Annotated in this window: 111 protein-coding genes, 1 tRNA gene and 1 riboswitch (2 of these 113 only partly in view); of the genes, 39 read left to right on the plus strand and 73 right to left on the minus strand. The window is 69.0% G+C overall.

Annotation, left to right across the window (positions count from 1 at the left end):
* From ACGFYN_RS14035 to ACGFYN_RS14050, 4 genes are all read left to right on the plus strand, one after another.
* On the plus strand, positions 1 to 130 hold the 3' end of the coding sequence (locus tag ACGFYN_RS14035; RefSeq protein WP_393866057.1) for a fumarate hydratase. It extends 1,538 nt beyond the left edge of the window; only the last 130 of its 1,668 coding nucleotides appear in the window; its start codon lies beyond the left edge, outside the window; its stop codon occupies positions 128 to 130.
* A gap of 78 nt (positions 131 to 208) precedes the next feature.
* Positions 209 to 1,594, plus strand: coding sequence for a class II fumarate hydratase (locus ACGFYN_RS14040; protein ID WP_393866058.1), 1,386 nt, complete (start codon positions 209 to 211; stop codon positions 1,592 to 1,594).
* Between the two features lie 72 nt (positions 1,595 to 1,666).
* Positions 1,667 to 2,362 (plus strand): DUF402 domain-containing protein, encoded by a 696-nt coding sequence (locus tag ACGFYN_RS14045; RefSeq protein ID WP_393866059.1) that lies wholly within the window; start codon positions 1,667 to 1,669, stop codon positions 2,360 to 2,362.
* A gap of 364 nt (positions 2,363 to 2,726) precedes the next feature.
* Positions 2,727 to 4,823, plus strand: a complete 2,097-nt coding sequence (locus ACGFYN_RS14050) for a SpoIIE family protein phosphatase (RefSeq protein WP_393866060.1) — start codon at positions 2,727 to 2,729, stop codon at positions 4,821 to 4,823.
* A 60-nt stretch (positions 4,824 to 4,883) separates the two neighbouring features.
* On the opposite strand, the gene ACGFYN_RS14055 is transcribed toward ACGFYN_RS14050, so the two are convergent.
* Positions 4,884 to 7,262, minus strand: a complete 2,379-nt coding sequence (locus ACGFYN_RS14055) for a transglycosylase domain-containing protein (RefSeq protein ID WP_393866061.1) — start codon at positions 7,260 to 7,262, stop codon at positions 4,884 to 4,886.
* Positions 7,263 to 7,518: 256 nt separating this feature from the next.
* Here ACGFYN_RS14055 and ACGFYN_RS14060 point away from each other — a divergent pair, with 256 nt between their 5' ends.
* From ACGFYN_RS14060 to ACGFYN_RS14080, 5 genes are all read left to right on the plus strand, one after another.
* Positions 7,519 to 8,436 carry an SPFH domain-containing protein gene (locus ACGFYN_RS14060; protein ID WP_393866062.1) on the plus strand — a complete coding sequence of 306 codons (918 nt, stop codon included), beginning with the start codon at positions 7,519 to 7,521 and terminating at the stop codon, positions 8,434 to 8,436.
* Positions 8,436 to 8,675: a hypothetical protein gene (locus ACGFYN_RS14065; protein ID WP_393866063.1), complete on the plus strand. Its 240-nt coding sequence runs from the start codon at positions 8,436 to 8,438 to the stop codon at positions 8,673 to 8,675. Before ACGFYN_RS14060 ends, ACGFYN_RS14065 begins: the two co-directional genes overlap by 1 nt.
* Before the next feature lie 116 nt (positions 8,676 to 8,791).
* Positions 8,792 to 9,316, plus strand: coding sequence for a PadR family transcriptional regulator (locus ACGFYN_RS14070; protein ID WP_393866064.1), 525 nt, complete (start codon positions 8,792 to 8,794; stop codon positions 9,314 to 9,316).
* The gene (locus ACGFYN_RS14075) at positions 9,313 to 10,002 is read left to right on the plus strand and encodes an ABC transporter ATP-binding protein (RefSeq protein WP_393866065.1); all 690 of its coding nucleotides are present in this window, start codon (positions 9,313 to 9,315) and stop codon (positions 10,000 to 10,002) included. The genes ACGFYN_RS14070 and ACGFYN_RS14075 overlap by 4 nt, the downstream gene beginning before the upstream one ends.
* A 53-nt stretch (positions 10,003 to 10,055) precedes the next feature.
* The gene (locus ACGFYN_RS14080; protein WP_393866066.1) at positions 10,056 to 12,374 is read left to right on the plus strand and encodes an FtsX-like permease family protein; all 2,319 of its coding nucleotides are present in this window, start codon (positions 10,056 to 10,058) and stop codon (positions 12,372 to 12,374) included.
* 48 nt (positions 12,375 to 12,422) lie between these two features.
* Here ACGFYN_RS14080 and ACGFYN_RS14085 read toward each other — a convergent pair whose 3' ends face one another.
* The 7 genes from ACGFYN_RS14085 to ACGFYN_RS14115 all read right to left on the minus strand — a co-directional run bounded on the left by ACGFYN_RS14085 (position 12,423) and on the right by ACGFYN_RS14115 (position 19,411).
* Positions 12,423 to 12,851: a hypothetical protein gene (locus ACGFYN_RS14085; protein ID WP_393866067.1), complete on the minus strand. Its 429-nt coding sequence runs from the start codon at positions 12,849 to 12,851 to the stop codon at positions 12,423 to 12,425.
* A 4-nt stretch (positions 12,852 to 12,855) separates the two neighbouring features.
* Positions 12,856 to 13,242 (minus strand): roadblock/LC7 domain-containing protein, encoded by a 387-nt coding sequence (locus tag ACGFYN_RS14090; RefSeq protein WP_384250816.1) that lies wholly within the window; start codon positions 13,240 to 13,242, stop codon positions 12,856 to 12,858.
* Between the two features lie 54 nt (positions 13,243 to 13,296).
* On the minus strand, positions 13,297 to 14,121 hold the full coding sequence (locus tag ACGFYN_RS14095; protein ID WP_393866068.1) for a MarR family transcriptional regulator: 825 nt from the start codon (positions 14,119 to 14,121) through the stop codon (positions 13,297 to 13,299).
* 177 nt (positions 14,122 to 14,298) lie between these two features.
* Positions 14,299 to 15,702, minus strand: a complete 1,404-nt coding sequence (locus ACGFYN_RS14100; protein WP_393866069.1) for an AI-2E family transporter — start codon at positions 15,700 to 15,702, stop codon at positions 14,299 to 14,301.
* Positions 15,703 to 15,841: 139 nt separating this feature from the next.
* A complete protein-coding gene (locus ACGFYN_RS14105) occupies positions 15,842 to 16,552 on the minus strand; it encodes a transglycosylase SLT domain-containing protein (RefSeq protein ID WP_393866070.1) in 711 nt (236 codons plus the stop codon).
* Between the two features lie 412 nt (positions 16,553 to 16,964).
* Positions 16,965 to 18,290, minus strand: a complete 1,326-nt coding sequence (locus ACGFYN_RS14110) for a PhoH family protein (protein WP_393866071.1) — start codon at positions 18,288 to 18,290, stop codon at positions 16,965 to 16,967.
* Between the two features lie 347 nt (positions 18,291 to 18,637).
* On the minus strand, positions 18,638 to 19,411 hold the full coding sequence (locus ACGFYN_RS14115; protein WP_393866072.1) for an isoprenyl transferase: 774 nt from the start codon (positions 19,409 to 19,411) through the stop codon (positions 18,638 to 18,640).
* 769 nt (positions 19,412 to 20,180) lie between these two features.
* Between ACGFYN_RS14115 and ACGFYN_RS14120 the strand changes: the two genes are divergently transcribed.
* Positions 20,181 to 21,344, plus strand: a complete 1,164-nt coding sequence (locus ACGFYN_RS14120; RefSeq protein ID WP_393866073.1) for a winged helix DNA-binding domain-containing protein — start codon at positions 20,181 to 20,183, stop codon at positions 21,342 to 21,344.
* On the opposite strand, the gene ACGFYN_RS14125 is transcribed toward ACGFYN_RS14120, so the two are convergent.
* The 4 genes from ACGFYN_RS14125 to ACGFYN_RS14140 form a co-directional block, all read right to left on the minus strand.
* Positions 21,327 to 22,130: a methyltransferase domain-containing protein gene (locus ACGFYN_RS14125; protein ID WP_393866074.1), complete on the minus strand. Its 804-nt coding sequence runs from the start codon at positions 22,128 to 22,130 to the stop codon at positions 21,327 to 21,329. The two genes, ACGFYN_RS14120 and ACGFYN_RS14125, sit on opposite strands and share 18 nt — an antisense overlap.
* 75 nt (positions 22,131 to 22,205) lie before the next feature.
* Positions 22,206 to 23,081, minus strand: a complete 876-nt coding sequence (locus tag ACGFYN_RS14130) for an LLM class flavin-dependent oxidoreductase (protein ID WP_393866075.1) — start codon at positions 23,079 to 23,081, stop codon at positions 22,206 to 22,208.
* A gap of 42 nt (positions 23,082 to 23,123) precedes the next feature.
* Positions 23,124 to 23,702, minus strand: a complete 579-nt coding sequence (locus ACGFYN_RS14135) for a dihydrofolate reductase family protein (protein WP_393866076.1) — start codon at positions 23,700 to 23,702, stop codon at positions 23,124 to 23,126.
* Between the two features lie 80 nt (positions 23,703 to 23,782).
* The gene (locus ACGFYN_RS14140) at positions 23,783 to 24,535 is read right to left on the minus strand and encodes a prepilin peptidase (protein WP_393866077.1); all 753 of its coding nucleotides are present in this window, start codon (positions 24,533 to 24,535) and stop codon (positions 23,783 to 23,785) included.
* 152 nt (positions 24,536 to 24,687) lie between these two features.
* On the opposite strand from ACGFYN_RS14140, the gene ACGFYN_RS14145 reads away from it, so the two are divergent.
* Positions 24,688 to 25,062: a DUF192 domain-containing protein gene (locus ACGFYN_RS14145; RefSeq protein WP_393866078.1), complete on the plus strand. Its 375-nt coding sequence runs from the start codon at positions 24,688 to 24,690 to the stop codon at positions 25,060 to 25,062.
* 98 nt (positions 25,063 to 25,160) lie between these two features.
* Here the strand turns inward: ACGFYN_RS14145 and ACGFYN_RS14150 are convergent, their stop codons facing one another.
* The 24 genes from ACGFYN_RS14150 to ACGFYN_RS14265 form a co-directional block, all read right to left on the minus strand.
* Entirely contained in the window at positions 25,161 to 25,655 is a 495-nt protein-coding gene (locus ACGFYN_RS14150) for a hypothetical protein (RefSeq protein WP_393866079.1), read from the minus strand.
* A gap of 47 nt (positions 25,656 to 25,702) precedes the next feature.
* Positions 25,703 to 27,613 (minus strand): hypothetical protein, encoded by a 1,911-nt coding sequence (locus ACGFYN_RS14155; RefSeq protein ID WP_393866080.1) that lies wholly within the window; start codon positions 27,611 to 27,613, stop codon positions 25,703 to 25,705.
* A gap of 196 nt (positions 27,614 to 27,809) precedes the next feature.
* Positions 27,810 to 28,034: a hypothetical protein gene (locus tag ACGFYN_RS14160; RefSeq protein ID WP_393866081.1), complete on the minus strand. Its 225-nt coding sequence runs from the start codon at positions 28,032 to 28,034 to the stop codon at positions 27,810 to 27,812.
* Between the two features lie 684 nt (positions 28,035 to 28,718).
* The gene (locus ACGFYN_RS14165) at positions 28,719 to 29,426 is read right to left on the minus strand and encodes a hypothetical protein (protein ID WP_393866082.1); all 708 of its coding nucleotides are present in this window, start codon (positions 29,424 to 29,426) and stop codon (positions 28,719 to 28,721) included.
* 22 nt (positions 29,427 to 29,448) lie between these two features.
* The gene (locus tag ACGFYN_RS14170) at positions 29,449 to 30,063 is read right to left on the minus strand and encodes a hypothetical protein (RefSeq protein WP_393866083.1); all 615 of its coding nucleotides are present in this window, start codon (positions 30,061 to 30,063) and stop codon (positions 29,449 to 29,451) included.
* Positions 30,064 to 30,183: 120 nt separating this feature from the next.
* Positions 30,184 to 31,539, minus strand: coding sequence for a putative T7SS-secreted protein (locus ACGFYN_RS14175; RefSeq protein ID WP_393866084.1), 1,356 nt, complete (start codon positions 31,537 to 31,539; stop codon positions 30,184 to 30,186).
* Positions 31,536 to 31,853: a hypothetical protein gene (locus tag ACGFYN_RS14180; protein WP_393866085.1), complete on the minus strand. Its 318-nt coding sequence runs from the start codon at positions 31,851 to 31,853 to the stop codon at positions 31,536 to 31,538. Before ACGFYN_RS14180 ends, ACGFYN_RS14175 begins: the two co-directional genes overlap by 4 nt.
* Positions 31,854 to 31,973: 120 nt before the next feature.
* Positions 31,974 to 32,999, minus strand: a complete 1,026-nt coding sequence (locus tag ACGFYN_RS14185) for a hypothetical protein (RefSeq protein ID WP_393866086.1) — start codon at positions 32,997 to 32,999, stop codon at positions 31,974 to 31,976.
* 5 nt (positions 33,000 to 33,004) lie between these two features.
* Positions 33,005 to 33,664 (minus strand): hypothetical protein, encoded by a 660-nt coding sequence (locus ACGFYN_RS14190; RefSeq protein WP_393866087.1) that lies wholly within the window; start codon positions 33,662 to 33,664, stop codon positions 33,005 to 33,007.
* A 501-nt stretch (positions 33,665 to 34,165) separates the two neighbouring features.
* Positions 34,166 to 34,336 (minus strand): hypothetical protein, encoded by a 171-nt coding sequence (locus ACGFYN_RS14195; RefSeq protein ID WP_393866088.1) that lies wholly within the window; start codon positions 34,334 to 34,336, stop codon positions 34,166 to 34,168.
* A 987-nt stretch (positions 34,337 to 35,323) separates the two neighbouring features.
* Positions 35,324 to 35,971, minus strand: coding sequence for an OmpA family protein (locus ACGFYN_RS14200; RefSeq protein WP_393866089.1), 648 nt, complete (start codon positions 35,969 to 35,971; stop codon positions 35,324 to 35,326).
* An 8-nt stretch (positions 35,972 to 35,979) separates the two neighbouring features.
* Positions 35,980 to 36,561 (minus strand): hypothetical protein, encoded by a 582-nt coding sequence (locus ACGFYN_RS14205; protein ID WP_393866090.1) that lies wholly within the window; start codon positions 36,559 to 36,561, stop codon positions 35,980 to 35,982.
* 34 nt (positions 36,562 to 36,595) lie between these two features.
* Positions 36,596 to 37,204, minus strand: a complete 609-nt coding sequence (locus ACGFYN_RS14210; protein WP_393866091.1) for a pilus assembly protein TadG-related protein — start codon at positions 37,202 to 37,204, stop codon at positions 36,596 to 36,598.
* Positions 37,204 to 37,437 carry a hypothetical protein gene (locus ACGFYN_RS14215; RefSeq protein ID WP_384250892.1) on the minus strand — a complete coding sequence of 78 codons (234 nt, stop codon included), beginning with the start codon at positions 37,435 to 37,437 and terminating at the stop codon, positions 37,204 to 37,206. The genes ACGFYN_RS14210 and ACGFYN_RS14215 overlap by 1 nt, the downstream gene beginning before the upstream one ends.
* A gap of 253 nt (positions 37,438 to 37,690) precedes the next feature.
* On the minus strand, positions 37,691 to 38,644 hold the full coding sequence (locus tag ACGFYN_RS14220; RefSeq protein WP_393866092.1) for a response regulator: 954 nt from the start codon (positions 38,642 to 38,644) through the stop codon (positions 37,691 to 37,693).
* A gap of 56 nt (positions 38,645 to 38,700) precedes the next feature.
* Entirely contained in the window at positions 38,701 to 40,290 is a 1,590-nt protein-coding gene (locus tag ACGFYN_RS14225) for a sensor histidine kinase (protein ID WP_393866093.1), read from the minus strand.
* A gap of 6 nt (positions 40,291 to 40,296) precedes the next feature.
* The gene (locus ACGFYN_RS14230; protein ID WP_393866094.1) at positions 40,297 to 41,184 is read right to left on the minus strand and encodes a DUF5936 domain-containing protein; all 888 of its coding nucleotides are present in this window, start codon (positions 41,182 to 41,184) and stop codon (positions 40,297 to 40,299) included.
* Between the two features lie 31 nt (positions 41,185 to 41,215).
* The gene (locus ACGFYN_RS14235) at positions 41,216 to 42,160 is read right to left on the minus strand and encodes a type II secretion system F family protein (RefSeq protein WP_393866095.1); all 945 of its coding nucleotides are present in this window, start codon (positions 42,158 to 42,160) and stop codon (positions 41,216 to 41,218) included.
* A 1-nt stretch (position 42,161) separates the two neighbouring features.
* Complete coding sequence (locus ACGFYN_RS14240; RefSeq protein ID WP_393866096.1) at positions 42,162 to 43,499, minus strand: CpaF family protein; 1,338 nt, start codon at positions 43,497 to 43,499, stop codon at positions 42,162 to 42,164.
* Between the two features lie 18 nt (positions 43,500 to 43,517).
* Positions 43,518 to 43,874, minus strand: a complete 357-nt coding sequence (locus ACGFYN_RS14245) for a TadE/TadG family type IV pilus assembly protein (RefSeq protein ID WP_393866097.1) — start codon at positions 43,872 to 43,874, stop codon at positions 43,518 to 43,520.
* A 1-nt stretch (position 43,875) separates the two neighbouring features.
* Positions 43,876 to 44,274, minus strand: a complete 399-nt coding sequence (locus ACGFYN_RS14250) for a pilus assembly protein (RefSeq protein ID WP_393866098.1) — start codon at positions 44,272 to 44,274, stop codon at positions 43,876 to 43,878.
* A 5-nt stretch (positions 44,275 to 44,279) separates the two neighbouring features.
* Positions 44,280 to 45,527 carry a CpaE family protein gene (locus tag ACGFYN_RS14255; RefSeq protein WP_393866099.1) on the minus strand — a complete coding sequence of 416 codons (1,248 nt, stop codon included), beginning with the start codon at positions 45,525 to 45,527 and terminating at the stop codon, positions 44,280 to 44,282.
* A 6-nt stretch (positions 45,528 to 45,533) separates the two neighbouring features.
* Complete coding sequence (gene cpaB, locus ACGFYN_RS14260; protein WP_393866100.1) at positions 45,534 to 46,241, minus strand: Flp pilus assembly protein CpaB; 708 nt, start codon at positions 46,239 to 46,241, stop codon at positions 45,534 to 45,536.
* Between the two features lie 76 nt (positions 46,242 to 46,317).
* Positions 46,318 to 47,127 (minus strand): hypothetical protein, encoded by an 810-nt coding sequence (locus tag ACGFYN_RS14265; RefSeq protein ID WP_393866263.1) that lies wholly within the window; start codon positions 47,125 to 47,127, stop codon positions 46,318 to 46,320.
* A gap of 379 nt (positions 47,128 to 47,506) precedes the next feature.
* On the opposite strand from ACGFYN_RS14265, the gene ACGFYN_RS14270 reads away from it, so the two are divergent.
* From ACGFYN_RS14270 to ACGFYN_RS14290, 5 genes are all read left to right on the plus strand, one after another.
* Positions 47,507 to 49,024: a hypothetical protein gene (locus ACGFYN_RS14270; RefSeq protein WP_393866101.1), complete on the plus strand. Its 1,518-nt coding sequence runs from the start codon at positions 47,507 to 47,509 to the stop codon at positions 49,022 to 49,024.
* Between the two features lie 20 nt (positions 49,025 to 49,044).
* A complete protein-coding gene (locus tag ACGFYN_RS14275) occupies positions 49,045 to 49,608 on the plus strand; it encodes a hypothetical protein (RefSeq protein WP_393866102.1) in 564 nt (187 codons plus the stop codon).
* 2 nt (positions 49,609 to 49,610) lie between these two features.
* A complete protein-coding gene (locus tag ACGFYN_RS14280) occupies positions 49,611 to 50,045 on the plus strand; it encodes a DUF3592 domain-containing protein (protein WP_393866103.1) in 435 nt (144 codons plus the stop codon).
* Positions 50,042 to 50,437 (plus strand): hypothetical protein, encoded by a 396-nt coding sequence (locus tag ACGFYN_RS14285; protein WP_393866104.1) that lies wholly within the window; start codon positions 50,042 to 50,044, stop codon positions 50,435 to 50,437. Before ACGFYN_RS14280 ends, ACGFYN_RS14285 begins: the two co-directional genes overlap by 4 nt.
* A 98-nt stretch (positions 50,438 to 50,535) precedes the next feature.
* On the plus strand, positions 50,536 to 52,227 hold the full coding sequence (locus ACGFYN_RS14290; RefSeq protein ID WP_393866105.1) for a chitinase: 1,692 nt from the start codon (positions 50,536 to 50,538) through the stop codon (positions 52,225 to 52,227).
* 77 nt (positions 52,228 to 52,304) lie between these two features.
* On the opposite strand, the gene ACGFYN_RS14295 is transcribed toward ACGFYN_RS14290, so the two are convergent.
* From ACGFYN_RS14295 to ACGFYN_RS14315, 5 genes are all read right to left on the minus strand, one after another.
* Positions 52,305 to 52,715, minus strand: coding sequence for an Imm50 family immunity protein (locus ACGFYN_RS14295; protein WP_393866106.1), 411 nt, complete (start codon positions 52,713 to 52,715; stop codon positions 52,305 to 52,307).
* Positions 52,705 to 53,202 (minus strand): Imm50 family immunity protein, encoded by a 498-nt coding sequence (locus tag ACGFYN_RS14300; protein ID WP_393866107.1) that lies wholly within the window; start codon positions 53,200 to 53,202, stop codon positions 52,705 to 52,707. Before ACGFYN_RS14300 ends, ACGFYN_RS14295 begins: the two co-directional genes overlap by 11 nt.
* Positions 53,192 to 57,565: a DUF6531 domain-containing protein gene (locus ACGFYN_RS14305; RefSeq protein WP_393866108.1), complete on the minus strand. Its 4,374-nt coding sequence runs from the start codon at positions 57,563 to 57,565 to the stop codon at positions 53,192 to 53,194. The genes ACGFYN_RS14300 and ACGFYN_RS14305 overlap by 11 nt, the downstream gene beginning before the upstream one ends.
* Before the next feature lie 11 nt (positions 57,566 to 57,576).
* The gene (locus ACGFYN_RS14310) at positions 57,577 to 57,888 is read right to left on the minus strand and encodes a hypothetical protein (RefSeq protein ID WP_393866109.1); all 312 of its coding nucleotides are present in this window, start codon (positions 57,886 to 57,888) and stop codon (positions 57,577 to 57,579) included.
* Positions 57,889 to 58,040: 152 nt separating this feature from the next.
* Entirely contained in the window at positions 58,041 to 58,826 is a 786-nt protein-coding gene (locus ACGFYN_RS14315; RefSeq protein ID WP_393866110.1) for a class E sortase, read from the minus strand.
* A gap of 285 nt (positions 58,827 to 59,111) precedes the next feature.
* On the opposite strand from ACGFYN_RS14315, the gene ACGFYN_RS14320 reads away from it, so the two are divergent.
* The 4 genes from ACGFYN_RS14320 (at position 59,112) to ACGFYN_RS14335 (ending at position 66,318) form a co-directional block, all read left to right on the plus strand.
* Positions 59,112 to 60,584, plus strand: a complete 1,473-nt coding sequence (locus ACGFYN_RS14320) for a beta-1,6-galactanase (RefSeq protein WP_393866111.1) — start codon at positions 59,112 to 59,114, stop codon at positions 60,582 to 60,584.
* A gap of 100 nt (positions 60,585 to 60,684) precedes the next feature.
* Positions 60,685 to 61,890, plus strand: a complete 1,206-nt coding sequence (locus ACGFYN_RS14325) for an MFS transporter (RefSeq protein WP_393866264.1) — start codon at positions 60,685 to 60,687, stop codon at positions 61,888 to 61,890.
* 48 nt (positions 61,891 to 61,938) lie between these two features.
* Complete coding sequence (locus ACGFYN_RS14330; protein ID WP_393866112.1) at positions 61,939 to 62,949, plus strand: hypothetical protein; 1,011 nt, start codon at positions 61,939 to 61,941, stop codon at positions 62,947 to 62,949.
* Positions 62,950 to 63,171: 222 nt separating this feature from the next.
* Positions 63,172 to 66,318: a DUF3427 domain-containing protein gene (locus tag ACGFYN_RS14335; protein WP_393866113.1), complete on the plus strand. Its 3,147-nt coding sequence runs from the start codon at positions 63,172 to 63,174 to the stop codon at positions 66,316 to 66,318.
* Here ACGFYN_RS14335 and ACGFYN_RS14340 read toward each other — a convergent pair.
* Positions 66,263 to 66,865, minus strand: coding sequence for an ATP-binding protein (locus tag ACGFYN_RS14340; RefSeq protein WP_393866265.1), 603 nt, complete (start codon positions 66,863 to 66,865; stop codon positions 66,263 to 66,265). The genes ACGFYN_RS14335 and ACGFYN_RS14340 overlap by 56 nt on opposite strands.
* Before the next feature lie 98 nt (positions 66,866 to 66,963).
* On the opposite strand from ACGFYN_RS14340, the gene ACGFYN_RS14345 reads away from it, so the two are divergent.
* From ACGFYN_RS14345 to ACGFYN_RS14355, 3 genes are all read left to right on the plus strand, one after another.
* Positions 66,964 to 67,776 carry a helix-turn-helix domain-containing protein gene (locus ACGFYN_RS14345; RefSeq protein WP_393866266.1) on the plus strand — a complete coding sequence of 271 codons (813 nt, stop codon included), beginning with the start codon at positions 66,964 to 66,966 and terminating at the stop codon, positions 67,774 to 67,776.
* Positions 67,776 to 67,988 carry a DUF397 domain-containing protein gene (locus ACGFYN_RS14350; RefSeq protein ID WP_393866114.1) on the plus strand — a complete coding sequence of 71 codons (213 nt, stop codon included), beginning with the start codon at positions 67,776 to 67,778 and terminating at the stop codon, positions 67,986 to 67,988. The genes ACGFYN_RS14345 and ACGFYN_RS14350 overlap by 1 nt, the downstream gene beginning before the upstream one ends.
* A gap of 138 nt (positions 67,989 to 68,126) precedes the next feature.
* On the plus strand, positions 68,127 to 68,546 hold the full coding sequence (locus tag ACGFYN_RS14355) for a pyridoxamine 5'-phosphate oxidase family protein (RefSeq protein ID WP_393866115.1): 420 nt from the start codon (positions 68,127 to 68,129) through the stop codon (positions 68,544 to 68,546).
* A 31-nt stretch (positions 68,547 to 68,577) separates the two neighbouring features.
* Here ACGFYN_RS14355 and ACGFYN_RS14360 read toward each other — a convergent pair whose 3' ends face one another.
* Both ACGFYN_RS14360 and ACGFYN_RS14365 read right to left on the minus strand, forming a co-directional pair.
* Positions 68,578 to 69,180: a nitroreductase family protein gene (locus tag ACGFYN_RS14360; protein ID WP_393866116.1), complete on the minus strand. Its 603-nt coding sequence runs from the start codon at positions 69,178 to 69,180 to the stop codon at positions 68,578 to 68,580.
* Between the two features lie 27 nt (positions 69,181 to 69,207).
* Positions 69,208 to 69,474 carry a hypothetical protein gene (locus tag ACGFYN_RS14365; protein WP_393866117.1) on the minus strand — a complete coding sequence of 89 codons (267 nt, stop codon included), beginning with the start codon at positions 69,472 to 69,474 and terminating at the stop codon, positions 69,208 to 69,210.
* 461 nt (positions 69,475 to 69,935) lie between these two features.
* Here ACGFYN_RS14365 and ACGFYN_RS14370 point away from each other — a divergent pair, with 461 nt between their 5' ends.
* A complete protein-coding gene (locus ACGFYN_RS14370) occupies positions 69,936 to 70,466 on the plus strand; it encodes a GNAT family N-acetyltransferase (protein ID WP_393866118.1) in 531 nt (176 codons plus the stop codon).
* Here the strand turns inward: ACGFYN_RS14370 and ACGFYN_RS14375 are convergent.
* The 3 genes from ACGFYN_RS14375 to ACGFYN_RS14385 form a co-directional block, all read right to left on the minus strand.
* Entirely contained in the window at positions 70,429 to 71,109 is a 681-nt protein-coding gene (locus tag ACGFYN_RS14375; protein ID WP_393866119.1) for a contact-dependent growth inhibition system immunity protein, read from the minus strand. The two genes, ACGFYN_RS14370 and ACGFYN_RS14375, sit on opposite strands and share 38 nt — an antisense overlap.
* Before the next feature lie 20 nt (positions 71,110 to 71,129).
* On the minus strand, positions 71,130 to 73,253 hold the full coding sequence (locus ACGFYN_RS14380) for an RNase A-like domain-containing protein (RefSeq protein WP_393866120.1): 2,124 nt from the start codon (positions 73,251 to 73,253) through the stop codon (positions 71,130 to 71,132).
* Between the two features lie 164 nt (positions 73,254 to 73,417).
* Positions 73,418 to 73,843 (minus strand): MarR family winged helix-turn-helix transcriptional regulator, encoded by a 426-nt coding sequence (locus ACGFYN_RS14385; RefSeq protein WP_393866121.1) that lies wholly within the window; start codon positions 73,841 to 73,843, stop codon positions 73,418 to 73,420.
* 62 nt (positions 73,844 to 73,905) lie between these two features.
* Between ACGFYN_RS14385 and ACGFYN_RS14390 the strand changes: the two genes are divergently transcribed.
* Both ACGFYN_RS14390 and ACGFYN_RS14395 read left to right on the plus strand, forming a co-directional pair.
* The gene (locus ACGFYN_RS14390) at positions 73,906 to 74,715 is read left to right on the plus strand and encodes an alpha/beta fold hydrolase (RefSeq protein ID WP_393866122.1); all 810 of its coding nucleotides are present in this window, start codon (positions 73,906 to 73,908) and stop codon (positions 74,713 to 74,715) included.
* 78 nt (positions 74,716 to 74,793) lie between these two features.
* Positions 74,794 to 75,096, plus strand: coding sequence for a hypothetical protein (locus ACGFYN_RS14395; protein ID WP_393866123.1), 303 nt, complete (start codon positions 74,794 to 74,796; stop codon positions 75,094 to 75,096).
* 449 nt (positions 75,097 to 75,545) lie between these two features.
* Here ACGFYN_RS14395 and ACGFYN_RS14400 read toward each other — a convergent pair whose 3' ends face one another.
* Both ACGFYN_RS14400 and ACGFYN_RS14405 read right to left on the minus strand, forming a co-directional pair.
* Complete coding sequence (locus ACGFYN_RS14400; RefSeq protein ID WP_393866124.1) at positions 75,546 to 77,057, minus strand: MFS transporter; 1,512 nt, start codon at positions 77,055 to 77,057, stop codon at positions 75,546 to 75,548.
* Between the two features lie 54 nt (positions 77,058 to 77,111).
* On the minus strand, positions 77,112 to 78,512 hold the full coding sequence (locus ACGFYN_RS14405; RefSeq protein ID WP_393866125.1) for a DUF445 domain-containing protein: 1,401 nt from the start codon (positions 78,510 to 78,512) through the stop codon (positions 77,112 to 77,114).
* Between the two features lie 187 nt (positions 78,513 to 78,699).
* Here ACGFYN_RS14405 and ACGFYN_RS14410 point away from each other — a divergent pair, with 187 nt between their 5' ends.
* Positions 78,700 to 80,034: an SGNH/GDSL hydrolase family protein gene (locus tag ACGFYN_RS14410; protein ID WP_393866126.1), complete on the plus strand. Its 1,335-nt coding sequence runs from the start codon at positions 78,700 to 78,702 to the stop codon at positions 80,032 to 80,034.
* A 16-nt stretch (positions 80,035 to 80,050) separates the two neighbouring features.
* On the opposite strand, the gene ACGFYN_RS14415 is transcribed toward ACGFYN_RS14410, so the two are convergent.
* Genes ACGFYN_RS14415 through ACGFYN_RS14430 form a run of 4 tightly spaced genes read right to left on the minus strand, consistent with a single transcriptional unit; the run spans position 80,051 to position 83,554 of the window.
* Positions 80,051 to 80,914, minus strand: coding sequence for a DUF1707 domain-containing protein (locus ACGFYN_RS14415; protein ID WP_393866127.1), 864 nt, complete (start codon positions 80,912 to 80,914; stop codon positions 80,051 to 80,053).
* Between the two features lie 33 nt (positions 80,915 to 80,947).
* Complete coding sequence (locus ACGFYN_RS14420) at positions 80,948 to 81,937, minus strand: ATP-binding cassette domain-containing protein (RefSeq protein ID WP_393866128.1); 990 nt, start codon at positions 81,935 to 81,937, stop codon at positions 80,948 to 80,950.
* Positions 81,938 to 81,939: 2 nt separating this feature from the next.
* The gene (locus ACGFYN_RS14425) at positions 81,940 to 82,761 is read right to left on the minus strand and encodes an ABC transporter permease (RefSeq protein ID WP_393866129.1); all 822 of its coding nucleotides are present in this window, start codon (positions 82,759 to 82,761) and stop codon (positions 81,940 to 81,942) included.
* Positions 82,754 to 83,554, minus strand: a complete 801-nt coding sequence (locus ACGFYN_RS14430; RefSeq protein WP_393866267.1) for an ABC transporter permease — start codon at positions 83,552 to 83,554, stop codon at positions 82,754 to 82,756. The genes ACGFYN_RS14425 and ACGFYN_RS14430 overlap by 8 nt, the downstream gene beginning before the upstream one ends.
* 204 nt (positions 83,555 to 83,758) lie before the next feature.
* On the opposite strand from ACGFYN_RS14430, the gene ACGFYN_RS14435 reads away from it, so the two are divergent.
* A complete protein-coding gene (locus ACGFYN_RS14435) occupies positions 83,759 to 86,170 on the plus strand; it encodes a transglycosylase domain-containing protein (RefSeq protein ID WP_393866130.1) in 2,412 nt (803 codons plus the stop codon).
* 25 nt (positions 86,171 to 86,195) lie between these two features.
* Here the strand turns inward: ACGFYN_RS14435 and ACGFYN_RS14440 are convergent, their stop codons facing one another.
* The 3 genes from ACGFYN_RS14440 to ACGFYN_RS14450 form a co-directional block, all read right to left on the minus strand.
* A complete protein-coding gene (locus ACGFYN_RS14440; RefSeq protein WP_393866131.1) occupies positions 86,196 to 86,516 on the minus strand; it encodes a DMT family transporter in 321 nt (106 codons plus the stop codon).
* 34 nt (positions 86,517 to 86,550) lie between these two features.
* Positions 86,551 to 86,625: riboswitch (guanidine-III (ykkC-III) riboswitch) on the minus strand.
* A 56-nt stretch (positions 86,626 to 86,681) separates the two neighbouring features.
* Positions 86,682 to 86,984: a co-chaperone GroES gene (locus ACGFYN_RS14445; protein WP_278191605.1), complete on the minus strand. Its 303-nt coding sequence runs from the start codon at positions 86,982 to 86,984 to the stop codon at positions 86,682 to 86,684.
* 77 nt (positions 86,985 to 87,061) lie between these two features.
* Positions 87,062 to 87,391 (minus strand): DUF3618 domain-containing protein, encoded by a 330-nt coding sequence (locus ACGFYN_RS14450; RefSeq protein ID WP_393866132.1) that lies wholly within the window; start codon positions 87,389 to 87,391, stop codon positions 87,062 to 87,064.
* Between the two features lie 104 nt (positions 87,392 to 87,495).
* Between ACGFYN_RS14450 and bcp the strand changes: the two genes are divergently transcribed.
* The 3 genes from bcp (at position 87,496) to ACGFYN_RS14465 (ending at position 89,266) form a co-directional block, all read left to right on the plus strand.
* Positions 87,496 to 87,963 carry a thioredoxin-dependent thiol peroxidase gene (gene bcp / locus ACGFYN_RS14455; RefSeq protein ID WP_393866133.1) on the plus strand — a complete coding sequence of 156 codons (468 nt, stop codon included), beginning with the start codon at positions 87,496 to 87,498 and terminating at the stop codon, positions 87,961 to 87,963.
* 141 nt (positions 87,964 to 88,104) lie between these two features.
* On the plus strand, positions 88,105 to 89,127 hold the full coding sequence (locus ACGFYN_RS14460) for an HNH endonuclease (RefSeq protein WP_393866134.1): 1,023 nt from the start codon (positions 88,105 to 88,107) through the stop codon (positions 89,125 to 89,127).
* Positions 89,128 to 89,181: 54 nt separating this feature from the next.
* Positions 89,182 to 89,266: transfer RNA gene (locus ACGFYN_RS14465), tRNA-Leu, on the plus strand.
* A 46-nt stretch (positions 89,267 to 89,312) separates the two neighbouring features.
* On the opposite strand, the gene rdgB is transcribed toward ACGFYN_RS14465, so the two are convergent.
* The 4 genes from rdgB to ACGFYN_RS14485 form a co-directional block, all read right to left on the minus strand.
* Positions 89,313 to 89,915, minus strand: coding sequence for an RdgB/HAM1 family non-canonical purine NTP pyrophosphatase (rdgB, locus tag ACGFYN_RS14470; protein ID WP_393866135.1), 603 nt, complete (start codon positions 89,913 to 89,915; stop codon positions 89,313 to 89,315).
* A 64-nt stretch (positions 89,916 to 89,979) separates the two neighbouring features.
* Positions 89,980 to 90,378, minus strand: coding sequence for a hypothetical protein (locus ACGFYN_RS14475; RefSeq protein WP_393866136.1), 399 nt, complete (start codon positions 90,376 to 90,378; stop codon positions 89,980 to 89,982).
* Between the two features lie 145 nt (positions 90,379 to 90,523).
* Entirely contained in the window at positions 90,524 to 91,261 is a 738-nt protein-coding gene (gene rph / locus ACGFYN_RS14480; protein ID WP_393866137.1) for a ribonuclease PH, read from the minus strand.
* 95 nt (positions 91,262 to 91,356) lie between these two features.
* Complete coding sequence (locus ACGFYN_RS14485; protein ID WP_393866138.1) at positions 91,357 to 91,590, minus strand: glucose PTS transporter subunit EIIB; 234 nt, start codon at positions 91,588 to 91,590, stop codon at positions 91,357 to 91,359.
* 125 nt (positions 91,591 to 91,715) lie between these two features.
* Between ACGFYN_RS14485 and ACGFYN_RS14490 the strand changes: the two genes are divergently transcribed.
* Both ACGFYN_RS14490 and ACGFYN_RS14495 read left to right on the plus strand, forming a co-directional pair.
* Positions 91,716 to 93,005, plus strand: coding sequence for a PTS transporter subunit EIIC (locus ACGFYN_RS14490; RefSeq protein ID WP_393866139.1), 1,290 nt, complete (start codon positions 91,716 to 91,718; stop codon positions 93,003 to 93,005).
* A gap of 166 nt (positions 93,006 to 93,171) precedes the next feature.
* Positions 93,172 to 94,422 (plus strand): PTS transporter subunit EIIC, encoded by a 1,251-nt coding sequence (locus tag ACGFYN_RS14495; RefSeq protein ID WP_393866140.1) that lies wholly within the window; start codon positions 93,172 to 93,174, stop codon positions 94,420 to 94,422.
* Positions 94,423 to 94,491: 69 nt separating this feature from the next.
* Here the strand turns inward: ACGFYN_RS14495 and ACGFYN_RS14500 are convergent, their stop codons facing one another.
* Positions 94,492 to 95,244: an MBL fold metallo-hydrolase gene (locus ACGFYN_RS14500; RefSeq protein ID WP_393866141.1), complete on the minus strand. Its 753-nt coding sequence runs from the start codon at positions 95,242 to 95,244 to the stop codon at positions 94,492 to 94,494.
* Positions 95,245 to 95,478: 234 nt separating this feature from the next.
* Between ACGFYN_RS14500 and ACGFYN_RS14505 the strand changes: the two genes are divergently transcribed.
* Entirely contained in the window at positions 95,479 to 95,931 is a 453-nt protein-coding gene (locus ACGFYN_RS14505) for a type II toxin-antitoxin system PemK/MazF family toxin (protein WP_393866142.1), read from the plus strand.
* A gap of 28 nt (positions 95,932 to 95,959) precedes the next feature.
* Here ACGFYN_RS14505 and ACGFYN_RS14510 read toward each other — a convergent pair whose 3' ends face one another.
* The 7 genes from ACGFYN_RS14510 to clpS all read right to left on the minus strand — a co-directional run bounded on the left by ACGFYN_RS14510 (position 95,960) and on the right by clpS (position 100,776).
* Positions 95,960 to 96,910 carry a PLP-dependent cysteine synthase family protein gene (locus ACGFYN_RS14510; RefSeq protein ID WP_393866143.1) on the minus strand — a complete coding sequence of 317 codons (951 nt, stop codon included), beginning with the start codon at positions 96,908 to 96,910 and terminating at the stop codon, positions 95,960 to 95,962.
* Between the two features lie 6 nt (positions 96,911 to 96,916).
* Complete coding sequence (locus ACGFYN_RS14515) at positions 96,917 to 97,195, minus strand: MoaD/ThiS family protein (RefSeq protein WP_393866144.1); 279 nt, start codon at positions 97,193 to 97,195, stop codon at positions 96,917 to 96,919.
* 111 nt (positions 97,196 to 97,306) lie between these two features.
* Complete coding sequence (locus ACGFYN_RS14520) at positions 97,307 to 97,402, minus strand: putative leader peptide (RefSeq protein ID WP_312025360.1); 96 nt, start codon at positions 97,400 to 97,402, stop codon at positions 97,307 to 97,309.
* A gap of 79 nt (positions 97,403 to 97,481) precedes the next feature.
* Entirely contained in the window at positions 97,482 to 97,904 is a 423-nt protein-coding gene (locus ACGFYN_RS14525) for a Mov34/MPN/PAD-1 family protein (RefSeq protein ID WP_393866145.1), read from the minus strand.
* Positions 97,905 to 98,048: 144 nt separating this feature from the next.
* On the minus strand, positions 98,049 to 99,482 hold the full coding sequence (locus ACGFYN_RS14530; RefSeq protein WP_393866146.1) for an amino acid permease: 1,434 nt from the start codon (positions 99,480 to 99,482) through the stop codon (positions 98,049 to 98,051).
* Between the two features lie 358 nt (positions 99,483 to 99,840).
* The gene (locus tag ACGFYN_RS14535) at positions 99,841 to 100,446 is read right to left on the minus strand and encodes a DUF2017 domain-containing protein (RefSeq protein WP_393866147.1); all 606 of its coding nucleotides are present in this window, start codon (positions 100,444 to 100,446) and stop codon (positions 99,841 to 99,843) included.
* 12 nt (positions 100,447 to 100,458) lie between these two features.
* The gene (gene clpS / locus ACGFYN_RS14540; RefSeq protein ID WP_393866148.1) at positions 100,459 to 100,776 is read right to left on the minus strand and encodes an ATP-dependent Clp protease adapter ClpS; all 318 of its coding nucleotides are present in this window, start codon (positions 100,774 to 100,776) and stop codon (positions 100,459 to 100,461) included.
* Positions 100,777 to 100,834: 58 nt separating this feature from the next.
* Between clpS and ACGFYN_RS14545 the strand changes: the two genes are divergently transcribed.
* Both ACGFYN_RS14545 and ACGFYN_RS14550 read left to right on the plus strand, forming a co-directional pair.
* Entirely contained in the window at positions 100,835 to 102,181 is a 1,347-nt protein-coding gene (locus tag ACGFYN_RS14545) for a nicotinate phosphoribosyltransferase (protein WP_393866149.1), read from the plus strand.
* Between the two features lie 109 nt (positions 102,182 to 102,290).
* Complete coding sequence (locus ACGFYN_RS14550; RefSeq protein ID WP_393866150.1) at positions 102,291 to 102,881, plus strand: isochorismatase family protein; 591 nt, start codon at positions 102,291 to 102,293, stop codon at positions 102,879 to 102,881.
* 11 nt (positions 102,882 to 102,892) lie between these two features.
* Here ACGFYN_RS14550 and ACGFYN_RS14555 read toward each other — a convergent pair whose 3' ends face one another.
* Positions 102,893 to 103,237, minus strand: a complete 345-nt coding sequence (locus tag ACGFYN_RS14555) for a hypothetical protein (RefSeq protein WP_393866151.1) — start codon at positions 103,235 to 103,237, stop codon at positions 102,893 to 102,895.
* 122 nt (positions 103,238 to 103,359) lie between these two features.
* The gene (locus tag ACGFYN_RS14560; protein WP_393866152.1) at positions 103,360 to 105,714 is read right to left on the minus strand and encodes an immune inhibitor A domain-containing protein; all 2,355 of its coding nucleotides are present in this window, start codon (positions 105,712 to 105,714) and stop codon (positions 103,360 to 103,362) included.
* A 333-nt stretch (positions 105,715 to 106,047) separates the two neighbouring features.
* Between ACGFYN_RS14560 and ACGFYN_RS14565 the strand changes: the two genes are divergently transcribed.
* On the plus strand, positions 106,048 to 106,323 hold the full coding sequence (locus tag ACGFYN_RS14565) for a hypothetical protein (RefSeq protein ID WP_393866153.1): 276 nt from the start codon (positions 106,048 to 106,050) through the stop codon (positions 106,321 to 106,323).
* 45 nt (positions 106,324 to 106,368) lie between these two features.
* Here ACGFYN_RS14565 and ACGFYN_RS14570 read toward each other — a convergent pair whose 3' ends face one another.
* Positions 106,369 to 107,070: an RDD family protein gene (locus ACGFYN_RS14570; RefSeq protein ID WP_393866154.1), complete on the minus strand. Its 702-nt coding sequence runs from the start codon at positions 107,068 to 107,070 to the stop codon at positions 106,369 to 106,371.
* Positions 107,071 to 107,159: 89 nt separating this feature from the next.
* Entirely contained in the window at positions 107,160 to 108,665 is a 1,506-nt protein-coding gene (locus tag ACGFYN_RS14575) for an RDD family protein (protein ID WP_393866155.1), read from the minus strand.
* A 242-nt stretch (positions 108,666 to 108,907) separates the two neighbouring features.
* On the opposite strand from ACGFYN_RS14575, the gene ACGFYN_RS14580 reads away from it, so the two are divergent.
* Entirely contained in the window at positions 108,908 to 109,321 is a 414-nt protein-coding gene (locus ACGFYN_RS14580) for an SsgA family sporulation/cell division regulator (protein WP_393866156.1), read from the plus strand.
* A gap of 16 nt (positions 109,322 to 109,337) precedes the next feature.
* Here the strand turns inward: ACGFYN_RS14580 and ACGFYN_RS14585 are convergent, their stop codons facing one another.
* The gene (locus ACGFYN_RS14585; protein WP_393866157.1) at positions 109,338 to 110,753 is read right to left on the minus strand and encodes an FAD-binding oxidoreductase; all 1,416 of its coding nucleotides are present in this window, start codon (positions 110,751 to 110,753) and stop codon (positions 109,338 to 109,340) included.
* Between the two features lie 92 nt (positions 110,754 to 110,845).
* Between ACGFYN_RS14585 and ACGFYN_RS14590 the strand changes: the two genes are divergently transcribed.
* Positions 110,846 to 111,056, plus strand: partial view of a tetratricopeptide repeat protein gene (locus ACGFYN_RS14590; protein WP_393866158.1) — the start only. 1,250 nt of this gene lie beyond the right edge of the window; only the first 211 of its 1,461 coding nucleotides appear in the window; its start codon is at positions 110,846 to 110,848; its stop codon lies off the right edge, out of view.

Below are 111,056 nucleotides of genomic sequence, written 5' to 3' on the forward strand. Positions count from 1 at the left end.
CTGGAAGATCGAGGTCGAGGACTTCCCGGCGTTCATCGTGGTCGACGACAAGGGGAACGACTTCTTCCAGGACCCGGCGCCCGCGCCGACGTTCACGTCGATCCCGGTGCGGGGTCCCGGGCTCGCGTAGGCCTGCCGGAGCTTGCGCCGATCCCGCGGTCGGCGCAAGCTCCGGAACATCCGGGGGCGGCCGATCGCTGTACGGGGTATGAGCGAATACCGCATCGAGCACGACTCCATGGGTGAGGTCCGGGTTCCGGCGGACGCCAAGTGGCGGGCCCAGACCCAGCGTGCCGTCGAGAACTTCCCGATCTCCGGGCAGCACATCGAACGGGCCCACATCGAGGCGCTGGCGCGGATCAAGGGTGCCGCCGCCAAGGTGAACGCGCGGCTGGGGGTGCTCGACAAGGACGTCGCCGAGGCGATCCAGGAGGCGGCCGCGGAGGTCGCCCGCGGGGACTGGGACGAGCAGTTCCCGATCGACGTATTCCAGACGGGTTCCGGGACCTCGTCCAACATGAACACCAACGAGGTACTCGCCACGCTCGCCACCGAGCGGCTCGGCAGGGACGTCCATCCCAACGACCACGTCAACGCCTCGCAGTCGTCCAACGACGTCTTCCCCTCCTCCATCCACATCGCCGCCACCGGCGCAGTCACCCGCGACCTGATCCCGGCCCTTGAGCACCTCGCCGGCGCCCTGGAGCGCAAGTCCGAGGAGTTCGCCGACGTCGTGAAGTCGGGGCGGACGCATCTGATGGACGCAACGCCCGTGACGCTGGGACAGGAGTTCGGCGGGTACGCGGCCCAGGTGCGGTACGGCGTCGAGCGGCTGTACGCCTCGCTCCCCCGGCTCGCCGAGCTGCCGCTCGGCGGCACCGCCGTGGGCACCGGCATCAACACCCCGCCCGGGTTCTCCGCCGCCGTCATCGAGGAGGTCGCCCGGGTCACCGGCCTGCCGCTGACCGAGGCCCGCGACCACTTCGAGGCGCAGGGCGCGCGGGACGGCATCGTCGAGACCAGCGGGCAGCTCAGGACGGTCGCCGTAGGACTGACCAAGATCGCCAACGATCTGCGGTGGATGTCGTCCGGGCCGCGGACCGGGCTCGCCGAGATCAACCTGCCGGATCTGCAGCCCGGTTCGTCGATCATGCCCGGCAAGGTCAACCCGGTGATCCCCGAGGCCGTGCTCATGGTCGCCGCCCAGGTCGTCGGGAACGACGCGACCGTGGCCACCGCGGGCGCCGCCGGAAACTTCGAGCTCAACGTGATGCTGCCGGTCATCGCCAAGAACGTCCTGGAGTCGGTCCGGCTGCTCGCGAACGTCTCCCGGCTGCTCGCCGACCGGACGGTGGACGGGATCACCGCGAACCGGGAGCGGGCGCGCGAGTACGCGGAGTCGTCGCCCTCCGTGGTCACCCCGCTCAACAAGTACATCGGCTACGAGGAGGCCGCGAAGGTCGCCAAGAAGGCGCTCGCCGAGCGGAAGACCATCCGCCAGGTCGTCCTGGAGAGCGGGTACGTGGACCGCGGCGACCTCACGGAACAGCAGCTCGACGAGGCACTGGATGTCCTGCGGATGACGCATCCGTGACGTTTCCCCGCTGCGGCGCGAACCGTGACGCGCGCCGCAGCGTCGTATGCCTGTGGCACCTAATATCTGTTCATGGCAGAGGGTGGAGCGGTGAGAGCGGACCTGGCAGCAGCCGGCAGGACGAGCTTCTGGGCCCCCGGGACACAGATCCTGTGGCGGTACCGGGAGAACGGCGGCGCGCGCTTCCACATCGCCCGCCCCGTCACCGTCGCCCGCGACGACGCCGACCTGCTCGCCGTCTGGCTGGCACCGGGCACCGAGTGCGTGCGGCCGGTGCTCGCGGACGGCACACCCGTGCACGTCGAGCCGCTCGAGACGCGTTACACCAGGCCCCGCACCGTCCAGTTCGACCGCTGGTTCGGCACGGGCGTGCTGAAGCTGGCCCGGCCCGGCGAGCCCTGGTCGGTCTGGCTGTTCTGGGAGCCGGGCTGGCTGTTCAAGAACTGGTACGTCAACCTTGAGGAGCCGCTGGCGCGTTGGGGCGGCGGGGTCGACTCCGAGGATCATTTCCTCGACATCTCCGTGCACCCGGACCGCAGTTGGCACTGGCGCGACGAGGACGAGTTCGCGCAGGCCCAGCGGGACGGCCTGATGGACGCCGCCGTCGCCGAGCAGGTGCGGGAGGCGGGACGCTCCGCGGTGGAGGTGATCCGCGCCTGGGGCCCGCCGTTCAGCGACGGCTGGCAGCACTGGCGCCCGGATCCGTCGTGGGCGGTACCGTCTTTGCCAAAGGACTGGGACCGTACGCCCGCGCACGTGTCCACATGAGACCCTTGATGCGCCCCCGGTCCGCAACCGTAGGATCGTCCTCCACATGAATTCAGGGCCCGGTGCGCAGCACCGTCGTCGAGGGGCGGTGGTCGGGTGGCGGGTGGGCGCGCAGTAGCAACTCCCGGAGCATGCGCTGGGCTTGACCGATCGTCACCGAGGGGCGGCAGGACGTGAGCGAGGGGTACGAGGGCAACATCCGCGGGGCGCGCCCCGCGAGCCGCAGTCGGTCTGCCCGCGGCACAGGAACAGCCTCTGACCACGCGGGAATTCCGTTCCAGGGACACGTATTCCGGGTATCGGCATTCCTGCGGGACGAACTGCGCACTCCAGGCGCAGCCCCGGACGGACGGATTCGACACGCGTGACGGAGCACCCCATGTCCTTCGAGCGCCCACAGCCGGGCGCCGACCCCGCGGCGGACCCCCGCGGGGCGCTCCTGCACACCCCGGCGCCGGTCTCCCCCGCGGCCGCCTTACCGGCACAGGCCCGCACCGGGGAGACTCCGTCGCCGCCGGGCACGGCCACGCCGTGCGGCAAGGGAAAGGAACCGGCCTCGCCTCCCTCCGACACCAGCGGCCCCGAGCACTCGCAGCCCGCCGCCGTCGAACCTGGAACCCATCGCCCGCGCCCCGCGCCCGAGGCCGTCCCGGAGCAGCCCGGCGCCGAGCCGGGCCGTGCCCAGGACGGCGGTGGTCAGGAACGCCGTACCGGACAGGGGCTGACACCCGGACGTCCCACGCCGATGCGGCGGGACGGCGACCGGCTGCGCTTCGTGGGCGCCGCGACGCGGCGGATCGCCCGCGGCATCGACCTCGACGAGATCGTCATGGGGCTGTGCCGGGCGACCGTGCCGACCTTCTCCGACGCGATCCTCGTCTATCTGCGCGACCCGCTGCCCGTCGGCGACGAGCGGCCCACCGGTCCGCTCCTGCTGCGCCTCAGGCGTACCGACCGGATCCCGGCGGAGCGCGACACCGACGGCGGTTTCTCGCCGGCGCTGCAGCCCGAGCCCCCGGAGATGACGGGGCTCGACGCGGTCGGCTCCGAGATCTGCGAGGTCCGGCCGGGCAGCGCGCTCGCCGAGGTGCTGCGCGGGGTGCGCCCCGTCTTCACGGACGCGCCCGCCGCCCGCGCCGCCCTGCCCGAACTCCTCGGTGACACGGGCGAGTTCCTGGTGCCCGGCGGCCAGCGCGCGATCCTCGCCCCGCTGCGCGGCCGGCGCCGCGTGATCGGCGCGGCGCTCTTCCTGCGCCGTCCGGAGCGCATCCCCTTCGAGGCCGACGACCTCCTGGTCGCCGCCCAGCTCGCCACGCACAGCGCGCTCGGCATCGACAAGGCGGTGCTCTACGGCCGCGAGGCGTACATCGCCGACGAGCTCCAGCGCACCATGCTCCCGGAGACGCTGCCCCGGCCCACCGGCGTGCGCCTCGCCTCCCGCTATCTGCCCGCCGCCGAGACCGCGCGCGTGGGCGGCGACTGGTACGACGCCATCCCGCTGCCGGGCAGCCGCGTGGCCCTCGTCGTCGGCGACGTCATGGGGCACTCCATGACCTCCGCCGCGATCATGGGCCAGCTGCGCACGACGGCGCAGACCCTGGCCGGACTCGACCTGCCCCCGCAGGAGGTCCTGCACCACCTCGACGAACAGGCGCAGCGCCTCGGCACCGACCGCATGGCGACCTGCCTCTACGCCGTCTACGACCCGGTCTCGCACCGCATCACCATCGCCAACGCCGGCCATCCACCGCCGGTCCTGCTGCACCTGGGCGGTCGCGCCGAGGTGCTGCGGGTGCCGCCGGGGGCGCCGATCGGCGTGGGCGGTGTCGACTTCGAGGCCGTGGAGCTGGACGCGCCCGCCGGGGCGACCCTGCTGCTCTACACCGACGGGCTCGTGGAGTCGCGCCTGCGGGACGTGTGGACCGGCATAGAGCAGCTGCGCGAGAAGCTCGCCGCCACCGCGCAGCTGACCGGTCCCGACCATCCGCCGCCCCTCGAGGCCCTGTGCGACGAGGTGCTCGACATGCTCGGCCCCGGCGACCGGGACGACGACATCGCGCTGCTGGCCGCCCGCTTCGACGGGATCGCGCCCAGCGACGTGGCGTACTGGTTCCTGGAGCCCGAGGACGCCGCTCCCGGCCGGGCCCGCAGGCTCGCCCGGCGCGCGCTGTCCCGCTGGGGCATGGAGGACCTCAGCGACTCCGTGGAGCTGCTCGTCAGCGAGGTCGTGACGAACGCCGTGCGCTACGCGTCCCGTCCGGTCACGCTGCGGCTGCTGCGCACCGACGTGCTGCGCTGCGAGGTCGGCGACGACGTGCCGCAGCTTCCGCGGCTGCGGCAGGCGCGCGCGACCGACGAGGGCGGCCGCGGGCTGTACCTGGTGAACAAGCTGGCCCGGCGGTGGGGGGCGACGCGGCTGAGCACCGGGAAGGTGGTCTGGTTCGAGCTGAACCGGATCTAGGAGTCGTACACGCGAAAAGGGCGCCCGGCGCGATGCCGGGCGCCCTTTCCTGTACGGCCCCTACTGCTGCTGCCGGTTGTTCGGATCCAGCGGGTTCTCGACGCCGCCGGTCGTCGGCGACCCGCTCGGGGTCTGCGTCGGCGTCTGGGTGGGCGTCTGCGTCGGTGTCTGGGTCGGCGTCTGGCTCGGCGACTGCGACGGGGACTGCGACGTCGGGGGCTCGCTCGTGGGCGTCTTGGACGGCGTCCCGCTCGGCGACCGGGTGGGCGTCGGCGTGTACGTCGGCTGGACCGCCGCGCCCTGCGTGGTGTCCAGGTCGAACTTCAGGCCCGTGGCGGAGACACCGAAGGTGTACGCCGCCCAGATCTGCGCCGGGAAGCCACCGCCGTTGACACGGTCGAAGCCGCCCGCGTGGTACATCGAGACCTGGGCGCCGTTCTTCTTCGACTCGCCGAACAGGCCGACCGAGGTGACCAGGTCGGGCGTGTAGCCGGTGAACCAGGCCGAGCGGTTCTCGTCGGACGTACCGGTCTTGCCTGCGACCTTGCGGCCGTCGCGCTGTCCGTTGTCCCGCACCGACACCTTGGCCGTACCGTCGTCGACCACGCCCGTCAGCACCGAGGTGACCGTGTCGGCGGCCTCGCGGCTGACGACCTGATCGCCGATCGGCTTCGGCAGGGTGACCTGGTGCCGGCTGTTCTCGACCGACTTGAGGATGGTCGGCGTGACCTTCCTGCCGTGGTTGTCGAGCGTCGCGTAGACCCCGGCCATCTGCAGCGGGCTCGCGCCCATGGTGCCGAGGGTCTGCGCGGGCACCGCCTTGAGGTCGCCGGTGTCCATGCCGAGGGAGCTGCCGACCTTGAGCACCTTGTCCATGCCGACGTCGACGCCCATCTGCGCGAAGACGGAGTTGACGGACTTGTTCATCGCCGTCTGGACGTTGATGTCGCCGTAGTCCGCGTCGTCCTCGTTCTGGGGCGCGAAGCCGACCTTGGTGCCGTGGTCCACGACCGGGCGCTTGCTGGTGCCGTCGTAGATGGTGTTCGCGGCGATCGCCTGGCCGGTCTGCGTCTTGGCGTCCTCGTCCAGGGCCGCGGCGAGGATCACCGGCTTGAAGGTCGAGGCGGGCTGGTAGTCCGTGCGCGTCGCGTTGTTGCGGAAGTGCTTGTAGTAGTCCTGGCCGCCGTACATCGCGACGACCGCGCCGTTCTTCGGGTTCACGGAGACGGCGCCGGCCTGGACGTCGGCGTCGACCGTGCGCTTCTTCGCGTCGAGCTTGCTGGTCAGCTGCGACTTGGCGGCCTTCTCCAGCGCCGTCTGCTTCTTCTTGTCGATGTTCAGCGTGATGGTCCAGCCGCCGGCCTTGACCAGGTTCTCCGCGTCGTTGATGTTGTCGGCGGTGCCCTGCGCGACGAGCTGCTTGGCGAGCTGGTTGTTGGCCGCGTCCACCAGGTAGCCGGTCTGGCCGCCCATGCCCGGCGCCGCCTTGGGCGCCTCGGGGGTCGGGAACTTCATGTCCGCGCGCTCGGCCTTGTCCAGCCAGCCCTCCTCGACCATGTTGTCGAGGACGTAGTTCCAGCGGGCCTTCACCAGCTTCCGGCCGGTGTCGGTGGCGATCGCCCAGTCGTACTGGTTCGGCGCCTGCAGCAGGGCGGCGAGATAGGCGCCCTGACTGACCGAGAGCTTCTGGGCGTCCTCGCGGTAGTAGGCCTGCGCGGCGGCCTGGATGCCGTAGGCGCCGCGGCCGTAGTAGCTGGTGTTGATGTAGCCGGCGAGGATGTAGTCCTTGGACTTCGTGCGGTCCAGCTTCAGCGAGATGACCAGTTCCTTCAGCTTGCGCGAGACGGTCTGGTTCTGCGTCAGGTAGTAGTTCTTGACGTACTGCTGGGTGATGGTCGAACCGCCCTGCGCGCCCTTGCCGGACAGGGTGTTGAGCAGACCGCGCGCGGTGCCCCTGAGGTCGACGCCGTTGTCCTTGTAGAAGGACTTGTTCTCGGCGGCGACGAAGGTGCGCTGGACGTCCTTGGGCACCTTGGCCAGGTCCACGATCTCGCGGTTGCGCTGGCCGTCGCGGGTCATCAGCGAGCCGTCGCTGTACTTGTAGACGTTGCTCTGGAGCGTGGCGTCGGCGTTGCCCTTGGGTATCCCGATCATCATGTACAGCGCGATGAACGCGCCCATGCCGAGCAGGCACAGCCCGAATATGGTCCCGACGATCTTCTTCCAGGTGAACATCCGGCGTATGAAGCTCCGGCCGTCCTTGCCCGCCTTGCCCTTGGACCGGCCCCGGCCCTGAGCCGCCCGGCGGGCCGCGGCCCGGCCTCCGACGACCGTGACGGGCTCCTGGGCCGACGAGGCCGTGGTCGCCGTGGAAGAGCGCGTGGGCGCCGCGCGGCGGCCACCGCGCTGTCGCGCTCGTCTGTCTTCCGCTCGTCCCATTGGTCCGATCCGCTCCGCTTCGTTCATGTGTGCTCACACGTCACACAGGTTCGCCGCTCAAGTCAGCTCAAGAAGCTAACACCGTGACATGTGACGAAGGTCCGTCGATCCGGCCTTTTGCGGACGTGAGAATCAGCACCCGCCGCAAAGGAACCGACGGCCGGGAGGGGCGGAGGGTTGCCCCGCGGGGGTAAAGTGTTATCACTTAGCTATACGGGCGCTTACACTCAAGGGCGCCACGAGAACGGGGGCCCTCATGTCCGCACAAGACTCCACACCCGCCGCCGACGTCCCGGAGATGCCCGCACCGCGGGTGCGGGAGTTCGCCGCGCACAGCATCGGCGGCGCACTCGCGCTGCTGCTCGGACTGCTGGGCGTGCTGGTGGCCATCGCCCTGTTCGCGGCGGCCTCGGCCAGTCCCGGCTTCGCCGTCGGCGGCGTCTTCGTCCTGATCGCAGCGCTCATATCGCTGCGCGGGCTCAACACCGTGGCGCCGGGCGAGGCCCGGGTGGTCCAGCTCTTCGGGCGCTACCGGGGCACGATCCGCCAGGACGGACTGCGCTGGGTGAACCCCTTCACCTCGCGCACCAAGATCTCCACCCGCGTCCGCAACCACGAGACCGCCGTCCTCAAGGTCAACGACGCCTACGGCAACCCGATCGAGCTCGCCGCGGTGGTCGTCTGGAAGGTGCGGGACACCGCGCAGGCGACGTTCGAGGTGGACAACTACCTCGAGTTCGTGGCCACGCAGACGGAGGCCGCGGTCCGGCACATCGCCATCGAGTACCCCTACGACGCCCACGACGAGGGCGGGCTCTCGCTGCGCGGCAACGCCGAGGAGATCACCGAGAAGCTCGCCGTCGAGCTGCACGCGCGCGTGGAGGCGGCCGGCGTGCAGATCATCGAGTCGCGGTTCACGCATCTCGCGTACGCTCCCGAGATCGCCTCGGCGATGCTCCAGCGCCAGCAGGCCGGAGCGGTCGTGGCGGCCCGGCGGCAGATCGTGGACGGAGCGGTGGGCATGGTCGAGGCGGCCCTCGCACGGATCACCGAGCAGGACATCGTGGAGCTGGACAACGAGCGCAAGGCGGCGATGGTGTCCAACCTGATGGTGGTGCTGTGCGGGGACCGGGCGCCGCAGCCCGTCCTCAACACCGGGACCCTCTACCAGTAATGGCAGCTTCCGAGGGCCCCTCGCCCGAGCGCCGGCCGCAGCAGCGCAAGCAGGTGCTGCTGCGGCTGGATCCCTCGGTGTACGAGGCGCTGGCACGGTGGGCCGGGGACGAGCTCCGGTCCGCCAACGCCCAGATCGAGTTCCTGCTGCGCCGGGCGCTGGCCGAGGCGGGACGGCTGCCCGGGGAGGCGCGGCCGATCCCGCGGCGCGGGCGGCCGCCCACCGGTCCGGGGACCTGAGAACCCTGTGACAGAGCTGTGACAATGGGCCCCCACCTGCGGGGCCGTACACCCCGCCATGATCTACACACTCCGCGTATACATCAGGCGTATACACCGTGTGTAGAGTGCTCGGCATGTCCATCGGTCACACCCTTCTAGGGCTCCTGGAGTCCGGGCCCCGCCACGGCTACGACCTCAAGCGGGCCTTCGACGAGAAGTTCGGTCACGACCGGCCGCTGCACTACGGCCAGGTCTACTCGACGATGTCCCGCCTGCTGAAGAACGGGCTCGTGGAGGTCGACGGTATCGAGGCGGGCGGCGGGCCCGAGCGCAAGCGGTACGCGATCACCGACGCCGGGATCACCGACGTGGAGCGCTGGCTCGCGACGCCGGAGGCGCCCGAGCCGTATCTGCAGTCCACGCTCTACACCAAGGTCGTCCTCGCGCTGCTCACCCACCGCGACGCGTCCGACATCCTCGACACCCAGCGCTCGGAGCACCTGCGGATGATGCGCATCCTCACCGACCGCAAGCGCAAGGGCGACCTGGCCGACCAGCTCGTCTGCGACCACGCCCTGTTCCACCTCGAGGCCGACCTGCGCTGGCTGGAACTGACCGCCGCGCGTCTCGACAAGCTCGCGGAGGTGGTGGCCAAGTGACCGCGCCCCCCGGTTCCCTGCTCGCGGCCGAGAATCTGCACAAGACGTACGGGCCGACCACCGCGCTGGACGGCGCGGAGTTCTCCATCCACCCCGGCGAGGTCGTCGCCGTCATGGGGCCCTCCGGGTCCGGCAAGTCGACGCTGCTGCACTGCCTGGCCGGAATCGTCACGCCCGACGCGGGCTCGATCACCTACAACGGCCGTGAGATGGCGACCATGAGCGACGCCGCGCGCAGTGCGCTGCGGCGCTCCGAGTTCGGCTTCGTGTTCCAGTTCGGCCAGCTCGTACCGGAGTTGACCTGCGTCGAGAACGTCGCCCTGCCGCTCCGGCTGAACGGCACCTCCCGCAAGGAGGCCGAGCGGACCGCCCTGACCTGGATGGAGCGGCTCGAGGTCGACGACCTCGGCAAGAAGCGTCCCGGTGAGGTCTCCGGCGGTCAGGGGCAGCGCGTCGCCGTCGCCCGGGCCCTGGTCACCAACCCGCGGGTGCTGTTCGCGGACGAGCCGACCGGCGCGCTCGACTCGCTCAACGGCGAGCGCGTGATGGACCTGCTCACCGACGCCGCCCGGTCCACCAACGCCGCCGTCGTCCTCGTCACGCACGAGGCCCGGGTGGCCGCGTACTCGGACCGCGAGATCGTCGTACGCGACGGCAAGTCCCGGGACATGGAGCGCGCGGTATGAGTGCGCGCAGGGGGAGCCTCCCGCTCGAGCGAGAGCGCGGCCGGGAGTGGGGGATGGCCAGAGATCTGGCCATGGGCGTTCGGTTCGCCTTCGCCGGCGGACGCGAGGGCTGGACCCGGGCCGTGCTGACCGCCGTCGGCGTCGGGCTCGGGGTGGCGCTGCTGCTGCTGACGACCGCCATTCCGAGCGCGCTGTCCCAGCGGGACAAGCGGGGCAGCGCCCGGGACGACTTCACCTACAGCGGGAAGGTGCTGCCGAAGGCGGACGACACCCTGATCGTCGCCTCCACCGACACGACCTTCCACGGCGCGGACGTGCGCGGCCGGCTCCTCCAGCAGGAGGGGGCGAAGGCGCCGCTGCCGCCGGGCGTCGTGAAGTTCCCGGCGAAGGGCGAGATGATCGTCTCGCCCGCGCTGAAGAAGCTGCTCGCGTCCGGCTCCGGCAAGCTGCTGCACGACCGCATCCCCTACCGCGCCGTGGGCACCATCGCCGACCGGGGACTGGTCGGGCCCGGCGAACTCGCCTACTACGCGGGCGCCTTGGGCCTGGAGCACCATCTGGCCGGCGGCAGCATCGAGCGCATCCATTACTTCGGGCCCTCCCCCGGGCACCAGCAGGACGGCCTGGACCCGATCCTGATCCTGCTCGTCACGATCATCTTCGTGGTGCTGCTGCTGCCCGTCGGAGTGTTCATCGCCGCGGCCGTCCGCTTCGGCGGCGAGCGCCGCGACCGCCGGCTCGCGGCGCTGCGGCTGGTCGGCGCCGACGGCCGGATGGCCCGCCGGATCGCGGGCGGTGAGGCCCTCGCCGGGGCGCTGCTCGGGCTCGTCCTCGGCACCGTCTTCTTCCTCACCGGACGTCAGCTGGCGGCCACGCTGGAGGTGCGGGACATCAGCGTCTTCCCGAGCGACCTCAACCCGTCGCCGGCGCTGGTCCTGGTCGTGGCCGTCGCGGTGCCCGCCGCGGCCGTCCTGGTCACGCTGTTCGCGCTGCGCGGGGTCGTGATCGAGCCACTCGGCGTGGTCCGTACGGCGAAGCCGCCGCGGCGCCGGCTGTGGTGGCGGCTGCTGCTGCCGCTGGCCGGGCTCGCGCTGCTGTACCCGATGATCGGCCAGGGCAACGACAACGGGAACTTCAACCAGTGGATGGTGATCGGCGGCACCGTGCTGCTGCTGGTCGGCGTCACCGCGCTGCTTCCGTGGATCGTCGAGGCCGTGGTGGCCCGGCTGAACTCCGGTCCGGTCTCCTGGCAACTGGCGGTTCGCAGACTCCAGTTGAGCAGCGGCTCGGCCGCCCGCATGGTCAACGGCATCGCGGTCGCGGTGGCCGGGGCGGTCGCCCTGCAGATGCTGTTCGCCGGGGTCGAGCACGACTACACGAAGTGGACGAAGAACGACCTCGACCGGGCGCAGATGGAGATCTCCGTGCGCGGTGACGTCCCGCTGTCCGAGGTGGACCACAAGCTCGCCGCGACCGAGGGGGTGCGCCGGGTGACGGCGCTCTCGCTCGGCTCGGTCGGCGACGGGCCGAAGGATCCGGACAACGAGCTGGAGGTGGCCGTCGGCAGCTGCGCGCAGCTGGCCGAGGTGGCCCGGCTGACGTCCTGCCGCAACGGCGACATCTTCCGCATCGTCGGCGACCAGTACGGCGGCGACACCAAGAAGCTGATCGCGCCGGGCCGCACCCTGTACTTCGACCCTGCGTACAGCGGGTCGAGCAGTCACACGGCGGCCTGGAAGGTGCCCTCCGGGGTGAAGACCGCGGCACAGCGCGAGGACCCCACGGGCTACGAGCGCGGCGGACTGCTCATCACCTCCGGCGCGCTGCCCGCGGCCGCGACGGCCGGCCTGAGCCAGAAGGTGTACCTCTCGCTCGACCGGTCGGTGGCGGACGCCGACGAGTACGCGCGCAACACCGCTGCCCGGCTGGATCCGCTGGCGGACGTGTTCACTCTGGCGTCCAGCAAGCAGTCGCTGCAGTTCCGGTCCATCCGCACCGGGCTGTTCGTGGGCGCCACCTGCGTCCTGGTGCTGATCGGCGCGAGTCTGCTGGTGTCGCAGCTGGAGCAGTTGCGCGAGCGCAAGAAGCTGCTGTCGTCGCTGGTGGCCTTCGGCACCCGGCGCCGCACGCTGAGCCTGTCGGTGCTGTGGCAGACGGCGATTCCGATCGCGCTGGGCCTGCTGCTCGCGTCGGTCGTCGGCCTGACGCTGGGCGTCGTACTGCTGAAGATGACCGGCGACACGGTGAGCGTGGACTGGGCGAGCGTGCTGTCGATGACGGGCATCGGCGCCGCGGTCGTCCTGGCCGTGACACTGCTCAGCCTGCCGCCGCTGCTGCGGCTGATGCGGCCGGACGGGCTGCGCACCGAGTGAGCCCTTCGTGCAGGCCCCTCCCCGCATCGGGGAGGGGCCTGCCGTCCGTCACAAGCTGTACTCCTTCACCACGCGCCGTACTTGGGCGAACAGCATGCCCACGTTGACCGACTTGCGGCAGACGACGACGGCGACGACGTCCTGCTGCTCATTCATGCGCACGAACAGGTGCGTGAGGTTCTCACTGTTGACCAGGATCTCCTGGAAGAAGTGGTTGTCGCTCTGGACTCCGCGCCGCTCCTTGAAGACGTCCTCGATCATCACCACCGTGCGCCCCTGGAACAGGTCGAGGGTCGCGCCCGCCAGCAGGTCCAGGACCTCGGGCGGATGGTTGTCGATGGTCTCGTAGGAGAGCAGCATGCCCGTGGACATGTCCACGACGCCCGAGGCGACGCATTCCGGGGCGTCGGTGCGGAGTGCCTTGACCAGGCCCATCACCTGGTCCGAGAAACCGGTGGTCATACGCTTCGTCGCCATCCCTTCAGACTCCTTCTGCCGTCTTGTGCCTGAGGATCGAACCGATGCGATCCAGTGCGGGTGCGGTCGCCCTGTGCAGCCGGTCGACGTCCATGCCCTCGTCGCCCAGGACGACCATCAGCGCGGTGTCACCGACGGCGTAGAACGCGGCACAGCCGTGGCTGCCGTACGTCACCGTCTGGCGCAGCGCGCCGCGTGAGGTCGCCTGCGCGGTACGGCGGGCGAGCCCGAGACCTGCCGCGGCGAGCGCGGCGAGGCCCTCCGGGTCGATCGTGTCGGCGGTGTCGGCCGCGATCAGCAGTCCGTCCGCCGCCGCGACCGCGGTATCGGTGATACCGGTCACCTGTTCCCGCAGGCCGCGCATCTCCAGCGCGAGGGCTTCGTGGTCCATGTGCTCAACTCCCGTATTTCTTTTCACAGTTCGGTACGTGTCTGGTCTGTTCGGTCACTTGGGGGATCCGTTTCGGAGGCGGAAGAAGCCGTTCGGTCCACGACGGGGGAGCGTGACCGGCGCCTGGGGTTGTGGCGGCGGTGGTGCGGGGGGCGGCGGGGTACGGCCGTGGATGCCCTCGGGCGGCACGCGGACCGCGATGGGCACGGGCTCCGGCGGGCACCGCAGGAGGCCCTCGGTGAGCATGCGGGAGACCTCGACCGTGACCGTGTAGACGCCGCGGCCGGTGCGGAAGGCGAGGTCGCGGGAGGTGCGGCGGCCGTCGGCGTGGTCGAGCAGGTCGCTGCGGAGTTCGCTCAGCGGGGCGGTGGAGTCCGGTACGGGGAGCGGCCGTTCACGGTCGGGGTGCACGGGGTGCGGCAGCCCGGCCAGGGCGGTCAGCTTGCGGGCAGCGTCCTGCAGCAGGCGCGCGCAGGGCTCTCCCACGGCCACCGGGGCGGGCGGTTCCACGCCGGCGTCCACGCGTTCGCAGCCCTCCACGCGGCCCGCGAGGATCGCGAACACCGCGTCCTGGAGCGCCATCGCGCACACCACCGCGAGCTGGGCGGCGCCGGCGTACCCGCGGGCGACCAGCCCGGCGGCCGGCCAGCGGGCGCCCCCGCACTCGCGCACCAGCGCGGCCCACTGCTCGCCGTCCACCCGCCCGGACCGCAGCAGCAGCGCCTCGGGCCCCGGCGAGCCGGGCGACTCGGCGGCGACGATGAGTCCGTGCCGCAGATGCAGCACGCCGCCGGGCGCCCCGGACACGCGCAGGGCACCGGTCCATCCCTCGCGCCCGCAGGCAGCGAGAGCCCGTGCCAGCAGGTCGTGGCCCGACATGACACCCCCCTGTCGCGTACCGCTGAGGGGGGAATGTGTATCAGGCCGAACGCATATTCAGGCCGGAGATTTCCGACCTGTCTCCAGGTGACGGAAGTTGCCCCCGGAGCCGGTTCAATTGGCTTTGTTCGGCGTGCATTTGATCGAACGGCGAACGCATTTCAGATGCCGCGGACGTCAGGAGACGGTGCCCTCGGCGCCGTCCTCGGGAGCCGCTTTTCCGGCCCCCGCGCCGGCCGGGACGACCTCGTCCTCGATCTCCTCGGGGGCGTCCGGCCGGGGCTGTTCGTCGCCGCCGGGGATGTGTTCCGCGGAGTACGCCCGCAGATACGCCACGACCGTGTTCGACACCGCCACCAGCGGCACGGCCACCACCGCACCGCCGATCCCCGCCACCATGCCGCCGGCGGCGACCGACAGGACCACCGCGAGCGGATGGACCCGTACCGCGCGCCCGAGGATGAACGGCTGGAGGATGTGGCCCTCGATCTGCTGGACCGCGAGCACCACGGCGAGCGTCATCACGGCCGTGAACACGCCCTGGGTGACGAGCGCGACGACCACCGCCAGCGCTCCGGAGGCCACCGCGCCGACGAGCGGGATGAAGGAGAACAGGAAGATGAAGACGGCCAGCGGGACGGCCATGGGCACGTCCAGGAAGAAGATGCCCAGGCCGATGAAGATGGCGTCGATCAGGGCGACGAGCACCGTGCCGCGCACGTACGCGGTCAGCGTGCGCCAGGCCCGCGGTCCCGCGCCCGCGATGGCTGGACGCGCCGCCGAGGGCACCAGCTTCAGCGTCCACTCCCAGATACGCCGCCCGTCGTAGAGCAGGAAGAGGGTCGAGAAGAACGTCAGCAGGATGCCGGTCAGCGCCTCCACCACGACCTGCACGCCCTCGAGGCCCGCGGAGGTGATCTGGTCGGTGTTCGCGCCGACCGCGTCCCGCAGGTTCTTGGCGATCTGGTTGATCTGCTTGTCGGTGACGTGGAAGGGGCTCTTCAGCAGCCAGTTGCGCAGGTCGTCGATGCCGCTCTGGATCTGGCTGGAGAGGTTGTCGATGTTCTCCATGACCTGCCAGGTCACGAACCACCCGATCAGGCCCATGACGACGAAGCCGAGGATCGCCGTCAGCGCCGTGGCGGGGCCGCGCGGAACGCCGTGCCGCTTCAGGCGGGCCACGGTCGGCTGGAGCAGGGCCGTGATGAGCAGGGCGACGACGAAGGCGAGGACGACGAGTTGTACGGCGCTGATGACCCGCATCAGCACCCAGACCGTGCCGGCGAGCACGAGCAGCCGCCAGCCGGCCTCCGCCGCGACCCGCACGCCCCACGGCACGGCCTGCGCCGGTTCGGGACGGACCGGACGGGCGGGGGGCGGAGCCGGCACGTCGGCCGTGCGGTCCGGGGCCGGCTTCGTCCCGTTCTTGCGTGCGGAAGACCGTGCGGAAAACCGTGCGGAAGACGGGGTGTCGTCGTCGGTCGACTCCCGTTCGACCTCGGCGCGGCGTTCGTCCAAACGCTCACTCACCTCGGTCAGGCCGGCGCCGATCCGGCCGAGCCACCCTGGAACTCGCGACATGATCCGTCCTCTTCCCCCGTCTGTCCCCACCACTCCCCCCTGGAGTCGTTGCGTCCGACCGTACATGGCGAAAGCCCCTCCCCCTATGACGGGGAGGGGCTGCGCAAGGTTGAGAGACGGGGCCGCCGGCCCCGGCGGCTCAGTACCAGTGGTTGGCCGACCAGAACGACCAGGCGTCGCACGGGCTGCCGTACCGGCTGTTCATGTAGTTCAGGCCCCACTTGATCTGCGTGGCCGGGTTCGTCTGCCAGTCGGCGCCGACGGACGAGTACTTGGAGGCGGGCAGGGCCTGGAAGAGGCCGTACGCGCCGGAGGAGGCGTTGACCGCGTGGTAGTTCCAGCTGGACTCGTGGTCCACGATGTTGCTGAAGCACTGGAACTGTCCGCTCGGCACCATCTGCCGCGCCATCGACTGGATGTCGGCGACGGAGTACGAGCTCTGGACGGGGAAGTCGGCCGAGGTGGCCTTGCTCCGGCTGGCCGCGGCCTTCGCCGCGGCGCGCTCCTTGGCCTCCTTGGCAGCCTTCTCCGCCGCGTCCTTCTTGGCGATGGCGGTGTCGGCGGCAGCCTTGCGGGCCGCCTCCTCGGCGTCCTTCTTGGCGCTGGCGTCGGCCTGGATCGCCTGGGCGTCGGCCTGCTGCGTCAGGGAGGCGGTCTGCACCTGGGCCTGCTGGCCCGTGGGTATGTCCGCCAGGAGCGTCGCGTCGGATGCCGTCGCCTCGGCGTCGTTGGGCTGGGCCGTGCTGCCCGAGGCAACTCCGACAACGCTTCCGACGGCGGTGACCGCGGTGGCCGAAGCCACTGCGAATCCCCGGACCGAAATCCGGCTCACTCGGTTTCCTTCCAGCATCGCCCGCTTCGGTGACCCTGGCGGACGCAATCGTGCCCCCTGACTCTGGCCTCCCAACTGCGGGGTCACGGGAGGCACGGGCCCGGTGGGCAACTCCTGCGAGAGGAGAGCCGCGTGGTGCGCGGGCGGCATACGACGACGCTGTGGAGTTAGCTGTGGTGCTTCTGTGGTGCCGTACCGCTGGGGGTACAGATGTGTCGTATGCGGGGCCTGACAGGAGTGAGACTCTGCCGTAACCGGACGTCGGGTGGCAATTCTGAGTTGCGTGTGAAAGCTCACATCCCGTTTGGCCCCTGGGATTTCGAGAAACAGCAACACGCGAAGGCGCCGCCCGGCTAGGCTCTCGGCCTTTGCTGGACGGCGCCAACTGACGCGTAACCGGCCCCAATTGGGCCGACGTCGGTGAGACCGGCTAGATCTGCCCGTCTTCGAGCATTTCGGTCACAAGGGCCGCGATCTGGGACCTCTCGGACCTCGTCAGCGTGACATGCGCGAAGAGCGGATGCCCCTTCAACTTCTCCACGACGGCGACGACTCCGTCGTAGCGGCCCACACGCAGATTGTCCCGCTGTGCCACGTCATGGGTGAGAACCACCCGTGAATTGGCGCCGATCCGGGACAGAACGGTCAGCAGGACATTCCGTTCCAGCGACTGGGCCTCGTCCACGATCACGAAGGCGTCGTGCAGCGAGCGCCCGCGGATGTGGGTGAGCGGAAGGACCTCCAGCATGCCGCGCGCGGTGACCTCTTCGATGACCTCGCGGCTGGTGACCGCGGACAGCGTGTCGAAGACCGCCTGCGCCCAGGGGCTCATCTTCTCGGCCTCGGAGCCGGGCAGATAACCGAGTTCCTGGCCGCCGACCGCGTACAGCGGGCGGAAGACCATCACCTTCTGGTGCTGGCGCCGCTCCAGGACGGCCTCCAGCCCCGCGCACAGCGCGAGCGCCGACTTGCCGGTGCCGGCCCGGCCGCCCATGGACACGATCCCGACGTCCGGGTCGAGGAGCAGATCCAGCGCGATCCGCTGCTCCGCGCTGCGGCCCTTGATGCCGAAGGCCTCCCGATCGCCGCGCACCAGACGGATGTTGCCCTCGGGCGTGACCCGGCCGAGGGCCTTGCCGCGCTCCGACTGGATCGTCAGGCCCGTGTGCACGGGGAGGTCGGACACCTCGGGCACATGGACGTGCCCTTCCTCGAAGAGGATGTCCACCTGCTCGCCGGGCAGGGTCACTTCGGACATTCCGGTCCAGCCGGAGGAGTCCGTGATGGCCAGTTCCGCGCGGTACTCCTCGGCGAGGAGACCGACGGACGAGGCCTTGATCCTGAGCGGCAGGTCCTTCGAGACGACGGTGACGTCGAATCCCTCGGCCTGCAGATTGCGGGCGACCGCGAGGATGCGGGAGTCGTTGTCCCCCAGGCGGTAGCCGCTCGGCAGCACGCTGGGGTCCGAGTGATTGAGCTCGACACGGACGGTCCCGCCCAGTTCCCCGATGGGGATGGGGGCGTCGAGGCGGCCATGCTTCACCCGGAACTCGTCGAGCAGGCGCAGGGCCTGCCGGGCGAAGTAACCGAGTTCGGGATGGTGCCGCTTCGCCTCCAGCTCCGTGACCACGACGATGGGGAGCACGACCTCGTGCTCGTCGAAGCGGCTCAGAGCGTTCGGGTCGGCCAGCAGGACGCTGGTGTCGAGAACATAGGTGCGCCGGTCTGGCTTGTGGCGCTTTGTGCTGGTCACCACGGAAGGACGTACCCCCTCGGATGAGGTCGGGGAGCGACGGAGTGGAGCTGGGCCGGTCGACGGCCGCCATGCACGGGCCGAAAACCGGCCCTCCGCCTTTTCGTCCGTGCTGTGACCGCACGATCGGGCTGGTGCAAAGGGCCTCCCGGGCGGACGGCCCCGTGCCGTCCGCTGAGATCCGACACCCGTGGTTCGGGCGTCGACCTGCTTGGCTTATGCCCTCGAACAAGCGTCACCATGCCGACATGTATGGCGGCGCGCTGGTGAACTCCTTGTTACTTCCGCCCCAAATGGGGTGGTCCCGGCCCACTCGGAGGCCGCCGATGCCAGTCGTGGCAAGGGTTTTGTCAGCCGCCGTAACGCCGGTGTCGCGCCGCGTAGTCACGCATGGCGCGCAGGAAGTCGACCTTGCGGAAGGCCGGCCAGAAGACCTCGCAGAAGTAGTACTCGGAGTGCGCGGTCTGCCAGAGCATGAATCCGGACAGGCGCTGCTCGCCGCTGGTGCGGATCACCAGGTCGGGGTCGGGCTGGGCGCCGGTGTAGAGGTGCCGCCCGATCATGTCGACGTCGACGGCCTCGGCGAGGTCCTCCATCGAGGTGCCCTTGTCCTGGGCGTCGAGGAGCATGGAGCGCACCGCGTCGGCGATCTCCTGCCGGCCGCCGTAGCCGATCGCCACGTTGACCATTATCCCGTCGATGTGGGCGGTGGTCTCCTCCGCCTCCTTCAGGGCGGTCTGCATCTGCGAGGGCAGCAGGTCGGGGGTGCCGACGTGGTGCACGCGCCAGCGGCCGTCCGCCGCGAGGGTCTTCACGACGTCCTCGATGATCCCGAGAAGCGGGCCGAGCTCGTCCTGCGGACGGTCGAAGTTGTCCGTCGACAGCAGCCAGAGGGTGACGACCTCGACGTCCGTCTCGCTGCACCAGCCGAGGAACTCCTCGATCTTCTCGGCGCCCGCCCGGTGACCGTGCACGGTGGTGGAACCCGAGGCCTTCGCCCAGCGACGGTTGCCGTCCATGATGACGCCGATGTGCTTGGGCACCTGAGCGTGGTCCAGGTGGCCCTCCACCCGGCGCGCATACAGCCTGACGAGCAGGCCGCGCAGCTTGTCGCGCAGGTTCACGTGTTGTTCAGCCCCTCCGTGCAGATGCGGTCCCCGCGGCTCGCAGCCTACCCCTGCGGGGCTTGGGCGTGGGATTCGGGGGGCCGGGGTGGGGAGTTGGGGCCGGGGGTTCGTGGGCGGTCACATCCGTCGGCGGGTGCGGGTCCGCGGGTGGCTTGTCGCGCAGTTCCCCGCGCCCCTCAAAAGCAGCTCGCCGGGGCCCTGAAAGCAGTTGGCCGCGGCCCTGGAAAGCGGTTCGTCGCGGCCCCTGAGCACGCGAAAACGGGCCGGTCCGTGGGGGGGAGACGGACCGGCCCGAGGGGGGGTTTCCACCATAACCCTTCGTGAGGGCGGGTGGGTGCATCGGCGTGGCACAACTACTCTCCGGAATCGAACGGCGACGCGCCGGTGGCCGCCGCGCGGCCGTCTTATGGCTGGTTCATGGCCGGATGACGGCTGATTCCCAGTTCGGTCGGCGGGCGTGGCGCTGTCCCCCGGGCGGGTGAACCGGGCCGCGGATCCGGACTTGACGCAGAAAAAGGCACCGCGCAGCCCCCTCCACTGCGCGGTGCCGCCGCGCAGCTTTGCTCACGCGAATTACCTGTCCTTTAACTTACGTGACGCTTAGGGCAGAGGCGAGCCAACCTTGATAACGATGTGAAAACCCGGCCAGACCTGTGAATGTGCGGGTGCTACCTGCCCTCGATGCCGCAAATGTCCGGCCTGGTGAGTACAGAGGGGCTCGGTATATAGGACAAAATCTGACCTCCATCCGGCCTACCGTCGACTCATGACCCTGACGATCACATGGGACGAAGCGAGCGCGCGGCGGCTGGAGCGGCAGTTCCTGGCCATGCCCGCGGAAAGCGGCACTCCGGTCGCCGACGTCGTAGGCACGATGCTCGGCGCGCATGCGCAGGTGCTGTCCGCGGCGGAGGTGTCGGTGGGGGTACGGACCGCGGACGGGACGCGGGCCGGGGTGCGCGCCGCACTCTGGGGCGGCTCCTCGCCGGCGTCGCTGGTGAAGATGCACGGGCCGCGCGGGACCGTGCATCTGCTGCCCACGCGTGAACTGCCGCTGTGGTGCTCTGCCTTGCCCGCGGTGCCGTACGGGCCGGGGCCGTTCGCGCCGGACGTGCGAGTCACCGAGGAGCAGGCGCGGCAGATCGTGGCGGCGATCGGGGACGCGCTGGAGGGGGTGTGCCTGACCGTCGACGAGCTGAGCGAGGAGGTCGTCGCCCGCACCGGCTCCTGGGCCGGTGACCGCGTGATGCCCGCCTTCCAGGACCTGTGGCCACGCTGGCGGCAGGTGATGCACCGGGCCGGCCAGTCCGGCGCCCTCTGCTCCGGCCCCAACCGCGGCCGCAAGGTCACCTACACCCGCCCGCCCCGCTTCACTCCGCTGCCGCCCGACGAGGCGGTGCGCGAGCTCGCACTGCGCTATCTGCGGTCCTACGGCCCCGCCACGCCGCAGAACTTCGGCAAGTGGCTGGCGGCGCCGACCGGTTGGGCCACCGCGCTGTTCCGGCAGCTGGCCGGGGCGGGGGAGATCGAGGAGGTCGCGTTCGAGGGGGCGACGGGGTGCTGGGTCGTGGCCGGTGACACGGAGTTCCCCGAGGACCGTGTCCGCGGGGTCCGTCTGCTGCCGTACTTCGACGCCTACGCCATCGCCGCGCAGCCCCGGGAGACCCTGTTCCCGGGCCCCGCCCACCAGCGGGCGCTGGCCGGCGGGCAGGCCGGCAACTTCCCGGTGCTGCTGGTGGACGGCGTGGTGGCGGGGGTGTGGCACCAGCGCCGCCGCGGCCGCCGTACGACCGTCACGGTGGAGCCGCTCGGGCGGCTCACGGCGCAGCAGGAGAGGGAGCTCTTCGAGCAGGTGGAGCGGGTGGGCGAAGTGCTGGAGGCGCAGCCGGAGTTGGTGATCGGAGAGGTGACGTCAGGGGCGCACGCCTAGGGGGTGCGGCTTGCGGGCCTCGACGAGGTGGCGGGTGCTGTGGGCTACGAAGGGGCCCTCGGTCTCGAGCCGGTCGTGCAGGTCACGGAGCCGGTCCTCGTAGGCGTCGGCCGTGAAGTCCGGGACCATCCAGATCACCTTGCGCAGGAAGTGGACGACGGCGGCGATGTCGTGGAACTCGATGCGGAGCCGTTCGGCGCGCAGGGTGACGATCTCCAGGCCGGCGGCCTCGGCACCGGCGCGTTCGTGGTCGGGGTGGCGGGCGGCGCTCTGCTCGGCCGGGAGCGGGCCGAGGAAGTGCTCGACGAGCTCGAACACGCTGCGGGGGCCCACGTGCTGGGCGAAGTACGTGCCGCCGGGCTCCAGGACACGGATGATCTCCGGCCAGTTCGGGGTCACCGGGTGGCGGCTGGCGACCAGGTCGAAGGCGCCGTCCGCGAAGGGCAGCGCCGCGTCCTCGGGCGCGGCGACGACCACGGTGCCGCGGGGGCGGAGCAGGGCCGTGGCCTTGGCGACGTTCGGCGGCCAGCCCTCGGTCGCGGCGGTGAGCGCCGGGGCCTTGGCGGCCCGGCCGAGCGCGAAGTCCAGGACCTCTCCCCCGCCCGTCTGGACGTCCAGCGCGGCGGTGGCCTCGGCGAGCCGCCCGGCCAGGGAGACGGCGTACCCCCACGACGGCCGCTGTTCCGTGGCCCGGCCCTCGAACCAGCTGAAGTCCCAGCCTTCGGTGGGCACGGCGACGCCCTCGGCCACGAGGTCCTCGAAGCTACGGGGCTGGTTCTGGGGCATCGGGTCTTCGGTCCTGTCAGAAAGGTCGGAAAGGGCGGTCGGACTACTGCGCCGCCGGGCCGGCCGCCGGGCGGGTCAGGGGACGAGCGGCCGGACCTCTTTCGCCACGAAGCGCACGAAACCCTCCGGGTCGGGCTCGTCGCCCGTCGGCTGGAGGATCACCGTGTCGGCGCCGGCCTCGGCGAGACGCTGTACGGCCTTGGCGACGGTGCCGGCGTCCCCCGCGACCCCGAGGTCGGGGGCGGGTTCGAGCCCTTCGCCGGCCTGTTCGGCGCGGAGCCGGGCGACGGCGTCCGGTCCGGTGGTGGCGAGCAGGTAGACCACGACCTCGTGCGGGTCGGCGGTCCGCCCGGCCGACTCCCGCCCCTCGTCAATGAGTTGGCGGGCCTTGCGTACGCCGTCCACCGTGGTGGACGCGGTGAGGACGGTGCCGTCGGCCGCCTCGCCGGACAGCCGCAGCGAACGCGGCCCGGTGGCCCCGGCGAAGACGGGCACGGGAGCGGACGGCGGCCAGTCGAGGCCGACGTCGTCGAGGCGGACGTAGCGTCCGGCGGTGGTCACCCGCTCGCCGCTCAGCAGGGTGCGCAGGGCGAGGAGGTGCTCCCGCAGCAGGGTCAGCGGGGACTCGGCGCGCGCGCCCACCTGCCCCATCCATGCCTGTACGCCATGTCCGACGCCGACGATCGCGCGCCCGGGGAACATCCGGTGCAGGGTGGCGGTCTCCATGGCGGTCACGGCGACGTTCCGCAGCGGCACGGGCAGCAGGCCGACGCCGATCCGCACCCGCTCGGTCCAGGCCAGGGCGGCCGCGGCGGCCGAGATCCCGCCCTCCAGGAAGCAGTCCTCCCACAGCCAGAGCTCTTCGAGTCCGGCTTCGTCGGCGGCGCGGGCGACGGCGCGCAGTCGCTCGGGGGGCAGTTGGGGGCGGAACACGGCACCGAGTCCAGTCATGCGTTCTTTCCTACCCGCGCCCGAACCGACCGGACAACTGCTTTACGAGGCGGCGCCGACGGTGTTCGGCACGTAGTGCAGGTACTCGACGCCGTTGCCGAAGGTGCGGCTCTCGGCGAGCCGGAGGGACGCGTCGATGTCGGCCTCCGGGAAGAGCCGCGTGCCGTGGCCGACGAGGACCGGATGGACGTAGATCCGGTACTCGTCGACGAGTCCGAGCCGCAGGAACTCGGCGGCGATCCCGGCCCCGCCGAGCCCGAGGTCCCCGTACGACCGCTCCTTGAGCGCCCTGACCTCCTCGGGGACGACGCTCCGCACGACGGTCGCGTTCCAGTCCGCCCGCTCCAGGGTCCGCGAGTACACGACCTTCGGGATGGTCCGCCAGATCCCGGCGAACGCTGCGCCCACGGCGGAGATGTTCGGGTCCGCGTCCGCGGTGGGCCAGTAGCCGGCCATCAGCTCGTAGGTGCGGCGGCCGCTCAGCAGCGCGCCGTAGCGTCTGATGACGTCGTTGAAGTGCTGGTGGATCTCCTCGTCGACGGAGTGCCAGCTGATGTCGTGGTCGGGGCCCTCGACGAAGCCGTCGAGGGAGATGTTCATCATCAGCACGATCTTCGACATCGGTCACCCAGCAGTCGTCCGTCCGAATCGGTCGCCGCACACCGTATCCACAGGTGGGACCGGTGCCGCGGTCCGGGCGGTCAGCTCGCCGCGAACGCCCCCAGCAGCAGTCCCGTGAGCGCCCCGCCCATCATGAACGGCCCCAGCGGGATCGCCGACTTGCGGCCCGCCCGGCGCAGCACGACCATCCCGAGGCCGTACACCGCGCCGTAGAGCAGGCCCATGAAGGCACCTACGAGGAGGGTCCCCCAGCCGTACCAGCCGAGGGCCGCGCCCAGCGCGAGGGCCAGCTTCACATCGCCGAAGCCCATGCCGGAGGGGTTGATGAGGAAGAGGACGAGATAGGCGCCGCCCAGGGCCAGGCCGCCGAGCAGGGACGTGGGCCAGGAGCCGGTGCCGGCCGGAAGGAGCGCGGCGACGCCGAGCAGGACGGCGGTCGCGGCGGCCAGCGGCAGGGTCAGCACGTCGGGGAGGCGGTGGACCCGGTGGTCGATGAGCGTCAGCAGGACCGCCACGGGCGTGAGCAGGACCCAGACCGCCGTCTCCGGGTGCAGGCCGCCGGCCGCGGCGAGCCCGGCGCAGACGAGTGCGGTCACCGTGGAGACGGCGAACGTGCTCGGGCCGTACGTCCCGCACGGGCCGGCGCGCTCCACCGTCGCGCAGTCGGCCCGGCCCACCCAGCCGCCGTACGCACCCGTGATCGGGTGCCCGGCGGGGCAGTTCGCGCTCCAGGGCTCGCCCGCCTCGACCGACAAACGGTGCGCCGCGCGGGGCAGCGCGAGGCCCGCCCCCGCTCCCCACAGAGCGGCCACGACGATCAGGAGTACGCCCACGGCGGGACCCTACGGCGGCCGGGTCGGGTTCGGCATGGGTCCGTGGGCCCATGTAGGGCCCAGTGCTGTGCGGATACGTTCGGGTTCTCGCAGTTCTTCTGTGCACAGGGTTCTCCTGCGGACAGACGGCGACAACGGGAGGGGGCCTCGGCATGGGGCGGCGTTGGCAGGACGGACGGAGCACGCTGGTGGTGCGGGGTGACGGTGAACTCGGCGCGGAACCGGTGCCGTTGGAGATCGCCACGTCCTACCGGGCCCGTACGAAAGGCTTGTTGGGCCGGGACTCGGTCGAGGGAGCGATCCTGCTCTCCCCCGCCAACAGCATCCACACCTTCCGTATGCGCATCCCCATCGACGTCGCCTATCTCGACCGCGACCTCATCGTCATCGCCGTACGCACGATGAAGCCCTGGCGCCTGGGCCTGCCACGGCCCCGCTCCCGGCACGTACTGGAGGCGGAGGCCGGGGCGATGGCGGGGTGGGGGCTGCGGGCTGGAGTGCGGGTGGAGGTGACGGGCGGGGTGTGACGTGGCGAGCAGGTGCCGGCGGGGCTGCCGACCGGTCGCCGCCAGTTGCCCTTCTCCCCGCCAGTTGCCCTTCTCCCCGCCAGTTGCCCTTCTCCCCGCTAGTTGTCCTTCTCCCAGCGCCGCATGTCCTCCGCGTTGCCGATCCTGATGCCGAAGGCCCAGGTCGGGTCGAAGAACAGCCAGTAACGGGACTCGAGTTCGAGGGCCAGGCACTTGAGGACACCCCCGGCCGGATCGGACCCGCCGTCCGTGAACGGGCGGACGGTGGTGCAGCGCAGCCGCGACCAGCCGTCCCCGAAGAGCTGCTCCCCCCAGGAGGCGTGGGCGACCTCGTCGTCCGTCTCCTCCTCCACGGTCTCGAAGAACTCGATCCCGCCGAGCGAGACGGACTCCACGAGCCGCACCGCCAACTGGTCGTACTGCCCTACCGATTCGAGCCGCAGCACCCCCTCGTCGAGCACCACGTGCACGACGAGCGGCTGCGGCCGGAACACGGGCACGGGCACCTCGTCCCGGTCGATGAGACCGGGGACGAGGACGTCGGTCACCTGGCGTTGCCGCAGGACGTCCTCGATGCGGTTCCAAGGGGTCACTGCCTGCTCCCGTCCTTCGGCCTCGGTCGCTCCGATTGGACCACGGGTCACCCGGCCTTCTTGGTGATTTCGATCGAGGTGTCCAGCCCCTCGCCCGACTTCAGCGCGGTCCAGAACTCGCCGTTCTCGCGCAGCACGATGGTCACGCCGTTGCCCCGGTAGATGAGGCCCTCCGGCTCGCCCTTCTTCAGCGTGCCCTTGCCGACCAGCTTGAACGTGCCGTTCTTGATGTTGGCCTCGATGTCCTGGAGGAACCGCGGCCCGTCCTCCTTGAGCTTCTTGTACTTCGTGCCGAGCGCGTCCTCGACCAGCTTCTTGTGGCGCAGGAAGTGGTCCTTGAACTTCTTCGGGTCGCCCTGCCGGACGGTCGGCTTCTTGGCCGCCTCGGCCTCTTCCTTGGTCATGCGGCCGGCCGCGCCGTCGGCGTCGTCGGCCTGCTTGCGGGCCTCCTCGGCCTCCTTCTTGGCGTCCTCGTCGCAGCCGTCCTCGGCGAGGACGAGGTACGGGGAGCCGCCGGCGGCAAGGACGGTGGTGCCGGTGCCGGAGGAGCCGGTGAAGGCGTTCCCGTCGGCGGGGGCGGTGCCGTCGTAGGGGATACGGCGGCTCGGTGCGGAGATGGTGCAGCCGGACTGCCGGGCCTTCTTCTCCGCCTCCTCGGCGGCGTCGTCGGCCTCCTTGGCCGCCTTCTCCGCGCCGGCCACGTCACCGGCCTTGGCCGCCTTCTTGGCGTCCTCCGCCGCCTTGGCGGCCTTCTCCGCGAGCGTGCCCAGCTTGCCGAGTTTGCCGAGCACGCCGACCTTCTCCACGACCTTTCCGACGTCGTAGCCCGGGATGAAGAGCGAGCCGATGTTCCAGACGACGGTCGTGACGGCACGGGTCTTGTTGCCGCTGTTCCACTGGTCGGCGACGTCCTTGCCGATGAACATGTCGTAGAGGACCGTGCCGCCCGTCTTCAGCGACGCGCCGCCCCAGTCGGTGATCGCGCCCAGGTAGTCGCCCTTGGACCACTTGTCGGCGGCGCCCTTGGAGTTCTCCACCCAGTTGTGGCCGAGCTGCTTGCCGTAGTCCCCGAGGCCCTTGAACGTGTCGAGGGGGTGCCGGACCATGTCGTAGATCCCGGTCACGTCGCCCCAGACGCCGTCGACGAAGAGGCCCTGGCCGACCTGCTTGACCTGGTTGCCGGCACAGCCGAAGAAGGCGCCGACGCCGGAGAAGCAGCCGTCGTCCTTCTTGTCGTCTTTCTTGTCGTCCTTCTTGTCATCCGGCTTGTCCGCCTTGTCAGCCGGCTTCTGGGCTCCGGGAGCGGCGGTCTTTTGGCCGGGGTCGGTCGTGCCGTCCCCGTTCCCGTTCCCATTCCCCGCAGTGACGTCCGTGTCGCCGCCCGACGGGGCCGGGCAGGCCATGCCGGTGACCTTGCAGACCTGGGCCTGGATGCCGCCGGAGATCTGCGTACCGAGCCCGGTGACCAGCAGTGCCGTGACGATCGCGGCGACGATCGCGACGAGACCCGCGTACTCGATCGCGGTCTGTCCCTCGTCCCGGCGCCAGCGGATCATGCGGGCCAGGGAGAAGGGACGGCGCTCGGCGCGGTCCAGTCCGGGGACGTCGTACCAGCGACGGCTCTCCGAGCGGAGCAGGAAGCAGAGGATGAGGATCGGCAGGACGAGCTGCGTCCCGCCGCGGGCCGATCCCGCGACGAGGTTGGCCGCGCCGCTCAGGATCAGCCACACCTGTACGGCGATCAGGCCGCGCCAGACCCCGAAGCCGCCTTCCCAGCTCCGCCGGGCCAGCCACCAGCCCAGGGTGCCGGGGGCGGCCCCGTAGACGAGAAGCGCGAGTACGCCACCGCCGAGGGCGCCGGCCGACGTCGCCGTGAACAGCAGGCCGAGGCCGCCGACGATCGTCATGCCGAACAGGACGTGGGCGAGGACCAGCGCGGACGCGAGCGGCGTGGGCATGTCCCGGCGCCTGCCGTGCCCTCCCGGCCACACGGCCCCGGACTCCGGCACTCCCCCGATCGACGCCATGACCGCCCCCCCCTCGACTGACTACTCGGCCGAGGTTAGGAACAGGCGGTCTGCCCGAGATGGGCCCGTGGACCCAAATCCACGCCCAAAGGACCGAAGGGTTACGGCAATCCGCCGGTGGAGTCGGTCACGGCAGCGACGCAGCGACGGCAGCGAACAGGACCACCGGCTCCTCCTTGTCCTCGTGGCCGACGCTCGCGGCGATGACGCGGTCGCCGGCGCGCCAGTGGAGGAGGTCGCCGAACCAGCCCTGCCGGACGAGTTCGCGGAGGAGGGGCGGGAGGCCGTCGTCCGTCGTCCGTCGTCCGTCGTCGAGGATCTTGCCGCCCGAGTTCACGGTGGCGCCGCCCATGCGGTGAGGGCGTCCCAGTGATGCCCCTCGGACCACTTCTTTCCTGCATCCCGAACATCCTGCGACCACTGGTCGGCTACGGCCGCTTTGGAACCTGCACTCGTTCGTCAGTGCCCGGTGCGGGCCTAGAGGCGGCAATGGGCCCCTTGTACCGCGTCACCCGGAAGGGTCGTGCGCCACCTGGCTCGGAAACCACCGCACCGACCCCAGGAGGTCCTGCACACCACAAATGAGGGAGCTGCGGGCTCACGTATCGCTTGAAGGGAGTGGCCGTCAGCACGGTGCCGTGGCCACGGATTCGCAGGACGGCCGGAACGCGGGCCTCCCGTCCCGATGAAGACTCGTAGTCCTTGAGCCGCCACCCGTGCGAGGCCGAGCTCACGACCTCGCACTCCACCAGGCGCCAGGAATGTGTACTCATCGCGCGGTGCATGCGCAGGGCCGTCACAAGTGCCCAGACATTGAGGGGCACCAAGATCGGCACGAGGACGACAATCCTGACGGTCATGGAGATGAACCGGTCATCGCCACCAGCTGCTCGTAGCAGGGGGATGAGGACGAGCGCGGGCCAGACCGCGAAGAGGAGAATCATCTGACGGATGATTCGGCGCCGTATCGCCCGGCCGGTGGGCGAGTGGTTGATCGCTGGCTGCGAGGCCCAGGGAAGTTGTGGAGAAGTCATGGTTATAGGCGTTCTCCCTTCTTTCCTCGTTCCTGTTCATCCGCGCCAGGGGAAAACGGATCCTCGAAGCTAACCATGTCTGCGACTTGCCTGAGGATGTCTCGATACTGCTCACGGTGGGCCACGGCCGCCGTGCTGAGCGTCAGAACGGCCAAGCGGTCACCGTCCGGGTGTGGAAGGTTGGCATAAATCTGAAGCAGCGGCTGACGAGGCAGGCCTGATTCGGCCGTTGGGGTGCGGACTGTCTCGCTGAACGTGGCAGGGCCACACGCGAGTTCGGCGTACTCGATGTTCGTGTGACCCCGGTCCGTCGCAATAGCCCGGGCAGCGTTGACCCCTCGCGGCGCCCACGCCGTGGCCACCCACCCGACGGTGAACAAGGAGAGCAACACGCCACCGTCACCATCACCCGTGTCATCGCAGTGCAGTCCGAGAGAACAGTGGACCGTGCCCGCCACGCGCAGGACGTGCACCATTCGTTGGGCATCTGCGAGGTTCGCCATGAAGCTCTGGCGGGACTGTTCGTCCGGTGCAGCGGCGAGGACGGGAGCGAGGGCCTCGCGTAGCTTCTCGGCGTCAGGGGACGTCGGCGGCTCAATAAGAGCTTCAAGAGGCAGGGTTGTGAAGCCTGCGGGAGTCACGAACCAGATGCCGTCGCCCGGTTCTGTGACGCTCGGATGAATGACCAGATTCGGTGGAGGTGTGGTCATGTTCGGTGGCTCACGCCCTTCGTTATGCGCGAGGCTGAGGAGTACTGTCGAGATTCTGGGCGCCGGCGCGACGGGCACGTTCTATGTCAGCAACTCCTGCGCCCCAGTTCTCAGGGACACAGCGGCGGTCGAAGACCGGACGCTGAAAGAGCAAGTGGAATCGCCTTGGCCTTTCGCCATTGCGATCGGAGGCGGCTACAACGGCCAGGAAGCGCGGATCGCCCGCGAACCACAGGGGTTCGATCTGCCGTCTACGGTGAGGCTTCGTACGGGGGCCGTCAAGGCGCTTCAACCACCAGTAAGAACGCTGATGCTTGATGAACACCAGGGGAATCTTCTCCCCGGAATTAGTGGGGTTCGGGAACTCGAACCACATTCCGTCGTCCCGAGCTTCCGGATGCTTACCGAGTCCACTGGGGACCCCTTCGAGGAGCTGCCAAGGATATTCCTGCAGGACGCGCCGCATTCGGAAAGCGCCAGGAAAATAGGTTAGCTGAACAAAGAACCGGTACAGGGAGTACAGGATGAACGGCAGAAAGACGAATACGAACGCCTGAGATGTGTACACCACCATCACATAGAACAGGCCTGGGTACGCAGCAGTCCACGCGATCTGCCCGAGCACGTTCATCGTCATGTGCCTCACCCAGGCAGAACGGGTGGGTTCGTGGTTCCAGGCTGTGGGGAGATCTGAAGACCGCATGGGGCACGCTTCCTTGTCCGATGTATGGATGGCAGGGATAGTGGGGTGATCCTGCTACTGGAAGAGGCGTCGGACCAAGTCAGTGGTCTCAGCGACATCGATCGGCCCTAGGAACATGCCGTCGGCGGACGTGGCGACATTGCCGACGGTGTCGTTGTCCAATGCGTCTACGAGGCTGGCGGACAACCCGTACGTCGCCGTGGAGAACCCAGCCCAAGGGGCACTGGCTTCGGCGAACTTGACTGCCGGGGCCAGTTTGGGAGCCTTGACAACAACCCATTCGGTGAACGGATTGTTGAGGTCGGTGAAGGCTTTGGCGGCCTCCATCGTCTTGCCCCCTGCCGCCGACAAACGCTCACCCAGAGTCAACGCTTCGCCGGCTGCCCCTGCGCCCCGAAGCGCGGCGGGCGCACCTTTCATCACGGCCCCGATGCCCGGCAGCACTCCGAGGGAGTCCGCTGTCAAGCCGATCATATTGCTCCAGAAGTCGGAGTCGAGCTCGCCTTTGGTGAAGCCATCCTTGATCGATGCCCAAACCTCCGGCTTCATTGTCAGCCTGGTACCGACAGCGGCCGCACTCAATACGGCAGCAGATAGCAGCAGCACTGCCGCCGCGGTCCCACCAGTGGCCACGAAGAGAGCCACAATGCCGATTGCAGCAGCTGTCCAGCTGAGGATGTCGGGCAGATTGTCGGTGATCCAGTCGAGGGCTTCATCGAAGAACCCCGGCTCGTGCGGTGCTAGTTTCTGGGTTGCATCACTGATCTTGCGCGCCCGGTATCGAGCCCTTTCTTCGTGTTCTTCGGCAAGCTTCTTCGCCTGGCCGATGATTTTATCGAGCTTGGCCTGCGCTTCCTCCACAGCCGTGTTTGCGTGGGTCAAGGCCTTGTGTGCATCGTCGTGACGTGAACCCTTCTTGTCCAGATCAGGGCTATTCTTCGCCTTGCTCGCACGACCTCTCGCCGCGTTCAGTACGTCCTGTGCGTCTTTTGCGTCCCGTTCCAGTCGCTTGGCTCGGCGCTGAAACTCATCGAGTTCACCTTCCCAACGATCGAGTTGCCGGGCAGCCTTGCGGATGGAATGCGCGGCGTTCTTCAGGTTGAGCGGCAATGGGCCGCCATCGAGCTGCTCCCGGAAGGCTACGGCCGCGTCGCCCTTCCAATAGCTGCCGTCCAGCAGCTTGGTCACCAAACTGTGGGAATCCTCCAGGACCTTGGCACAGTTCGCGAGCTTGACATACAGGTCGTGGACGGCGTCGGTGCTGCCCGGAGCAGGATTGAATCCCAGGTTCGGATATTCGTGATGCGAGACACCAGGATGCGACTTCAACCCTTGAGGCTTGTCGAGGTCCGCGCGAGCCCGCGAGTCGAGAAGTCCGTCCGGCTGCTCGAGCCCAGGAGTGTAAGTCACTTTGAGCCTCCCCCCTTGCCGTCGTTGGCGTTCTTCAGGGCTTCCTCCAGGGCCTTGTCCACCTCTTTGTAACTGTCCCTGCTCTTCCCGATGATGTCCGCAAGCTCCTCGGTCTGCTCGCCGATCTGCCCGGTGCCATACTTCCAGTCCTCCTGAAAGCTCTCACACGCGGAATCCAGATCATCCGTGCCAAGCCCTCTGACGGTGGCATCACTCAGCGCCTTGCGCAGTCCTTTCAACGAACTGCTCGACTTCTTCAGCAACTTCATGAAATGCGCAAGCTCATCGTGATCAACGGCCAGCCGTTCCGCCACGCGCTTCTTCCCTCTCCCCCTGCGGTGGCCAGGAGTTGATTAATCCTGGCCTTCCGCTTCTGATACACCTCCACCCGCCAGCCACCTCAGCAGGGAGGGTGCCCAAACTCCGTGACCGCGTCAGCGATTGACGGCCTGGATCTCCTTCACCGTCACGTCCTGGGTGTACGTGGACAGGCCGTCGGGCAGGACCGGTTGCTGGGGTGCTCCGTCGGGATCGGCGGAGTCGGTCCAGGTCACCTTCCAGGTGATCGACGCCTTGAACGGGTAGATGCCAGTGCCGGACGAGCGGCGGTAGGTGATATTGCAGGCCGCGTCGCTGCTGTCGACGGTGTAGCCGCTCTTCGCCTTGACCAGGTCGTACGAGCAGGTTTGCGGGTCGGCGTCAGCAGTGCCGGCCTCGACCTTGAGGGCGACGGGCGTCGCGACCGTGGTGGCCGCCATCTGGACGCCCTTGTAGTTGATGCTGGCCGTCGTCCAGACCCGGTCGAAGTCGCTCTTGAGCTTGACCTGTGTGCCGAGATTGACGATGAGCCGGTCTGCGCGCGGGCTGAGCTCAATGGGTGGGGTAGGCAACTTGGTCGAGTTGTAAGCGAGTTCGGAGAGGATTTCCGGGGTGAGTTGATGGGGTTCCGGCTTCGGCTGGGCCGGAGGAACCCAGATCTCCCAGTTGTCCGTCGTGACTGGACAGGCCTCGCTGTAATCGTCGTTCCGGAACTTCACCTGCCACCACAGGCCCTTGTCGCCCTTGTGGTAATCCTCGTCGGCCCGCTTCTTGGCGTAACTCGCCGCAGGTTCCAGCGCACCCCTGTACGAGGACTTGATGAACTCCTCGTACTCCTTCGACGTGTACATCGGTTCGTACCAGCAAACCGGGGGCTTCCAGTCTGCGTTCGAGGAGGTGGCGGTCGCGGTGGGGGTGGACGAGCCGGGCTTCTTCTGGTTGATGACGATGTGGGCGCCGATGGTCCCGTTGGCGGAGTCGGCGCCCGACCCGGCACCCGAGGAAGTGCCGGTCTGCCCGGTTTGTGTGGTCCCCCCATCGCCGTCGAACTTGGGGTCACCCGCATAGGCCGGGAATCCCGTGCCCAGCGCAGCGACAAGGCTTGTGACCGCGAGTGCTTCGAGGACCCGACGGGTATGCATTCCCCTCATCCCTGCACGCACGACGGGTCCGCCTTCTTCCAGCTCTGCTGCACCACCTGCCAGTCGCCGCGAGTATCTTTCGCTACCTGGAACGTGTTCAGGATGAAGTCCTTGTCACTCGGCTTGGTGCGCAGCTCCTTGCCCGTCTTGATCTCCTTGCCGTACGCCTTGCGCTGGTCTTCGCAGTAGCGGCCGGCCGCCGACTTGTTGTTCGCGACGTCTGTGACCTCAAAGTCGTAGAACCGATAGTCACCCGTGATGGTGAGGCCGTCCTTCTTGACCTTCGCGACACGATTCCCCCAGTAGGTGAGGGCGGGCACCGCGAAGTAGCGATTCATGTTGACGGTCCGGCCGTTGCCCTTGGCGAATGCTTCGAGGTTGGACTGAGCCGAGTAGGCCAAGTCCCGCAGAATCGCGTCTTTCGTCGCGTCCCCGGTCGGCTGCCGCTCGACGGTCACCTTGATGTCCGACGGCAAGGCGAAGTTCGGTGCATTCTTCCCGGCAGAGGCGGAGACGGAAGGCGACGGGGAACTCGATCTGCCCGTGTCCGCCCCCTTGATCTTGTCCGAGGACGAGCCGTCACCTCCCCCCGAGCCGCAGGCGGTCAACAGCAGGGCCGCGGAAGCGGTGAGCACGGCCGTCGCAAGCCGGGCGGGGCGGTTCACTTTGGGACTCCCGTTGAGGTGGGGGTTAGCTCAAGCGAACCAACGCTATCCGTGGGGCACATGCGGACACCAGCCGGGACCCGGCCAAGATCAAGTCAGCTGGCCATGATTTGAATCGAATTGAGCGTGAACGCCCTGCACACCATGTGATCACCTGCGCTGCGTCGAGTGATCGACTGCACAGCCGTCGGCCAGGGTGCACGACCCTGCGAGGCGGACCTGCCTGTCAGTGCTGCGCTTCGCAACTCCAGGAGAATCTCGCGTGATCGCTGCAGCTCTCTGCTCCAGCGAAATCCACGCAGCAGCCAGCGAACTGTCGGCCGCGGTTGGCCGTGACGGAAACGGCGAGGACTCGGCTCGCCATGACCGAGGACATCGAGCGCGGACCGAGTACCTTGATGCCCTCAACGGCGTCATGAGGTCGGTCTCGGCAACCGAAGCCACCAAGACGTTGACGCAGGGGCCGGTGAGCATCTGCGCCGCCCCAAGTCCGCCATGAGGTCAACCGGGTGACTCCGCATCCTCTGACCGGTCCCGGCGCGAAGCACTGGCCTCTCTCATCCTGCGGCGCATCGCCGCGAACTCCTCGTCCGTCACGTAATGCCCGAACCGCTCGGCGAGCAGGGCACGGGTACGGTCGGCCCGTGCCCTGATCTGTTCCAGGGTCAGCATCTGGGCAGCGGTCTCCTGCTTCCGGAACTCACCCCGCTTCCCGTCGCCGGCTGGGCGGTGGCAAGGGCAGCCGCAGCGGTGCATCAGCAGCAGGCGCGTGCTGTATGGCAGTGCTACGTTCCGCAGTTGGCGGCATGCGCCGTGCACCAACTCGTACCCAGGCCGCTGCGCAGGGGCGCACTCCGCCGACAGCGCCCCTGCGTCCACCGCGCCGTACGCCTTCACCGTTCACGTTCGACGTGAGCAGTCATGTCCTGCGTATCCGATGGCGGAAACTGCGTGGCGCACGTCGCGCAGGCATACACGGTGAAACCCGGCCCCGAGTTCTGGTGCACCACGCACACCGCGACCGGGGTTTCGGTGGTCACATGACAGCGCACGCACATCCGTACCGGCGATCGTTTCCCCGCCCCCATCTGCCGCCACCGACCCCGCGGGGGCCAGGAAAACCACCGTTGGGCGTGGGAATTTTCCCTCCGGTGATCATCTCCGGCGTGATCGGCTTACCCGGATCCTCGGGCGATCCTTTGTAGATCTCGGCTCCACTCTCCCCGCGCGGCCCCGACGGCCCATAGCTGGTCACCACCTGCCCTGACCGGGTCCTTGCCCAGACCGCCCCAGGTTCTGGCTCCACCTTTCCAAGTACGGCGGGCCAGCCAGCAGCCGACCACGCCGGGCGAGGCCGCGTACACCACCTGCGCGAGCAGCCTGCCGTCCACCGCGTCCAGCGACGCCGCTGTTAAGAGGAGCCCCAGGCCGCCGAGCACTGTGAACACCAAAAGCGTGTGCAGGAGCGCCAAGGCGACTGCGAGCGATCGGGGCATGTCCTGGCGCCCACCGTCTTCCGACGGCTGAGAACGGCCGAACTCAGGGCCCGCCATTAGGCGTGGACAGGTCACTCTTTTGATGGCGGTACGACCCGCCGATGGACGGGCCCGCCCCCGTCGGCGCTGACGTGGGGCGAGCCCGGAACGCTCAAGTGATGGATCAGCTCCCGCCCCGCGGGAACGTGACCTCCACCCGCCTGTTCTTCTTGCGGCCCGCCTCCGTGGAGTTGTCGGCGATGGGGTACTGCTCGCCGTAGCCGCGTACCTCGAAGGTGATGTTCGGGTCGTTGAGTTGCTGGTCCAGGACGTCCTGGACGGCGTTGGCGCGTTGCCTGGAGAGGACGTCGCCGTGGGCGGAGGAGCCGAGGTTGTCGGTGAAGCCGAAGACGCGGACCTTGGTCGCCTTCTGGTTCTTGACCTCGTCGGCGATCGTCGCGATGCGGGACTTCGCCTCGCCGCTCAGCTTCGCGCTGTCCTTGCCGAAGAGGACCTCGGCCTGGAGGGCGAACGTGACGTCGGTGTTGGTGTCTTCGCGGCGTTCGTCACCGCTCTGGTCCTCTACGACGGACTTGATGTCCAGGACTTTCGGAGAGGCCAGAGTCGCGCCCTCCGGGAGCTTCAGGTCAGGGTCGTTGGGATCGACCTTGACGGGAGCGGAGGCGGAGGCCTCGGTGCCCGGCGGGGCGCTCGGGCTTTCGTCGGCGTGGGCCGTCACCGCGCCGTAGAGATTCGCGGCGACCATGACGGAGGCGGCCGTGAGAGCGAGGGCAAGGCGCGGCGGCGCCTTGCGGGTGTAGGAACGGTTCATGGCCGGCCTCACCCGGAGATCTTGATCGAGCCGCTGGAGAACGTCGGTACCTGGAGATCGACCTCGGACGTGCTCGCCGGCGGCGCGGGGAACTGCATGAAGACCGGAAGCGTCTGGCCCGCCTCGAGGTTCCCGAGGCCGGTCGTGGTGAGCGGGCGGCCCTCCGTGTCGCGCAGCACGTAGTACCGCTTCTTGCCCTGGGAGTCGACGAGCGTGGCGCCACCGAGCGAAGGACCGTGCGCGATCACCTCGGTCTCGTCACCGCTGGTCTGGGGCGGGATGACGACCGACTTGGCGCCGTCGTTCTTCACCACCCCGTTCACCGTGACGAATCCGCCCGAATCCCTTTCGGCGGAGGTGATTTGGAGAAGCAGGCCGTCCGTGCCCTTCAGCTCGGCAAGAGGAGTCTCCGACTTCCCTTCCTGCGAACTCGGTTTGGATCCACCGTTCTTGGAGGCCGACGCCGATGTGTCGGGCTTTTTGTCGTCACCTCCCCCGCCGCCGCAGCCGGCCACCCCGAGGGCCAGTCCGGCCGCAACGGTCATCGCGACCATCCCCCTACGGGCCTTCGTAGTGAACCGAATGCTCATGACTCTGTTTCCTTCTCCACTCGTCGTTCGCCTGTCAGTCGGCCAGATGGACGTCGAAGAGGTCTTCGGGTCCGGGCAGATCGGTGAGGTGCTTCGGGTCCAGATCCCAGTCCCTGTCCTTGCAGGACAGCCGCGGCAGCACGTCGGCACCGGCATTCGCCGCCGGCAGCTGGAACGTACAGAGAGGTTCGATCACCGCAGTGGCGTGTGCATGGGCGTAGCGGGTCTCCGTGCCAGGGACGATGGACTCGCCGACGGGCTTGTCGGCTTTCACGTACACCGTGTAGCTCAAGGGCAACGGGACTGGCTGACAGCCCCCGGCGGCCATGTCCACCGGCGCGTCGTTCTGCGACGCCAGTTGGAACGCACGCCAGCAGCCGTTGAGCTGCGCCTCGTTGCCGTTGAAGATGCCCTGCCACTTGGTCGGGTCGAGTACGTTCTTCACCCACAACCCGGCAAGGTCGTCCCTGGTCTCCTGAGCCGCCGCGAGTGCCGCCGCGTCGGCGGCCGTCTGGGCACCGTTCCGATTCGCCGCGGCCTGGCCGACCGCGAAGTAGGCGAACGCAAGGAAGAGCAGGCCCCCCACCACCGTGATGTAGATGGGGAAGGCCTGCCCTGCATCGCCGTACCGGCGAGGTCGCATCAAGGAGCGACCTTGGCGATCTGCGCCTGAATCTTGCCGAGAATCGTCTGACCGAGGTTGGTGCCCGTGATCGCCAGGACGATCGCCACGACCACCGCGATGATGCCCAGGTACTCGACCGCCGTCTGCCCCTTGTCGCCGGCGCGGCGCTGCACTGCCTCGACCGTCGTGTTCTTCCAGCCGTTCACACGAACCTTGGTCGCAACGGCGGTCTTCAGCATCAGGTCGCTCATGGTGTTCCCCTCCGGGTTCGGCCGGCCGTGGACCGGCCGACTCCTGCGTCTCTGTGCCTTTCGCGTAACCGGCTTCCTCCTTGCCGGTGCCGCTTTCGACACGAGAAACGTACGGCGGAACACCCCGCCCACCAGAGGGTCCCAGGGCCCAATCAAGGGCCCAAAGAGAGGCCCAGTCGATGCTTTGGGACGGCATGCCGACGGCATGGGCCTGCGGGCCCTGCTTCACGATCCCCCGTACCGTCACCCCAGGTCACCCCACCCCTCGGCCCGAACCGGGCGCCGTGCCGAGCCACTTGGCGGCTGCTTCCGAGCGGCTGGTGCTGTGGAGTTTGGCGAAGATGCGGTTGATGTGGTTCTTGACCGTCTTCTCGCTGATGAAGCAGGTGGCGGCGATCTGCTGGTTGTTCATGCCGGACGCGATGTGGTCCATGATCTCCGCCTCCCTCGTGCTCAGTTGGAACCGTGACCTGTCCGGAGCGGCCGGGCGGCCACTCGACCATCCAGACGACGACTGTCCCACATCTGGTTGCAGTTGCGAAAGGTTTTCCGCAGGAACACCGGGAGCAGATGGCGGATACGTGTCGAAGTAGCCTGGTGGAGAGGTGATTTCGGCGTGGAGATACGGAGCCCTCGCCGATGCATTCTCGTATGCAGTCGCATCGGCCTGGCCCAGTCCCTCGGGGAGGGGCATGCCGCCGGCGGGGCTCTGGCCCTGGCGTAGTTGCGCCAGCAGCGCTCCCGCTGCCGTCGGCGTGAAGTGGGCCCGGCCTTCCTTGATGTCCCTTATCGCCGCGACCAGTTGGTCGGCCGTGAACTCGCCGTGCACCAGGTAGCCGCCGGCGCCTCGGCGCAGGGCCTCCTGGACGATCTCCGACTCCCTGCTGTACGTGAGCATCACGACCGGGGCGATGTGCACGAGGTACGGGAGTGCCGAGATGCCGTCCACGCCCGGCATGCGGACGTCCAGGAGGACCACGTCGGGGCGGTGCTGAAGGGCGGCTTCGTACGCCTGGCGGCCGTCTGCCGCCTCCGCCGCGACCGTGATGTCGGAGCGACCGGAGAGCAGGGCCGTGAGGCCCGCGCGGACCACCGGATTGTCGTCCGCCACCACGACCTTGAGCGGAGGGGGTGGGGGGAACGCTTCGAACGGGCTCTTGGGCGGCGGCTCCTGGGAGCCGGGACGGGGACTCGTCGGGTCCGGCATGGGGAGGTGGCCTCCTCTCCTCTGAAAGGGTTCGTGGGGGGACGGATACGGCGTGCTCATGCGGGTGAGGGCGACGGCGCCGCCGTCAGGGCCGCCAGCGGGAGTTCCAGTCGGACCTCCGTGCCCTTGGGGTGGCCACCGCGGCCGATACGGATGCGGGCGCCGACCGACGCGGCACGCTCGACCATGCCGACCAGGCCGAAGTGGCCTCCGCGGCGCAGTTGTTCAAGGGTCGTGCCGGAGGGCAGACCGCGGCCGTCGTCGTACACGCTGATGCGGAGCAGGTCTCCGTGGACGCCCGCGCTGACGTCCACACGCGTCGGGCCGGCATGGCGGTGGGCGTTCTCCATCGCTTCCGAGGCGATCGTGAGCAGCTGGCGTGCCACGGCCGGTGGCACGGGCGGGACGGCATGCTCGCCGGTGGGCCGGTACGCCGCCGGGAGACAGGTGCGGGTGCTGAAGTCCCGGGTGCGGGCGGCCAGTTCGACGAGCACGTCCGTGGCATGCTCAGGGTCCGACTCGCGGCGCAGGTCGGCCAGGAGTTCACGGGACTCGGCCGCTGCCCTGCGGGCCGAGCGGGCGACCAGTTCGGCCTGTTGCTTGACGAGTTTCGCGTCCATGTGGGGGGCGCCCGCGGACCCGGCAAGACCGTCCGCGGCAAGCGCCACGCCGTGCAGGGTCTTGGCCACCGAGTCGTGCATCTCCCGGGCCAGGCGCGCCCGTTCGGCGCTGACCGCCTCCGTGACCGCGAGGCGGGCCTGGACGGTGGTCAGGGCCTGGGTCGCGGCGCCGAAGCGGAGCATGAGGTTGCGCAGCGTCGAGCCGACCGCGCCCGCGATCACACAGAGGCCGGGCAGGAGCAGGGACTCCGCGGGGGCGGCGTGCAGGTCCTTCGAGGCCGCGTAGACCAGGAAGAGGATCACGGACTGGAGGGAGGCGAACGCCGCGGCGCCGCGCCAGCCGTAGACGATGCCGGCCAGGAGCGGCGTGCAGACGCTGACGTAGGCCAGGGTGGTGCCCGGGCCCGCCGAGATCAGGAGCAGGGAGCCGAAGAGGGTGTCCACCGCGAGGAGTGTCGGGTGGCGCAGGAGGAGCGGGCCGAAGCGTTCCCAGTCCCTGAAGAGGACGTAGGAACCCATGAAGGTGACTACGACCGCTGCGCCTACGAGGCGGGTGGCCAGGCCTGGGGAGGCGTTGACCAGAGCGGCGGGGGCGGCCAGGGCGATCATGGCCAGGCGGAAGCCGAAAACCTGGCGGCACATTGCCTGGAGGGCGTTGACCTGGATGGGAATGGTCGCGTTACCGGGTGCGGGAGGTTGGGCGGGCACCCGGGCTTCGGCCGGCTGATGGGGCTGACCTCCGTCGGCGACCGCCGGCAGTCTTCCCGCCACAGCAGCCTCCGCCGCTGCCACAGGCGCCACCCCCCGCGGATCCGGCTGCGCCGGCACCCCCGCCAGCCGCACACCCGCCGGCTCCCAACCCGGCGGCAGTGCCGGTGTCACCGACGTCACCGGGATGTCGGGAGCGCCCGTGCGGACGTGGGGTGGGAGGACCGTGCCCGCTGGTGGGGTGGTGATCTCCGGGGTTTTTGGGCGCCGTCGCAGCAGGCCCGTGCGTTCGGTCGTCGTCGCCATCTCCGTCGTCACCCCGTCCTACTTGCCCGTGAGAGAGCCGAAGTCGGTGCCGGAGCCGAGGATCAGGCCGGCGCCGAGGAGGATCATGGTGGCCGGGACCATGAAGGTGGTGATCATCATGGTGGCCTTGGGGACCGCGCGGGCCGCCTTGCGACGGGCGTTCTGCGCGTCCGTGCGGCGCATGTCCTTCGCCAGGGACACCAGGGTGTCGACGATCGGCGCGCCGAGCTCCTCGCCCTGCTGAAGCGCGGTGACGAACATGGCCACCTGCTCGGAGTCGTTGCGGCGGCGCAGTTCCGCGAAGGCCTGGCGGCGGCTCATGCCGAGGTCCATCTGCCGCAGGGTGATGCGGAGTTCGTCCGCCCACGGGCCCTCGTACTTCGACGCCACCCGGTCCAGGGCCTGGCGGAAGCCGAGGCCCGCGCTGACCACGACCGCGAGCACGTCCAGGAAGTCCGGCAGCGTGCGCTCGATGACGTCCTTGCGGACCCGGATCGCCGCCCAGATGCCGACCTCCGTCCAGAACGCGCCGAACGCGAACAGGATGGCGGCCACGATGAAGTTGCCCTTCATCAGGAACACCAGGCCGCCGACGCCGCCGAGGATGCCGTAGACGGCGCGGCGGGCCGCGTAGCGGTCGATGGTCAGGCCTCCCGGGTTGCCCGCGAGGTCGATCTTGCGGCGGTACCTGGCCACCATCTTGGGGCCCATCAGCCGCAGCACAGCCGGTGCGTACCGCATGCCGAGGCGGTCGACGAGCGAGTCGACCGCGCCGGTGCGGGTGGAGCCGACCTCCAGGGCCAGCGCGAGGTCGCCGGGCAGTCGCGCGTCCGCGCGGTACATGCGGATGCCCGCGAAGATGCCCCAGATGCTGAGGCCCATCACCAGTGCCAGCAGAAGTCCCACGGTCGTCCTCCCTCCAGGCTTCTCGGACGTCTCAGACGTCGATACGGGACATACGGCGGATGAGGATGAACCCGACCGCGTAGAGCGAGAACGAGATGATCACCGCGCCCTGGCCGAGCGGGGATCCTGTCATCCGGTCGAGGGCGCCGCTCTTGACGCCGTTCATCAGGAACAACGAGCCCACGCCCAGGACGGGGACGGCGTACGACGTCATGTTCACCTGGGACAGCTGGGTGCGGACCTCGCGCCGGGTCTCCTTGCGTTCCTCCAGCGTCTCCGTGAGGTTGCGCAGGGCGCTGACCACCTGGCCGCCCGCGCGGTTCGAGAGCACCAGCGTGGTCACGAGGACGACCAGTTCACGCGAGGGCAGCCGGTCCGCCAGCTCGCCCAGCGCGTCGTCCATCGACGCGCCGACCGCCAACTGGTTGGCCACCTTGCCCAGTTCCTCACCGGCCGGCGCCTCCAGCTCCTCCGCCGCCATCCCGATCGCCGTACGCAGCGCCAGTCCCGCCTGCGTCGCGTTCGCGAGGATGCGGGCCAGTTCGGGCAGTTGGTTGATGAACTTCTCGATCCGCTTCTGCCGCTGCCAGTTGAGGAACTGCAGTGCCACCCAGATGCCGAGCAGTCCGGCCAGCGGTCCGAAGAACGGGGCCAGGGTCGCCTGTCCGATCAGCCACAGTCCCGCCACCGTCGCCAGCATGTAGACGAAGAACTCGCCCGGCGTGATGTCCAGGCCGGTCGCCGACAGCCGTAGCTCCAGCTTCTTGCCCAGCTTCGTACGGCGCAGCCGGCGGTCCAGGTTGCGGAAGCGGCGCCGCTTGCCGCCGACGGGGATCTGGCCGGTGGCCGACAGCCGGTCGACGAGTTCCTGGCGCTGGGCCTTGCCCATGGCGTAGGCGTGCAGACCCACGACCGCCAGGACGCAGGTCAGCAGGGTGATGCCGGTGGTGAGCGTGACGAGGGTATGCAGATCCATCCTATTTCGCTTCTCTTGTCGCCAGTTGGCCTGCGGACTGGGCCACGCCGAAGGCCTGGGGGACGGGCTGGCTCGCCATGTAGAGGCGGTCCGCGGTGCGGCGTGGGAGCGGGAAGTATTCGAAGGCGCCGTAGATACGGCCGTCGGAGGCCATCGGCTGGGCGTTGAACCGGGCCACCGTCGCCAGCCGGTACGGCTCGCTGCCGTGGCTGTCGAGCAGTGCGACCTCGGTGATGCGGCGGGCGCCGTCGGCGAAGCGCGTGAGCTGGATGATCACGTCGATCGCGCTGTTGATCTGGTCGTGCAGCGCCTCGAAGGGGATCTCGACCTCGGACATCGACGCCAGGGTCTTCAGCCGCATCAGCGCGTCCTCCGCGCTGTTGGCGTGCACGGTGGCCAGGGAGCCGTCGTGGCCCGTCGACATCGCCTGGAGCATGTCGAGGGACTCGCCGCCACGGACCTCACCGACGACGATCCGGTCCGGGCGCATACGCAGCGAGTTGCGGACCAGGTCGCGGATGGTGACCTGGCCATTGCCCTCGACGTTCGGCGGGCGGGACTCCAGGCGGATCACATGCGCCTGCTGGAGCTGGAGTTCGGCGGAGTCCTCGATGGTGATGATGCGTTCGCCGTCCGGGATGATCCCGGAGAGGGCGTTGAGAAGGGTCGTCTTTCCGGTGCCGGTCGCGCCCGAGACGATGACGTTGAACTTGGCCTGCACCAGGCCCGCCAGCAGATACAGCATGTGCTCGTCCAGCGAGCCGAAGCCGATCATCTCCTGGAGCGTGAAGGAGCGCGGGAAGCGGCGGATGGTGAGGGTGGCGCCCGTGAGCGACAGCGGCGGGATGATCACGTTCACGCGCTCGCCGGACGGCAGGCGCGCGTCGACCATCGGATTCGACTCGTCCACACGGCGGTTGACCGTCGAGACGATCCGCTCGATGGTCTGCATCAGCTGGTCGTGGGAGGGGAAGCGGAGCGGGAGCTGCTCGACCCTGCCGCCGCGCTCGACGAAGATCGCGTCGGGGCCGTTGACCATGATCTCCGTGATGGACGCGTCCTCGAGGAGCGGTTCGAGGATGCCGAGGCCGAGCGCCTCGTCCACCACACGGCGGATCAGCTGCGAGCGCTCGACCGTGGACAGCACCGGCCCCTCGCGGCTGATGATGTGGCCGAGCACCCGCTCGAGCCGGGCGCGGCGCTCGGCGGCGGCCAGCGCGCTCATCTCCGCGAGGTCGATCTCCTCCAGGAGCTTGGCCCGGTACGAGGCGACCATGTGGCCGTCCTCGCCCTTGCTGCCGTTCTCCTCGGGGGAGTTGATACGTGCCCGCAGGCTCATGGTGTTCCTCGCAGTGCCTCAGTGGTCGAGCGGCATGGTGGCTTTCTTGTGGGCGTCTCCAAAACCGTCGTAGCCGGGGAAGATGGACGGGATGTGGACGGTGGCGGTGACGGTGACCTCGTCGCCGCCGGTCGAGGCCGGGCAGCTCCTGACGTCGACCCAGCTGCTGACGGCGTTGCGGCAGGCCTGCTCCGAGCCCTGCTGTAGCGAGGCGCTGCGCGCCCCGGCGCGTGCGGCCGTGCCCGCCTGCTGGGCGACGTAGGCGATGATGCCGAGCTGCACCGCCGCCATCGCGACAAGCAGCAGGATCGGCAGGAACCCCAGGTATTCAAGGGCGACTTGACCGCGGTCGCGGCATTTCCTCCCGTACGACATCTCAGTTCGTCGCCTCCTCGACGGCGCCCGCGTGGCCCTTCACGGTGAACGGGAAGTTGATGGCGCCGGGGAACAGGACGGGGACCTTGATGCTGACGTCCGAGGTGATGTAGCCGGTGCCGAACCCGTTGCAGCCCGCCGTGGTGCCCTCCCTCCACGCGCCCGACAGCTTGTCCAGCCCCGCCTGCCGGCACTTCCCGTCACGGTCGTACTGGGCCGCCGTCCCCGCCCGAACCGCCTCGTCCGCAGCATTCCCCGCAAGCGTGAACGCGTACCCCACCAGTACGAGCTGCCACAGCACCACCAGCGTGACGATGATCGTCGGCGTCATGCCCAGGAACTCGATGGTGACCTGGCCCCGGTCTCCGCCTCTCCACGACGTACGCATGCGCTCCCCCATGCCCCTCACTCCTTGCGCCGGCGGAAACTCACCGAACCCCGGTCGCCGCCTCGCAACCGTCCGCTCCTCTGGGCCCCTTCCGTCACCTTCACCAGTCCCAGCTCCCCCGCCAGCGCCCACAGCGCCTGCTTCACCAGGCCCTTGCTGTCCAGTTCGTGGACGCGGCCCGCGTCCACCGCCCCCTGGAGTTCCTTGAAGTTCGCCGGGATCGCTGTCGCGGCGACCGCCGTGCCCGTGATCTTCTGGATCAGCGGCGGCTGGATCTCCGTGCCGCGCGTGTGCCGGTTGACGACCACCGTCGTCTCCTCCGCCTTGCGGATCTGCAGCCGGTCCCACATCCGCACCGTCCGCTTGGCGCCACGCACGGCGACCACGTCCGGCGTGGTGATCAGCAGGGCCGTGTCCGCCATCTCCACCGCGGCCGCTCCCGCGCCGCTGAGCTGCGCACCGCAGTCGACGACCACGACCTCGTAGCGGGAGCGCAGTGCGCTGACGATCTGCCGTACGGCCCGGTCCGTCACTTCCTCGCCGCGTTCGCCCTCACCGGGCGCGAGCAGCAGGGCGACGCCCGTGTCGTGTCGGAAGACCGCGTCCGCCAGCACCCGCGGGGAGATGTCCGTGATCGCCGCCAGGTCCACCACCGAGCGGCGGAACTGCACGTCGAGATAGGAGGCCACGTCGCCGGCCTGGAGGTCCATGTCCACCAGCACGGTGCTGCGCCCCGACGCCTGTGCGGCCAGGGCCAGTTGGATCGAGGTGAGCGTCGCTCCCACGCCGCCCTTCGCCCCGCACACCGTGACGACGGTGCCGCCGACACCGGTGAACACGTCGCCGCCGGAGCCCAGGTGGCGCCGTACGCCCACCGACCACTGCGCGACGGCCTGGACGCGGCTGGCCAGCTCCTCGTAGCTCAAGGGGAGGGCGACCAGTCCGCGCGCGCCGTAGTCCATCGCGGCCTGGAACAGCCCTGGGCCCGCGTCCGAGGTGACGAGGATGACTCCCACCGCGGGGAAGCGCAGGGCGACTTCGCGGATCAGCTCCAGGGCCGGGACCGGGCCGATCCGCTCGTGCACGACCACGACCTCGGGCAGCTCGTCGATCGACTCGGCGGCGAGCCGCGCGAGGGTGTCGATGAGCTGTGTCGAGTCGGCGACCGGGGACACCGGTTCGGCGTCGGGCAGTTGGCTGAGCAGTGTCGTGATGGACCGGACCGCGTCCACGTCACCGACGGCCGGGAGGATCCTCGTGGGCATGGCCTCTCACTTGTCCTTCGCGAGCTGGTACGTCCGGTCCCGGTCGGGGACCGTGGTGTCGCTGCCGGGCGCCACCAGGGCGAGCCGGACCCGCTGGGCGAACGACTCCGCGTAGGTGATGCGCTGGGCGTCGAGCGTGGAGAGGGCGAAGGTGATCGGGACGGCGTCGGTGGGCTGCTGGTTCTTGTTGCTCTCGGTGGGATCGAGCGCGGTGATCTTGCCGACGTCGAGGACCTTGGCGTTCGTTACGATGATCTTGGACTGAGCGGGGTCACCCTCCCGTTCGCCCGCGAAGGTGGCGTACACGTTGACGGTGGAGCCCGGCGTGATCTTGCCGGCGACACCGGTCGCCGCATCGATCATGATGGCGACCTCCTGCTGCCCGGGCTGCAGGGCGGGCTGGTTCACGATCATGTCGCTCTGCAGCAGGGATCCCGCCTGGAGCGTGGTGACCGCGATCTTGCCCTGTATCTCGCGCAGATTGGTGATCGCGTTGTCCGACAGCCAGCGCTTGGGCATCTGGATCTTCTCGAACTGCCCCGTGTTCAACTGGGTGTAGGGCGCCACGTTGGTCTTGACCCGGTAGGCCGTGACCTCCGGACCGACCTTCGACTTCACGTCGCTGATGACGGACAGGACGCCGGCGAACGCGCCGAGGGCGCAGACGACCGACAGGAGCAGGAGTAGCACGCCGCGGCGCTGACGGGAGTTCATGAACCGTACAACCTCATTGGGGATATCGGTCGAGCGGAATGGAATCGTGCGAGCGGTGCGTCTGGAGGTTCAGGACTCACCCGGCGGTGATTTGGTTCTCCAGGAGCGGTGGTGTGGCGGAGCAGAAGACGCAGCGGTCGCCGATGACGTCGATGCCGCACCAGTGGCAGACGCCCTGCCGCACCGACGTGACCAGCTGGTACAGCACGGACAGGTCGGGGAGGTAGGCGGCGAACTCGATCAGCTTGCCCGTACCCCACCAGATCGGTGACTCGGCCGGCAGCGGCGCTTCCTTCAGTCCCTGGACGCTCCAGGACTGCGCGAGGGTTGCAGTGACCCAGTCGGACTGCAGCTGCCCCTTGGCCACCAGCATCCACGTGCCGAACTCCGGGCCGCTCAGCCCGGCGCCGGGAGCGATCTTCACCAGCTGCGGCTCGGGGTGCGCCAGAACGCCGAACTGGCTGCCCGGTACCCACGACTTGGCGTGCGACTTCAGACCCACGGGGACGCGGTCGAGCCGGGCGACGGAGCCGAGCAGCGCGCCGGAGTGGATGTAGTGGGTGAGCAGGCGGCCGGCGGAGGCCAGGACGCCCGGACTGAGGTCGCAGGAGGCCAGCTGCCTCAACTGGCGTGCCAGGACTGCCAGTCCGAGTGGGGGCAGATCCGGACAGAACAAGGCGATACGGTCGCTCTCCAGCAGGGAGCGGATGGTGTGCAGACGTCTGTCGACCCCACGGGAGACCGCCTGCGAGCACACCACGATCAGATGCCCGTGCTGGTCGATCAGGCTCTGCACCGCGGCCAGCGCCTGCTCGAGCGGCTGTTCGTCCAGGTCCTGGAGGACGACAGCGGGCAGGGTCCGCTCGTCCTGCGGCGGCAGCGCCATGTCGGCACTGGTCACGGCAATGGCAGTTGGCACGCGCAGCTCCCCGTGTTACGCCGTCGATCCACCGGGGTTACTCCGGTACACCGAGATGACTTCACTGCGTGACTACCTCAGCACTGTATCCACGCCTCTGTGACCGGAGAACAGCGTTTCTGTAGCTGGTGGGCAACTGTCGATTCACAAGACACGCCAAAACGGGGCAGGTTGAGCATCTTGCCGGTCCCATTCCGACTCTGGGCCTCCGTTTGGGCCCCCGGGCCCACGCCGCCCGGCACCCCGCGCGCCTACCGTCGCCGCCGTCGGCAACAACCACACCGCCCGCCGAGGAGGGGTGCGCATGTCTCGCGGGGGAGGCATACGACCGTACGCACGAGGGAGATTGGCATACGACGACCGCGGCGCGACCGGCACCGAGTACCTCGGGATGGTCGTCGTCACGGCGGCGATCGTGCTCGGCATCTCGGCCACGGGCGTCGGTCGGACGATCTACGACAAGCTCGGTGCCGAGATCTGCAAGGTGGCCGGCGGCGACTGCTCCGCCGGCGGCCCGGATGCGGGCAAGCCGCTGACCGACGCCGACTACGAGCCGGCCCTGTGCCAGGTCTCCTCGGTCACCGACAAGGCGGGCTCGAAGGCCAAGATCCTGTTCTGGGAGATCGGCAACGAGTACGGCTTCCAGGAGCAGCACCTCAAGGCGAAGACGGACGTCAACCACGACGGCAAGGTCGACGACAAGGACGAGCTGGTCTATCTGACCTTCACCGACGCCGCGTCCGTCGGCGTGAAGAAGGACTTCCAGCCGGGCATGAAAGTGGGCAAGTTCGGCACCGACAAGGTGGAGCTCGGCGCCGGGATCAAGGTCACCAACGGCGACACCTGGGTCTTCGAGAGCCCCGACGAGGCCAAGCGGTTCCGGGACGACGTCGAGAAGCTGCAGATGTACCAGATGCGGCGGGAGATGCCCGGCGGCGCGGACGCCAGCCTCGGCGACAGCATCGCCTATCTCTTCGGCACCGGCCCGCTCAAGGACGAGGAGGACACCGAGAACCGGGTCAAGGACCACCTCGGCGACAACCGCAGGATCACCTACGGCAAGGTGGGCCTGGAGGCGTCCGCGTCCGCGGGCATCAAGTTCTCCATGGCCGACGAGAAGAAGCTCAGCGCCACGCTCGGCGGGAACTTCAAGTACTCGCCCGACGTGACCTGGACGGACAACGCGTACAAGAACACCAAGTCGTACACCTACTCCTCGTCCATCGAGTACGGCACCAAGGCGGGCTACCAGGCCGGCCCGCTCAGCGGCGACTACTCGGCCTCCCGCACCCAGACCGGCACCATCACGGTCACCTACGACAAGACGAGCGGCAAGCTGGTCCGCATCGACATGACGCGCACCGTCGAGGACGGCGGGCAGAAGGACGGCGCCAAGGTCGGTGGCGACAACGGCAAGGACGGGAAGGACAAGCGGGGCGGCAGTGTCGGCGAGAAGGGCACGGACAGCTCCACCGGCATCCAGGTCGTCACCAACTCCGTGAGTTTCGACCCCGGTCCGGCGGGCGACAAGGACCGGGCGATCGGCGAGCAGTGGCTGGACAGCAACAACGAGCAGATCGCCACGCCGTTCAAGTACATGTTCGACGACCACGCCCCGACGGGTCGTCCCGGCGCCGACGATCCCTTCGGCCGGTTGATGTTCGACAAGGGCAGGTCGAGCAAGATGAACTACACGGGCGAGGTCAACGCGGCGGAGTACGGCTTCGAGCTGAACCTCGGCCTCAGCCTCGGCCTGTCGATCAGCACCGAGAAGAAGTCCGAGACCCTGACCGACGCGCAGTTCCTGGGCGCTCCTCGCGGCAGCAGCCGCTCCTACCTTCCCTACAGCTACTGTGCGAACTGACGAGAGGGGAGCTCCCGCTGATGAAGACCCGCCGTACGTTCCTGGCCGCCGGCCTGCTGACCGCGTTCCTCGCCGGGTGCGGAGGCGGGGGCTCGAACTCCGCCTCGGTGCCCGGTGGTTGGGGGACGCTGAAGACGAAAGGCGTCGACGTGTCGTATCCGAAGGGCTCGGGCGGGTACCGGGAACAGTCCGACGCCGAGCGGAGCAAGTACAACGCCGCGGCGGCCGTCCGCACGGAGAACGGAAGGACGGTCTCGATCATCACCGTCCAGCTGAACTTCACTCAGGCGAACTCGGCGGAGCAGGCCGCGATCGCCGCCGAGGCCGGCATTCAGATGGGTGCGAGGGTCAAGGGCGACGAGGATGTGAAACTGGCCGGCGCGGACGAGGCCAAGCGGATCGACTTCCGTTTCAAGTCCGCCGGCCAGGACGGCGATCCGCCCAAGGGCACTCCGGTCAAGGGCGTGATCCTGACGGGTCTGGACTCCTCGGACAAGACCTTCGCGGTCCGGATCGACGCGGTCGAGGGCAAGCTCTCGGACGCGGATTTGAACAAGATCGTCAAGTCGGTGGAGGTGCACTAGCCGTGCACGTACCGGGCGGTGGTTACGTCGTACTCGTCCTGCTCATCGCCCTGTTCGGGGCGATCGCGCTGAAGTACGCCCGAAGGCTGGTCACGGTGGCGCGGGTGCTGCGCCGCGGGGTGCGCACGTCCGGGGAGTGCGTCCGCGTGGAGACCGAGCCGTACAACCGCTCGGACGCCACCCGCCACTTCTTCGCCTTCCGTACGGCCGACGGCACACGGGTCGAGTTCGAGGACCTGGCGGGCCTCTCGACCGACGAGGGCACCCCGGTCACCGTCACCTACGACCCCCACGATCCGCAGGCGACCGCGACCGTAGCGGGCCGCGGCAGCTGGTCCCCGGTTTTGCAGTCCCTGGCCCTCACGGCGGGCTGCGGCCTGGCGGCGCTGGGCTTCACGATCCTGCTCTGCCACGAGGCCCTGGGAGGCGGCCGATGACACTCGTACGCTCCTGGGCCGCAGGCGTGCTGGTACTCGTCGTCACGGAGTACATCCAGGTCAGAGCGGTGCACGACAACGTGGCGGGCCCCGAGGGCGTCGGCTCCTTCGGCGCGGCGCTGATCTTCGTCCACATCCCGAACCTGCTCTGCGTCGTCCTCGCGACCTGGGCGGCCGCGCGGGTGCATCCCGAGCCGTGGCGCCGGGTGCCCGGGCGCCATGTGGCGGCGGCGTGCGCGGTGCCGGCGGCGGGGCAGCTGCTGACGCTGTCGCTCCGTCCCGACCTGGTGACCGTGTCGAGCCTCGCGCTGTGGATGTCGACGGGGGTGCTGCTGGCGGGGTGCTCGATGGGGCTGCTGCTGGACAAGTGGTGGGAGGGCCGGGAGGCGTGAGGATCCCGCCCGCGCACCCGTGACCGAACGCCTGCGAGTGTGAGGGAAGTTGGTCTGGACCTCTTGACAGCTCAATTGGTCTGGACCAACTTATTGTCATGTCCCCACGCAGAAGATCGGCCCGGCTCTGGGCCTCAGTGGCCACCGTCGCCCTCGCCCTCACATTCGCGGGCTCGGGCCAGGCGTCCGCAGCGGACGTCAACAACGCCAAGAACGCCGGCTTCGAGTCCGGCCTCGGCAACTGGACGTGCAGCGCGAACAGCGGCACGACCGTCTCCTCCCCGGTGCACAGCGGCGCGGCCGCGCTGAAGGCGACGCCGGCCGGGCAGGACAACGCCCAGTGCAGCGAGTCCGTGGCGGTGAAGCCCAACTCCACGTACACGCTGAGCGCCTGGGTGCAGGGCGGCTACACGTACCTGGGCGTGACCGGCACCGGCACGACCGACGTCTCGACGTGGACCCCCGACTCGTCGGGCTGGAAGCAGCTGTCGACGACCTTCACCACCGGTGCGTCGACGACCTCGGTGACGGTGTACACGCACGGCTGGTACGGCCAGGCGCCGTACTACGCGGACGACATCTCGGTGTACGGCCCGGACGGGGGCGGCGGCACCGACCCGGCCCCGACGGTGCCGGCGGCGCCGACGGGTCTGTCGGTCTCGTCCACGACCTCGACCTCGGCGTCCCTCGCCTGGAGCGCCGTCTCGGGCGCCACCGGGTACAACGTCTACCGCAACGGCACGAAGGTGACGGCGGTGACGGGAGCGTCGGCGACGGTGACCGGCCTGACGGCGTCCACCTCGTACTCGTTCCAGGTAACGGCGACGAACTCGGCGGGTGAGTCGCCGAAGTCGGGCGCGGTGACCGCGACCACGGCCGCCGACGGGGGGAACGGAAACGTCTCGCTGCCCAAGCACGCGGTGACGGGCTACTGGCAGAACTTCAACAACGGCGCGACGGTCCAGAAGCTCTCGGCCGTCTCCTCCCAGTACGACATCATCGCGGTGGCCTTCGCGGACGCCACGACGACGCCGGGCGCCGTGACCTTCAACCTGGACTCCGCAGGCCTCGGTGGCTACACCGTCGACCAGTTCAAGGCGGACATCAAGGCGAAGCAGGCCGCGGGCAAGAAGGTCATCGTGTCCGTGGGCGGCCAGAACGGCACGGTCTCGGTGAGCGACTCGGCATCGGCGACGAACTTCGCCAACTCCGTGTACTCGCTGATGCAGGCGTACGGCTTCGACGGCGTGGACATCGACCTGGAGAACGGCCTCAACGCGACCTACATGTCGCAGGCGCTGCACTCGCTGGCGTCGAAGGCCGGCTCGTCCTTCGTGCTCACGATGGCACCGCAGACGATCGACATGCAGTCGACGTCGAACTCGTACTTCCAGACCGCGCTGAACGTGAAGGACATCCTCACGGTCGTCAACATGCAGTACTACAACAGCGGTTCGATGCTGGGCTGCGACGGCAAGGTCTACAGCCAGGGCTCGGTCGACTTCCTCACGGCCCTGGCCTGCATCCAGCTCCAGGGCGGCCTCTCCCCCTCCCAGGTGGGCCTCGGCCTCCCGGCCTCCACCAGCGCGGCGGGCAGCGGTTACGTCTCCCCGACGGTCGTGAACAACGCCCTGGACTGCCTGACCAAGGGCACCGGCTGCGGCTCCTTCAAGCCGTCCAAGACGTACCCGGACCTGCGGGGCGCGATGACGTGGTCCACGAACTGGGATGCGGCCGCGGGTAGTTCGTGGTCGAACTCGGTGGGGGCGCACGTGCACGGACTGCCGTAACCGGGAGCGTCCAGCGCGCCTCTGCCCGCGTCTGCGCGGGCAGAGGCGCGACGTTCTTGCTCGCTGCTGGCTACTCGCTACTCGCTGTCCGAGGCGAGATAGGCACGCGACTTCGCCAGCCGGACCGCGGACGCCCGAAAGACGATTCCGGACGCCTCGGACCCGAGGGACACCTGGAGCAGCTGTCCGCCCTCAACGGCGGCCACCCCGACCTGCCGAGCCTCTGCGGACCCCCAGCCGGTGACCCGAAGGCCCGTCACTCCGGTGAAGGCGAGATAGAACTCAAAGGCGTTGAGCCCCTTCTCCACCCATTCCGGAGGCGGATCGACGGGGAATTGACGAGTCTCGAACCCCAAAGTCGCCGAGTTGCCCCGCTCATCGAAGTGCACATAAAAGAGACGACACGCATCCGGCGCGGGCGGTGCGTCACCGTACACAGCGTTCAGAACGTCACCCGAAGCAAGCAGCCGCCGCCAGTCAGCGTCCATAGAACTTGTATTCCTCCGCTCCGGGAAGGCACTCGTACAGCCGTGCATCCAGCTTGCTCAGGTAGCGATGGGGACCGTTGTCCGTGCCGTCCGGATGCAACTTAAAAGCACTCACGTGGCTGAGCTTCGCAAGCTCATGGCACTCCAAGCTCAATGAAACCCCGGCCCCTTCGACGGCAACACGCATACGCCGGGCGTCGCCGTACGGCTCCATGCTCACGTCACCCGTCGTCGGCGGGATCCAACGGGTGAGAGAAATCTCCGTCACGTCCATGAACGCAAGCTGGCACTGGACCGCGTCCATACCTGCTTCGAGCCACTCCTGGGGCGCGAATTCCGGAAAGGCGGACAAGTCGACGCGCAGTGTGACTGTGGGACCACTGGGGTTCAGATTGATGGATCTGATCGCGACGCCACTCAGGTCGGGAATGCTGCCGTAAAGCGACCGGAGCGCATCCGGATTCACCAGACGGCTTTCAACGGTCATAGTAGTAGTGCTCCTCACAGCCGGGAACCTGCCCGTTCCGGGTGTCCTCGAACGGCCTCACATGGACATGCGGCCCCTGATATCCGGGTTCACCCGGCTTCTGGTGCCCGAACCAGTGGTCCTGGAAGACTATGAGGTCCTCGCCGTTGGGGTGCTCGTACGTCTCCTCCGTGTAGTAGATCATCTGGCCGTCCTCCCCCTTCAACTGCTTGCCACCCTGATACTCCGGAGTGGTGGCCTTCACCCAGTTGTCGGTCTCGAGAGGCTCCGCGCCCTCCGGGATACCGGCTTCCCTCAGGGCTTTCGCCTTGGCCTCCTCGAACGTCCGGCCGACGGGTTCGCCGCACCCGGGGGTCAGGCCGAGGGGGTCTATCCAGCTGTGGGGATTGGGGACGTAGGCAACAGGGTTCGGGGCAGGCGCGAGACCAAGAGGATCAGCCGTGAGGTAGCGCGCCGTCTCAGGGTCGTAAGTACGGAAATAGTTGTAGTGCAGGCCAGTCTCGGGGTCGTAATACTGACCCGGAAAGCGAAGGGGGGTATAAGCCGTCGCATCCACATTCCATGCGGTGATGCCCCAGAGCGTCGCTCTCGTACGCCAGGCTATGTCGCCCGATTCACCCACGAGTTCTGTGGGGGTGCCGACAAGATCGGTGACGATGGCGAAGAAACGCTGGTCGATCTCCTCTTGCGGAGCACGTACGTCGACGATGCGTTCTGTCTGAGCGAGTGGACGCGTCCCGTCATGGTCCCAGGTGAGTACCGTCGCATGAGCCTGGTCCTGCGTCGCGGATATCTGCTCGCAGAGGGTATGTCCGTCCCAGGTGAACGTCGTCTCCTCCAAGACGCTCTCACCATCGGTGGCGAGACGCTGTTTGGCGACTCGACGGCCCAGCGGGTCGTAGAGATAGCGCCAACGCGTCCCGTCAGGAGTGATGACGGATGTCAGCCTGTCCTCGGCGTCCCATGAATAGCGCCAGGTATCCGGTTTGCGGGACAGACGGACCTTCTGCCGCAGCACGATACGGCCGGCGTCGTCGTGCTCGTAGCGGACACTTCCGGCACGCGTGATCTGGGTGCCTTCATATGTTCGCCGTCCCGTTGCCTCACGGCCCGGACTGCTGGCGGGCCAGTCCCCGAAGGCCTGGTTTCCGGCCTCGTCGTACGCATAGGTCTCAGTCCACTCCCTGGCGTGAACGGCGGTGACGCGACCGCCTGCGTCGAGGTCGAACCGGCGACTGCCGGCCAACTGGTCGTCGACCTGTACCAGGGCACCGTCGGGCCGATAGGTGAACGCCCGCCGCTGAACCGTCTCTGCGTCCGTGAGCACGCTCTGCGTGGCGATGCGGCCCGCCTCGTCGAAGCTATGGGCCAGGGTTATTCCTCCGCCCAGGTGCCGGGCGACCTCACGGCCCACGGTGTCACGCTCGAAGCCGATGGACCGCCCTGCGACAGCGAGTTCGGCCACGCGGCCCGCCTCGTCGAACCGCCATTCGCTGGTCGCTCCGGTCGGCGTGGTACGCCCGACGCGGCGGCCGAGGTCGTCGTAGGCGCACTGGAGCGCACGGCCGTTCACCGTCTCCAAGCGCCGTCGGCCACGCTCGTCGAGAACGAGTGCCACTGTGGCATCGGGACCGCTCGCGTGAATCAACCGGCGGGACGGGTCGTAGTCGAAGGTGGTGACCTGTCCTTCGACATCCTTGCGGACCATCTGACCGAGTGTGTTCCTCGTGTAACGCACCGTCTGTCCGCATGCGTTGGTACGGGCCGTGAGGAAACCAGCGGCGTCCAGGCGATATTTACGGGTGCGGCTGTCGAAGTCGGTCTCCGCGACGATGCGCCCGGCAGCGTCGTATTCGTAATTCCAGGTATGCCCTGACGCGTTGACGACCTTCATGAGCCGCAGTTCCGTGTCATGGACGAACTCATGACGTACGCCGTCAGGGTCCGTACGTGCGGCGACCAGGTCGAAATACGTGTATTCGAAGGCGGTGCTCCCGCCGACGGGATCGGTGTGGCTGACGCAGTTGCCCTCACCGTCGTACGCCCATGTCTCGACGGCACCGTCAGTTGCCACGCGCCGCACGAGCCACCCTTCGACCGTCCACTCTCTGCGTGAAGTCGCCCCGCCCGCATCGGTGACGGTCACCGCCCGCCCGAACACGTCCCGGTCGTAACGAGTGGTCTCGCCAAGTGCGTTCGTGGCCTCCAGTGGCAGACCCGCCGCGTTGCAGCGGACGCGGGTGACATATCCGAGGGGATCGGTGACGGCCACCAGACGCCCATGTCCGTCGTACGTGCGGCGGGTGACGGCGCCTGCCGGGTCTGTCACCGCAGTACGGTTGCCCCGCTCGTCGTACTCCTGCCGCCAGGTAGCACCACCCGGCAGGTTCATCAGCACGGGCCGGCCGGCCTCGTCGTACTGGGTGATCAGCTCGTGCTCGTCCGGACGCACGACCGAGATGATGCGGCCATTCGAATCGTACGTGTACCGCGTGACCTGGCCGAGCGGGTCGGTGATCGCGACGAGTCGCTGCTCCGCGTCCCATTCCTGGGTCGTGGTGTTGCCGAGTGGGTCGGTCTCGCGGGTCAGGCGCAGGTTCTCGTTGTGTTCGTAGAGGCGGGTGTGGCCGAGGGAGTCGGTGACGCGGGTGGTGCGGGTGGCGTCGTCGTAGGTGAGCGTGGAGGCCAGGGCGTTGCCGGTTCCGCCGGTGGCGATGACCCGGCCGTGGTCGTCGTAGCGGTATCGGTAGGTGGTGTCGTTGCGGTCGGTCCAGGAGGTGATGCGGCCCTCGGGGTCGTAGGTGTAACGCATCGGCAGGCCGGAGGAGTTGAACTCCTCGGTCAGCCGGCCCTGCTCGTCGTAGCCGAAGGTGAGCAGGGTGGTGCCGGGGCGTCCCGGGTGGGCGGGATCCAGCAGGCGCAGGCCGGTGATGCGGGAGCGGGCCCGGTCGTGGTCCAGGGCGACGTGGTAGCCGCCGGAGTGCACCACCGCGGAGGGGATGTCGCCCTCGGCGTAGACGATGGTGATGCGGTTGTTGTTGCGGTCGGTGATGTGCTGCAGCGGCAGGTCCACCGCGGTGTCGCCGGCCGCCGCGACCGGGGAGTGGAAGACGTGGACCAGGCCGGTGTCCGGGTCGTGGACGCGGAGGGCGCCGTCGATCTCCGTATCCCAGGACAGGGTCAGGCGGGAGCCCGGGGTCAGCGGGCGCACCGGCTGGTCGGCTTCGGGGTCCAGGAGGGGGAAGCACAGGCGGGCGCCGTCCGCCGCCGCGTACACGAAGCCGTCCTCGTCCGCCTGGACGCGCTGGTCCAGGGTGGACGCCCAGGACGGCCCGAACCAGCCGCCCCACCGGTAGGAGGACAGGTGCGTGCGTTCCAGGATCAGCGGCAGCACGCCCGGCAGGGACACGTCCGTGCGGGGCAGGGCCATGTCGCCGGTGGCCACGTCGATCGGGTCCCGCACGAACTTCTTGACCAGGTTGCGCACCGAGGCGGGCAGCTTGTCGAAGCCCGGGTTCAGCTTCAGCCGTTCGAAGGCCGCGCAGTCCAGCCCCATCGACCTGCTCAGCTTCGCCAAAGCGGCCGGGCCCAGCGCTTTGAGGCCCTTGCCCAGCGCCTTGCCCAGCACGCCGAAGCCGACGCCCAGCACCGCGCCCTCGGCCAGGATCCCGGCCAGCTTCTCCGGATCCTTGAACGCCCCCGGATTCTCCAGCAGGGTCTGGAACGCGGTGAACTCCAGGCCGCCCTTGGCCATCTTGGCCACCTCGGCGACCCCGCGGATCTCCTTGAGCGCCTTCAGCGCCCGCTCCACCCCGCGGATGACCTCCATCACCCCGCGCACCACCGACCCGAGCGCGGTGCCCTCCTCCTCGATCCGGCCGATCAGCGCCACCACCTTCAGCGCCCGCTCGCCCGCCATCAAGGTGGAGGCCACCTCGGAGGCACCCGCGGTCAGGATCGACAGGGCCAGGCCGGCGATCTCGAACTCGGCGATCTCCGCCAGCATCACGCCGATCTCGGACAGCAACTCGTGCGCCTTGTCCGCGAAATCGTCCAGCGCCTTCGCGCCCTCACGCAGCGAATGCGCCATCTCCGTGGCCTGCTTACGGGCCGCCTTGGACCGCTTGGTGAACGCCTTGGCCGCCTTGCCCTCCCACTCCACCCCGTGCAGCGCCCGCTCCGCAGCTGTCGCCGCGTCGTCCAGACCGGTCGCCAGGTGCCGCCACTTCTTGGCGATCTCCCGCACCCCGTCCGGATCCACCGCCGGATCCGAGATGCCCAGAAACTCCAGACCGCTGGCGACACTGTCGCCGAACATGTGGTTGAACTTGTTGATGTAGTGAAAGGGGTTGAGGTCGACCATGGTGCTGCCGCTCAGCCCTTTCCGGCCTGCGCCGCGGCCGCGATCAGCACATCCAGCAGGTCGAACGCGGTGGAGACGTCACCCATCAGCTTGGCCTCCGCCTCCCACTCCTCGTCCAGCTGTTTGGTCAGCTTGACCAGGGTGGTCATGCCCTTCTCTATCTCGCCCTTCGCCCCCAGCAGCGAGCCCAACGCGCCCAGCGCGTCCAAGTCGCGCGACTGCGCCTCGAACTGCTGCAACGGCTTCGCCGTGTGATGCCCCACCCCACGCAGCCCCGACGCCGCCTTGTGCAGCGACGTCGCTTCCTTCTTCAGGTCCGACACCCGAACCAGCCCCCCGTGCCCCGTACACCCAACACGTCAATTGCTTCACTCTGTGCACATGCCAACCCCACGACACTAGGGAGAGCAGGTATCCCAGAGGTATGACAGACACCAAGACGGAGTAAAGATCGCCGATCGGTGGACGGAGGTCCTCAGGACCTGGGCCGCATCGACACCAGCACCCCCCACACCACCAGCCGATACCGCGATGTGTACTCCGGAGTGCACGTCGTCAGGGTGATGTAGTAGCCCGGCTCGCTGTACCCGTACCGCGGTTTGACGATCGAGCGCGGGATCGGCCGTACGACACCGGAGTCGCGGGACGACGTCTGCGGCAGGGTCTTGTCGACGACGTATGTGTACGTCGCGCTCCTGGTCTCCACCTGCACGACGTCCTTGGCGCGCAGCCGGTTGATGTACCGAAAGGGCTCGCCGTGGGTGTTGCGGTGGCCCGCGAGGGCGAAGTTGCCTGCCTGGCCCGGCTGTTGGGTGCCGCGGTAATGGCCGACGTACCCCTTGTTGAGGACGTTCGGCTTGCTGACGCCGTCGGCGACCGGGACGCGGAGGCCAAGTCGGGGGATGGTGAGGACGGCGTACGCCTGGGACCACGTGGGGCGGGGCTGCCGCGCGGCCGCGGGCCGTTGACGGCCGGCGCCGGTGTCCGCGTGCTGCTCGGACGAAGGCGCAGGCGCAGGCGACGACACCGGCGTAGCGGACGCGTCACCGTCGGAGCCGCCCGAACCCCACTGCCGCTCCAGCGACTCCACCTTCCGCTCGGCCCCCTGCCGCGCCTCCCGGTTCGTCCACCACAGCTGCTGGACGACGAGGAGCAGGAGCACGACGCCCGCGGTGACAAGGAGTTCGCCCCCGGTCCACCACACCCGCCGGCGCCGGGCCAGCCGCCGTCTGCTGCTGTGCTGCACGACCGGAACGCGCATCCGTACGCCTCCTTCACCGGGCCGCCCGCACAATAAGGGCAGCTCCCTCAAGTCACCAGGCCCGTAGGCAGGTCCGCACGCCTCGTACAAGTCGCAGCCGGTGAGGTCCGGCCGTTCGGACTTCGTACATAGGTTTTAGAAAGCCCTGTCAGAACCCTCGACAACCCCACACGCCACACCCGATGCTTCCTCGTGAAACGACCCGCACGACCCGCACGGCGCCTGTCCGACCGGCGCAAGTGCCACAACTGTCATGAACGGGACCTGCAGCGAAGCGGAGAAGTCATGATCCGACGCAGAACCCTGCTGACCGCGGCGGGCGGCACCCTCCTCGGCAGCGCCCTGGCGACCGGCACCGCACGCGCGGACGCCACGGTCTCGGTCAATCCCGGTACGTCGTACGGCACTTGGGAGGGCTGGGGCACGTCCCTCGCCTGGTGGGCCAACGTCTTCGGCGCGCGGGACGACTTCGCCGACATCTTCTTCACCACCAAGTCCACGACGTACAACGGCACTTCACTGCCGGGCCTCGGCCTCAACATCGCCCGCTACAACCTCGGCGCCTGCAGCTCGAACACCGTGAACGGCGAGAGCATGGCCGCCTCCGCCAACATCCCCCCGTTCAAGCAGATCGAGGGCTACTGGCAGGACTGGAACAACGAGGACCCCACCTCCTCGGCCTGGAAGTGGACGGCGGACGCCACCCAGCGCGCGATGCTGACGAAGGCGGTGGCCCGCGGCGCCACCACCGAGCTCTTCGCCAACTCCCCCATGTGGTGGATGTGCCTGAACCACAACCCCTCCGGCGCCTCCGACGGCGGCAACAACCTCCAGTCCTGGAACTACCGCCAGCACGCCTCCCACCTCGCCGCGGTGGCCCTCTACGCCAAGAACAACTGGGGCGTGAACTTCGCGACGGTGGAGGCCTTCAACGAGCCCTCGTCCTCGTGGTGGACGGCGACCGGCACCCAGGAGGGCTGCCACATGGACGCCACCGTCCAGTCCGCCGTACTCCCCTACCTGCGCAGCGAGTTGGACAAGCGCGGCCTGACGGGCACCAGGATCTCAGCCTCGGACGAGACCAGTTACGACCTGGCCCGCACTACCTGGAGCTCCTTCTCCTCCACGACGAAGGGCTACGTCAACCGCGTCAACGTCCACGGCTACCAGGGTTCGGGTGGCCGTAGGGACCTGCTCTACACCGACGTCGTCACGGCGGCCGGCAAGGCCCTGTGGAACTCCGAGACCGGCGACAACGACGGCACGGGCATCACGCTGGCCGGCAACCTGCTCTACGACTTCCGCTGGCTCCACCCCACCGCCTGGGTCTACTGGCAGGTGATGGACCCGTCCTCGAACTGGGCGATGATCGCATACGACGCGAACACGCTGCAGCCGGGCGCCATCACGACGAAGTACTACGTCATGGCGCAGTTCAGCCGCCACATCCGCCCGGGCATGAAGATCCTCGACACGGGCGTGAGCAACGCGGCGGCGGCCTACGACGCGAGCGCGAAGCGCCTGGTGATCGTGGCGGCCAACACCTCCACGTCCGCCCAGACCTTCACCTTCGATCTCGCCAACTTCTCGACGGTGAACGGCGGTTCGGCCGGCCTCGTGCCCCGCTGGAACACGGTGACGACGGGCGGGGACCTGTACAAGGCGTACTCGGACACCCACCTGAGCGGGAAGACGGTCGCGGTGCCGTTCGCGGCGAAGTCGGTGCAGACGCTTCAGATAGACGGGGTCGTGATCTGACATCGGCGATGTCGGCGACACCGGCGGCGTCCGCACCGAAGTGGAGACGGTGCGCGTCACCGGTACGCCCGGCTCGGCCCGTACGCCCGGCTCGGCCCGGATGCCCGCCGGACTGGTCGCTCTCGCCCTCGGCGGGTTCGGGATCGGCCTGACCGAGTTCGTGATCGCCGGACTGCTCCCGCAGGTGGGCCGCAGCCTCTCCGTGTCCGAGGCCGCGGCGGGATGGCTGATCTCCGGCTACGCCCTGACCGTCGCGGTCGGCGCGATCGCGATGACCGCCGCGACGGCCGGTCTGCCCCGCAAACCGGTCCTCACCGGACTCGTCGTGCTCTTCGTCCTCGGCAACCTCCTCTCCGCCCTCGCCCCGAACTACCAGGTCATGCTGCTCGGCCGGATCGTCGCCGCCCTGTGCCACGGCTCCTTCTTCGGCATCGGCTCGCTCGTCGCCCGCCGTCTGGTCGCCCCGGAGCGGGCGTCGAGAGCGGTGGCCGTGATGTTCGCCGGCCTGACGGTCGCGAACGTGCTGGGCGTCCCCTTCGGCGCCCTCGTCGGCGACAAGTGGGGCTGGCGCGCCACGTTCTGGGCGATCACCGGGATCGGCGTGCTGGCCGTCGCCGCGATCGCCGTACTGGTCCCGGCCTGGGCGGGAACGATTCCGGCGGACCCCGGGTCCACCGCACGGGGCTCCGTACGCACCCAACTGCGGGCCATGCACTCCCGCCAGGTCTGGCTGACCCTCGCCGCCACGGCACTCGGCTACGGCGGCATGTTCGGCGCGTTCAGCTACCTCGCGTACACCTTCACCGAGGTCACCGGCTTCTCGAACAGGGACGTGGCCTGGCTGCTGGTCGTCTACGGCACCGGCCTCGTACTCGGCAATCTCCTGGGCGGCAGGGGCGCGGACCGCAACCGCGATGCCACCCTGCTGCTGTCCCTGGCCGCCCTGACCGTCACGCTCGCGATGTTCGGCCTCCTGGCGGCCGGCCCGACGGCGTCCGTGATCCTCGTCTTCTTCACCGGCGTATTCGGTTTCGCCCCCGTTCCCGGCATGATCACCCGGGTCACCGACCACGCCCACGGAGTCCCGCTGGCCGCGAGCGCGAACGTATCGGCGTCGAACGTAGGCAATGCACTCGGCGCCTGGCTGGGCGGCCTGGCCATCGGCGCGGGCCTCGGCTACACCGCTCCGCTCTACGTGGGAGCCGCCATCGTCGCGTCCGGCCTGCTGACGATGGCCTTCACGGCCCGTGACGCGAGCCGCCGCAACCCGGACCGCATCGTGGCCGAGCAGCGAACGGACTGCTGACCAGCACTTGCCTCTTCTTTGTCACTGATCGGCAGTACGGTTTCCCTCATGCGCCCCGACACGCCAGCCGAGAACGCTGACCACACCGCCGAAGCGGCCCGCCTGGAGCGGACCGCGGGCCTGTACCCAGAGGACGCCGAGGCCCTGCTGCTCCAGGCCGCGGCCCACCTGGAGCTGGCCGGCGACCGCCCCGCCGCGTCCACGCTCTACGACCGCCTGCTGTCCTCCGCGGACGGCCTGGAGAAGCCACTTCTGGTACGGGCCCTGAAGGCCTCGAACCTGTGGGAGTACGGCCACGAGGCCGAGGCCCGCGCCATCATCGACGGCGTCCGCGCCTCGGCCCCGCGGGACCCGGCGCCCTGGGTGATCGTGGCGGAGGCGCTGGAGTCGCACGACGAGCTGGAGGCGGCGCAGGAGACGTTCACGGAGGGCGCGACCCTGCTGCTCTCGGACGTGCCCGAGCCCCCGTACGCCACGCACCCGCTCCTCTTCGGCCGCCATCGCGTACGGCGGATGCTGGGCGCCGAGCACGACGACTGGGACGTACTGGCCGACACCCTCCACTCGGCCCCCGTCTCCCTGGACGAACTCCACGACCCCAAGCGCGTCTGGTCCCTGGGCTCGGAGAACCCACAAGAGCTCGCAGCGGAAATCTCCCGCCTACAGGCCGAACTGGGCGCCTACCGCGAGGCGTTGTCCCGCCCGTTCCCGGTGGCTGTCCTGCACTGGCCGGCACCGGAACTGACGGAACTGGTCGAGGCGTACCCATCCCTTTCCGCCGAGTACCCCTCCCACGAGGAGCACCTGTCGACGATAGAGGCGTCTCTCCGCGAACTCTCCGCCTCCGGCACCCCGAACCTGGGCATCGTCACGGGAACGGTCCCGTCGTACGAGGCCTTCGCCGCCTCGGAAGCCTCCTCCCCGGCGGACGTCGACCTCCTCCCGCAGTACGCGACGACGCTCGCGGCGCGGGGCCGGGCGGAGGAGTGGCCGCCGCAGCGGGGGGCGGTTTGCTGGTGCGGGTCGGGGCGGGCGTATGAGGGGTGTCACGGGGTGTAGCGCGGGCTGGAGCGGCCGGCGTCAGGGCCGGCCACAGGCCGATCGCCGAAGCGACGCGCAGCGCCCTTGATACAGGCCGAGGAGACAAAGCACTGCCATGAATCAGGCGGCCGACGGCAACCGTCTGAGATCCGGTATCCAAAGACGGATTGTCAGTGGCTGCTGTTAAAACAGATCCATATCGACACGGGAGATCAAGCGCGCGGGATAGAAGGAGCAGGCGTGGCGGAATCGGGGGACCTGACGCAGCCGAAGGCGGGCGTCTACGAGAAGCTCGTCACTCGTGATCTGCTCGACCAGATAGAGGGACTGGAAGCGGCGGGCTGGAAAGCCATCGATGCGGAGGTCAGTGCGGAGTCGAGTCCGCACGTGCTGGCCCGGCACATCGGCGAGGTCGTGGGGCGCCGCCTGGCTCAGCTACCGCACAAGAGGCAGGTGGCCGTCGCCAACCAGATCATGCAGTCCCTGGCCGCCAGTGTGCCCGACCCGGACGAGGACGAGTCCTGCCATGTCATCGCCGACGGACCGCGTCAGCTGCTCTCCCTCGCCGAGCAGGAGGCACCCGGGGTCTACGCGATCCGCCCCCTGACGCCGCTCTCCGAAACGGCTCTGATCACCAACGCGCCGGACGACCCGAACCTGGGTGCCGAGCTGCGCGCGGAGCTGGCCACGGCCGACCGCATCGATCTGCTGTGTGCGTTCGTCAAGTGGCATGGAATACGGGTACTTGAGGATTCACTCCGCGCGGCCAAGGAGCGGGGCGTCCGCGTCCGGGTCATCACGACGACCTACATCGGAGCCACCGACCGATACGCGTTGGACCGTCTTGTCCGGGAGTTCGGCGCCGAAATACGGGTCAACTACGAAATCCGATCGACGCGTCTGCACGCGAAGGCATGGTTGTTCCGCCGCGGGACCGGCTTCAACACCGCTTACGTCGGCAGCTCCAACCTGTCCAAGGCCGCGCTACTCGACGGCCTGGAATGGAACGTACGCCTGTCATCGGTCGCCACCCCTCGCGTGCTGGACAAGTTCGAGGCAACGTTCGACGCGTACTGGGATGACCCCGCCTTCGAGGCGTACGACCCTGATGCGGACGGAGACCGGCTCTCCGAGGCGCTGAGGCGTGCTGGAGGCAATGGGCCCGGCGACGACCTCAAGATCAACCTCTCCGGTCTTGAAGTCCAGCCCTTCCCGCACCAAAGGGACATGCTGGAGCGCCTCCACGTCGAGCGTGAGATCCGCGATCACCACGAGAATCTCCTGGTCGCGGCAACCGGTACGGGCAAGACGGTCATGGCCGCCCTGGACTACCGCGCCCTGCGCGACCGGCAAGGCGGAAGGCTCCCCCCGCTGCTCTTCGTCGCGCACCGCAAGGAGATCCTGAAGCAGTCGCTGCGCACCTACCAAGAGGTGCTCGCGGACGCCTCTTTCGGTGAGCTGCTCTACAACGGCCAGGAACCCCGCGAGTGGACCCACGTGTTCGCCAGCGTTCAGTCGCTCAATCTGCACCGGCTGGAACAGCTCGACCCCGGCCACTTCGACGTCATCGTCATCGACGAGTTCCACCACGCCACCGCGAACACATACCGCCGGGTCCTCCAGCACTTCCAGCCGGCCGAACTGCTCGGCCTCACCGCAACGCCCGAGCGGATGGACGGCCTCAATGTGCAAGACGAGTTCTTCGACGGCCGGATCGCTGCCGAGATGCGGCTGTGGGAGGCCCTCGAAGCCGACCTCCTCTGCCCCTTCCACTACTTCGGCATCCCGGACGGCACGGATCTGACCCAGCTCAACTGGCGCGCCGGTTCCTACGACCGGGACGAACTCGACAACGTCTACACAGCGAGCGACGCCCGGGCCCACATCGTCATCAAGCAGGTCAGGGACAAGATCTCCCAACCCGCCGCCATGCGCGCCCTCGGGTTCTGCGTGACCAAGAACCACGCGCACTTCATGGCCCGGCAGTTCAACGAGGCGGGTTTCCAGACCGCAGCCCTCGACGCCGATTCCTCTCCGGCAGAGCGGGAACTGAAGCTCCGTGAGCTCAGAGACGGAAAGATCCAAGTGATCTTCTCTGTCGACCTGTTCAACGAGGGCCTGGACATACCCGACGTCGACACACTGCTGCTCCTGCGCCCGACGAGCAGCGCAACCGTCTTCCTCCAGCAGCTCGGACGCGGCCTGCGCCGCACACCGAACAAGCCCGTGCTGACGGTGCTGGACTTCATCGGCCAGCACCGGGCGGAGTTCCGGTTCGAGGAGCAGTTCCGGGCGCTGACGAATCTGTCCCGGAACCGCCTGGTCGACAACATCGAGCGAGACTTCCCCCACCTGCCCTCCGGCTGCCAGATCCTCCTGGAGGGCAAGTCCAAGGACCTCGTCCTCGACAACATCCGCACCCAGCTCAACGCCACCATCAACACGCTGGCCAAAGAGGTACGGGACTACAGCACACCCAAGCTCGGCGCCTATCTCCGTGAGAGTCGGCGGGACATCAAGGAGCTCTACAAGAGCGACAACTCCTGGACCAAGGTCCTGCGTAAAGCGGGAGTCATCAAGGCGGCACCGCTGCCCGGCGAAGAGGAACTGCTCAAGCGCGTCCACGCCTTCCTGCATGTGGACGACCCCGAGCGCGCCCGCACGTACCTGCAACTCCTCTCCGACGAAGCACCCGATTACGACTACCTCTCACCGGCAGACCAGGCCTACGCCCGCATGCTCTTCTTCAACCTGTGGGACAAGGCGGGTGGCTTCTCCAGCTACCGGGAGGGCCTGGAGTCGTTGCGTACTCAGAGTCTGGTCCGCGATGAACTCCAGCAGGTCCTGTCGTACGTACTCGATCGGACCGACCACTTCCCCATCCCGCTGGATGGACCACTCGGCCATCTCCCACTGAAGATCCACAGCGCCTACAACCGCTCCGAAGTCCTTTCGGCCCTCGGTGTGGCGCGACTGGGCGGGCAGATGCCCGGAGTCTTCAGCCAGGGCGTCACGTGGGTCGAGGAGATCGAGACGGACGCCCTGCTGATCACCCTGGAGAAGAACGAGCGGGACTTCTCCCCCACCGTCCGCTACAAGGACTACGCGATCAGCCCCACTCGCTTTCATTGGGAGTCGCAGAGCACAACGCCCGAGACGTCTCCCACTGGCCTTCGCTACCAGCAGCACGCACGACGCGGCAGCCATGTCCTGCTGTTCCTGCGCCGCTACAAGTCCAACGCCATCGGCAAGTCCGAGCCCTGGATGTTCCTGGGCCCGGCCGCCTACGTAAGGCACGCGGGGAGCAAGCCGATGGCGATCACCTGGGATCTCAAGCACGAGCTCCCGGCTGACGTGTGGACGTACTCGGCCATTGCCGCCGGGTAGCGGCTCCCGCGATCTGCCCTTCGAAATGCGTCTGCGCTCGGTCCAGGGCCTCATCGGCATCACAGCCGTGAGCCCTGAGCCAGTGCAGGAAGTCAGCAATGGCGCCGATCACCGATTCTTCAGCCATTCTCGTACTCACCCTGCTCAGGTGTGGGACAGGAGGCGGCCCAGGCTCCACATAGGTGAGGCCTGTTGCCAGCTCACACCAGGTCACCTTTCGTTCCGGGTGGAGGTGCACACCCCATCGTTCGGCTACTGCGGTGACGAGGGCCAGGTCCCTCCCGTTGTCGGAGTCAGCAGCCGCCTGATTGAGCGTGGGGAGTGCTCGCGTATCGGGGTCATGGACCTCAATACGCAGGTGCGTACCGTTCGTGGACACGACGAGGGTGGCCGGCGTACCCGGGCCGACGTGGTTAATCACGTTGGCCACGAGCTCACTGGCGCAGAGTTGAGCCGCGTCGATCGACTCGTGCAACCCCCAGAGCCGTAAATGAGTCCTCAAGTCCCGTCGCAGAGACGCCACACACCTCGCGCGCCCCGGGGGCACACCACCTTGCCGTCTGGATTGAACAACCGCGACGATCTGAGAGATCGACATGAAGGGCTGGGAACACGCCAGTTGGACCCACCACGCGACGGCGCCAACTGGGGGCCGACCTGCGTCGCCTCCGTGAGATCAAGAGGCTGACGCTCGAGGAGGCGGGAGCCCGCGTCGGGATCTCGAAAGCGACCCCCAGCCGGTACGAGACGAAGGAGGGCACGGTCAAGTGGCCGACTGTGGACGCCCTTTGCCGTGAGTACGGCGCCTCCGACGAGGAGCGCAGTGCCCTCGTCGAGCTGGCCAAGGGCGCCAAGATCCAGGGCTGGTGGCGATCACTCGCCGACCCCATCCCCGAGACCATGAACCTCATGCTCACCCTCAAGGACGAGGTCGTACGCGAGGACCACTACGCCTACATGTACGTCCCCGGACTTCTGCAGACCCGGTCCTACGCCGAGGCCGTGCACCGCGCTTCGGAGGTGCAGTGCCCTGAGCACGAAGTGCAGCACATGGTCGACATCCGCATGAAGCGACAGGAGCTCCTGGAGCGCAGCGAGCCGCCGCTCATCTGGTGCGTGATCGATGAAGCCGCACTCCGGCGCAGGGTTGGCGGGCCCGAGGTCATGCGAAACCAGCTCGATCACCTGCTCGCGCTGTCGCAACGACCTCACATCACGGTCCAGGTGCTGCCCTTCTCAACAGGCGCACACGCGGCAACGGTAGGCAGTTTCGCGGTCCTTCGCGGCCGCGCACCCGAACTCGACGTCGTCTACGTGGACTTGCTCGGTGGCGGACTGTTTATGGAGAAGCGGCAAGAACTGGAGCGTTATAGGTTGGCGTTCGAGTACCTCAGCGCACAGGCACTCGATCTCGAGTCCTCGGCAGAGATCATCCACCGCATAAGCAAGGAGCTCTGATGACGGCGCCCGCTACCGCCCAGTGGTTCAAGTCGTCCTACAGCGGTGGAAGCGGGACGGAGTGTCTGGAGTGCGCGGGTGGCGAAGGCGGCGTCCTCATACGGGACTCGAAGGGTCGGCGTGGCCCCATCCTGACAGTCAGCCGGCAGGCCTGGCAGGACTTTGTCGAGGCCGTGAACATGCACGCGCTCAAACGTCGCGAGGCCGACTAGGCAGGGTGGAGAGCCCGACCCGGGCCGGCGACTGACATGGTCGCTAGGCGCCCTGTGGTGGGTGGGTGAGTTGACCGGTTCCGGACCGCTGCGCTGCGATGGCGCTGCTCTCGTCCCCACGACGATACATTCTGGCGAATGGACCGTAATGATCTGATTCAGTATGTCCGCGCTCGGAGGCTGGCCGTCGTGGCCACCACCTCGGCGGACGGGTCTCCGCAGGCAGCGGTCGTCGGTGTGGCCGCGACGGGCGCGGGTGACCTTGTCTTCGATACGACGCGGGGCTCCCGTAAGTTCGCCAATCTGAGTCGGCAACCGCGTGTGGCCCTGGTCATCGGGGTCGACTGGGGAGATGTACAGACTCTTCAACTGGAAGGTGTCGCCGTCGAGATCGCGAAGGACGACCCGGCCGTGGCTGCGTACTTCGAGCAGTTTCCAGACGGGCGGGAGCGGGCGGAGTGGCCGGACATCGTCTACGTCCGGGTTCGGCCGGCCTGGGGACGGCACAGCGACTACCGCTCGGGGAGTTCTGAGGTGCGGGAAGTCTCGCTGTCCTGAGCCGTTGTCCGACTGACCGCGTTCCGGGACCTCAGGCGTGCCGCCCCCACCGCCCCCGGTGAATGACCTCGTCCGCCCTCCGTCGGCGTTCCGCGACTCGCGCGCCCTGCGGCGGTACGTCGTCGGCGCGGTGGCCGACCGTGATGCCGCCGATGGGGGCGTACTCGTCGGGCACCCCGAACTCCTCTCGGAACGGCTGGAGATGCTCCGGCATGATGCCGAAGAAGCAGGCCCCGAGGTCTTCGTCGACGGCGGTCAGGAGCATCAGCAGGGCCGCCATGCCGGTGTCGATGTGCCAGTACGGTGCCGGCCAGCGGGCCTCGGCCCGGTCCTCCCAGCCCTTGTCGGGCTCGGCGTAGCGCTCGAGGTAGGCGGCCTTGTGCGCGAGGGGTACGACGACCAGCGGGGCGTCCTGCATGGTCGGGGTCTGCTCGACCCGCGTGGGTACGAACGGCCAGAAGCGGGCGCGGTCGGCGGCGTCGGTCAGGGCGAGGAAGGCCCAGCCCTGGGAGAAGCCTGCGGAGGGCGCCCGTAGCGCGGAGGCGAGGATGCGCTCGATCACCTCCGGGGCGAGGGGCTTGTCGGAGTAGTGCCGGATCATGCGGCGTCGACGTACGACCTCGGAGAATTCCATGTTGGTCGATGTTGCCACCAACGACGGTCACGGCACGATCGGTTCCTCGTTCCCCGCCTCGTTCAGCAGCACGGTCATTACGGCTCCGGCCTGCGGCCGCTTCAGGTCGGCGGAGCTGTAGGAGCGCTTCGGCCAGTACGCGCGGCCCTCGATCCACGGGACGCCCAGCGGTGACTCGTCCGCGCGGCCGTGGAGTTCGAGTGTGCCGACGGGCCCTACGGGCAGGTCGGCGGGGAGCTTGCGCAGCGCCATATACCGGGGCTCGGGCAGCGGCAGTGGCTGGAGTTCCAGCACCGCCTCCCGACCAAGACAAGGAAAAGGAACCCTGCCTCCGGCGCCAGCGAGGGGGACCGGACCAGCGCGTAGGTCACCAGGATCAGCACCGCGTAGCTCACCGCCGGGAGCAGTCTGGACAGGCTGGCGACCCTCCGCAGCGTCCGTACTCGCCACCACGGCACATTTCGGACGTCCGCTTCACGGCGGCTGCGCGCCTTGGGTCTTGGCAGCGCGGCCTGGCGGCGTGCCGCGGCCGCAAGTGCCCGGTACGCGGGCACGTCGAATCTCGGTCTCACGCCCCCGTCGTCGTTGTGCCACATCAGGGCGCCGCTCCCCCGCGGGTGACTCCCCGCGCCACAAATCCCTGTAACGCACACGGACTTTACAGTCGCAGGTGCAGTTTCATGCCCCGCACGGGCGGCGAATCTTGAGCGGAGCGTTCCGGCCGTCCGCCGGTTGGGCCTGACTACCCTGGCCTCATGCCCGAACCCGTGCCTGTGCCTCGTGAGCGGCCGATCGTCCTGCGGCCCGCGGAGCCCGTCGACGCCGCGGCGGTGGCGGTGATCTGGCGTGATGGGTGGCGCGACGGGCATCTCAGGCACGTGCCCGATGAACTGGTCGCCGTCCGGACGCCCGAGTCGTTCGCGGTCCGGGCCGCCGAGCGGGTTGCGGATACGACGGTCGCGGTCGTCGGTGGGGTCGTCGCGGGGTTCGTCATGGTGGTCGGGGACGAGGCGGAGCAGTTGTACGTCGCGGGGGAGCATCGGGGTGCGGGGGTGGCGGGTTCGTTGCTTGGGCACGCTGAGGAGGTCGTCCGGAAGGCGGGGCACGAACGGGTGTGGCTGGCCGTCGCCACGGGGAACGCTCGTGCGCGGCGGTTCTATGAGCGGCAAGGGTGGGTGGACGAGGGGGCGTTCGAGTATGCGGCGGAGGGGCCCGATGGTCCGATCGCCGTTCCGTGCCATCGGTACGTCAAACAGATGGAGGGGCCGGCTGAGAAGCCTCGGTGATCCTTTGGCGGATGTGCTGCAGCCATTGCCGGTGAGACATTCCTCGCGGCGGACTGTAGGAGAGCCCCAGCGCGGCGGTCGCCGTTTTGAGCTCCTGATCCGAAGTCACCATGGCCAGCAGTTCCCTGATCTCTTGCGCCGCCTTCGCCTGGTCCTCAGGCAGGACTTCGCTGATGTACTCATCGAGAGCCTCGTCGTGAGAATCGTAGAAGTCCGAGAAATCCTGATGGAAGTAGCCGCCCAGTAGCTGGCCCAACTCGGGGAATCGCTCGTTCCATTCCCAGTGGTTCTGCGGGTTCATCGGGGGCACCTTTGACGGGTCCTGCAGAAAACGGTTGAGATGGTCCCGGGCGATGCGCAGACAGTCCTCCACGCTGGTCCCCATCGGAGGACGGATGTGCGGCAGGTACTCCACCTCGTCCGCGATCTCGTCGGAGAAGAGTCCGGCAGATAGCAGATCGTCGATCTGCTGGACGGCCGTCTCGGCGCGTGCTGGTTCCCGAGCGGCGATTCTGAGATACGAGGCCAGGCCAGGGCCCGGAGTCTCCGCAGTGTCCGTGAACGCGAAGCCGGCATCCGCGTAGGCGCCGAGCAGGTCATCGAGCGCATAGAACCGCTGCCCGGCTGGAAGTTCCTGACTCACAAGTAGCTCCAGTGTGCGTATTAGGGTCGAGGGAACGACGTGAGCACGCGATATCCGGAGGCCGCCGTCGAGTCAGCCTTCAGCACGACACGAACCCTTTTCACCCACCGCGTTCCCTGCCCGTGAGTGAAGTCGTAACGATTGAGATAGAGCCCCGTATTCTCGTCGAAATCTTCCTCCAATCGGAGTGTTCCTTTCGCTCCCTTGGCCAACCAGGCAGATATTTTCCGCTGATTCTTCGGACCGGTCAGTGTTCTGTCGGTGAAGCGTTGCGCCGCATCAACGTCAACGTAGCGTGAGTCCTCATCAAGGTCAGGGTCCTCGCGCATTCGTCTTCGCATGCCGCTGATTGTCTTGTCGACGTGCCTGTCGATGGTGTGAGCCTTGCTCTTTCCTCCGAGGTTCTTGCCCTCGTCACCGCGGACATCTGCACGATGCCGGGGTTTGATGCGCCCCTTTCGTTTGCTCCTCGGCCATGCGTTGTAGTCATTGCCCGAGCCGTTCGACGCGCCCAGGCCCATGAGAACCAGTCCGGCCGTGCCCAACAAGCCGGCGTTCAGGGCTGCTTCCGCTGTGAGGGTGCCGGCGGCTCCCACTCCGGCCAGGGCCAGACCCCCCGGTGGGAACAGGGCCAGCAGGGAGAGCAGGAGAAGGGCGAAGCCCAGGTAGGTGAGGAAGTTGTTGAGGGCGTCCAGGAGGTGGTACGTGCGGATCATCGGGGCGGCGGGGCCCGCTTCGCCCATGCTGTGCTGCAACAGGAAGACGCCGGTTGTGGCTGAGCCCAGGGCCGTGGCGAGGCGGAAGCGGTGGGCTGCCAGGGGTTCGGCGAGGGGGTGGGCTGTCGCCGTTCGCCAGGTGCGGAAGAGGGTGATCAGCAGGTAGGCGATCCAGGCCAGGGCTGCCATGCCGAAGGCCAGGAGGATGTTCGGGCCCGCGCCGGTGCTGAAGAACTTCTGGAGGCCGGCGGTGGAGGTGAACGAGCCGACGCCCAGGAACAGTAACGAGGGCAGTACGAGTACGCACGGGATCAGCAGGAGCCATCGCCGGCAGCCGCGGGCGGCCCGGGTTGCCTTCAGCTGGGCGCGGATGTCGAGGGACTGCCAGGTGTGCTGGTTGTCGGATGCGTCTATCCGGGCTGTGACTTCAGCGACCGTGCGGTGCAACTCCGCGGTGTCCGCCGGCTGGGACGATGCGGCGGCGTAGAGCAAGGAGCGGCGTAAGCCGACGTAGCGAAGGGCGATCCGTAGGGTCCAGGGGAGTCGCCATGTCGCGTATCGGAGCAGGGCTCCCAGGCTGTCGCCCTCGGCGCGTTCGGAGGTGAGGAGTACGTCCGGCATCGTGCGCTTGGCGCGGTGGAGTTGGCGCAGGTCGACGAGCATGGCGACGGCCAGGCAGACGAGGGGGAACGCCCAGGCTTTGGTGTCCAGGGTCTCAAGCCAGGTCGCGGCGCGGCTTGTTGGGTGCTGGACGGTGTAGTTGTTCAGCGTGTGGTACGTCGCCGCTGCCGCGATCGGGAGTGCGGAGAGCAGGCGCAGGCGGCCCCGGGTGCGCCAGAGCAGGCCCACGCCGAAGCCCGTCATCGACGTGAAGACCAGGTGGGAGAAGGTCTCCGTGAACGGCACGCCGCCTACGTCCAGTTGGCTAAACGGCGCGGGGAGCCACGACGTCAACACCTGCGACAGGGACGGTACATAGGGCGGCGACAAGCTGTCGGGGATCACCCAGCCCCCGCCGCGGGGTATCGCCCGGTGCGCGTCCAGGCCGTAGCGGAGTACCGCCTCGAGCAGGCCGAACCCGGCTCCCAGCGACGCGCCCAGCACCACGAAGTCGGTCAGGCCCCATTGGCGGCGGATCTTCAGGCTCAATCCGGCCAGGAGCAGAGGGGTGAGCTTGATCAGTTCCTCTACCCAGGGGGCCACCGTGTAGCTGGTGGTGTTCACCACCGCGATGAGTGGCTGCCCTGTGTGGTCTGCGTAGAGGCGGGTGTAGGTGAGTTGGACGAGCGCCGTTGCCACGCCGCATCCGTAGACACCTACCGCGAGCGCCAGCAGCACGGTGGTCAGCCGTACCGAGCGCGTCGGCCAGGCCAGTACGAAGAGTTGCAGCACACCCCAGACGGCCGCGACCGCCATCACCAACGTCACACCAGGCCCCCGCCACACCGGATCGACATCGACATCGACTGGATCGAGATCAGCGATTGATTCGCGATAGCGAATGTGATGCTATGCCGGAATGCGCTTGTGCAGCAAGGGACTTATGAGACGTGGAGGAGCGATCGCGGGGTGGGTGCAAATGCGCCTGCCGCTTACGGCGTCCCGTTCAGGCGTCGCAGCAGGTCCAGCAGTGTCGCGCGGTCGGGCTCGGGGAGCGGGGCGAAGCACTCCGTCAGTACCTCGTCGGCCACCTTGTGGCCGGCCTTCAGGGTGCGCTCGCCCGCCGGGGTCAGGTGGTGTTCGATGCGGCGGCCGTGGCCGGGGCGGCGTTCGATCAGGCCCTGGGCGGTGAGGCGGCCGGCCAGGGTGCCGAAGGCCTGCTCGGTCTGGAAGGTGGCCGCGGCCAGGTCTCGGGCCGATGCGCCCGGGGTGCGGCTGATCGCACGCAGGGCGTCCCACTGGGCGAGGGTCGTACCGACCGCCGTCAACACGCTGTCCAGGGCGCGGTGTTGGCGGTACTGGGCCTGTTTGACCGCGCGGCCGAGGAGTTGCAGGTCAGCAGTGGCGTCAGGGTGCATGGAGCTAGCTTAGCCGAAAACTAAGCTAGCTTATATAAGCATGTTTAGTTAGAGTGGTCGGCATGCCTACCGATCACATCTCGCAGGTGTACGCCGACCTGCGCATCAGCCTGTCCGAGGCCGGTTCCGAGACCGGCCGCCGTCCCGTCCTCGTCCTGCACGGTGGTGGGGGGCCCGCCACCATTGCGGGGATCGCTCAGCATCTCGCCCCCACGGCCTACACACTTGTGCCCGTTCATCCCGGTTGGGACGGCACGCTCCGGCCCGAGTGGCTCACCGGTGTCGACGATCTCGCCCTCGCGTATCTGCATCTGCTCCAGGACCGGGGGCTGGAGGACGTCCTGGTCGTCGGGTCCTCGCTCGGCGGATGGATCGCGGCCGAGATGGCTGTGCGGGATGCCGGGCAGCGGATCAGCGGGCTGGTGCTCGTCGACGCCGTCGGTGTGCAGGTGGAGGGTGAGCCGATCGCGGACTACTTCGCGCTGGAGCCCCGTGCCGCGTTCGAGCTGTCCTGGCACGAGCCGGAGCGCTACTACGTCGATCCCGCCGCGCTGCCCGCCGATCAACTCGCCGTCCGCCAGGCCAACATGGCGACCATGCGGGTTCTCGCCGGCGATCCGTACATGCACGATCCGAAGCTGCTGCGCCGACTGGGGCGGGTGCGGCAGCCGGCGCTGCTCGTGTGGGGGGAGAGCGATCGGATCGTGACTCCCGCATTCGGGGCTGCCTATGCCCGTGCCTTCGGGGACGGGCGGCTGGAGGTGGTGCCCAAGGCCGGGCATCTTCCGCAGATCGAGCAGCCCGAGGTGACGTTCGGACTCATCGACAAGCATCTGCGGCGGACCGGTGGCGGTGGTGGCGGCCAGCCGTGAAGCCCGGGCCTGCCTCGGGGTGCCGTGTGGGTGGGGGCTAGCCTCGGGGCGGATCAGTCAAAACGGTAGGAGGCAGACATGGCCAGGGTTCCCAGTGCGGTGGTGGCCGCGGGTGGGCTTGTCGGTGGGTACGGCGTCGCTCGCTGGACCGGGAAGCGGGAGCTGGGCGGGGTTGTGCTGGCCGCGGCGGGGGTTGCGGCGGCTTCGCAGTGGCGGGAGCGGGCCGGCGGGGTTGCTGCGGGGGCTTTGAGCGCGGGGTATGTGGCCGCCTTCGGGGCGTCGCATCCCTTGGCGAAGAAGGTGGGGGCGTGGCCTGCGGTGTTCGGGGTGGCCGGGGTTGTGGGGCTCGCGTCTTGGGCGGTTGCCGACCGGCACGCGTGACGTTTTCGCGACGGCGCTGACCAGGTTCTGCCTGTCGCCGCGCAGGGCCTGTTGCCGTGCACAGACAGGGTGCGGGGCCCGGCGCTTGCGGGATGCCGCCTCCTTGGGACGCGGCCAGCAGGGTGCGGCGCACGCCCGCACGCCCGCACGCCCGCACGCCCGCACGCCCGCACGCCCGCACGCCCGCACGCCCGCACGCCCGCAAGGGTGCGGCGCGAGTTCACAGCCAGGGGACGCAGAGACGGCACCGCCGGCCAGGCAGCCGCAGGCTCGACGCGCCGCGGGCGCAACGCCCCGCAGGCCAGCCCCCTCGGAAACCAGCAAGCGGTGCGCGCCACACACCGACACGCACCGCAAGCCGCTGCCGCTACCGCTACCGCTACCGCAAGCGGTGCGCGCCACACACCGACGCGCACCGCAAGCCGCTGCCGCTGCCGCGGTCCGAAGGACTACGCCGTAGCCGGCTTCGACCCCGGCTCCCGGCCGCCGCTCTTTTCCCGCAGGGAACTCGCCGCCGCCGTAAGGGGCCTGGCGATGTCCTCCAAGGAGCGGCGTTCGGCGTTCACGGCGAGGAAGGCCGCCACCAGGCCCGCCGCGACCATCAGGGCCGCGCCGATCTGGAAGGCCAGGACCGTGTCGCCCACCTTGCCCGTGCTGGTGAGGTCGGCGAAGAGCAGGGGGCCGCTGATGCCGCCGGCCGCCGTGCCGAGGGCGTAGAAGAAGGCGATGGACATCGCCCGGGTCTCCATGGGGAAGATCTCGGAGACCGTCAGGTAGGCGCTGGACGCGCCGGCCGAGGCGAAGAACAGCACCGCGCACCAGCAGGCCGTCATCGTCGTGGCGTTCAGCGAGCCCCGGTCGAACAGCCAGGCCGTGCCGAAGAGGAGAAGGCCGGAGAGCAGATACGTGCCCGAGATCATCACCCGGCGGCCCACGGTGTCGAACAGCTTGCCCAGCAGCAGCGGGCCGCAGAAGTTGCCGACCGCGATGACGGCGAAGTAGTAACCGGTGTTGCCGCTCGGGACTTTGAAGAACGTGGTCAGGATCGCGCCGAAGCCGAAGGTGATCGCGTTGTAGAGGAACGCCTGGCCGATGAAGAGGGAGAAGCCGAGGACCGAGCGCTTGCGGTAGTCGGCGAACAGGGTGCGGGCGATCTCCATGAAGCTCACGCCGCGCCGCTGGTGGATGGTGATCTCGCCCTCGGGCCGCGCCAGCCGCTCGCCCTTCTCCGACTCCACCCGTTCCTCGATCGAGGTGACGATCTCCTCGGCCTCGCGGTCCCTGCCGTGGATCAGCAGCCACCGCGGGCTCTCCGGGACGTGCCGCCGCACCAGGAGGATGACCACCGCGAGCACGGCGCCCAGCGCGAACGTCAGCCGCCAGCCCACGTCCTTGGGGAAGATGCCGGTGTTCAGCGCCACGATCGAGAGCAGCGAACCGCCCACCGCACCCAGCCAGAAGCTGCCGTTGATGATCAGGTCGACGCGGCCGCGGTACTTCGCCGGGATCAGCTCGTCGATCGCCGAGTTGATCGCCGCGTACTCACCGCCGATGCCGAAACCGGTCAGGAAGCGGAAGGTGAAGAACCACCAGGGGGAGAAGGAGACCGCGGTGAGCGCGGTGGCGGCCAGATAGACCGCCAGCGTGATCATGAACAGCCTTTTGCGGCCCCACTTGTCGGTCAGCCGGCCCCAGAACAGGGCTCCCACGCAGGCACCCGCCACATACAGGGCGGCCGCGAGGCCGGTGATCTGGCCCGAGCTGATCGGCAGACCGCTGCCGGGCTCCGAGAGCCGGCTGGCGATGTTGCCCACGACCGTGACCTCGAGGCCGTCGAGGATCCATACGGTGCCGAGACCGATGACGATCGTCCAGTGCCACTGCGACCACGGCAGGCGGTCCAGGCGTGCGGGAATGTTCGTGGTGATGGTGCGGCCACTCGCGGCCTCGGCTGTTGTCATGGGCTCCCTCCTCGTACGAGCGGAACCCCGGTCGGGTGCCCGCGAGAGGTGGGATTACGCCCCCAGCGCCCGCGACACCGTGTAGATCAGCAGGCCGGCCAGCGAACCGACCACCGTGCCGTTGATCCTGATGAACTGCAGGTCGCGGCCGATGTGCGCCTCGATCTTCTTCGTCGTGTGCTCGGCGTCCCAGCCCGCGACGGTGTCCGTGATGAGGGAGGTGATCTCCTTGCGGTAGGTGGTGACGACGTACACCGCGGCACCCTCCACCCAGCGGTCCACCTTGCCCTGGAGCTTGGGCTCGACGGCCATCCGCGCCCCCAGTGACAGCAGCGAGGCCCGCACGCGCAGCCGCAGCTCGCTGCGCTCGTCCTCGGCCGCCGAGACGATCATCGAGCGTACGGCGGTCCAGGCGGAGGCGATCAGGTCCTGCACCTCGCCGCGGCCCAGCACCTCGCCCTTCAGGCGCTCCACCCGCGCCCGCGTGTCCGTGTCGGACTGAAGGTCGGAGGCGAAGTCGCCGAGGAAGCGGTCAAGAGCGCCACGGGCCGGGTGGGAGGGCATGTCGCGCATCTCGGTGACGAAACGCAGCAGCTCCTTGTAGACCCGCTCGCCGACCTTCTTGTCGACGAACCGGGGGGTCCAGCCGGGGGCGCCGCCCTGGACGGCGTCCATGATCTCGGCGTCGTGCCAGACCAGCCAGTCGTGCGCCCGTGTGACGATCAGGTCGACGACCCGCCGGTGGCCGCCGTCGGCGACGATCTTCTCCAGCATCTTCCCGATGCCGGGCGCGATCTCCTGGGCGTCCGCGCGCCGGGTGATCGCCTCGCCGACCACCGCCTGGACGTCCGAGTCGCGCAGCACGGTCAGCGCGCCGCGCAGGGCGGCCGACAGCTCGGCCGTCACCCGGTCCGCGTGGTCGGGGTCCGCGAGCCAGGTGCCGAGCCGGCTGCCGATGCCGACGGCGCGCAGACGCTGCCGTACGACGTCCTCCGAGAGGAAGTTCTCGCCGACGAACTCGCCCAGGGAGAGGCCCAGCTGGTCCTTCTTCGTCGGGATGATCGCCGTGTGCGGGATGGGCAGGCCGAGGGGGTGGCGGAAGAGGGCGGTGACCGCGAACCAGTCGGCGAGCGCGCCGACCATGCCCGCCTCGGCGGCCGCCGCGACATAGCCCGCCCAGACGCCGGCGCCGGAGTTCTCCGCCCACTTGGCGAGGATGTACACCAGCGCCACGAACAGCAGCAGCCCGGTCGCGGTGAGCTTCATCTGGCGCACCCCGCGCTGCTTCTCCAGGTCGGCGGCGCTGAAGGTCGTCATCGCGCGCACGGCCGCGGTGGGGACCCCCCGGTGTCCCGCCGCGGCCGGGTGGGCATGCACGTCTACGGCACGCTCACCCGTTTCTTCCCTGTTCGTACGTTCCATCCGCTCCACCCGTTCGTGATCCCCTGCACACATTGTCCCTTCCTGACCGACTCCTGGAACGGAACGAGAGTTCCCGGCGTCTGTCTGGGCGGGGAAGTTCGTCATGAACTCCGGTGGCCCGAAGGGGGGTCCGGTTCAACTACCCCTCATCCCATGACGCATCATGGGGTGATCACATCGGAGCCTCGGGCTCCCATTCGTCCGAGGAGACCCGCACCGCATGACCAGGCGTCACGGTTATGCCCTGCTTTCCGCGATCATCGCCGTGATCGTGGGCCTATCGGCTGCCATATACCTCGGTGTAGCGGCTGACGACGGAAGCAACAGCAGCGCCACCCTCGCCGGGGGCCGCTCCCCGCACAACTCCGCCGCTCCCGCCTCCACCGGCATCTGGGTCGGTTCCTGGTCGGCGTCCCCGGCGGGCGCCGAGCCCGGCACCGAGACCGGCGGCATGGCGGGACGCTCGCTGCGCAACGTCGTGCACGCGAGCGTAGGCGGTACGAGTGCCCGCATCACGCTGTCCAATCTCTACGGCCAGTCGCCGCTGACCGTCACGCACGCCTCGATCGCCGTGGCCGTCACCTCAGGCACCGCCGAGGCGAACGCCGACACCATGCGGCGCCTGAGCTTCGGCGGCAGCACCGCGGTCGTCATCCCGGCCGGCCGGCAGGTGCTGAGCGACGCGGTCCGCATCGTCATCCCGCAGGGCAGCGACGTGCTGGTCACCATCTACTCCCCCAGCTCGTCGGGCCCGGTCACCTACCACCCGCACGCCCGTCAGATGTCCTACGTCGCGGCCGGCGACCGGACCGAGGACGTGACCGGCACCGGGTACACCGAGCAGACCCCGTTCTGGCGCTACCTCACCGCGCTGGACGTGCTGAGCAACGAGTCGGACGGCACCGTCGTCGCCTTCGGCGACTCCCTCACCGACGGCATAACGTCCAGCCTGGGCGCCAACCACCGCTGGACGGACGTCCTTTCGCAGCGGCTGCGCACTGCGGTCGGGTCCGGCGAGGACCTGCCGCGCTACAGCGTCGTCAACCAGGGCATCAGCGGCAACCAGGTCCTCGCCGACGGTCTCGGCCGCCCCGCCGACAACCCCAGCGGCCTGCTCCGCTTCTCCCGCGACGCGCTCTCCCGGACGAACGTCAAGGTCGTCGTCATAGACCTCGGCGTCAACGACATCCTGCGCAACCCGCGGCTCGCCGACCCGGACAAGATCCTCGGCGGTCTGCGCACCCTGGTCCGCGAGGCCCACGCCCGCGGCATCAAGGTCGTCGGCGCGACCCTGATGCCCTTCCAGGGGCACCGGGGCTACACCCCGGCCCGCGAGGCGGTACGCCAGCGGGTCAACGCGGAGATCCGCTCGGGCCGGGTCTACGACGCCGTGGTCGACTTCGACAAGGCGCTGCGCGACCCGTACAACCCGCGCAGGCTCCGCTCCGACTACGACTCCGGCGACCATCTCCACCCCAGCGACAAGGGCTACGCGAAGATGGCGGACGTCTTCGACCTGGACGACCTGAAGGGTTCGGCGCCGGCCGAACTGTGAGGCAGACGGGGGCGGTTCACTGGTCGCCGTAGTGGCGGCGGTGCCGCTCCTCGCGACGCTCCCGGTGCCGCTCGCGCCGGTCCTCGTGCCGCTCCCGGCGCTCCTCGTGCCGGTCGCGCAGCAGATCGCGGTGGCCGTCCAGCATCCTGCGGTGCGCGTCGTGCATGTCCTCGCGGTAGTCCTCCTGGAGCTCCCGCATGGAGGTCCTGCGGTCCAGCTTCCCCTGGCGGCGCTCCTCCTTCAGCCGGCGCCGCTCCTCCCTGGTCAGCTTGCGCTCGATGCCGACGCCGCCCCAGAAGGCGAAGCCGTTGACGATGACGCGCGGCGCCCCGGGCTCCCCGGGCACGCCCGACTCCCGGTGGTCGAACCCTCCCATGATCCCGATGCCGCGGACGACGACCTCGACACCGGGCGGCACGATGATGTTGACCCCGCCCATGATCGCGACGCAGTTGATCTCGACCTCGCGGTCGGCGAAGTTCGCCTCACGCAGGTCGAGCTCGCCACCGCCCATGAGGGTGACGCAGGTGAACTGCTTGGGCACGGTCCAGCGGCCCTTGCGCTCGAACCCGGACATCACCGCGACCGCCCACGTCGAGGACCCCTCGCCGCCGACGATCCGCCCGGCCCAACTGCCGCCCGCCACCGGCTCCTTGGTGAGCGAGACGGCAGGCGGTGGCGTGACCTGACCGACCGGCAGATCGCGGGTGATCGGCGTCAGCTCGCCGTACGTCCGGGCCTTGTAGGTGGCCTCCAGGCGCTCCTCGAACTCCTCCATGTCGAGACGGCCCTCCGCAAGGGCGTCCCGCAGGACCTCGGCGACTTGTTCACGGTCGGCGTCGGATGCCCGGAGTTCGGGGACTGCGGCGTCATCGGTCATGGACAGCAGCCTACGAGTTCACCCGGCCGGAGGCTACGAGACCGCTTTCTCCGTCCGCCCCGGCTCGGCACCGGCGTACATCCTGGCGATCACGTCCTCGATGTCCGGCTCCCGCACCGAGAGGTCCACCAGCGGATACTCCGCCGCGATCCGGGCGACCAGCGCGGCCGCCGACTCCCCGGCCGGGAACGCCAGCCACTGCCGCGGCCCCTGTGCCTTCACCACCCGCGCGGGCGCCGCGTCGATCGGCGGCAGCTCCCGCTCCAGGTCCACCACCAGGATCCGCTCGCTCTCCCCCACCTCGTGCAGACCGGCGAGCGGGCCGTCGTACATCAGCCGCCCGTGGTCGATGACCATCACCCGCGAGCACAGCTGCTCGATGTCCTGCAGATCGTGGGTGGTGAGCAGCACGGTCGTGCCCCGCTCGGTGTTCAACTCCCTCAGGAATCCGCGCACCTTGGCCTTCGAGATCACGTCCAGGCCGATCGTCGGCTCGTCCAGGTACAGCACCTCAGGGTCGTGCAGCAGCGCAGCCGCGATGTCCCCGCGCATCCGTTGGCCGAGCGAGAGCTGCCGTACCGGGACGTCCAACAGGTCGGCCAGTTCCAGGAGTTCGACGCAGCGGTCGAGGTTCTCGCGGTAACGGGCGTCCGGGATGCGGTACATGCGGTGCATCAGCTTGTACGAGTCGATCAGCGGCAGGTCCCACCACAGCGTCGTACGCTGCCCGAACACCACCCCGATACGGTGCGCGAGCCGCAGGCGCTCGCGCGAGGGGTCGATGCCCGCGACCCGCAGCCGGCCGCCGCTCGGCGTGAGGATGCCGGTGAGCATCTTGATCGTCGTCGACTTCCCGGCGCCGTTCGGCCCGATGTAGCCGACCATCTCGCCGCGCGCCACGGTGAAGGAGAGAGAGTCGACGGCCCGCACCTCGCGCCGCTCCCGTTTCATGAACCCGGTCTTGCGGCGCACGTCGAAGACCTTCTCGACGCGGTCGAGTTCGATCAGCGCCTGCTCTGTCACGCTCAACTCCCCGTACTCCGATACGAACCAAGGCCCGCCCGCCACGCCAGACCGGCCAGGGCACAGCACAACAGCGCCACCGGCGGCGGCGCGAAGGCCGCCCACGAGGGCAGCTCCAGCGGGTACGGCCGCCCCAGCACATAGGAGGCCGGCACCCAGTTGACGAAGGCGAGGGGCAACAGATACGTCACCCCGCGCACGAAGTCCCTCCCGAACACCGTCGGCGGGTACTGCAGCAGCGTGGTGCCGCCGTACGTGAAGGCGTTCTGCACCTCGGCCGCGTCCTGCGCGAGGATCTGGAAGGACGCGCCCGCCACGAACACCGCGCAGAAGATCGACGCGCCGCTGACCAGCATCACCGGCACCAGCAGCACCTTCGCCGCACTCCAGTCGACGTCGACCGACGCCAGCGCCCAGCCCAGCACCAGCCCGCCCTGGACGATGCGGCCCAGGCGGCGCAGCGCGAAGCGATCCGCGCCGATCTGCGCGAGCACCGGCGCGGGCCGCACCAGCAGGGTGTCGAAGGAGCCGTCACGGATCCGGGCACCCAGCACGTCCATCGAGCCGAGCACCAGGTCAGCGATGCCGAACGACGTCACCGACAGGCCGTACAGGAAGGCGATCTCGGGCAGCGTCCAGCCGCCGAGCGAGTCGACCTGCGAGAACATCAGCAGGATGCCGACGAAGTCCAGACAGGTCACCAGCAGATTGCCGCACACCGTGACCAGGAAGGACGTGCGGTACGTCATGGAGGACCGCACCCACATCCCGGCGATCAGCCCGTAGGCCCGCAGCCCCTCCTTCAGGCGGTTCCGCTCAACCACCCTGCACCACCACCCGCCGCGTCGCCGCCGACTGCATCAGCCGCCCCGCGGCCAGCAGCACCACCGCCCACACCGCCTGGAAGGCGTACGCCCGCAGCGGATCGGTCTCGCCCATCAGCACGTCGGCCGGCATCTGCAGCTGCGCCGCCCACGGCAGTGCCCGGACGATCTCGCCGAGAGCGCCGGGGAAGGCGTTGAGCGGCAGCACCATGCCCGAGAAGAAGATGCCGGTGATCATCAGGACCTGGCTGACGCCCATGCCGTCGAGCAGCCAGAAGACGCTCAGGGCGGCCAGATAGCGGATGCCGAAGCTGACGAGCATCGCCAGTACGAGGGTCACCAGGAACGCCGCCCAGGTGGTGACGTCGGTCGGCAGCGCCATCGGGAAGAACAGCGCGCCGAACGTGAACGGGATCACACCGCGCCCCAGCATCTGGAACACCGAACGCCCCAAGTCACCGGCCAGCCACCACAGTTGGAGGTCGGCCGGCCGGTACAGGTCTACCGCGATCTCCCCGGTGCGGATGCGCTCCATGAGGTCCTTCTCGAACCCGCCGCCCTGGATGGCGAGCGTCGCGTACAGGCACTGCCCGAGCCACACGTACGTGACCGCCTGCGCCTGGTCGTACCCTCCGAGGTGCGGCTTCTCGTCCCACAGCGCCAGATACGTGTAGACGAGGATGAGTCCGAAGACGGTGTTGGTGAACACCCCTGCCGCCGTGGCCGCCCGATACGTCGCGTACCGTCTGAAACCGCCCGCCGCGACGGCCGCGTACAACCGTCCCGAGCCCACGTCAGTCAACCTCCCGGACCTCTCGACACCGAAGCGCAGGAGCCTAGTCCGCCGGCAGTGACGCACGCCACGCATTTTCGGAGGCGGACGCGTGCCGCGATCCGGGAACGGAACGCATGGTGCGAGAGTCTTCAAGAGGGGGCGCAGAAGGCGTACGAGGGCGTACAGGAACGTACGACGCGAAACAGGAGTTCGGTACACAACATGAGCGACGAGCCGCAGCCGCAACAGCCTGTCCAGGGCTGGGCACCGAGAGAGCCGCAGGCCGCCGAGGCCCCGGGGCCGGGGGCCGGGGACGGCAAGCCGAAGCGTCCGAAGAGGACGGGCTGGCGGCGGCTGATCCCGACCTGGCGCATGGTGCTCGGCACCTTCGTCATCGGCGTCCTGTTGCTGATCGGCCTCTTCTACCTCGGCTACTCCCTGGTCAAGATCCCCCCGGCCAACGCCCTCGCCATGAAGCAGGCCAACGTCTACCTGTACGCGGACGGCTCACAGATCGCCCGCGACGGCGACGTCAACCGGGAGAACGTCTCGCTCGCGCAGGTCTCCAAGGCCGCCCAGCACGCCGTGCTGGCCGCCGAGGACCGCGACTTCTACACCGAGTCCGCGATCGACCCCAAGGCGATGGTGCGCGCCGCCTGGAACACCGCCACCGGCAAGGGCAAGCAGTCCGGCTCGACGATCACCCAGCAGTACGTCAAGAACTACTACCTGGGCCAGGAACAGACCGTCACCCGCAAGATGAAGGAATTCTTCATCTCGATCAAGCTGGACCGGGAGAAGTCCAAGGACACGATCCTCCAGGGCTACCTCAACACCAGCTACTTCGGCCGCAACGCGTACGGCATCCAGGCCGCCGCCCAGGCGTACTACGGCAAGGACGCCACCGACCTCGACGCGGCCCACGCTGCCTACCTGGCCGCACTGGTCAACGCCCCCAGCGAGTACGACGTCGTCGCGCACCCCGAGAACAAGGCCTCGGCGGTGGCCCGCTGGAACTACGTCCTGGACGGCATGGTCAAAAAGGGCTGGCTGACCGAGAGCACGCGGGCCGGCCTGAAGTTCCCGATGCCGAAGCAGCAGACCGCCTCCACCGGCCTGTCCGGGCAGCGCGGCTACATCGTCAACGCCGTCAAGGACTACCTCACCAAGAACAAGATCGTCACCGCCGACGAACTCGACAGCGGCGGCTACCGCATCACCACCACCCTGCAGAAGAGCAAGCAGGACGCCTTCGTGAAGGCGGTCGACGACAAGGTGATGTCCAAGCTCGACAAGAAGAACAACAAGGTCGACAAGTACGTCCGCGCGGGCGGCGCCTCCGTCGACCCCAAGACCGGCAAGCTCGTCGCGATGTACGGCGGCATCGACTACGTCAAGCAGTTCACCAACGGCGCGACCCGCGAGGACTTCCAAGTGGGCTCCACCTTCAAGCCGTTCGTGTTCACCTCGGCCGTCCAGAACCACTCCGAGACCCAGGACGGCGAGACCATCACGCCGAACGCCTACTACGACGGCACCAACAAGCGCCCCGTACAAGGCTGGAGCGGCAGCTACGCACCCGCCAACGAGGACGACCGCTCCTACGGCGACATCACCGTGCGCACCGCCACCGACAAGTCCGTCAACGCGGTGTACGCGCAGATGGCCGTGGACGTCGGCTCCGCGAAGGTGAAGCAGACCGCGATCGACCTCGGCATCCCCTCCGACACCCCGGAGCTCACCCCCACCCCGTCCATCGCGCTCGGTGTCTCCCGCGCCAGCGTGCTCGACATGGCGGAGGCGTACGCGACACTCGCCAACCACGGTGAGCGCGCCAACTACACGATGATCGACTCGATCACCAAGGACGGCAAGGACGTCGTCGACCTGCCCAAGGCGCAGACCAGCCAGGCCGTCAGCCGCGAGGCCGCCGACACCACCACCTCGATGCTGCAGAGCGTCGTCGACAACGGCACCGCGACCGCCGCCCAGGGAGCCGACCGCCCGGCCGCCGGCAAGACCGGCACCGCCGAGGAGGACACCGCCGCCCTGTTCGCCGGCTACACACCCGACCTCGCCACCGTCGTCTCCGTGATGGGCCAGGACCCGGTGACGGCCGCCCACAAGTCGCTGTACGGCGCGATGGGCCTGGACCGCGTCAACGGCGGCGGCCCGCCCGCCGAGATCTGGGCGCAGTACACCCGCGACGCCCTCAAGGGGAAGCCGGCGACGGACTTCGACCTCCAGCTCCAGGCCAGCGCCGAGCAGACCGCGCCGCCCGCCACCACCGAGCCGCAGCAGCCGGGCACGGGCGGCCAGGACAACGGCGGCACGACCGGCAGCCCGACGCCCACCACGGGCGGCACCACCGACGGCGGCACGACCGGCGGCCAGACGCCCACGACCGGCGGCACCACCGACGGCAACACCACCGGCGACACGACGAACGGCGGGACCACGGGCGACGGGGGCACGACCACCGACGGCGGCACCACCGACGGCGGCACCACGGACGGCGGGACGACCGGCGGCACCACCGGGAACACGACGGACGGCGGCGGCACCACGACCGGCACCGACACCGGGGGTACGACTGCGGGCCCGGGAGGCCCGCAGACCACCCGGAAACACTGACGCGTCAGAGCCTGTTCACAGACTCTCAGTGACCCGAGGTCGCCTTCAGACCCACGACGGCGACCAGCAGCAGGCAGACGAAGAAGATGCGGGCGGCGGTGACCGGCTCACCCAGCACCACCATGCCGAGCACCGCCGCACCGGCCGCCCCGATCCCGACCCAGACGCCGTAGGCGGTACCGATGGGAAGGGACTTCGCGGCATACGACAGCAGCACCATGCTGGCGACGATCCCGGCACCGGTGAGCACGCTCGGCAGCAGCCGCGTGAACCCGTCCGTGTACTTCATCCCGATCGACCAGCCGACCTCGAGCAGACCGGCGACGACGAGCAGAACCCAGGCCATGACGGCACCTCCGAAACGCATGACTGACTGTCGGGGTGCGTCGTCTTTGCCTGCGTAACCCGGTACGGCGCGTCTCGTCGGGCTCCCTCAAAACTAGCAAAGGAACGACAAAAAGGGCTGGTGACGGTGGTCACCAGCCCTTTCGGAGAGCTGTTTCCAGGTGGGCTACAGGTACAGGCCCGTCGTGTCCTCGGACCCCTCGAACCGGTCGGCGGCCACGGCGTGCAGGTCACGCTCGCGCATGAGCACGTACGCCACGCCCCGGACCTCCACCTCGGCCCGGTCCTCCGGGTCGAACAGAACCCGGTCGCCGGGCTCCACGGTCCGTACGTTCTGCCCGACGGCGACGACCTCGGCCCAGGCCAGCCGGCGCCCGACCGCCGCGGTGGCGGGAATCAGGATGCCTCCGCCGGACCGGCGCTCACCCTCACCCGTCTCCTGCCGCACGAGAACCCGGTCGTGCAGCATGCGGATGGGCAGCTTGTCGTGCTGCGGGGTGCTGTGCTTTCTGTTGGCGCTCACGCCCTGAACCTACCTGTCCCCGCTCACTTCCGGCGCCGCCGGGTGCCGAGAGCGAGCAGACCCACGAGTCCGACGGCGACGGCCGCGACCGGCACGATCCGCTCCAGCCGGGGGGCGCCCTCCTCGTCGACGAACTGGGCCTTGACGTCGCTCACGACCTTGTTCACCCCGACGTAGGCGCGCCCCAGCGTGTGATCGAGGTTGGAGACGACCTTGGCCTTGGCGTCCCCGACGATCGTCTTCGGGTGCACCCGCACGCCGATCTCGTCGAGGGTCTCGGCCAGCACTGCGCGGCGGCTCTTGATGTCCGCCTCGATCTGCGCCGGGGTTCTGGTGTCCGACGTGTCCGCCACCGTGGGGCCTCCGAAGTCAGCTGTTGCGTGATGCCGCTTGTTCTGGACAGTCTGTCAGTTCCGCCCGCGCCTGCACTGTCAGGACCCCCGGTTACGCTTGCCCGATGAGCGAGCGACTCCAGCCCGGGGACGTGGCCCCCGACTTCACCCTCCCCGACGCCGACGGCACCGACGTGTCCCTGTCGGCCCACAAGGGCCGCAAGGTCATCGTCTACTTCTACCCCGCGGCCCTGACGCCAGGCTGCACCAAGCAGGCCTGCGACTTCACGGACAACCTCGACGTCCTGGCGGGCGCCGGCTACGACGTCATCGGCATCTCGCCGGACAAGCCGGAGAAGCTGGCCAAGTTCCGCGAGAAGGAGTCCCTGAAGGTCACACTCCTGGCCGACCCGGAGAAGACCGTCACCGAGGCCTACCGCGCCTACGGCGAGAAGAAGAACTACGGCAAGACCTACATGGGCGTCATCCGCTCCACGGTGATCGTGGACGAGGAGGGCAAGGTCGAGCGCGCGCTGTACAACGTCCGGGCGACCGGCCACGTGGCGAAGATCATCAAGGATCTGGGGATCTGACGCTCCCCTTCCTTACGAGCCGGCGGCTCGCACCCGGGACGACCCGGCGCGAGCCGCTTTACGTTCCGGGCGTGACTGTCCGATAAGCGGCTCGTTACCTCGTACGAGGTAACGAACTGACAGTCGAGACGGGGAGAGCACATGGGCGTGCGGCGCACATCGGAACGATCAGGCACATACAGCAAGGAACGGCTTGCGCCACTGGTGGCCGAGGCAGGCAACTGGACCGATCTGATGCGACGCCTTGGTCTCAACCCGAGTGGTGGCCAACGGCGGGTGCTGCAGCAACAGGTGGCGCGTCATGGACTTGATACCAACCACTTCGTCCAGCGCAGCCCATGGCGCAAATACCCCGACGCGGATATCGCCGACGCTGCGGCCTCGTCGTCATCGCTGAAGGAAGTGGCCCTGGAGTTGGGTGCCACCCCGGCCACCGGAACCCTCTTCCACATCCGACGCCGAATCGCTGCAGCAGGCATCGACATCAGCCACTTCCCCGGCGTCGCTCGCCCCGAACCGGACCTTCCCTTCACCGTGGAAGAACTGCGGGCAGCAGCAGTCTCGGCCACGAGCGTGCGGGGTACGGCACGGGCTCTGGGTGTGCCCGATGACAGTCGCTCCAGGGCAACGCTGAACCGCATGCTTGCAACCCGGCGCATCGACACGAGCCACTTCTCCCATCGGCGAGCAAGGATCCCCGAGGAAGAATTGCGGCATCTGGTGCGGACCTCGACCAGTTACGCCGACGTCATGCGCGGGCTCGACATGGACGTCAACGACACCAACCACCGGCGTGTACGGCGCGCGGCCTCTCGCCTCAATCTGGACACCAGCCACTTCAAGCGAAGGTCCTGGTGTCGGCCGGAGCGCCCGGCACCCCCACCGACTGCACATCGAGTGCTGGTGGTCGTACCCGATCAAGCCGGGCGGACGAACAGAACCCGACTTCACCAGGCCCTGGCCGAAATCGGAGTGCCATACGCATGTGCGGAGTGCGGCAACACCGGCCAGTGGCGGGGACGCCCCCTCACCTTGCAGATCGACCATGTCGACGGAAACTGGCGGGACAACCGTCGGGAAAACCTGCGATACCTGTGCCCCAACTGCCATGCGCTGACAGAGACGTGGTGTCGCCAGAAGGGCAGAGTCCCACTCGCCGGGTGAACGGACGGCCCCGTAGACTAAGTGCCGCCGGTCGAGCGTGATGACCGTTTTTGAGCGGCCGTGATGGAATTTGGCAGTCATGCTGGGTTTAGGTCCCAGTGGGTTAACACCCGTGTGGGTTCGAGTCCCACCGGCCGCACACAAACAGAGGGGGGTCGCCCAGCCGGGCGCCCCCCTCTCAGGCTTCAGCCCAGCAGCTCCCGCACCACCGGCACCAGCGCCCGAAACGCCTTGCCGCGGTGGCTGATCGCGTTCTTCTCCTCCGGGCTCAGCTGCGCGCACGTGCGCGTCTCGCCGTCCGGCTGGAGGATCGGGTCGTAGCCGAAGCCGTTGGTGCCCTCGGGGGTGTGGCGCAGGACGCCGCGGAGTTGGCCCTCGACCACGCGCTCGGTGCCGTCCGGCAGGGCGAGCGCCGCCGCGCAGGCGAAGTGCGCGCCCCGGTGTTCCTCCGCGATGTCCGAGAGCTGGGCCAGCAGCAGGTCCAGGTTGGCCTTGTCGTCGCCGTGCCGGCCGGCCCAGCGGGCGGAGAAGATGCCGGGCGCGCCGTTCAGGACGTCGACGCAGAGGCCGGAGTCGTCGGAGACGGCGGGCAGGCCCGTCGCCTGCGCCAGGGCGTGCGCCTTCAGCAGCGCGTTCTCCGCGAAGGTGACGCCGGTTTCCTTGACGTCGGGGATGTCGGGGTAGGCCTCCGCCCCCACCAACTCGTGGTTCAGGCCTGCGTCGGCGAGGATCGCCCTCAGTTCGGTGATTTTTCCGGCGTTGCGGGTGGCGAGGATCAAGCGCGTCATGAGAGCCAGTATTCCGGCTCACCGCGCCCGTCTCCCCCGCGCCCTTGCCTCCCGCGCCCGTCTCCTACGAGGTGCACACCTTGGTCAGCTCGCCGGCCGCGTCCGTGACGGGGCTGATGTCGGGGGTGTTGTCGCCGTTCCTGACCGCCGTACGGACGTTGGACACGGCCTTGTCCAGGTCGTCGACCGCCTTGTTGACGTCGGCGTTGTCGGTCTTGTCGCCTATCTTGCCGAGGTTCTTGTCGATGGAGGCGAGGGACTCGTCGAGCCGGCTCGGGTCGTTGGAGGCGTTCTCCACCGCCTGCTGGAGGTCGGTGACGCTGTCGGCGATGGTGTCGGCGGTCTGGACGCAGTCCAGCGCCTTGTCGACGGCGTCGCACCCGGTGGTGAGCCCGGCGGTCAGCCCGACGGCGGCCACTGCTGCGACGGCGATGGTGATACGGCGGCCTCGGCTCACGGCCATGACTGCGGTCCCTCCTGTCTCCAGGCCCCGGTGAGGCCCCCCGTACTGGTCGGGCGCACGGTGGTGTGCCGTGCGCCCGCACTCGTAGGGACGCGAGGGCGGGCGGCGGGGTTGCCCCCGGCCGCCGCTCGTCTTGGTGCGCCCTTTACCTTTCCAGGACGGTACCAAGCGCCTTCTGCTGAAGGACAGCGAGTTCCGTGCAGCCGGAAACCGCGAGATCCAGAAGGGAGTTGAGCTCGTCGCGGGCGAACGGCTCGGCCTCGGCGGTGCCCTGCACCTCGACGAAGCGGCCGTCGCCGGTGCAGACGACGTTCATGTCGGTCTCGGCGCGCACGTCCTCCTCGTAGCAGAGGTCGAGGAGCGGCACCTTGCCGACGATGCCGACCGAGACCGCCGAGACGGTTCCGGTGAGCGGCTGGCGGCCGGCCTTGATCAGCTTCTTGCCCTGGGCCCAGGCGATGGCGTCGGCGAGGGCCACGTAGGCGCCGGTGATGGCGGCCGTGCGGGTGCCGCCGTCCGCCTGGAGCACGTCGCAGTCGAGGACGATCGTGTTCTCGCCGAGGGCCTTGTAGTCGACGACGGCGCGCAGGGAGCGGCCGATGAGGCGGCTGATCTCGTGGGTGCGGCCGCCGATCTTGCCCTTGACGGACTCGCGGTCGCCGCGGGTGTTGGTGGCGCGGGGCAGCATGGCGTACTCGGCGGTGACCCAGCCTTCGCCGCTGCCCTTGCGCCAGCGGGGGACGCCCTCGGTGACGGAGGCCGTACAGAGGACCTTGGTGTCGCCGAAGGAGACGAGGACGGAGCCCTCGGCGTGCTTGCTCCAGCCGCGCTCGATGCTGACCGGGCGGAGTTGTTCGGGGGTGCGACCGTCGATTCGAGACATGCCGACGAGCCTAGTCGCAGAAGTAGAAGCGGAAAGGACCCCTACCGCGGTGGGAGGGGCCCTCGTCCGTGCGCCGGTCCGGGTGGACCGGCGGCTCACATCAGGTCTTCGATCTCCGCGGCGATGGGGTCCGCGTCGGTGCCGATGACGACCTGGATCGCGGTGCCCATCTTGACGACACCGTGTGCGCCCGCGGCCTTCAGCGCGGCCTCGTCCACCTTGGAGGCGTCGATGACCTCGGTCCTCAGACGCGTGATGCAGCCCTCGACCTCTTCGATGTTCTCGATGCCGCCGAGCCCGGCAACGATCTTCTCAGCCTTGCTGGCCATGACGTCTCCTCACGCACAGTTGGCCCAACTTCACGAGCGATGGCGCCGTGCGTAACCAATGATGGCGTCACAGCATCCCAATCGTCGTAACTGGTCTACACCACCTCGCAGGCGGTCGCCAACTCATGAGTGCCGAGACCGAGATCTCCCCCGCCCGTCGCCGGTGGCAATCGGCGTTCCAGGCACTGCAGAAGATGGGCCGCAGCCTCCAGCTGCCGATCGCGGTGCTGCCCGCGGCGGGCATCCTCAACCGGCTCGGCCAGCCGGACGTGTTCGGGGACGAGGGTCTTGGCTGGACGAACCTCTCCAAGGTGATGGCGGGCGCGGGCGGCGCGCTGCTCGACGGCCAGCTCGGTCTGCCGCTGCTGTTCTGCGTGGGTGTGGCCATCGGCATGGCGAAGAAGTCCGACGGCTCTACCGCGCTGGCGGCGGTCGTGGGATACCTCGTCTACTACAACGTGCTGCGGCAGTTCCCCAAGGACTGCCCGGGCGGGGCGAAGGTGCTCTCCGGGGTGGGCTGCCAGGGGGCCGACGGGACGGTCAGCACCTTCACGTACCAGAACCCGGGCGTCTTCGGCGGCATCGTCATCGGCCTGCTGGCCGCGTACTTCTGGGCCCGTTACCACCGTACGAAGCTGGTGGACTGGCTCGGTTTCTTCAACGGCCGGCGGCTGGTGCCGATCATCATGGCGTTCGTGGCGATCGCGTGCGCGGCACTGGCCCTGTGGGTCTGGCCGCCGATCGGTGACGCGCTGGAGAGCTTCAGCGACTGGATGCACGACCTGGGCGCCTGGGGCGCGGGCGTGTTCGGTGTCGCGAACCGGGCGCTGCTGGTCGTGGGGCTGCACCAGTTCCTCAACGTGCCCATCTGGTTCCAGTTCGGCAGCTACACCAAGCCGGACGGCACGGTGGTGCACGGCGACATCAACATGTTCCTGGCGGGCGATCCGAATGCCGGCCAGTTCACCTCGGGCTTCTTCCCGATCATGATGTTCGCCCTGCCGGCGGCCGCGCTCGCCATCACCCACGGCGCCAAGCCGCACCGGCGCAAGGAGATCGGCGGCCTGATGCTGTCGGTGGCCCTGACGTCCTTCGTCACCGGCATCACGGAACCGATCGAGTACTCCTTCCTCTTCATCGCCCCGGGCCTCTACGCGATCCACGCCCTGCTGACCGGCGCCTCGATGGCGGTCACCTGGGGCCTCGGCGTCCACGACGGCTTCAGCTTCTCGGCCGGTCTCATCGACTACGTCATCAACTGGAACCTGGCGACGAAACCGTGGGCGATGATTCCGATCGGGCTGTGTTTCGCGGCCGTGTATTACGCGATCTTCCGTTTCGCGATCACGAAGTTCGATCTGAAGACGCCGGGGCGGGAGCCGGACGACGAGCTTGAGGACGTAACGAAGGCCTGACGAGACAAGGGAATTGGCCCTCGGACCTGCTGGTCCGGGGGCCTTCGTCATGCAACAGCGCGTAGCGATCCGGTAGCAGGAATCGCGGGTTCCTTTATGCGGACCCCATCTGCTACAACAGGTCTACACCACTCAGTGGTGTAGACCACCACCCCGGAGGAAGTATATGAGCACCGCCACCGCGCCTACGGCGGCCCCCACGAAGAAGTGGAGCTCAGGCCTGTTCCAGGGCCTGCAGAAGGTTGGCCGCAGCCTCCAGCTCCCGATCGCCGTGCTGCCGGCGGCGGGCATCCTGCTGCGACTCGGGCAGCAGGACATCCACGACAAGCTGAACCTGCCCGACAAGGTCACGGCGGTGTTCGCCACAGCGGGTGGCGCGATCTTCGACAACCTGCCGATGCTGTTCTGCATCGGTGTGGCGATCGGCTTCGCCAAGAAGTCGGACGGCTCGACGGCGCTCGCGGCGCTCGTCGGCTTCCTGGTCTACAGCAATGTCCTCAAGGCGTTCCCGGTCACCGAGGCGAAGGTCCTCAAGGGCGCGGACATAGCCGCGACCTACAACAACCCCGGTGTGCTCGGCGGCATCCTGATGGGTCTGCTGTCCGCGGTGCTGTGGCAGCGCTACCACCGCAAGAAGCTGGTGGACTGGCTCGGCTTCTTCAACGGCCGCCGCCTGGTGCCGATCATCATGGCGTTCGTCGGCACCGCCATGGGTGTCTTCTTCGGCCTGGTCTGGAAGCCGATCGGTGAAGGCATCTCGCACTTCGGCGAGTGGATCACCGGCCTCGGCGCGCTCGGTGCCGGTCTGTTCGGTCTCATCAACCGCGCGCTGATCCCGGTGGGCATGCACCAGTTCGTGAACTCGGTCTCCTGGTTCCAGATCGGCGACTTCAAGAACTCGGCAGGCCAGGTCGTGCATGGCGACCTCACCCGCTTCTTCGCCGGTGACCCGACCGCCGGACAGTTCATGTCGGGCTTCTTCCCGATCATGATGTTCGGTCTGCCGGCCGCCGCGATCGCCATCGCCCACTCGGCCCGCCCCGAGCGCCGCAAGGCCGTGATGGGCATGATGATCTCGCTCGCGCTGACCTCCTTCGTGACCGGTGTGACCGAGCCGATCGAGTTCTCGTTCATGTTCATCGCCCCGCTGCTCTACGCGATCCACGCGGTGCTGACCGCCCTGTCCATGGCGATCACCTGGGCGCTGGGCGTCCACGCGGGCTTCACGTTCTCCGCGGGCTTCATCGACTACGCGCTGAACTGGAACCTCGCCACCAAGCCCTGGCTGATCATCCCGATCGGTCTCGTCTTCGGCGCGGTCTACTACGTCGTCTTCCGCTTCGCCATCACCAAGTTCAACCTCCCCACCCCGGGCCGGGAGCCCGACGAGGAGGTCGAGGATCTCACCAAGGCGTGAGTCCCGCTCGCAGGGCATGACGAGGGCCCCGGCACCGAGAAGGTGCCGGGGCCCTCGTGTGTGAGGACTTCAGATCTCGTACGAGCGTCTCGGTGCCGCCAGTTCCACCGGCCCGGTGAAGACCTCGCGGGCGTCCCGGAGGTTGGCCTGGGGGTCGGTCCACGGGGGGATGTGGGTGAGGACCAGGCGGCGCGCGCCGGCGCGGGTCGCCGTCTCGCCCGCCTCGCGGCCGTTGAGGTGCAGGTCCGGGATGTTCTCCTTGCCGTGCGTGAAGGCCGCCTCGCACAGGAACAGGTCGGTGTCGTGGGCGAGTTCGTCCAGCGCGGGGCTGATCCCGGTGTCGCCGGAGTACGTCAGGGACGACCCGCCGTGCTCGACCCGGATGCCGTACGCCTCCACCGGATGGGCCACGCGCTCCGTGTGCACCGTGAACGGGCCGACCTCGAAGGTGGACGGCTTGACCGTGTGGAAGTCGAAGACCTCGCTCATGGAGGAGGCGGTGGGGGTGTCGGCGTACGCCGTGGTCAGGCGGTGCTCGGTGCCCTCGGGGCCGTAGACCGGGAGCGGGTCGCAGCGGCCGCCGTCGTGGCGGTAGTAGCGCGCCACGAAGTAGGCGCACATGTCGATGCAGTGGTCGGCGTGCAGATGGCTGAGGAAGATCGCGTCGAGGTCGTAAAGACCGCAGTGGCGCTGCAACTCGCCAAGGGCACCGTTGCCCATGTCGAGGAGCAGCCGGAAGCCGTCGGCCTCTACGAGGTAGCTCGAGCAGGCCGATTCCGCGGACGGGAACGACCCCGAGCAACCGACGACGGTGAGCTTCATGAAGCAGAAACCTCCGCGGGCGGGAACTTTTTCTGGCGGGAGACGGGGGTCGTGCGGTTCGTCGAGCGTAAGGCGCAAAACGCCCGGTCGCTCCTCTGGCAAGGGCTGTTGTGGGCGAACTCACCTGTGGTGTCACCGGTTCGGCTGGAACCGGGGGCGGTGGGGCGCCGGGGAGCGAGCACAGGTTCGACAGAGGGCGCGCGGCGCTCATCGCGCGCCGGTACCGTCGTCCGTATGGACACGTCATGGTGGCTCGCGCTCGCGGCCGTTGTGCTGCTCGCGCTGGTCGCCACGCTCGTCGACGGCTGGGGCCGGGGGCGCCGGCCCGCCGGACGCCGGAGCCGGCCGCCGGGACGGCCGGGCGGCCGGAAGGGGACACGGCCGCGGCCGGCGGAGATCTGGTGGGCGAACGTGCCCTACGAGGACGGGCCCGGCGCCAAGGACCGGCCCTGTCTGGTGCTGGTGGTGCACGGCGAGCGGGCGACCGTCGCGAAGATCACCAGCAGGTACCACGACGAGCGGGCCGGGGTGGTCCCGCTGCCCCCGGGTGCGGTGGGCGACGCGCAGGGGCGCGCCAGCTTCCTGGAGACCGACGAGCTCCGTGAGGTGCCGGTCTGGGACTTCCGGCGCAGGGTGGGTGTGGTGGACCCGGTCCTGTGGGACCAGGTCCGTCACCTGGCTACGTAGAGCGGCAAGGCGCAGGGCGCAGGACGGGCTACGCCCAGAGCTGGCCGTGCAGCGTCTCGATGGCTTCCTCCGTCGTCGCCGCCGTGTAGACGCCCGTCGACAGGTACTTCCAGCCGCCGTCGGCCACGACGAACACGATGTCCGCGCTCTCGCCCGCCTTCAGCGCCTTGTTGCCGACGCCGATCGCCGCGTGCAGTGCCGCGCCGGTGGAGACGCCCGCGAAGATGCCCTCCTGCTGGAGCAGTTCACGGGTGCGGGTGACCGCGTCCGCGGAGCCGACCGAGAAGCGGGTGGTCAGGACGGAGGCGTCGTAGAGCTCGGGGACGAAGCCCTCGTCGAGGTTGCGCAGGCCGTAGACCAGGTCGTCGTAGCGCGGTTCGGCGGCGACGATCCTGACGTCCGGCTTGTGCTCGCGCAGGTAGCGGCCGACGCCCATGAGGGTGCCGGTGGTGCCGAGGCCCGCGACGAAGTGGGTGACGGAAGGGAGGTCGGCGAGGATCTCCGGGCCGGTGGTCGCGTAGTGCGCGCCGGCGTTGTCGGGGTTGCCGTACTGGTAGAGCATCACCCAGTCGGGGTGCTCGGCGGAGAGCTCCTTGGCGACCCGCACGGCGGTGTTGGAACCGCCCGCGGCCGGGCTGGAGATGATCTCGGCGCCCCACATGCCGAGCAGGTCCCGGCGCTCCTGCGAGGTGTTCTCCGGCATCACGCACACGATGCGGTAGCCCTTGAGCTTCGCGGCCATGGCGAGGGAGATGCCGGTGTTGCCGGAGGTCGGCTCCAGGATCGTGCAGCCCGGGGTCAGCCTGCCGTCCTTCTCCGCCTGCTCGATCATGTGCAGGGCCGGGCGGTCCTTGACCGAGCCGGTGGGGTTGCGGTCCTCCAGCTTGGCCCAGATGCGGACGTCGGCGGACGGCGACAGCCGCGGCAGGCGCACCAGAGGGGTGTTGCCCACCGCGGCCAGCGGGGAGTCGTAACGCATCCGGGATCAGGCCATGCCGCCGGCCACGGCCGGCAGGATCGTGACGTTGTCGCCGTCGGCGACCTTGGTGTTGATGCCGTCGAGGAAGCGGACGTCCTCGTCGTTCAGGTAGACGTTGACGAAACGGCGCAGCTCGCCGTTGTCCACGATGCGGGCCTGGATGCCCGTGTGCCGGGACTCGAGGTCGGTGAAGAGCGCGGCGAGCGTGTCCCCGTTGCCCTCCACCGCCTTCTGGCCGTCGGTGTACGTGCGGAGGATGGTCGGGATGCGGACCTCGATGGCCATGGCTGAGGGCTCCTGTCGATGATTACGTCGGGTCTGTGGGCGCGCGGCGGCGCAGCGTGCGGGGTGGTACGTCGGTGCCGCGGCTCACGGCCGTACGGCGGCAGGGCAGCGTCAACAGATGGCGCTGGCGAGCCTGCACAGGTCGACGTGCAGGCGCGCCACGAGCAGCATGCCCGGCGTCTTCTCGCTCACGTCGTGGAGAACCATGGGGTCATCGTATCGATTCCCGGTCGGCCGTCCGGAGTGTGATCTCACATGCCGGACTATTTTCATCCGGTGTTCGAGATCAGTACGCCTGGACCACCGTGACCTCCTCCTCCGTGACCTCGCCCTCGACGATCCGGAAGGAGCGGAACTGGAAGTCGCCGAGGCCGTCGGTGTCGGCGGTGGAGACCAGGACGTAGTGGGCTCCTGGCTCGTTGGCGTAGGAGATGTCCGTGCGGGAGGGGTAGGCCTCGGTCGCGGTGTGCGAGTGGTAGACGATCACCGGCTCCTCGTCGCGGTCGTCCATCTCGCGGTAGAGCTTGAGCAGGTCGCCGGAGTCGAACTCGTAGAACGTGGGCGACATGGCCGCGTTCAGCATCGGGATGAAGCGCTCGGGGCGGTCCGAGCCCGCCGGGCCCGCGACGACGCCGCAGGCCTCGTCGGGGTGGTCCTTGCGCGCGTGCGCGACGATCTGGTCGACGAGGGCCTGGGTGATGGTCAGCATGTTCGCCAGGATATGCAGAAGGGCCGTCCCGTACCGAGGCGTGGTACGGGACGGCCCGAATGCCGGACGCCGTGAGCGGTGCCGCAGCGGATGCCACGAGTACCCGCTGTGGCCGGCGTCCGCGGTGAAGGCACGGAGTGAGCGTCAGCCCACCTTCTCCAGCGTCGGCTCGCGCCGTTCCGTCACTTCCGGATTGCGGGCCTTGAGCACCGCCCAGCCGATGCCGAGGGCGACCGCCCAGCCGGCCATCACGTAGAGGCAGATGCGGGAGTCGGCGTCGTAGGCGATCAGGCCGGTGACGAAGAGCAGGAACGCGATGGCGATGTACGAGCACACCGCTCCGCCCGGGGCCGGGAAGGACGAGGCGGGCAGCCGGCCCGCGTCGACCGCGCGGCGGTAGAGGACATGGCTGACCAGGATCATCAGCCAGGTCCAGATGCCGGCCGCGGTGGCCACCGAGGTGACGTAGCCGAAGGCCTTCTCCGGGACCACGTAGTTGAGGACCACGCCGATGCCCATGAAGAGCACGGAGACCGTGATGCCGAACGCGGGGGTCTTGGAGGCGGACAGCCTGCTGAAGACCTTCGGGGCCTCGCCGTTGTCGGCCAGGTTGCGCAGCATGCGGCCCGTCGAGTACATGCCGGAGTTGCAGGAGGACAGGGCCGCGGTCAGCACGACGAAGTTGACAATGCCCGCGCCGGCCGGGATGCCGATCACCGCGAACGCCTTCACGAAGGGGCTGACGCCCTCCGCGAACTCGGTCCACTTCACCACGCACAGGATGACGGTGAGGGCGCCGACGTAGAACAGCGCGATGCGCCAGGGCAGGGTGTTGATCGCCTTGGGAAGGGTCTTCTCCGGGTTCTCGGACTCGCCGGCCGTGACACCGACCAGCTCGACGGCGAGGTAGGCGAACATGACGCCCTGCAGCGTCATCAGGGACGAGCCGACGCCCTTGGGGAAGAAGCCGTCGAACTGCCAGAGGTTGGCGACGGAGGCGGTGTCGCCGGCGGCGCTGAAGCCGAAGGTGAGGACGCCGAGGCCGATGACGATCATGCCGATCAGCGCGGTGACCTTGACCATCGAGAACCAGAACTCCAGCTCGCCGAAGAGCTTGACGGAGATCAGGTTGACCCCGAAGAGCACCACCAGGAAGACCAGGGCGGTGGTCCACTGGGGGACGGAGGGGAACCAGTAGTTGACGTAGATCGCGGCGGCCGTCAGCTCGGCCATGCCGGTCACGACCCACATCAGCCAGTACGTCCAGGCGGTGAAGTAGCCGAAGAACGGGCCGAGGAACTCGCGGGAGTACTCCGCGAAGGAGCCCGAGACCGGGCGGTACAGGAGCAGCTCGCCGAGCGCCCGCATGATGAAGAAGATGATCACGCCCGCGAGGGCGTACATGAAGATGAGGCTGGGTCCGGCCTTGGCGATGTTCGCCCCGGCTCCTAGGAAGAGGCCGACGCCGACGGCGCCGCCTATGGCGATCATCTGGACCTGGCGGCTGCCGAGTCCGCGCTCGTACCCCTCTTCGGCCCGCTGCGGGGCCTCCTCGTTCTCGACCTGGGCGGAGGTCATGTGTGGTGCGCCTTTCTCCATGCCGACCCGGGCCTCTCGTCGGCCTCGGATCGGGTCTCGATCCCCCCGGATTGATGGAGCTGGGCGGGTTTTGCGGACCCGTCCGTGCCTGGCCGGCGATCCGCCGGCTCGGTGGCGCACCCGGCCGAACATGGGTGGTGTTCGCCGGGCGGTCGTGAAGATTTATCACGGCCGCAACAATGATCACTGCTGTGACATGTGGCACAGAACACAGGGAGAAGCGGACAAAGGTCGCCCGCGGAGGCATAGAAGGCCGCCGCGGTGACGTGATCGTTATCCGGATTTGAGCGTCCTCTGAGCGAACGCCGGAGTGCGACAGATCAGGACATCGCGAAGGTCACGACATCAGGGTCGAAACGAGCGTCTCCTGGAGGCCGCCCAGCCACAGGTACGCCATCACCATCGGCTTGCGCGGGTCCTCGTCGGGGAGCCGGTAGAGGAGGTCGGTGTCGTCCTCGTCGGTGATCTCCAGCCGGGAGCCGATCGCCAGGCGCAGGTCGTTCAGGGAGCTCAGCCACTGCCGGGACTCCTCGCCCGACAACTTGAGGACCGCCCCGCCGTCGGCGGCCGGCGTCAGCGCGTCCAGCGAGCGGACGACCGCGAGCGCGTTCTCGCGCTTGCCGGCCCGCAGGTCGTTCTCGGTGTAGCGGCGGAACTCGGCGGAGTACTCCCGCTGTTCCTCCGCGTCCTCCGCACGGGCGGGCGGGCCCTCGGGGTCGCTGTAGGCGTCCGGGAAGAGCCGTCGCAGCACCGGGTCCGCGGGGGGCTCGCTGGGGCCCTCGGCGAAGAGCTCGGCCAGCGGGTCGTCGGGCGCGTCCTCACCGGGGCCGGGTCCGACGAGCTCGAGGAGCTGCACGGCCAGCGACCGGATGATGGAGATCTCGACGTCGTCGAGGGCGACGGCCGCGCCGCCGCCGGGGAGCGGTTCGAAGTGTCCTGGCATGAAGTCGGTTCGCTACTTCCGGTCCTGCTGGAGGGTGGCCCACAGACCGTAGCCGTGCATGGCCTGCACGTCGCGTTCCATCTCCTCGCGGGAACCGCTGGAGACGACCGCCCGGCCCTTGTGGTGGACATCGAGCATGAGCTTGGTGGCCTTGTCCTTGGAGTAGCCGAAGTACGTCTGGAAGACGTACGTCACGTAGCTCATGAGGTTGACCGGGTCGTTGTGGACGATCGTGACCCAGGGGACGTCCGGCTCGGGTACGGCGGAGACCTCCTCCGCCGATTCGGTCCGTTCGATCTCAAGGGGAGCGGGTGACGTCACACTGCCCATGCTGCCATGGCCCCCACAAATCGTCACACTGACGCGAAGTGGGGTAGCATCTCCTGCCATGAACACAGCGGACCTTGGGCTGCCGGTGGACGTTCCCTCGACGGCGCTCTTCACGGATCAGTACGAGCTCACGATGCTGCAGGCCGCCCTCAAGGCGGGCACCGCCGAGCGGCGCAGCGTCTTCGAGGTCTTCACCCGGCGGCTGCCCGACGGACGGCGCTACGGCGTCGTCGCGGGCACCGGGCGTGTCCTGGACGCCGTGGAGAACTTCCGCTTCGACGCGGACATCCTCGCCTTCCTCCAGGAACGGGACATCGTCGACGAGGCGACACTCGAGTGGCTGGCCGGCTACCGGTTCAGCGGTGACGTGTGGGGCTACCCCGAGGGCGAGGTGTACTTCCCGGGCTCGCCGATCATGCGCGTCGAGGGCTCCTTCGCCGAGTGCGTGCTGCTGGAGACCGTGATCCTCTCGATCCTCAACCACGACTCCGCCATCGCCGCGGCCGCCTCCCGGATGTCCTCGGCCGCGGGCAGTCGCCCGCTGATCGAGATGGGCGCCCGCCGCACCCACGAGCTGGCCGCCGTCGCCGCCGCGCGCGCCGCGTACGTCGGCGGGTTCGCCTCCACCTCCGACCTGGCGGCCGGCTTCCGCTACAACATCCCGACCGTCGGCACCTCCGCGCACGCCTTCACCCTGCTCCACGACCACGAGCGGGACGCCTTCCGGGCCCAGGTCGACTCGCTCGGCCGGGGCACCACCCTGCTCGTGGACACCTACGACGTCGCCGAGGCCGTCCGCACGGCCGTCGAGGTCGCCGGGCCCGAGCTGGGCGCCGTGCGCATCGACTCCGGCGACCTGCTGCTGGTCGCGCACCGGGTGCGGCAGCAGCTGGACGAGCTGGGCGCCACCGACACGAAGATCATCGTGACCTCGGACCTGGACGAGTACGCCATCGCCTCGCTGGCGGCGGCGCCGGTGGACGCGTACGGCGTCGGCACGCAGCTGGTGACCGGGTCCGGGCACCCGACGGCCTCGATGGTCTACAAGCTGGTCGCCCGCGCGAGGTCCGACGACCCGAAGGCGCCGCTTGTACCTGTGGCCAAGAAGTCCAGCGGCGGCAAGACCTCCGTCGGCGGCCGCAAGTGGGCCGCGCGGCGGCTGGACGCGGACGGGGTCGCGGAGGCCGAGGTCGTGGGCACGGGCGGGATGCCGGCCGAACTCGCCGACCGGCAGCTGCTGGTCGAGCTGATCAAGGGCGGTGACGTGGTCTTCCGCGAGCCTCTGGACGTCGTACGCGACCGGCATGTGGCCGCGCTGGCCGGTCTGCCGCTCTCCGCGACCCAGCTCTCGCGCGGGGAAGCGGTGATCCCGACGGAGTACGTGACCCGCGGATCGGGTAGCTGACAGCCAGTGTCCGAAGGGGGGTGGCCGGGCATGCACCCCCCGCGCCCTCTCCCGCACCGCCCACGAAGTCTCTAGGCTCGAAGCTCACACACAGTCGAAGGACACCCGCATGCGCCGCGCCTTGATCGTCGTCGACGTCCAGAACGACTTCTGCGAGGGGGGCAGCCTCGCCGTGGCCGGGGGTGCCGACGTTGCCGCCGCCGTGACCGAGCTCATCGGGCAGGCGGCAGGCTCCGGCTACCAGCACGTGGTGGCCACCCGCGACCACCACATCGCCCCCGGCGGCCACTTCGCCGACAACCCCGACTTCGTCCACTCCTGGCCCGCGCACTGCGTCGCGGGCACCGAGGGGGTCGGCTTCCACCCGAACTTCGCGCCCGCCGTCGTCTCCGGGGCGATCGACGCCGTCTTCGACAAGGGGGCGTACGCGGCGGCGTACAGCGGTTTCGAGGGGGCCGACGAGAACGGCGTCAAGCTGGCCGACTGGCTGCGCGCCCGGGACGTCGGTGAGGTGGACGTCGTCGGGATCGCCACCGATCACTGCGTGCGCGCCACCGCGCTGGACGGTGTGCGGGAGGGCTTCCGTACGCAGGTCCTGCTCGAGCTGACCGCCGGGGTGGCCGCGGAGACCACCGAGCGGGCGCTCGCGGAGATGCGTGAGGCGGGCGTGGAGCTCTCCGGGAAGCCCGTCGTCGCGTAGGTGCGGCCGGCCTACGCGGGGGCCGCGGGGCGCCGCAGGAGGGCCCTGATGGGGTGCCACAGCTCCTGGGGGAGCTCCGGTCCGGGCACGACACCGTTGTCAGGGGCCGTTCGCCATATCAGGCCGTCGGGATGGTGCAGGACCGCGGTGATCTCGTCCGGCGTGGGCGGTGCGGCGTTGCCGCGCAGATAGACCGCCCGCATGCCGAGGTTGCGCAGCCTGGTCAGGGCGCGCGCCCGGTTGCGGGCATGGACCAGGACACGGACGCAGTCCGTGCCGTCGGCGGCGGGTCTGGGCAGGTTCAGAGCCACCACCACGCTGCCGGTCGGCAGCTTGCAGAAACCTCCTGCGGCCATGCAGGTCACACCCCCGTGCGAGTCGGTGTCAATAAGCGAAGCACAGGACGCACCTAAACACGATCGGCGGCAACCCGCCAGGGGGTTGCCGCCAATACGCTTCTGACCTGCGAAAATGCCGACTACTTCACCGCGGGGCCGATCTCGACCTTGATCGTCGAGCCGTTCTTGGCCTCCTGGACGATCTTGATCTTGGTGTTGGTGTCAGTGATCTTGACACCACCTGTCGGGTTCGACGCGTCGTAGTAGGTGCTGGCGTGGTCGTCGAAGACCGGCACCCCGGACGATCCCTTGATCTTGGTCGCCACGTCCGCGTTGTGCAGCGTGATGCCGTCGGTCGGGTACCGGCTGAACGGCGAGTCGTAGGCCTGCATGCGGTTGCGCATCAGCTTGCCGTCGGACCACTTGAGCGCCTTCGGGTGCGAGTCGACCGGAAGGATCAGGCCGGTGCCCGGGTGCTCGGTGGTGTTGTTGTCCGCCTGGGAGGTGTCCCACTTCCAGACCAACAGGCCGTTCTGGTACGGGTAGTGCTCCACCCAGTCCGGACGGGTCGTCGAGAAGCCGAAGTTGTACGGGCCGGTCTTCAGCGTCTTGTCGTACGACACGTACTGACGGTTCTCGGCGATGTAGTACTGCTTGTAGTCCTTGGTGAAGGACGCGCCGATGCGGGAGAAGCCGTTCGCGGTCCAACCGGCGTCCGCCGCCTCGGCGTTGTCGGAGAAGACCGTCGCGCCGTCCGCGGTCACCGTGATCTCGTCGGCCGCGAAGCCCTTCTGCGCCACGCCGCCGTCGGTCTGGTAGCGGAAGCGCAGCTGGACCTTCTGGCCCGCGTAGGCGTCCAGCGGGTACGACAGCTTCTTGTACGCGTCCAGCGTGCCGGTCAGGGCGGGCTTGTCGCTGCCGTCGCGCGGGATGGCCTGACCGTCCACCGTGCCGTCCAGGGCGGTCCAGTTGGCGCCGCCGTCGGTCGACACCTCGGCGTAGAGGTAGTCGTAGTTGGCCTCGATGTCGTACCAGCCGTCGAGCGTGAGGGCGGCCGACTTCTTGCCGGTGAGGTCGACCTCACGGGTCAGCGTGTTCTTCAGGTCGTTGCCGCTGCCGCTCCACCACTGGGTCGAGCCCTGCGCCGGCGCGACGACCTCGGTGGTGACCGCCTTGTCGGGCAGCGAGACCACCAGGCCCTGCTTGTTCTTGGTGTTGTACTCGGCGACGCCCAGGGTCTGCTTCGCCTTCTTACCGGCCTTCGCCGTGCCGTAGTTGAGCCAGCCCAGCTGCAGCTTGTCCCAGGCGTTCATGTCGCCCGGCAGGTCGCCGATGGCCCGCTTGCCGGTGCCGAGCCAGGAGCCGGAGGACATCAGGGTCCAGAAACCGGTGGAGTTGTCCCCGCCGGCCGTGTCGTACTCGTCGGGCAGACCGAGGTCGTGGCCGTACTCGTGGGCGTAGACGCCGAGTCCGCCGTTCTCCGGCTGCATCGTGTAGTCGCCGACCCACATGCCGGTGTCGCCGACCTGGGTGCCGCCGAGCTTGTTGTTCTCGGGGCCGGTGGCGCCGGCGTCGGTGCCGAAGGCGTACCAGCGGTGGGCCCAGATCGCGTCGGTGCCCTGCGCGCCGCCACCCGCGGACTCGTCCTCGCCGGCGTGCACGATCTGGAAGTGGTCGATGTAGCCGTCGGGCTCGTTGAAGTTGCCGTCGCCGTCGTAGTCGTAGCGGTCCCACTGGTCGTACTGGGCGAGGTCCGCCTTGATGGCGGCGTCCGACTGGCCGACCGCCTTCTGGTCGGCGACCCAGGCGTTCAGGCCGTCGCGCACCAGGTTCCAGGCGGTGGAGCAGGTGGTGGAGCCACAGGCGTTGTTGCCGTAACGGGCCTCGTTGTAGGGGACCTTGACCCAGTCGCTGACCTCGCCGTTCACCGAGTAGCGGCCCGAGGACTGCTTCTCGTAGTACTTCTTCAGCGACTCGGTGTTCTTGCCGGTGCCGAAGTAGAGGTCCTGGAAGTGCTTCTGGTTGTAGTCCGCCTGCCAGGCCGTGGAGTTGTCCTTGGCGCGGTCGGGCGCGGCTATCTGGTTGTGCAGGGGGCCGGCGGTGCCGCCGTACTTCGGGTCCGTCTGGTCACCGAACTCGGCCAGGACGGTGAAGATCTTGTCGGTCTTCTCCCGGCCCAGTTCGACGTACTTGCTGTCGCCCTTCTTGCTCTTGAGCTGGACGACGTGCGAACCATTGCGGTCCTTGACCTGGGTCTTTCCGGATATGACCTCGCTCAGCGCCTCCTGGCGCTGGGCCTCCTGGGTCCTGGAGAGCGGCCCGTCGAGGTTGTGTTCCTTCATGCTCATGACCGCAGCGGGGTCATGGCGGTCGACGGTGGCGGACTTGGCCGGTTCGGCGGCCTGCGCCATGGCGAACGTCGAGAAGGTGGCGGTTGCCGCCGCGAGCGCGACCCCGATCGCGGTCGCTCTGAACGTCCAAGGTCTTTGGGTCACTTGGGTTCCTCTTGGTGAAGGTGGCCAGTCAAGTGACGCAATTTGACTAGAGGTCGGTAAGAAAAGACAGGGCTTGACTTGGACAGAACAAGTGCACTATGCGGATGGGGAGTCCGCTTTACGAACGCTCCGACCGGCGCGTTCGCCCGTCCACGTGATGGACGCCATGACTCCGTGCGCCCCCTGTGCACCGGCACTGTTGGTTAGGTCACGCTTACCGTTCGTTCCACTCGGGCACACACGCGATTAGAGTCGGTTGGCGGACAGCCTTGAACATGGCGGAAAGCCAGGCCGACACCCCCGTGGACCCCCACTTCCGAGGACACGATTGCCATGCCTCGTCCGACGCCCGCCCAGCTCGTCTACGGTTCGTGCACCGTGATCTTCTCGACGCTCGCCATGCTGCTGCTGTCACAGACGAGTTCGGGCGTCGGGATCGCCGTCATCGCCGTCGCGGCACTCGCCCTCGGACTCCTGGTCGCCATGACGGCGCCTCTGCCCAGGACCAGGGTCGTCGCGGAGGGGCGGCCTGCCGAGCAGGAGACGCCCGTACCGGCCGCGGTCGGCACATCGGCGTCCCGGCCCGTGCACGAACGCGCCGCATCCTGACGCCGTCCGGAAACACCGCCCGGCCGAGGCCGCCGCGCGCCCGCGTCAACGGGTGCTGACCACCACCGTCTTGGCGGCCTTGTCGTGCAGGCCCTGCTTGTAGGGCCGGTCGAAATAGCTCCAGCCACCGCAGATCGCGGTCCAGATGCAGGCGCAGCAGAACGCGAACGGAAGCCACAGAACGGCCGCGCGCGCCAGCGAGGTCTGCACGGAGGGCGTGGAGCCGTCGTTCAGGTTGGCCACCCGCATGTTCAGCCACTTCTTGCCGAGCGTCTGTCCCGACTTGCTGATCAGATACGTGTCGTAGGCGATGTAGAGCACGGCCGCGACGACGGACTGCGCGAAGGACTTGCCGTACTCGATCTTGTTGCCGTTCACGCTGTACTCGTGCACGCCCATCGGCCAGGTGAGCAGCCAGACGACGATGCCGACCAGGATCAGGTCCACGATCCGGGCCAGCGTCCGCTTGCCGCTGTCGGCGAGCGGGGGCATGCCGGCGAGCGGGTCGTTGGGATAGGCGCCACCGCCGTGGGGGTCGCCGGCGGTGTACGGTCCGCCGCTGTAGGGCGGCGGCTGCTGACCGGGAGGAGGCTGCTGATGGGGTGGCGGCTGACCGCCCGGTCGCGGCTGACCGCCGCCGCCCGGCGCGTCGTACGGTGAGCCCGACCCCTGGCCAGGCGGGGGCTGCTTCCTGAACGGGTCGTCCTCCGGTGGCTGTCCGGAGCCCGGGGGCGGTTCGGTGCTCATGGCCCGAGTGGACCGCGAACCTCCGCGCCCCGCATCCGGCGAACGGCCGTCCGGAGTACCGAATCAGCTGGTGCGTACGCCGTAGGCGGTCATCCCGCGACGAACGTACCCGCCGCCTTGTCGTGCCAGCACTGGCGCCACGGGCGGTCGAACAGGCACCAGGCGACGCCCACGACACCCACCACGAGCAGGCCAGGCACGCTGTACACGAGCCAGCGGCGCAGCGCCCCGCCGAAGGACGGCGGCTCGTGCCCCTCGATGTCCTGCACCTGGAGCCCGAGCAGCTTCTTGCCCAGGGTGCGGCCCCATCGGGCGGTCGGCAGCGCCTCGTAGAGGACGCCGAACAGGAGCAGCACGGCGAGCACGACGCCCAGGTACACCGAGGTCGTGCCGTCCAGCAGCCATACGGTCTCGGTCCGGCCGGAGAGCTTGGCCGCGTCGATCTTCCCGTCGACGTGGTCGAGCGCCTTGGTGCCCAGCGGTACGGCCGCCGCGGCGGTGACGGCCAGCAGGACGACGGTGTCCAGGAGCCGGGCGGCCAGCCGCTTGCCGAGGGCCGCGGGGCGGGCCTCGGACTGCCGGCGGGCGGCGGCCGTGAAGATGTCCTCGACGGGCGGCTTCCAGGGGGCGACCGGCTGCTCCTCCTCGGCGCCCGCGAGCCGGTGCACCTGTTGGGCCCAGGAGGACTGACCGCCGCCGTGGCCGCTGGTCAGGGGTGCGGCGCCGGGCTGCCCCAAGGGGGCCTGGCCGGCCGGGGGTTGGCCGCCGGGAGGCTGCCCGGTCGCGGCGGGCCGGCCGGCGCCGGACTGCGGCGGGACCGTCGGAGAGGCCTGCTGGGGGCCGGAGTACCCGGGCTGCGCGGGCGGGGCGGCCGAGGGCTGGGGCTGCGCCGCGGCGCGCTCGGCCGCCGCCTTGCCCGCGCCGAAACCGGGCTTCTGCGCGCTCTGGGCCTGCGCCCCGCCCTGCGCTCCCGTACGCGGGGACACCGCGCGGAACGTCATCGTGCCCTCGTCGCCCACGGGGCCGCCGGGACCCGGGATGCCGGGAGCGGCCGTGCCCTTGGCGCCCGCGGCCCCCGGCCCCGCGGACGGCGCCGTCGGCCGGCGGAAGACGAACGTGCCGCCGGAGTCCACGTCGCCGGAGCCCTGGTCCGCCGGCGGGATGGTGGCCGTGCCGTCCGTGCGGGCGGCCTGGCCGTCCGGCTGGGACGGCGGAGCGGCGGGCACCCGCGGGTCCGCGGCCGGCGGGGAGCCCCAGGACACCCGGCGGTCCTGGTCGCCGCCGAAGCCGGACTGGTGGACGGCGTCGGCGCCCCAGGCGGACGCGGGTTCGGGACGGCCGCCGTGCTGGGCCTCGGCCGGGGACGGCCCGGGCTCGGGGTCCTCGTCGAAGAAGTGCGGTCCCGTCTCCTCCACCGGAGCCGGGCGCGCGCCGGGCGGCGGCGCGAGCGACTCGCCGTCCGTCGGCGCCGGACGGCTGGTGCCCGGTACCCAGGCCGCGCCGTTCCAGTACCGGACATATCCAGGAATGGACGGATCCGGGTAATACCCCTCGCGGGGCCTGTTGTCACCGGGGGCCGGGGTTGGGGCACTCATGACCGTCGTCCCGTATCTGCTCGGGGGTGAATATGGGGGGTCCACATCTATCAGACCCGCTGCTCCCCCACCGCCAGTCCCGCCGGACCCACCCCTTTCCGGGCAACCCCGTGCACGGCCTTCACAGACCCGGAAAAAAAGTTCCCGCAACCCGCGTAATGATCGGGCGGCCTCCCCCTCTCTCCTCGTACGGGCCCACCGCGGGGCCCCCGTACACCTGCCCGAGAGAGGAACCGGACGCCATGCACTACACCGTGGTGGAACGCGAGCTGGAGCTCAGACTGATCCTGTCCCCGGGGCGCAGCGTCCCGGTCCCGGCGCGGCTGAGCTACCGCACCGACGATCCGTACGCCGTCCACGTCACCTTCCACATCAACTCCGAGAGCCCGGTGTACTGGACGTTCTCCCGCGACCTGCTGGTGGAGGGGGTGTTCCGGCCGTGCGGGCACGGGGACGTGCGGGTGTGGCCGGCCAAGTCGGACGGCCGCAGCGTCGTCCTGATGGCGCTGAGTTCACCCGACGGTGACGCCCTGCTGGAGGCGCCGGCCGCCCAGGTCTCGGCCTGGCTGGAGCGGACGCTGCGGGTGGTGCCCCCGGGGGCCGAGGGCGAGCAGCTGGGGATCGACGACGCGCTCGATCAGCTGCTCGCCCGGTGACCCCACCGGGGCCGGCTCAGAACAGCTTGCCCGGGTTCAGGATGTCCAGCGGATCGAAGACCCGCTTGATCTGCCGCTGCATCTCCACCCCCACCGGGCCGATCTCGCGCGCCAGCCACTCCTTCTTCAGTACGCCCACGCCGTGCTCGCCGGTGATCGTGCCGCCGAGCTCCAGGCCGAGGGCCATGATCTCGTCGAAGGACTCGCGGGCGCGCCGGGACTCCTCGGGGTCGGCGGCGTCGAAGCAGACCGTCGGGTGCGTGTTGCCGTCGCCCGCGTGCGCCACGACCCCGATGGTCAGCTGGTACTTCTCGGCGATCCGGTCGGTGCCCTCGAGCATCTCGCCGAGCCTGGACCGGGGCACGCACACGTCGTCGATCATCGTGGTGCCGCTGACGGCCTCCAGCGCGGTGAGCGACAACCGCCGCGCCTGGAGCAGCAGTTCGGACTCGGCGAAGTCGTCGGCGGGAACGACCTGGGTGGCGCCCGCGGCCTCGCACAGCGCGCCGACGGCGGCGAGGTCGGCTGCCGGGTCGGGGGTGTCGAAGGCGGCCAGCAGCAGGGCCTCGGTGGTCTCCGGCAGGCCCATCTGCGCCATGTCGTTGACCGCCTTGACCGTCGTGCGGTCCATCAGCTCCAGCAGGGACGGCACATGGCCGCCCGCCATGATCCGGCACACCGCGTCGCAGGCGGCGGCCCCCGACGCGAACTCGGCCGCCAGCACCAGCTGCTGCGGCGGCTGCGGCCTGAGCGCCAGGATCGCCCGTACGACGATGCCGAGCGAGCCCTCGGAGCCGACGAAGAGGCGGGTGAGGTCGTAACCGGCGACACCCTTGGCGGTACGGCGGCCGGTGGACATCAGCCGTCCGTCGGCCAGCACCACCTCGAGGCCGAGCACGTACTCGGCGGTGACCCCGTACTTCACACAGCACAGGCCGCCCGAGGCCGTCCCGATGTTGCCGCCGATGGTGCACATCTCCCAGCTGGAGGGGTCCGGCGGGTAGTACAGGCCGTGCTCGCCGACCGCGCGGGACAGGGCGGCGTTGATGACGCCCGGCTCCACCACGGCGATGCGGTCGACCGGGTTGATCTCGAGGATCCTGTCCATCTTCGTCAGCGACAGTACGATGCAGCCCTCGCAGGCGTTGGCGCCGCCCGACAGGCCGGTGCGGGCGCCCTGCGGGACGACCGGGACGCGCAGTTCGGTGGCGACGCGCATGACGTGCTGCACCTGCTCGACCGTGCGCGGCAGCACGACCACCGCCGGGGCGCCGGCCGGGCAGAAGCTGGCCATGTCGTTGGCGTAGGAGACCGTGACGTCCGGATCGGTCAGGACGGCCTCGGCGGGCAGACCGGCCAGGAGCCGGTCGACGAGGTTTCCGTTCACCGCTGTGTCCTCATCGCGACGCGCTTCGATACGGCTCATGATCACAGGTTCGCACCCGGGGCCATCGGTGTGAACCCCGTCTACGGCACTGGACGTATGCCGGGATGTGCTCGTCGTACTGACGCACAGTGATCGCCATGGAGAAGCAAGCGGAGGCCGCCGGGCGGACGCGGGGCAGAAGAGGCCGGCGGGTGCTGATCGCCGCCGTCGCGGGGTGTGCCGTGCTCGGCGGGGCGCTGGCGCTGTGGCCCTGGCAGCGGCCGGCCGTGCGCCCGCCCGCCGTGCCCGCGCCGGGTGCGGAGGCGCTGACGGCGGTCTCCGCGGGCGTGCCGGCCGCGCTGCCCGACC

This window comes from Streptomyces sp. NPDC048419 (assembly GCF_043200415.1).
Lineage (GTDB): Bacteria > Actinomycetota > Actinomycetes > Streptomycetales > Streptomycetaceae > Streptomyces.

Coding starts and splice junctions, on each gene's coding strand:
- ACGFYN_RS14440 (WP_393866131.1), bottom strand. CDS start 86,516: ATGGCCTGGGTTCTGCTCGTCGTCGCCGGTCTGCTCGAGGTCGGCTGG.
- ACGFYN_RS14515 (WP_393866144.1), bottom strand. CDS start 97,195: ATGGCCATCGAGGTCCGCATCCCGACCATCCTCCGCACGTACACCGAC.
- ACGFYN_RS14250 (WP_393866098.1), bottom strand. CDS start 44,274: ATGGGGGAGCGCATGCGTACGTCGTGGAGAGGCGGAGACCGGGGCCAG.
- ACGFYN_RS14445 (WP_278191605.1), bottom strand. CDS start 86,984: ATGCTGCACGACCGGGTTCTCGTGCGGCAGGAGACGGGTGAGGGTGAG.
- ACGFYN_RS14145 (WP_393866078.1), top strand. CDS start 24,688: ATGGGGCGGCGTTGGCAGGACGGACGGAGCACGCTGGTGGTGCGGGGT.
- ACGFYN_RS14555 (WP_393866151.1), bottom strand. CDS start 103,237: ATGGCCGCAGGAGGTTTCTGCAAGCTGCCGACCGGCAGCGTGGTGGTG.
- ACGFYN_RS14415 (WP_393866127.1), bottom strand. CDS start 80,914: ATGACCGATGACGCCGCAGTCCCCGAACTCCGGGCATCCGACGCCGAC.
- ACGFYN_RS14390 (WP_393866122.1), top strand. CDS start 73,906: ATGCCTACCGATCACATCTCGCAGGTGTACGCCGACCTGCGCATCAGC.
- ACGFYN_RS14155 (WP_393866080.1), bottom strand. CDS start 27,613: ATGCCCACGCCGCTCGCGTCCGCGCTGGTCCTCGCCCACGTCCTGTTC.
- ACGFYN_RS14510 (WP_393866143.1), bottom strand. CDS start 96,910: ATGCGTTACGACTCCCCGCTGGCCGCGGTGGGCAACACCCCTCTGGTG.
- ACGFYN_RS14045 (WP_393866059.1), top strand. CDS start 1,667: ATGGCAGAGGGTGGAGCGGTGAGAGCGGACCTGGCAGCAGCCGGCAGG.
- ACGFYN_RS14065 (WP_393866063.1), top strand. CDS start 8,436: ATGGCAGCTTCCGAGGGCCCCTCGCCCGAGCGCCGGCCGCAGCAGCGC.
- ACGFYN_RS14395 (WP_393866123.1), top strand. CDS start 74,794: ATGGCCAGGGTTCCCAGTGCGGTGGTGGCCGCGGGTGGGCTTGTCGGT.
- ACGFYN_RS14505 (WP_393866142.1), top strand. CDS start 95,479: ATGGACACGTCATGGTGGCTCGCGCTCGCGGCCGTTGTGCTGCTCGCG.
- bcp (WP_393866133.1), top strand. CDS start 87,496: ATGAGCGAGCGACTCCAGCCCGGGGACGTGGCCCCCGACTTCACCCTC.
- ACGFYN_RS14200 (WP_393866089.1), bottom strand. CDS start 35,971: ATGAACCGTTCCTACACCCGCAAGGCGCCGCCGCGCCTTGCCCTCGCT.
- ACGFYN_RS14135 (WP_393866076.1), bottom strand. CDS start 23,702: ATGTCGAAGATCGTGCTGATGATGAACATCTCCCTCGACGGCTTCGTC.
- ACGFYN_RS14080 (WP_393866066.1), top strand. CDS start 10,056: ATGGCCAGAGATCTGGCCATGGGCGTTCGGTTCGCCTTCGCCGGCGGA.
- ACGFYN_RS14295 (WP_393866106.1), bottom strand. CDS start 52,715: ATGGACGCTGACTGGCGGCGGCTGCTTGCTTCGGGTGACGTTCTGAAC.
- rdgB (WP_393866135.1), bottom strand. CDS start 89,915: ATGACGCGCTTGATCCTCGCCACCCGCAACGCCGGAAAAATCACCGAA.
- ACGFYN_RS14330 (WP_393866112.1), top strand. CDS start 61,939: ATGCGCCCCGACACGCCAGCCGAGAACGCTGACCACACCGCCGAAGCG.
- ACGFYN_RS14290 (WP_393866105.1), top strand. CDS start 50,536: ATGTCCCCACGCAGAAGATCGGCCCGGCTCTGGGCCTCAGTGGCCACC.
- ACGFYN_RS14165 (WP_393866082.1), bottom strand. CDS start 29,426: ATGACCACACCTCCACCGAATCTGGTCATTCATCCGAGCGTCACAGAA.
- ACGFYN_RS14160 (WP_393866081.1), bottom strand. CDS start 28,034: ATGGGCGGCGCCACCGTGAACTCGGGCGGCAAGATCCTCGACGACGGA.
- ACGFYN_RS14255 (WP_393866099.1), bottom strand. CDS start 45,527: ATGCCCACGAGGATCCTCCCGGCCGTCGGTGACGTGGACGCGGTCCGG.
- ACGFYN_RS14405 (WP_393866125.1), bottom strand. CDS start 78,512: ATGTGTGCAGGGGATCACGAACGGGTGGAGCGGATGGAACGTACGAAC.
- ACGFYN_RS14475 (WP_393866136.1), bottom strand. CDS start 90,378: ATGGCCGTGAGCCGAGGCCGCCGTATCACCATCGCCGTCGCAGCAGTG.
- ACGFYN_RS14400 (WP_393866124.1), bottom strand. CDS start 77,057: ATGACAACAGCCGAGGCCGCGAGTGGCCGCACCATCACCACGAACATT.
- ACGFYN_RS14320 (WP_393866111.1), top strand. CDS start 59,112: ATGATCCGACGCAGAACCCTGCTGACCGCGGCGGGCGGCACCCTCCTC.
- ACGFYN_RS14300 (WP_393866107.1), bottom strand. CDS start 53,202: ATGACCGTTGAAAGCCGTCTGGTGAATCCGGATGCGCTCCGGTCGCTT.
- ACGFYN_RS14070 (WP_393866064.1), top strand. CDS start 8,792: ATGTCCATCGGTCACACCCTTCTAGGGCTCCTGGAGTCCGGGCCCCGC.
- ACGFYN_RS14485 (WP_393866138.1), bottom strand. CDS start 91,590: ATGGCCAGCAAGGCTGAGAAGATCGTTGCCGGGCTCGGCGGCATCGAG.
- ACGFYN_RS14210 (WP_393866091.1), bottom strand. CDS start 37,204: ATGCGACCTCGCCGGTACGGCGATGCAGGGCAGGCCTTCCCCATCTAC.
- ACGFYN_RS14460 (WP_393866134.1), top strand. CDS start 88,105: ATGGGCGTGCGGCGCACATCGGAACGATCAGGCACATACAGCAAGGAA.
- ACGFYN_RS14090 (WP_384250816.1), bottom strand. CDS start 13,242: ATGGACCACGAAGCCCTCGCGCTGGAGATGCGCGGCCTGCGGGAACAG.
- ACGFYN_RS14100 (WP_393866069.1), bottom strand. CDS start 15,702: ATGTCGCGAGTTCCAGGGTGGCTCGGCCGGATCGGCGCCGGCCTGACC.
- ACGFYN_RS14120 (WP_393866073.1), top strand. CDS start 20,181: ATGACCCTGACGATCACATGGGACGAAGCGAGCGCGCGGCGGCTGGAG.
- ACGFYN_RS14130 (WP_393866075.1), bottom strand. CDS start 23,081: ATGACTGGACTCGGTGCCGTGTTCCGCCCCCAACTGCCCCCCGAGCGA.
- ACGFYN_RS14060 (WP_393866062.1), top strand. CDS start 7,519: ATGTCCGCACAAGACTCCACACCCGCCGCCGACGTCCCGGAGATGCCC.
- ACGFYN_RS14535 (WP_393866147.1), bottom strand. CDS start 100,446: ATGCCAGGACACTTCGAACCGCTCCCCGGCGGCGGCGCGGCCGTCGCC.
- ACGFYN_RS14435 (WP_393866130.1), top strand. CDS start 83,759: ATGAGCGACGAGCCGCAGCCGCAACAGCCTGTCCAGGGCTGGGCACCG.
- ACGFYN_RS14205 (WP_393866090.1), bottom strand. CDS start 36,561: ATGAGCATTCGGTTCACTACGAAGGCCCGTAGGGGGATGGTCGCGATG.
- ACGFYN_RS14095 (WP_393866068.1), bottom strand. CDS start 14,121: ATGTCGGGCCACGACCTGCTGGCACGGGCTCTCGCTGCCTGCGGGCGC.
- ACGFYN_RS14085 (WP_393866067.1), bottom strand. CDS start 12,851: ATGGCGACGAAGCGTATGACCACCGGTTTCTCGGACCAGGTGATGGGC.
- ACGFYN_RS14305 (WP_393866108.1), bottom strand. CDS start 57,565: ATGGTCGACCTCAACCCCTTTCACTACATCAACAAGTTCAACCACATG.
- cpaB (WP_393866100.1), bottom strand. CDS start 46,241: ATGAACTCCCGTCAGCGCCGCGGCGTGCTACTCCTGCTCCTGTCGGTC.
- ACGFYN_RS14410 (WP_393866126.1), top strand. CDS start 78,700: ATGACCAGGCGTCACGGTTATGCCCTGCTTTCCGCGATCATCGCCGTG.
- ACGFYN_RS14195 (WP_393866088.1), bottom strand. CDS start 34,336: ATGCTGACCCTGGAACAGATCAGGGCACGGGCCGACCGTACCCGTGCC.
- ACGFYN_RS14520 (WP_312025360.1), bottom strand. CDS start 97,402: ATGGTTCTCCACGACGTGAGCGAGAAGACGCCGGGCATGCTGCTCGTG.
- ACGFYN_RS14550 (WP_393866150.1), top strand. CDS start 102,291: ATGCGCCGCGCCTTGATCGTCGTCGACGTCCAGAACGACTTCTGCGAG.
- ACGFYN_RS14235 (WP_393866095.1), bottom strand. CDS start 42,160: ATGGATCTGCATACCCTCGTCACGCTCACCACCGGCATCACCCTGCTG.
- ACGFYN_RS14055 (WP_393866061.1), bottom strand. CDS start 7,262: ATGGGACGAGCGGAAGACAGACGAGCGCGACAGCGCGGTGGCCGCCGC.
- ACGFYN_RS14360 (WP_393866116.1), bottom strand. CDS start 69,180: ATGGAATTCTCCGAGGTCGTACGTCGACGCCGCATGATCCGGCACTAC.
- ACGFYN_RS14215 (WP_384250892.1), bottom strand. CDS start 37,437: ATGAGCGACCTGATGCTGAAGACCGCCGTTGCGACCAAGGTTCGTGTG.
- ACGFYN_RS14350 (WP_393866114.1), top strand. CDS start 67,776: ATGACGGCGCCCGCTACCGCCCAGTGGTTCAAGTCGTCCTACAGCGGT.
- ACGFYN_RS14170 (WP_393866083.1), bottom strand. CDS start 30,063: ATGACGATGAACGTGCTCGGGCAGATCGCGTGGACTGCTGCGTACCCA.
- ACGFYN_RS14325 (WP_393866264.1), top strand. CDS start 60,685: ATGCCCGCCGGACTGGTCGCTCTCGCCCTCGGCGGGTTCGGGATCGGC.
- ACGFYN_RS14265 (WP_393866263.1), bottom strand. CDS start 47,127: ATGGCGCTGCCGCCGCAGGACGAGCGGACCCTGCCCGCTGTCGTCCTC.
- ACGFYN_RS14240 (WP_393866096.1), bottom strand. CDS start 43,499: ATGAGCCTGCGGGCACGTATCAACTCCCCCGAGGAGAACGGCAGCAAG.
- ACGFYN_RS14355 (WP_393866115.1), top strand. CDS start 68,127: ATGGACCGTAATGATCTGATTCAGTATGTCCGCGCTCGGAGGCTGGCC.
- ACGFYN_RS14105 (WP_393866070.1), bottom strand. CDS start 16,552: ATGCTGGAAGGAAACCGAGTGAGCCGGATTTCGGTCCGGGGATTCGCA.
- ACGFYN_RS14565 (WP_393866153.1), top strand. CDS start 106,048: ATGCCTCGTCCGACGCCCGCCCAGCTCGTCTACGGTTCGTGCACCGTG.
- clpS (WP_393866148.1), bottom strand. CDS start 100,776: ATGGGCAGTGTGACGTCACCCGCTCCCCTTGAGATCGAACGGACCGAA.
- ACGFYN_RS14530 (WP_393866146.1), bottom strand. CDS start 99,482: ATGACCTCCGCCCAGGTCGAGAACGAGGAGGCCCCGCAGCGGGCCGAA.
- ACGFYN_RS14370 (WP_393866118.1), top strand. CDS start 69,936: ATGCCCGAACCCGTGCCTGTGCCTCGTGAGCGGCCGATCGTCCTGCGG.
- ACGFYN_RS14525 (WP_393866145.1), bottom strand. CDS start 97,904: ATGCTGACCATCACCCAGGCCCTCGTCGACCAGATCGTCGCGCACGCG.
- ACGFYN_RS14125 (WP_393866074.1), bottom strand. CDS start 22,130: ATGCCCCAGAACCAGCCCCGTAGCTTCGAGGACCTCGTGGCCGAGGGC.
- ACGFYN_RS14575 (WP_393866155.1), bottom strand. CDS start 108,665: ATGAGTGCCCCAACCCCGGCCCCCGGTGACAACAGGCCCCGCGAGGGG.
- ACGFYN_RS14570 (WP_393866154.1), bottom strand. CDS start 107,070: ATGAGCACCGAACCGCCCCCGGGCTCCGGACAGCCACCGGAGGACGAC.
- ACGFYN_RS14275 (WP_393866102.1), top strand. CDS start 49,045: ATGAAGACCCGCCGTACGTTCCTGGCCGCCGGCCTGCTGACCGCGTTC.
- ACGFYN_RS14315 (WP_393866110.1), bottom strand. CDS start 58,826: ATGCGCGTTCCGGTCGTGCAGCACAGCAGCAGACGGCGGCTGGCCCGG.
- ACGFYN_RS14220 (WP_393866092.1), bottom strand. CDS start 38,644: ATGCCGGACCCGACGAGTCCCCGTCCCGGCTCCCAGGAGCCGCCGCCC.
- ACGFYN_RS14500 (WP_393866141.1), bottom strand. CDS start 95,244: ATGAAGCTCACCGTCGTCGGTTGCTCGGGGTCGTTCCCGTCCGCGGAA.
- ACGFYN_RS14385 (WP_393866121.1), bottom strand. CDS start 73,843: ATGCACCCTGACGCCACTGCTGACCTGCAACTCCTCGGCCGCGCGGTC.
- ACGFYN_RS14185 (WP_393866086.1), bottom strand. CDS start 32,999: ATGCATACCCGTCGGGTCCTCGAAGCACTCGCGGTCACAAGCCTTGTC.
- ACGFYN_RS14545 (WP_393866149.1), top strand. CDS start 100,835: ATGAACACAGCGGACCTTGGGCTGCCGGTGGACGTTCCCTCGACGGCG.
- ACGFYN_RS14495 (WP_393866140.1), top strand. CDS start 93,172: ATGAGCACCGCCACCGCGCCTACGGCGGCCCCCACGAAGAAGTGGAGC.
- ACGFYN_RS14285 (WP_393866104.1), top strand. CDS start 50,042: ATGACACTCGTACGCTCCTGGGCCGCAGGCGTGCTGGTACTCGTCGTC.
- ACGFYN_RS14040 (WP_393866058.1), top strand. CDS start 209: ATGAGCGAATACCGCATCGAGCACGACTCCATGGGTGAGGTCCGGGTT.
- rph (WP_393866137.1), bottom strand. CDS start 91,261: ATGTCTCGAATCGACGGTCGCACCCCCGAACAACTCCGCCCGGTCAGC.
- ACGFYN_RS14580 (WP_393866156.1), top strand. CDS start 108,908: ATGCACTACACCGTGGTGGAACGCGAGCTGGAGCTCAGACTGATCCTG.
- ACGFYN_RS14490 (WP_393866139.1), top strand. CDS start 91,716: ATGAGTGCCGAGACCGAGATCTCCCCCGCCCGTCGCCGGTGGCAATCG.
- ACGFYN_RS14245 (WP_393866097.1), bottom strand. CDS start 43,874: ATGTCGTACGGGAGGAAATGCCGCGACCGCGGTCAAGTCGCCCTTGAA.